The following is a 96,692-nucleotide window of genomic DNA, read 5'->3' on the forward strand; positions in this document are numbered from 1 at the left end:
GAGTTCTCTCAGCCTTTTCAATCAATATATCATCAGGTGCATCCTCTGCAGTGCCAAAGTCGATAACATCCGGATACTTATCAATTAATACTGCAACATCAGCTAAAGTATAGGTTTTCATAGATGATCCTCAGAACTTGCGTAACGCTCCATATTTCCTCACTATCAATTTCACCTCTTCCATAGTTTTTTCCAAAAACTCTTGTAAAAAGGGATAGGTTGCGGAGTGGGAGCGTTCTCAATCTTTTCAATTGGTTGGTCTCCATCAGGTATCTCTTCTCCCGCGCTTTCTTTAATTCTTTTACAAAGGAATTCATAAAAATTACTGGCGTAATATTCACAATCTTCAGATGGAAGCATGACATAAAGTGGGCATTCACCATCCCTAAACTGCGTATAATCAAAATAAAAGGTTTCACCAAAAGCAGCATCACAAACGATAAGCTGTTTTGGTGTTGCGAAACCACGTTTTCTATCATTTAAGTTTTGAAAAACAATATCATCAAAAGGAACACCTATAGGATGCTCATAAAGACTATAGATTTCTTCACCACCAATGTCCCCGCCTTTATAATGTTTTAAAAAAACTTTATAGGAAGATGTGAATTGTAAACCGAGAGCTTTCTCCGCCTTTTCAATCACGAGATCACCAACCGCATTTTCTTCAGAACAAAAATTGACAATATCACCTTCATATTTATCAACTAATTGTATAACATCATCTAAGGTATAGGTTTTCATCAATTATTCTCCATCAATTATTCTATAAATCTCTGTTTTTTCTCTTTTCATCAACCGTAGATCACTACTGCCGGTGCTCCTGTCCCCATCTGTCAAAATTTAGACCTATGATACCCCATTTCATATCAATTATTCCTCCTAAACTACTGTTTTTTTGTTCTCCATGCCCATTGCCGTATTCTTTCCAATATTCCTTTCTCTGCTTCTTAAACTTTTTTCTCTCTATAAGCGATTGATGTGTTTTTGGATTAGCATGAATAACAGAAGTATATTTTTTATGAAATTCATGGCTCATTTCCGCTAGGGGTCCATCGGGGGTTTGCTTTAGGTGATGCAACTCAACAGGCTTGCCATCAAACCCCATAGGTGCTCTTCCTGTTTTTGTCCTTTCAATATTGGTACCCCACACCTTTTTCTTCTTTACTGTCCAACTAACAATTTGGTTAGGATCAAACTGGTCGTCTCTCCGATAAACTGTGTAGGTCTGTCCAAATTTGCTATCGGTAAATTTAGTGGGTTTCTTTTTTAACCAAAGCTTTTTTTCTTTAGCAGCAAGTTTGGTCAGTTCTTTCCTAGCAGCTAGTTTGTCAGGATCTCCTTGAGCTGCAAGTTCTGCAAGATTTTTCTTGGAAGCGAATTGGGCAAAATCTTTCCTAGCAATGAATTTAATCCAAGCCTTTTCGCCAAGCTTTATGGCTCCCTTGGCTGCTCCAGCAACTCCTGTCATTAGGGATGCTGTTTCAGTCAATAATTTTCCAAATTCAAGTCCAGCTTTAAAGGATCCACCAGCACCGGCTCGCTCATATTCCTCCTCCATTTTATTAATGCGATCTACATAGGACTGTCCAAGGGTCTGACCAATTGTCGCCAAAATCTCACCACTGCTGAAAAAATCTTTGAGCGCTTTCAAAGTCTCTTTGGGATGTTTGGCTATTTGCAAAAAACCATCAACCGTATCGTATATTTCAGCCGGGACACCAGCTACCATACCTGCCGCAAAGCTTATATCTTGCCCTGTACTAATCGCAGTCCACTTCGCAGACACTTCTGCTGCACATAAAAAGTCAGGACACTCCTTTAATTCTTTCTCCATCTGAGCTTGTTGCGCACTGCTGAGGTAGTTATTTGCAGCGGCATTACCAGCGGCATCAGCGCCGGCATCAACATTGCCACCGGCAATGGCGGCAGCAACGCCCCCGGCAGCCCTTGCAACATCAATGGTGTGGTCTCTAAAGTCAGCAAACTGCGCATCAATCTTTGCGTTTATACGCGCTTCCTCTTCCGCAGTTGGGGTGCGACCGTTTAGGTCCCCCATTTCCTCTTTCACAATGCCTTGCACCCACAATTGAAACTGGAGCATAGCAGTGGCTTCACCCACAGCACCCCCCACAGCACCGGCTGTGCAAGCACCGCTCGCAACAGCGCCTTTTAAGCAGCCAAGTCCTGCATGGGCAACGATCTGCGTGACCGTATCTATTTTGCCTTCTGCCTTGGCGGTACCGATTTCTTCCGCCAACGATTTGCCAACCGTATCAGACAGGGCGATGCGCAGATTGTTAAAAAAGTTCTTGTCAAGAGAGCCACCCTCAAGAGCCGTTTGAACGCCTGTGCCAATGGCGGCTTTGATCAAGTTCTTTTCCGCCTCACGGGTGATGCGATCAACCAGAGGAGCCGTTTTAGGCAAGGATTGTCCAACACCAGCCATTTCGGTTAGTTGGCTGGTTAAGCCCGCCGTTAACATCGACGAGACAATGCTGAGAACATTCTTTGAAGAGCCAAGCTCATGCAAGGCACCGGCAATATTGCCGCGATTATTGACAAGAGCCACAGCGCTTTTGTTAATCAGCGCTTGGACACCTGCCTGTATCGCTGCATTCATGGCGGTGCTCGAGCCAAGCCCCAAAGCACCGGTAATGGCACTAGCAGCGCCCGAGGCTGCTCCGCCTGTAACCGCCGTGACAGCCAATGCCACGGATAGCCGCACCGGCTTCTGTCAGCCCTTGGGCTTTATAATCCCAGTCTTTAAATTCAGCCTTAACTGCTTGCCAATCAACTTTCCTTACAAATCTTAATCAACCCAAAGTAATAGCCTGAAATAGCCGTGTGTCGTATGGAAAATTAAAAACAAAAACCGAATGAAGAAAACGCACTTGAGACTTGCATATGGCTTCACAGGTTTATTGCTGTAAAAGCTTCAAATGATGATATCTCTAATACTTTTCGCTTGTTCTCTTGTGGTAGCTTCCACATGCAAAAATATATGGACTATAATACCTCTTCTCAAGCTTATCAAACTGAACTCAAAGGTATTTCCTTATTGATTTTGAAAGAGTTCTTAAAACGCATTTTGCAGAGCAACGTAGAAAGCATGTCTAAAAAAAATCATTCCAAGAGCAACAGATTTTTCTAAGTATTGTGAAGAGACTGAAAAAGATCTTCTTTCACGCGCCAAAACTCCTCATGAAATAATGAGGAGAGTTTAAAATAGATTTCTAAAAAATAGCAAAATAGTGAAAAGTGCTGATCATTTTTGGATTGGATATGCATTTAAAGAGTGATTAAAAAGTTTTTTTAATGTACAATATATTTCTAGAAGCTAAAATAGCTCTATAGTATCAAATTTATAAAGTAAATAAATCCATTAATACAAATTAAGGATTTTAGGATACGCGAATTTCAAAATATTTGTTTTTTAAAACATGAGTAGCCAGCATCAGCGCAAAAAATGTTGCGGCAATTATGATTCCCTTTCGTGTACTTTTGAAATAACAGAGCTTTTCTTTAATCTTTATGAAAGGATTGCCAGTGCGATGGGCTTTGTTGAAAGGTGGATTTGGGTATCAAAATGCAAGCAAGAGTTTGGGATTATGGAGCTCTGTGTTTAAAGCTATCATCAACTATAGATAAATCATAGACGAGGTTAACTAAAATATTAAAAGCAACTGGATGCAATAGAAGACATTGCTATTAAAAGAAAAGCAAATGCTAAAAAGACTAAAAGGTAGTTTGTGTTTTTATATCAGAAAATAATTTAAGAAATTGAGATCATAATTTTTTCACAGGAAATAAATATGTTTACAGATAAGAAGAGAAAAGCCTTGTTTGGCGTTATAATTTTTATATTTGTATGTTTTTTAGGAATAAGAAAAAATCTTGACTTTATTCAGGGTATTTTGACATTCGCGTCTATTTCTTTGGTGATCGTAACAACTGTTTTTGCAATTTTATGCAATTCTAATATCCCTTCTGAGTTGCAAAACAACCCACAATATAAATGCGGCAATACAACAGGTTGGAAGAGATTAACATGTGAGTTACATCAGTATATGCACAGTCTCCTAAAGTTAATAATTTTAGCGCTTGTCGTTTTAATTTTCCCAAGTAGTTATAAAGAAACTGTTTCTTTGCCTGTCATTTCTAAGTACGTGGAGCACAAGTTTTCTTTTTTATTGGATACCGTACTTTGGTACTTAGATATTGCTCTTGGATATTCAAATATTATAATTTGGTACTTTTTTTAGTCTGTGTATTCTTCCTTATGTTGCGTACACGCAGTTTAATAAATATATCTATTTACACGCTACAGTGCTCTATTAAAGAGATACAGTAAAATTTACAATTTCATGCTTTAATTTTTCTTTTATATTTCCTTCATTATACATACCATTATCATTTTTACTTGTTTTAATAGCAAATTTATGTTGAAAAGTTTCAGTATTAAAGATTATATCAAAATTATTATGTGTCTTTCCAACAAAACTTATGTTTTTAAATGCTGGATTTAATTTATATTTTTTAAAAAGATTCAAAAAATAATTCTTTAAAATTATTTTTTTCTTTAAATTTGATACCCAAGTCAATTTCCATTTCAGAATAATCATCCGTGGGAAATTCACCCAACAAAAGTTTAGCCATCTTTAGCAAGTTGTCTTCTGATTGCATTGCAAAAAAATCTAATTGTTTTGGTTGTGTATATTTCAGTTTTATTTCTTTAATTAAAAGCAATTTTTTTCGAACTCTTCCTTACCAACAATATCAGGTGAGATATCAATCGTTTTCGGGGGAAAAGATTTTTTGTAGTGTAGCTGCAAGAATTTGTTTAACTCTTTATTTGAAGAAAAAAGAGTTAACTCTATAGGAATCAAAATTCCAAAATATTGCTTATTTTGTTAAATCTGATTTTTAGAACGTGGGTTAGGAATATTCTGAAAGTCGTTTTCAGAATCAATCACTTCAGGATTATAAGGACTATTTTCTCCCGTTAAAACATAAATCCAATAGCAGATCTTCGAGTTAACAGAAAACTTTTCGATTATTAAGGTAGCACATTGATTATCACAGTTAAAATCGTATCTCCCTTCCTCTAAAAATTTATCAGCATCATTGATATTAACTAATTCTGAGGCTGGATCTATTTTATATTTATAAGAAAGGAAGTTAATGGTATTCATAAAGTTAACATAATTACAATGTCTATGTCTTATCAGACGGCAGGTGTTGCCTAAGTTATCTTAGTGACTACGGGAGGGTAGTGTATCCCAAATATACTGCGTCGTTTAGAATCGTTTGGCTGAAAATTAAGGCTATAAAATTTTAATTGCAAAAGCAATACGAGTTTTAGAGAACTCTGCAGTGAAAGCTGCTTAGATTTTTAGAATATGGGCCCCCCTTCTCGGCTTTTAAGTGGAGGAGAAATCAGTGCATTGAACGAAGCATGGCATCACGTAAAATGGCGTTAATCCGCTTTTGATATCCTTTCCCTTGACTTTTAAAGTCACGCGCTAGCACGTCTGAATCCACACGCACTGTTGTGACAGTTTTGGGTGGTTTATAGAATGGATTGCGAACGGCATTTTTCCAGAACACATCATTGAGTGACGGAATATCACTATGATCAATTGCACTGTCCGGCATTGCAGCCAGTTTATCAACTTCAACTCTCTGTTTATCTGTCAAAGGTGATAAGTTACCTACATCAATTTTATAACGAACTTTCTTCTTTATAACGTTTCTTTTCTTTCGAGTTGGCTCGTCGTGCTGAAATAATACGGATTACCTCTATGCCATCTTTATCGTCATGGACAGTATGCGCTACAAATATTAATAAAAAACCATCCATGAGCCATAAAGCTTGCTCACCATACTCTCGTTTTCAATACGGTCTTGTTTAACCATAGTGAATGGGGCTGCAAAAACACTTGCAGCTATTTCAAAACTTTACACGGTGCTTTCTAAGATTACTTTTTGTTTTAGCTTCATTCCATTCAAATCTCATTTTTATACCTTATATTAATACATTTACTTATATTAACACATTTATAAGGGTATTATATACATCAAGAGTTTTAGATGAACACTTAATTATCCATGTTTTTGTACAATTAATATAATAATAATTTAAAAATTAGTGATTAATTAACTAAAAATATTAAAAAAATAATAAATTATTCTAAGGCTTTATGCATATAATATGCAAATCGAATAAAACTTACAAGCATGTTGAATAAAATGATATTAATTGGCTATTTGGGAGCTGCTCCTGAAAGCAAAAATGAATTTTGGTGCCGAAACATTCAATTTTCGTATGGCTATCTCTGAGAGCTATGCAGATAAAAATACCAATAAAAAGTAGACAAAACAAAATGGTATTCCGTGGTGCTTTTTAAGCTACATACATTTGGCAAAATTTGTTCTTCAGTACAGAACTGCCCCTTTTTCCGAATGAATGAGAGGAACGGTTTTTTTAATGGTCAACGCTACAAAGGATGCAATCAGCACTTTCAAGAAACCACTAACCAAAAAACCTAATGAACTTATTAAAACTGTCAGCAAAGGGACCTGTGTCATATAAGCCACCCATGGTATTCCAAAAGAATAGACTATCCCAATGCCACCCACAGTATTTATCACAAATAATATTATAAAATTTAACCGGTGCCAAAATAATTCTACCATAAAGCCAATAAAAAATGCAGCAAATGGAAAACTAATCAGATAACCACTCGTAACTCCTGAAAAAACACTAATTCCACCACGACCACTAGGCAATAGAGGTAACCCAATCGCAATAAGAACAAGGAAAAGAAGTGATGCTAAAGCTCCCCTTTTCGCTCCAAGTATAGAGCCTGCTAACATCGGAGCCATAGACTGAGCTGTAATAGGGACGCCCAGCAAAAAAGGAAGATAAATAGGAGGAAAAAGACTCAAAACAGCGTAAATAGCGGCAAATAAAGCAATATAAACTAAATCTTTTGTATTCACTGAATTATTCCTTCACTAGGGAAAAGCTTTCGTTATTGTTGTACAATTAATAAAAAGTATCAGATTTATAAAAGTACACTTTAAATGCCTTAGATATAGAGAAAAATACTATAATAATTTATTTTAATAACATCACTTATATGAATCATATTAGATTCTACAGTGTTTAATTACATCATAAATTACTATAGTTAAATTCAATAATAGTGATATATGAATATTATATAATAACAATATAACAAAATAATACATTTATTTTAGTTATTATGCTTTGAATGAATGAGAGGAACAGATCTTTTAATCGCGAGTGCAATAAAGGATGCAATCAACGCTTTTAAACAATCGCCTATCAAAAAAACTGATGAAGCCATTAAAACATTCAGTAAAGAAACTTTGGTCATATAAGCTGTCCATGGAACACCAAAAGAATAAACTATCCCAATGCCACCGACAGTATTTATCACAAATAATATTATAAAATTTAACCGCTGCCAAAACAATTCTACCATTAAACCAATAAAAAATGCGGCAAATGGAAAACCTATTAAATAACCACTTGCAATCCCTGAAAAGACACTGATCCCACCGCGACCACCAGGCAACAGAGGTAATCCAATCGCAACAAGAACAAGAAAAAGGAGTGACGCTAAAGCACCCCTTTTTGCCCCAAGTATAGACCCTGCTAGCATCGGTCCCATCGATTGAGCTGTAATAGGTATCCCTAGAAGAAAAGGAAGATAAATAGAAGGGAAAAGGCCCAAAATAGCATAAACAGCGGCAAATAAGGCAATATAAACTAAATCTTTTGTATTCATTTGATTCTTCTTTCACTATAAAAAACTTTGATTATTATGAGATGCTGTATCAATGGTATCAGCATCATAAGAACGCGCTTCCAATGCTTCAGCCACTTCTGAAGCCATTCTTATGGTTCGTATAATTAAAGGTATCGCAAGAGCGACAATGTTAGTGTTAAGTCCCCGTGCTTGCTGTGCTTCATGTACCTCATTAAACTTTTCACTCAAAAGAGGAATAAACCTGATCGCCATAGAGATAACCATACTCACTTTTGATGGATTTATACCAAAACAACGAAAGGGCTGGAGGCCTGCTTCAATTGCATCCACCATATCTGAAACTTTTGTTGTGAATGAAATAAGTGATGATAAAGAAAAGAGGATAACAAGACGTAATATGACCTCAACCCCCGTAAACCAACCGCTAAAAATAGTTTGAAATACAAATAGAAGAACTAAAAGCAATCCCATCGATTTAAATTGCTTTATCGCAGTTTTGAAAGGGACCTTGGCGACTCTATAGAATAAGATGACCAACAACAAAAATAACCCAAGAAGCGCTATGGAAGAAACCATTATTATAAAAGTTCCACACGCCGTAAGAAATAATAACTTAACTCCAGGACTTAACCTATGAATAAACGTATCCCTTGGAATATATAAACCGATCATGACATTCTTCTTATATACTCCTTGATAGCAACAAAAGGTACATCATCAATTGCTATCTCCCCCTTATCAAAAACCAGCACTCTATCAAACTTTTTCAAAAACTCCAAATCATGCGATACAACTATTGCCGTTTGTGGTAATTCTTCTATCACTTGCGTAACGCGATGCTTATTTCGCAAATCAAGTAATGTTGTCGGCTCATCAAAAATAATGTAGTCTGGTTTCATTGCAACTACACCGGAAATAGCAACGAGTTGTTTTTGCCCACCACTTAATAAATGGACAGCGTGATTTCTGAAATCTTGAAGTTCATAGCGTTGTAAAATTTCATCTACACGCTCCTTAATTTCATCTTTATTAAGCTTTAAATTTTTGAGACCAAAGGATAAATCCTCTTCAACTAATGGTAAAACAATCTGATTATCGGGATTCTGAAATACAAATCCAACTTTACGCTTTACTGCTTTTGCATCGCGCTTGGTATCAAGCCCATCAACGCTTACAAAACCGTGAGATGGTAATTGGAGTCCATTAATAAGACGAACAAATGTACTTTTTCCAGAACCATTCGCACCTATAACAGCAATTCGTTTTTCGGTAAGCTGTACAGTAATATTTCTTAAAACACACAAATCACCAAAAACTTGTGTTACCTCATCAAATTTTATAGTCCCCAAGATTTATTCCAATCAATCCCTTTTATTAGCTCTTCTTTCTCTATCGTTTCAGTTTATAACCTAAAAGTAATAATAAGCACCATAGAGGAATAATAATGACTGCCAAACTCATATCAGGCATCTGTACAGGAATATATGTTTCAAGAAAAGGCACGCTTATTCCTATCATATCAAAAAGTCGAGTCATCAATCCATTTTGCCCAAAACCACTGATAAACATAATGCAAAATAATAAAGCAAGAAAGAAGAGACAAAGATAGTTAGCGTAAGGATATAAACCAAACGCATAAGTAAAGTTGCCTTTTCTGTTCTTATGGGCATTGCGAAATTTCAAATGAACAATAACAATAATAGCCCAAGTAATCACTGCTGCTGCAGTTGCAAGAGCCATGATCCGCATGAAACTATTATCAGGAACAAGAGCATTAACAACGACAATCAACACCGTACAGAATGATGAAAAAAGGATAGCAATATAAGGAACACGAGCAGCACTCAGTTTACTAAAAATATGTGGTGCATTTTTTTGTACAGCTAAACTATAAAGCATACGGCCATTAGAATAAATGCCACTATTGTAAACAGAAATAGCAGCCATAATCACCACAAAATTCAAAATATGACCAGCAGCAGGAATTCCTATAGTCTCGAAAATTGTGACAAAAGGGCTACCATTTTTTCCAATCATATTCCAAGGGCTGATTATCATAATAATGCTGATAGAACCAATATAAAAAATTATAATCCTCCACATAACTTGACGAATAGCCGCTGGAATTGTTTTTTGTGGATTAGATGCCTCTCCAGCAGCAATACCAATAAGCTCTGTTCCTCCAAAAGAAAACATTACTACAGAAGTTGCTAAAACAACCCCTACTGCTCCATAAGGAAAAAAACCGCCATGGTCCCAAAGATAATGAATATTCGCTTGATTTTCCCCTAGTCCAGTGACAATGAGAAAAATTCCAAAAATAATCATACCAATAACAGCAGCCACTTTGATCAAAGCGCAAGCAAATTCAAATTCTCCATAAAAACGAACATTAAACAAATTAACAAATGTAACAAATAAAAGAACAATGAAAGATGTCTTCCAATGATCAATCAAAATCCAATGATCAAGGTAAAACCCTATCACTGTAAGTTCAGCCATGCTCACAAGAATATAAAGAAACCAATAATTCCAACCTGTTATGAAACCAGCTAATCTCCCCCAATATTTATAAGCAAAAAAACTAAATGCTCCTGAAGACGGTTCTTCTACTGACATTTCACCAAGCATTCGCATAATGAAATACATAATAAGCCCGCCGACAAGATAAGATAAAATAACTGAAGGGCCAGCTAATTGAATTGCCTCGGTTGATCCATAAAAAAGTCCTGTCCCAATAACGCCACCCAAAGCAATCATTTGAATATGGCGATTTTGAAGGCTACGCTTCAATTCCTCGTGCTTTTTTTCAGACATCATGCCTCACTACTTTTGTTGAACCTAACCTCAACTTTTATTGAAAAATTAGGCACCTCTTTCAAAAAACACAAAACAAACGTAAACTTATTTTCTTATCATAATGCAACTCCTTATTTTTTTGTGCATTATACGTATGTCCCGTTGAAGTTTTAAGAAAAAATATGCTCCACCCTTTATTTAAATTAATGTCCTTCATTTTCGTTACACTAACCATTATAGCATTGGTCATTGATAACACACACTCTGTAATCACATCACATTGGACAACAACCCCCTTTAATAAAATTTTAACAAGCCTTCTGCAAACAGATATCTATCACCTTAATCAATCTCTATGCAAGGTAATGCCTGATTTTCTGTCCTCAATTTGCATTACTCTCACTTATTTACCCGCATGGTCTATCTTTGGTGCTTTAGCAATAGTATTTTGTATCTTAAATTACGAAAAACAAAAGCCTTTTCACAAAATATCATATACATATAACGAAGAGTACATTTGATCTTGAAAAAAACTTCTAGAGCTCTCTGTACTATACACAACAGGTATCGCTTAGAGCACCTCACCCTATTAAAACAACTGAAAATCATTTGATCATCAGAATGGATTAAAACGCTTTATTATAAATATATGCGCTCAGTTATAAATTATACGGGCTCACTTATGATTTCTATAGATAATGATAACATTACTTCATTTGTATCAATTTAATAAAAACTAGCGAATAAACCTAACTCCCATCTATAGAAAATTCTGTACAGAAAAAACTTAACATATTGAAGTTCATATATTTTTATGGATGTTCCTTTATACTCTACAAAAACTTTTCTTAATTTTAGTACTAGAAATCACATATAAAAAAACGTCTTCTAATATCAGCACTCCTTATAAAATTGGAACTTCTTGAAATTAATGAAGAAGCTTATAAAAATTATTCTACAAGTCTAACAAAATGCGTTAAACAAAAACCAATCTGTAAATAATTGCAATTGTAATAAAGAATATTTCGCATCTTACTCCCATTGTGACATCCACCCTATTACATCTAAAAAAATCCAAGAGACTATTAGCAGAAAAATTTTAAGCATCTTCTCTCTATTGAGAAAATGGTAAAATAACAGCTTCAGTCACACTCTGTTCTTTTAAATCTGAAAATCGTTTCGCTAAAACATCAACTTTTTTAGATATCTCATCCAAACTTTTCCATTGATCAGTTACCACTCGAGAAAGTTCCTCAATGAATTTTTCTTGGTAAACTAGCTTCATTTCTAGTTCTATCAGCCGATCTTCATCCGACATGATTTTTACTCCCTCTTAAATAAAAAAACGTGATTAATTTTATTAATCCTCCTCCCTTTTTCTTCCCATAAAAATGAGAAGTAACTTTTCAAATAATTCTACTCATCTTATTTGCACATTATAAAAGGTTTATGATGATCTTTATTTTCCCAATCACTTATACAACAAATTTCTTTCTTAAGAATCAGAAAATGTTTTTATCTTTACTAAGTTATCTTGACACCATTTTTCATCCTAAAGATCTACATTCCCAGCTTCTTAATTTAAGTGCTATCGTAAATTGGAAAGCATTTTATAGCATTAAGGTCAAAGAATACTTTCCTCTGACTTTTACATACTTCTCCTTCAAATTATTATCATATGTATAAATTATTGAAAAAATGCATTCTTGCTTTTATACGTACTTTTAGCTATTACCCTCAAATTAGTTTTGTTTCATTGACTTACAAACCTATGCCGCATTAGCTCAGTTGGTAGAGCACATCATTCGTAATGATGGGGTCGCTGGTTCGAATCCGGCATGCGGCACCATTTTATTTCTTAAACATATTGAAATATATATTTTTTTTAATTAATTATCTGTTTGAAGACCACCTTCTAGGGTTTATGCAATTTTATCTAATCTGTTGTTATTTGCTCCGTATTTTTCTCTGGAGTAAATGCTAAAACCTCTTTCTTTCTCCACCTCACTGCTCACCCTAGCTTATATGGCTCCGGCCCCCTCTGAAGCATCCAATTGCGAATCGTTGTTGTGGATATACTAAAAAGCTGTGCACACTCACGTATTATTACATATCTATTGCCATCATCAAATATCATCTCATTGCCTTTTTATTTTTTATGTTATGTGAATGGGCTGGGATGCTAGGAGGAGAGAGCTTCCTATATTGTCAAGCAGCTTTTTGTCAAAATCTTTTGTGTCTCTTGTGCTATTGCCTCTAAAAAGATTTCAATAGCTTGATTGATTTGTTTAAGAGGCTGCTGGAAACGTAGCCAATACAACACCAGACAAAGATGATACCATTGGACCCGAACGCCCTACCAAATGCTTCATATGAAAAAGAAAATATATGAAACCGAACTAATTGTTCAAATTTATTACAGTACAATATTCTTAAAAAAACTATCAAATATCATTGGTCTATATATTGAATATGCTCCACTAATATATTGTTTCAGTTGGAAACAGACTGTAAGAGAGGAGAAATATCCATTATGTTTTTTATGTAACAGTTTATTTAAAATCCTTCATAAAGGTATTTTTTAATGAAATTAAGCAATTAGGGGAAAAAACAAAGAATAATTAAATTAACTATAGATTTTTTTATTAAATATGTATAACACGTTATGTATATGTTTTATTGATTCTAAGATAATTTTTAGATATATAATGTTAAATTATAATGTTTTTTTGTTTTTATAAAAAAATTCTGTGGTGCAATTTATGACTTTTGAAATTACTTAAAAATCAACACCTAATTATTTCATTAATTATTATGTCTCTTATTTTTTGTTAAAAATGCTTTTTGTCATTGGAATTATTGAAGTTTTTTCAAGTAAAGTTCTTCTAAATCATTCTGGATCAACTGTAAGAATTTATGAGTGAAATCTATCTGATTATAAATGGAATTATTATAAAGTTATTGTCTTTAGATGGAGATAAATTGCTGCAAAATGAATAGTATTTAGCATAATCTTTATTCAAAAAAATGATATAGATCTTAAAATAATCCACTATGGATGTTTTGAATTTATTATGCCCTTTCGCTGTTCTGTTCTTAAAAATGAGTAGATGTAAGTTTTTAATTCATATCCTGCTTTGTGTAGTTTTTTATAGGTAAAAATAATGCGAAAAATATCAAAAGAAGGGCTTGTATTGATTAAGCAATTGGAAGGCTTGCGTTTATCAGCTTATGAAGATTCTGGTGGTGTCTGGACAATTGGTTATGGACATACAAGTGCTGCTGGTGCCCCAAGCGTTCACAAAGATATGCAAATTACGGAAAAAGAAGCTGAAAAAATCCTTTGTCAGGACTTGAGGGAGTATGAAGCTGTTGTTGAAAAAGCCGTTACCGTTCCTTTAAACGATGAACAATTCGCGGCATTAGTATCATTTTGCTATAATGTAGGAATCACAGCATTTCGTAGTTCTACACTTTTAAAAAAGCTTAATAAAGGTGAATATGAAGCGATACCAACCGAATTGCAAAAATGGACAAGAGTGGGAGGAAAACGTATCCAAGGTCTTGTCAATCGCCGAGCAACCGAAGCAGGATTGTGGGCAAAAGGAGCTCATGTTGCCCCCAATTATCATGTAGTAGAACCAGAAGGCGTAACAGGTATTTGCAAAGTAGAAGCTCTTGCACCAATCATAGGTTCTTTTTCAGGGCTTGGAGGTCTTTTTGCAGGAAATGGTCCTGTTCAATGGGTTCTAGCAGGCATTATGGTTTTAGCCGCTTGTACGGCTATGATATACATTGCTAAACGTTTTCAGGAACACCGTCTATGATTTTATGGATAAAAAAATATCTGACAATGACGTCAGCGCTCATAGCAGCTTTTTTTATAGCTTTAGTCAAAGCCTTTTTTCTTGGGAAAAAAGTTGAGAAGCAAAAGCAAACAAAAGAAGATTTCAAGATAGCGACAACACGGCTTGAGGTAGAAAATGAAATTAATAAGAAAAGTGATGCTGATGTGCGCACTAAGCTTTCTAGCTGGTTGCGCGACGAATGAACGAACTTCTTGTATTGGATGGCTGCCAATTTATTTGAATCGACAAGATATCAATGTCATTAGTCCAAATTTGGCGAGAGATATTTTAAAACATAACGAACAAGGTGAACGTTTATGTGGTTGGAGAGATAAACGGAAAATAAAGTGATAAAAGTATAATTCCTCTGAAACATCAATCAATGAAAAGATTTGAAAGAGGTGGATACATTCAGATTAAAAGTAAAAGCACTTAAAGGATTAAAACACTCTGGTGGTCGATTAGATTTAATTAGAGTAACTGAGGTGTCTGAATTGAAACTAAAGGATTCAACAGATTATGTTTGTGTAAAATGATTGAGTCTATTGATGTATTCTAAGGGCATCTTTGTTATCCTATCAAAAGAAGATAAGAAAAGATTTTATGGATTGCACTACTATCGTCGTTCAAAGAACTGATCATACACAAAGGCTCTGTTTTCAACAAAAATAACATCTAGGAGCTGGCATGCTTGAAGAAAAGAAATCTACGGAGCTATATAATGAATAATGGTAAGGCTTTTATGTGATTTGTAAATGACGTTGCTTCAGCTTCCTAATTATAATAATGGTGTTGACGATAAGGCAAATACTTTCGCACTGTATCTGCTTTTTCATGCTAAAGTGGCGGGAAAACATTGTGAATGATCTTGGCTGTTAATTTGTCTATAGGTAAATTCCCTATGTGGGAAATGACATGCAACTCCAGTCGAGAAAACCAGCAACCATTTTTGCTTTTATTTTTTAACTTAGCTTTTTTACTTTCAAAAGTCGCCTAGCAATTTCTTGAAAAATATTGCTTTACTATTTTAAGATAATTTTTTTCTGAAATAAAATCCTTCTTTTAAAATATTACGGTAATATCTTGCAAACTCATGTACTGCTTTTAGAGAAAGTTTGTAATAAGACCGTGCCTTTCACGGCTTTTATTGTGATGTGTATAACGGAAAAATTAAGAGTGCGTATTATCTTTTCGAACATTCAACTACAATCTTATTTCATCACAATATTTATCTTGAGAAGATACTTTTACAAAGATACTGATAATCTATAAATCGCTCTCCCCTAATTCACCTTCTTGCTCATCCTTCCATGCATTGCCTGTCCACCTTTTAAACCACCTTAAATTTTTGATATAAAATTTTTTCTTTAATTTTTATTTTTTATTGAATCATAAAAATGATATGTCTCAATCTCACCTCTATGCATCTTTATACGCTCTGATTCTTGTTTCTAAAGCCCAGATTGCCTACATATCGTACTGTTTTTATATTTAATGTATATTTTTAGATTTATTCCTAACTTGTTAGAAAAGTTTTTATATTTTGATAGAAATATCTTCTATCAGTTCACTTTTTTCAAAAGATTCTGAAAGGATTCTCAAAAAGTCTGTAAAGTTAAAGACTATTTAATACGTATTGTTTCTTTTTTAGAAATCAAAATTGGTGATGCCCCATTCCTTACCAGCAATTGTGTTATTTGCAGAGCAGTCTGTATAAGATGGTGTATAAAGTTAACTAAAGTTTTTTGAATTTCTAGCATATTGTTTAAAGACAAAAAACTCCCTCTTATTATGCAAGCAGCTTAGACATCGGCTGATAATCCTCCCGCTTATAAAAATCCTTTCTTTAATAACCTTCAAAACCACAATTAAAGTGGTGAAAGATAAAACAAGATTTTTAGGCGATCATAACGCACAATAAAATCAGACCAGTCTAAATGTTCAATGCTAACACCTGCTAAACAGTGGAAAATAAGTTTTAGCACGCATTCAAATTGGAAGGGCTTAAGCCCCCCGCGCGCTACGATGGTTTTCTACTCTCATCGTACGATTTACATTCCCTCTAAAACTTAATCGCTGTAAATATAAAAATCTTGAAGCCCGTTCTAAATCCGTGAGAGTTTCTGGATCTTGCTGTATTAAACGTTGAAATTCCTCACAACTGCTCATCTGAAATGCTAAATTTTTCATAAAAGGACGATAGTGGCGTTGTAACATCCCTAAAAAGTTTACGACATAACCTGAGAGATTATTGCTGATTTCAGGAGATAGAATCAATTTCTGTTCAAAGAAAATATCACTCATACCAACAAAAAGGTTTAGTCTACATGCCATGAGGAATGTCCTCAAATAATTTTGATATTTTTTTGATCAAATTTCTTTTGTTACCAATATCAGCAGCAACTGGTGTGGAATTAACAGAATGATAATTTTTTATCTTAAAATGTATCCATCATTTTTTACATTCTTTCATCTATCTTAGCCTTCTTTTCACAGCTTCAAATGATAAAAAGTAACTGCAATGTTAAGTCGTTTTGCATCGAACAAATTTCTCGCAAACTATCCCTATTGGCTAGATGACAATCCATCCTCTATTTAAAGAGAGAAAAACTTTTCTTTTTTATTCAGCGATAAAGTAAATATTATCCAATTACTTACGAGTAGAAATTCGATCAAATGGAAACTGTAATTCTTTCTACTCTGAGTAATCTTGTACCTATTTATATAGGTTTAGGAAAGCGTGCTGTTATGAGTATTCATAAAAATGCTTCAAAAATTGATATCAGCAAAACCTCTGTTTAAAAAAGGAAAAGATGTTCTCTTACTTGCTACTGAAGAAACTGTTCAGATTTGTCTTGATGTTGCTAAAGAGATTCCAAAAACATGAAGTTATCCCAACGCTTACAAGTGTGCCAACAATTCAACTTTGAGATAATAGATCAGTGCTAGAGTTATGCCAATCTCACCAATCTGTTGTTGTCTATGAAGAGCATAGTATCAAAGGAGAAGCTTGGAGATGCAATTGTTAAATCGCTTATGGAACAAAACATTCTATGCCAATTTGTATCATTAGGCCCCCCACCATCCCCATCTGCAATAAAAATGAACTGGATATTTTAACAAGTTATAAAATCAATCGAGAACGCATAAATAGTGTTAGAAATGACATACTATACAAAAAATATTCAACTGCTTCCTAATATGCTCGCCAGTTCAAAAACATCATAAATCATTGAGAAAACAAGAAAGAAAAGCACATTAATTCACGCAGTTTTGCTCTCAGTAAACGAGCTTTTTTAAAGATAGTACGGATATTTTTTTTCATTGCTTAAAAATGTACTCCATAAAAACAATATCACATCCATATAATATATTATCCAATGAACTTAATATAAATAATATATAGATTATAGAAATATTATTTATTAGATACATTTTTTATTATAATTATAGATTAAAATAAATACATATTGACATTTTTAATAATTTTATTTATATGCTATAACTAATATTATTTATATTAAAATAAAACTAAATGGATTTTATAAATTTACGTTTTATGCCAATATGGAAAAGAAGTAATTAACATATTATATTTTAATGTTTTTTATATATAGGAGGGAAAAATGCTCACAGCATTATTTATATCTATTTTTTCTATATCAACAGTTGTTTTACCTTTAATATCAGCGCTTGTTCCTTTTTATCCGTAGAATGAGCTTTTAATAAAGTAAATAAAATATGTATGCAATGTTATTATTGTTTTTTTTCGTGTTTATTATTATTAATACTTAATATTATTGTAGTTACTGAGTATTTTCTGTGATTTTATAGAGGAGCTTATTGATCTTTTCTATTTAACTTTAACTGTCAACATATTTTTAAAATATATAATTATGCTCCTCTATAAAAAGACTTTCTTTTTCTGAAAGAAGTATAACATATTGCTTTCATTGCTTAAAAACATCTATATTTACTAAACTCTTGCGTGTAATATCTTTGATTGTCTGAGTACCAGTCAGTGTCATAGCTACCCGCATTTCATTGGCAAAAAGATCAAGGAGATGCATAACACCTTTCTTACCTGCTGCTGCAAGCGCATAAACAAAAGCACGGCCAATCATAACAGCATCCGCACCTTGTGCTATCATGCGTACAACATCAAGACCAGAACGAACACCTGAGTCCACTAAAATAGTCAAATAATCCTTTACAGCATCCGCAATTGCAGGCAACGCTCGTGTTGTTGATAATACACCATCAAGCTGACGTCCGCCGTGATTAGAAACAACAATACCATCCGCACCAAATTTTACTGCTTCTCGTGCATCTTCTGGATCAAGAATACCTTTCAAAATCATTTTTCCTTTCCAAAAATCGCGAATCCATTGTAAATCATGCCAACCAATTGATGGATCAAAATTTGCACCAAGCCAACCAACGTAATCATCCAATGCAATTTTCTTTTTGAGATAAGCAGAGACATTTCCAAGATCATGAGGGCGCCCCATAACACCAACCTTCCAAGCCCAATATGGATGAGTCAAAGCTTGTAAAAAACGACGTAAACCAGCATAAGGACCAGACATTCCTGAATGCGCATCACGATAACGTGCACCAGGAATTGGCATATCAACTGTAAAAACCAACGTGCGTACACCAGCCAACCAAGCCCGTTCTAGTGCATCACGCATGAAACCGCGATCTTTGAGAACATAAAGTTGAAACCAAAATGCACCTCCAACCGCTTCTTGCACTTCCGCAATAGGACAAACTGAAACAGAGGATAGAGTAAAAGGAATCCCTTTTGCCGCTGCGGCACGCGCTGCTTTTACCTCTCCACGACGTGCATACATGCCCGTTAGCCCAACAGGCGCAAGTACAATCGGTAAATCAAGTGTCTGATCAAAAAGCTTGATTGAAAGATCAACTTCACCAACTTGCCTTAGAATCCTTTGACGCAATGCAAGTGCTTGAAGATCTGTACAATTACGTCGCATCGTTTCTTCAGCATAAGCCCCACCATCAATATAGTGAAAAAGAAAGGGAGGAAGACGACGCTTTGCTGCCTTACGATAATCAAGTGTTGAAGAAATAATCATTGATGGCACCATTGTTCCTAAATGAAAAGAGAAAACATCCTAAAACGCATAAAAGCGAATCCATGTACCTACCTATTCGCTATTCTCCCAAAGCACTCTATTGAATAGATAGAAGCAACAGAGACTGCAACTTTCTAAAAAAACTAATTGATAAAAACAACGTCTTTATTGCTCTTATCCAAATTTAAAATCTCACAGTATGAAGTATCATTAATAACGTATCTACTCATATATTCTTCATGTGCAATTAAAATGTTATACTCTCTTTAAAGCAATCCCTCTTCGAAAGCGATTGCTCCGTAGCTTAATTAGTCATAATTTAAAGTCGCTTCTCCCTCCAAAGATCCTTACATTATCAGTTATTAAGAATATAGAGTGTCATTAAGTATAAATCATAATCTCCTCCAAAAGATGAAAAAATCCTTTATTAATACTGGAAATAAAGCTGTCGCATACATGCAGAAATCTTCTTATATCAATATTCAAAACTGAGATCTGTTACTTATTCATGAAAGTTTATAAAAATATATAGTGCCTAATTCATATAAAGCATAAAAACTTTTAATGTTCATACCAATAGAAACCTTCATATTTAATTGAATAATTTTCTAGCAATATTATATCTTGAGGCTATAAATGAGTTACTAAAATTAGAATAATGTTTATTGAAAATAATTGTTACTAAACTGGAGTGAAAACTTATTTATTAACTCTTAAGGATAATTTTTATGCGGAATAAAATATACTGGTTATTACACTCTAGAAAAATTGAGTCAATTGCAGCATCCAATCTCGCATATTTACTTTGAAAAGTGAGTAGCTACTGTTATGTTGAATTTTATTAACCTATTGATTTATTATAATAATAAATATGAATAACATATTGAATATAGTAAAATTCTTTCATTGTAAATTTTGTCACGATGAAATAATCAAAACTATTCTTTTGCACATCATAAATGGAGTTCGTATAGATAGAACCTCTTGAAAAAAGAAGTAAAAATGCCTCTCATACCCTCTCAAATGCAAGAGATGAGATAACCTTGGAAATTAAAAATAGAATGCATGACGCCAGTTTTGCGAAGCACAAAATTTTCTTTTATCTAAAATACGCTTTCTGCATACATGTTATCAAAATTCGTGGTTCCCAACTCATTTAAAATGCTTGGACAACTTTAAACCCTGTGCTTGATAATGTGATCCAACATCATGTCCATAAAGGGTTGATGGTCGATTAAGCATATGCTCATAGACCAAACGGCCAATAATTTGACCATGCTCTAAGATAAAAGGAACTTCATGGCTCCGCACTTCTAAAACCGCTCTTGCTCCTTTTCCACCCGCCTCCTTATGCCCAAATCCTGGATCAAAAAAGCCTGCATAATGCACCCTAAACTCGCCAACTAAAGGATCAAAAGGTGTCATTTCTGCGGCATAAAGCGGAGGCACATGAACAGACTCTCGTGAAACTAAAATGTAAAATTCATCAGGATCAAGAACCAACTCCCTTTGACCACGATCAAAAAGAGGTTCCCAAAAATCTAAAACGTGGGCAACGGCACGTTTATCAATATCAATAACACTTGTATGATGTTTACCACGATAACCTATAAGCCCGTTTTTGTCTCCCTTTAAATTAATGGAAAGACCAATACCACCAACACTAATATTAGGAAAATCATCCGATATCAGTGTTTCTTGCCTTTGCAAAGTGTGCAACTCTATTTCATTTAAATAACTTTGCCCTTTTCTAAACCGAAGCTGTGATAAATGTGAGCCTGTATGCACCAAAATTGGAAATGTGCGTGGACTAATTTCCAAATAAAGTGGACCATGATAACCAGCACAAATTTTATCAAACTCCTGAGCATTATCCGTAATGACACGTGTAAAAATATCTAATCGTCCTGTAGAACTTTTGGGATTGGCAACAGCAGATAAGAATTCTGGTAAAGCTAAACTTTCTAAAAGAGGAACAATATAAACACACCCCGTTTCCAAAACGGCTCCGTCTCGTAAATCAAACTCATGCAACTTTAACCGTTCAAGCTTATCCAAAACTTTTGTATCAGGTCCCGGCATAAAAGAAGCACGTATACGATAAGCTTTCTCCCCTAAACGAAGATCAAGACTTGCTGGTTGTATTTGAGATCTATCAAATGGATACTGAGCCTTGAGAAAGTTATTCTCAATCAAAGCTTGTATATCACTATCTGCTAAAATACCGCTTATACGCGCCATATATATTGCCTTCCCTTTTTACATTGTTTCTTTTTTGACCTAGATGATAAACTGGTGCAAGCTATTTTAAAGTGATAAAAACTATTTTTATGTTTTTTCCAACCGACTTGTTAACATAAAATAAAATAGGAGGTATTGTAAAAATAATACCTCTCATGCTCTCTTATTCTTGAATGTCTCGCAAATGATGTTATCATAATTTTCTATAGAACCCTTAAGATTCCTGTTAGAATTTATTATGATTATACGCCATCTTAGCGAAAATATTATTAATCAAATCGCCGCCGGTGAAGTTATTGAACGACCAGCAAATGTTGTCAAAGAACTTGTTGAAAACGCTATTGATGCTGGTGCAACACGCATTGAAATTATTACAGCAAATGGTGGAAAAAATTTTATAAAGGTGAGTGATAATGGTTATGGAATTCCTGCAGATCAATTAACTTTAGCAGTTTCTCGCCATTGTACCTCAAAGATTACCGATGACGTACACAATATCTGCTTCCTTGGATTTAGAGGAGAAGCCCTCCCCTCTATTGGTTCTGTTGCTAAACTTAAACTCATTTCACGAACAAAAGATGCTGAGAGCGCTGCTGAAATTTCCGTTACTGCAGGAAAAATTGTAGGACCCAAACCAGCTGCTGCGAATCTTGGAACAATTGTTGAAGTTCGTGATCTTTTCTTTGTCACGCCAGCACGATTAAAATTTATGAAAACTGATCGGGCTGAAACAAATGCTATTAGCGATATGATTAAGCGAATTGCTATCGCATTTCCACATATCCGCTTTTCTCTTTCAGGACTAGACAGAACATCTATGGAATTGTCTGCTACAGAAAATAATATTCAAGGACAATTACAACGTATTACGCAGATTATGGGAAAAGAATTCGCCCCTAATAGCATTGCGCTGAATGCTGAACGCGAAGCGGTGCGCTTAACAGGTTTTGCCTGTTTGCCATCTTTCAACCGAAATAACAGCCTTCATCAATTTGCTTATGTTAATGGACGTCCCGTGCGTGATAAATTTCTATGGGGCGCTATCCGAGGCGCTTATGCTGATGTCATGACACGAGATCGTTATCCTGTCGCTATTCTTTTTATTGACCTCCCACCTGCTGAGGTAGATGTTAATGTTCACCCAGCCAAAACTGATGTACGATTCCGTGATCCAGGATTAATTCGTGGTTTGATTGTTGGAGCTATTCGTGAAGCATTGCAGCAATCTGGTATTCGTCCTACTTCAACCCGTTCTGAAGCAATGCTTGCTGCATTTCAAACACAACAATCATTAGCACAACAACCATTAGGCAGTTTTAAGAACACGCACCAGTTCTCTTCTTACAGTTCACAACCTCATCATTTTACCAGTGCTTCAATGGTCCAAAAACCATTGGATAGTACTCACTCTTTTGATTTAAAAGAAGATGCCGCTCCTATTATGGAGGGCTTAAATACACCAAGTGGGGATGCATACATTCCAAGCACGACATCTTCATCAGAAGAGTTATCTTATCCATTAGGAGCGGCCAGAGCACAAATCCATAAAAACTATATTATCGCCCAAACACAAGATAGTTTGATCATTGTCGATCAGCATGCAGCTCACGAACGATTGGTTTATGAAGCACTCAAAAACGCACTTTATTCCAAACCACTTCCTTCACAGTTATTACTTATTCCTGAAATTGTAGAACTCTCTGAAGAGGATGCAACATGCCTTTTAACGCATAAAGATGCTTTGCAAAAATTTGGATTAGGAATAGAACCATTTGGACCAGGAGCAATTGTTGTGCGTGAAACACCTTCCATGTTAGGAGAGATCAATGTCCAAGCCCTTATTAAAGATCTCGCAGATGAGGCTGCTGAGTATGATACAACAAATAATTTAAAAGCAATGCTTGATTATGTTGCAGCAACGATGGCCTGTCACGGCTCAATACGGTCAGGGCGCCTTTTACGCCCCGAAGAAATGAACACACTATTACGACAAATGGAGGCAATACCTAATACAAGTACATGTAATCATGGACGCCCTACTTATATTGAACTCAAATTAGCAGATATAGAACGGCTTTTTGGCAGAAAATAAGCCCTTCTTCATTTTTACAAGAAAAATATTTTAAAATTAACTCTCGACTTTATAATATATTTTATGGCACTTTTCTTGAATCTCTTGTATCAAGTAAAAAGGAGTTGTAATGTTTCCCAATGGTGAACGCGAAGCAAAAATTTATTATTCTAATAACGGATATGACATTATAGAATATGGTACCTATACCATTTGTGCTGTTAGCGGGCAAAAAATCCCTATAGATGATTTAAAATATTGGAATCATCACCGCCAAGAAGCATATGCTAGTTGTGAAATCTCCTATCAGCGCGAACTTGAGTGCAACCCATATCTCAAGCAATTGTTAAAAACAAAAGAAAAATAACCCCTCAAAAGCTATAAATTTAGCCTTTGCCTTTTAGACAAGAAAATTCAAGGGAACGTTTTCTAAAGCGGGTTATGACCTCTTCAAGGACCATACGACAGAAGTCTTTTTGAACAAAATCGACATTCACATCAAAGATAATAAGATTTTTCAAATCCTTTTGCATGTGAATTGTCTGTATACGGGTATAATCTTTAGCTGTTGTTGCGAGCCATAAATTGTGCATTTTAGCCTTTTGTATAAGGCTTTTTAAATTTTTATCTGTGAAAAAATAGTGGTCTGGATATATGTAAGTTTGCACCACATGACCAGACAATTCTTTAATAGATTTAAAAAATTTATCTGGATTGCCAATACCAGCAAATGCCAAAAATGATTTTCCTGAAACCTCATCAGAGGCACTGGCTTTAAGATGAGCACGATATAAAGGCTTTCCAGTACGCGAAACAAAAAAAGCGACATTATCAGGCGCATCGGAGTGACCAATCAATAAAACACTATCCATAAAAGAAAACTGCGTTTTTAATGGTACGCGCAAAGGTCCTGCTGGAAAGACAGCTCCATTACCAAAACCGCGCATCGCATCAACAACGAGTAACGCATAATCCATATAAAGACGGCGACTTTGAAATCCGTCATCCATTAAAATAAGATTACATCCCTCTTGTTTAAGCCGTTGTGCCGCTGCATAACGATTAGGTGATACAGCTACAAAAGCATGCCGTGCAAGTAAAAGTGCCTCATCTCCAACATCGCGTGCATTGTCATATTTTTCATTTACAAGATGTACCCCTTTAACTGATCCACCATAACCACGAGATATAATACCAGGTACGAAACCAAGTTCTTTAGCCACTTTTGTAAAAGCAATAACAACCGGCGTTTTACCCGCACCACCACATGTAAAATTTCCAATACACAAAACTGGCAGATCAATCACGGGAGGCTGTCTTGTCATAAAACGACTTGAAAAATAACCATACCCCCATGAAACTGGAGCTAACACAAAACGCAAAAAGCTTTTATTTTTCCACCAAAAACGAGGGGCGCTAATATGCATATCTACCCTGACGCTGACGTAAACCTGTTTGTATTACAAGGGGTTGTAAAAATGGATCTAAAATCTTTAATGTGCGCTCAAATGCACCTGCCATACCTGTTGCCACTTCATGAGCCTTATCAACCATTTCTTGCCGCAATGTTTCATTTGTTAAAAGCTTATACACCTGAATAGCAAGCTGTTTTGTATCTTGAACCATATATGCTGCATCACGCGTTAGAAATTGTTTGAACATCTCTTGAAAATTTGAAACATGAGGCCCTGTCAAAATAGCGGAACCAAGCAAAGCCAATTCCAATGGATTGTGTCCACCATTTCCACATAACGATTTACCAACGAAAGAAACTTTCGATAAGCGAAGAAAAAGTCCCATTTCTCCAATGGTATCTCCCCATAAAATATCGGTATTCATGTTTGGAACAGCATCTCTACTCCTACGAATAAAACTTAACCCCTTATTATCGCATTTTCTGATAAGATCTTCTGAACGTTCTGGATGACGAGGCACAATAATTGTTAATAAATCTGGCAAATAATTTTTAACAATTTTATGGACCTCAAAAGCAATCTCCTCTTCCCCTTCATGCGTTGAAACAGCTGCCCAAACTGGGCGATTGCCGATAGCATTACGATAACGTGCAAGCAATTCTTGATTTTCAACCAGAAAAACATCAGCCTTGAGATTACCAGAAAACGTAACAGATTTTACGCCAAGTGTATGGTAATAAGCTACATCTCTTTCATTTTGACCAATCGCCAAATCAATATCCTTAAAAATATGTTTGGCAAGAACACGTCGTTTTTGCCAAGCTTTAAAAGAACGTTCAGACATATGGGCATTAACCAAAATCTGCGGAATACGCATTTTTGCAAGTTCTTTAATACGAAGAGGCCAAATTTCTGATTCACAAATTAAGACGAGATCAGGCTTCCAATGACGAATAAAACGGCGCACTGCAAAATCTAAATCCAAAGGAGCATATTGATGAATCAACCTATTACCAAAATATTTTTTCACAAGAGTAGAAGATGTCACCGTCCCAGTTGTCATTAATACATTGATTTCCAATGATAAAATATAATTTATAAGTGGAACAAGTGCAAGTGTTTCTCCAACACTTGCTGCATGCAACCAAACTAACGAACCTTGGGGGCGTATATGAGAACTTTTACCTAAACGCTCTTTTTTGCGACACCACTCTTCTTTTCCACGAATAGCACGAAAGAACAAATAAAAAGGAATAACAGGACATAAGCAAAAACCAATCATTCGATAGCTTAAAAGAGCCGTATGTGCCTTTAATTCTACCATTTAAAATCACCTCATCCAGCTATTTTAAGATATCTATATACTTATTTTGTTAAAAAATTCATCAACACTATTGGTTGCATCCATATTTTTTAATATCATTCATATCTTAAATAAAAAAAGCTTAATCCATGAGAAAATTCAATACATATACACATTATTTAAATCTCTTTTAATTAAATTTTGTAACTTATATCGATTTTATCACTTCATTCTGCACCCTATAAAAAATCTTACTCAAAAATAACAAAACTACATTTCAGTCGATTATAATTTTTAAAATATAAATGATAAACCTATGACATAGATTGTATCAATTTTTTCAACTCACTGAATAAATACTTCTTATGATTTTAATGAGACTTTGAATTTTGCACGTTGGTATTTTAGAGAAAAAGCTTATTTTTACATATGTTAGGTATTGTCAATTTTTCAAAAAAATAACCCATATAGACATTACAACCTAATATAAATACAACAAATAAAATGTGTTTAAAAGAAAGCTCAATCTCTATTATTTCATTTCAATAAAATGAATATGTCAAACTAATCTTAAAAAACTTTTGAATAGTATAGAGTTCTCATTTTAAATTGTGATATAATCTCTTAAAGGTAATCCAGAAAAATCTAATCTTGTTTAATAGAGAATTTCTTAAAAGTCTTAAAGCAATTTAAATAAGAGTTTTCAAAATTTTAAATCCTCTCTTTTCAGGAGGTCGCAATGATATATTATTCCTTTTAAGATTGTATATAATCAACACAAAATGATTAACTTATAGATTGTAGTTTTAAATGAGTACTCAAGAAATCCTTATGAGGTAAGTTAACTTCATAAATCTATTCAGTTTCTCTAAGTTTCTAATTTTGGTAAAGTTTCTAACGACTTTCATGGTTTCTAAGCTTATAGTAATAACTCGTTGAAAAAATTCCAATAGATAAGTAACGAGTGCTAATAATCTCAACAGAGTAATAATTGCTATCATTAATAATGCTAATCTTTTTATTAATCTTAACGCATTAGTGTCTCATACCCCATTCAAAAGCAGAGTGACTATTCACAATATAATCATAAACTTCGAGTGATAGCTGTCATGATAATATTGCTGTTGTAAATAGGTTGATAGAAACTGTCTTGCATTTTTATTAAGCGTAAAGATGGTGGTGCAATAATGGATTTTATACCTTGCACGGACGCTATTATGAAATGGGCTTGGGTGCTTTGGGAGATGTTTCTTAAAAAAACATATGAATTTTAAACAACAAGCATATTCTTTTTTACGGCATTCTATTTTACCCGAAGAACGTACCTATGAAAAGGACGACTAAACAAAAGCATGAAGCAATCTACAGGTTATAATGACCAAATATTCAAGCTTTATTCTGCATCGCCTAACTCAGCATCAAGAAACTGATGCAAATCTACAATGTAATAACGTTGTAATGCATTATCTACACTGCTTTGTGCTTTTGCCTGCCATGCTTCTTGAGCGGATTGATAATCTGAGAAAATACCAACCACATCTAAATCATCAGGATTCTTAAATTGATTACTGTTAAGATTTTTTAATTCCCCACCAAATACAAGATGTAAATATTGTTTTTTTCCTTTGGTTTCAGTCATATGTGCCTCCATATCATTTAGATTATTTTAGCGCGCTTTTACGTGATTAAACTAACTTTGTTTGACGAACAACATCTATCATATCTTGACAGCAATTATTTTTACCAGCAATTAAAAGTCCATACTGGTAAGGTTCAATTCCATAAGATAGTAAAGGGGCATCAAGCGATAAAAAACACCCTCCACACTCCTGCAAAATAAGATCAGCAGCGGCAATATCCCATTCATGACAATTTGGACGAACTAATACGATATCAATTTCATCTTGAGCAACAAGAACAATACGATAAGCAAGAGAAGGAAGATAATGATAAAGACTGACTTGATTGAGAAAATCATCTGGTAATTTTTGTGCGAGCGATTTATCAAGTGAAATTTTATATTTTCGATGAACCTCAAAGGCTAAACGAGGAAGTTTTATCCCATTTAATGTTGCCCCTCCACCCGTTACAGCTGTATAAACATCTCCTTGAGCCGGACATTGTAGAACGCCCACAATAGGACGCCCATTCTCAATAATGGCAACCGAAATACACCAATAAGGATTGCCAGAAAGAAAACCACGCGTTCCATCAATAGGATCAACAACAAAAGAGCGCTCATAATAATCTTGTTTTTCTCGATTATCTTTTGTTTCTTCTGAAATCCATCCATAATTTGGACGAGCTCCAAGAAGCCTCTCTTTCAAGAAATGATCAATAGCAAAATCTGCTTCACTAACCGGGGAATTACCTTCTTTAATCCAGACATCCAACGTGCATCCAAAATACCGCATTGCTAAATCTCCTGCCTCTCGACAAACGTCACGCAAAAGATTTAAATCAGAAGAATGATGCGTGTTATTTTCCTGCAAGTGTCATCCCTTCAATTAACAATGTTGGAGCAGCTGTACTATAACGCCGATCAATATCATTGGCAGGTGTTAAATGTGCTAACATATGAAGCAAATCAGAACCTAGCGTTACTTCACTTACCGGATAAGCAATTTCACCATTTTCAATCCAAAAACCGGAAGCTCCACGACTATACTGACCAGTAATAAAATCAATGCCATGACCGAATAATTCGGTCACATAAAATCCATTTCGCAAATCTTTTATCATATCGCAAGGCGATACTAAACCCGGTTCAATAGCAAAATTTGTACTGGTCGGCTGCACTAATGATGCCGAACGCATACCGTGTCCATTTGTTTTAAGTCCCAATTCACGTGCTGTAGATGATGAAAGAAGCCAATTTTTTAAAATACCATTTTCAATAATATTGAGTGTTTGCCCCTCTACCCCTTCTCCATCAAAAGGATGAGAAGCATTTCCACGTAATCGCAAAGGTTGATCGGTTACATTAACATTAGGCTTCATCACTTCCTTGCCTAGGAAATTCTGTAAAAGACTCGTTTTTCGAGCCACAGAGGCTCCATTGACCATAGATGCGATATGCCCTGCAATTCCACGAGCCGTACGCGGATTAAAAATAACATCAACGCTCCCAGTCGCCGCACGAACTGCCCCCAAACGTCGAACAGCACCAAGCCCTGCATTCTTTCCCACAGTTTCTGCTGCCTCTAAATCAGAAAAATGTAAGGCTGTTGTATAATCATAATCCCGCTCCATCTGTGTTCCTTCACCTGCAAGAGCACTACAAGAACGTGAAAAACAACTTGAGCGATAGGCTCCACAAAAACCATCGCTGGTCACAAGAATAAACCCACTACGGCCATAAGCTGTTGCAGCGCCACCAGAATTGCTTACACCTTTAACATCAAGAGCTGCTGCCTCCGTTTTTAAAGCATCTTCTGTTAAAAAATGACTGCTGGGTACAAAATCATCAAAAAGATCAAGATCTTTAGGATACTTAACCAAACACTCTTTATCTGCCAAACCTTCAAATAAACTATCGGGAGAAGCTTTAGCCATCGCAACAGCACGTTCCGCAAGTTCTTGCGGATAAGATCCTAAATTAGCAGAAACACTTGCTACTTTTTTTCCAACAAAAACCCTTAGAGTAAAATCATTGCTCTCTGCTGCTTCTGTCGATTCGACTTTCCCAAAACGAACTGATACACTGGTAGAATGAGCATGAACAATAACAGCATCAGCAGCATCTGCCCCAGAACGCTTTGCTGCTTCAACCAGCGAAACAGCTTTCTCAATCTGGTTTTTATCAGTCATTATAGACTCCCTAAAATATTTTATTATTTACATTGATAAGCATTCTGACAAATTTATACAAATCAAAATATAACTCTTGTGTATTGATTCATAAGATTATGCACATTCATGCATTCTTTTTCTTTTAATGCATTAAATCATTTTCCTTTTAGCTTCTTTATGAAAAGACGTAATATGCCGTATATGCCGTAAAATCTCTTTAGTTTCAAGATTTCTCATGGGCCCTTATCATTTTAGGAGCCAAATCTCCACTGACAATCAAATCAACAGAACAATTGGCAATTAACAAAAGTCTTAGCAATAACACTTGAATTTAAGCCAAAGTCCTCAAAAATTCGAAAAGTATAAAATGATCTAAATCACAGGTCTTCCTTCCTCTGGGTAGTAAAAAACTTACCTCATATCTTTCCTATAGCATTCTTTAATTTCCAAGAAAGAATCAAGAAAATGCCTTATATTTGTATACACTTCTTTGCTTCTATAAACTCTCTCATAATGAGACGGCACTCTTGTAAATGAAATAAAACTTAAACAGAGTAAAAAATATTTCCTTCCATTATGGTTTCAACAAAATGAGCAGTCATAAACTTCTTTACCCTAATGGACGTAATATCATAAAGAACTCATTTTTATATTTAAAAGTAATCAAGAAATTATCTTGTAATCTTTCAATAAAATTAACAGTTTGATTTATACTTATAATTTATTGTTTTGTAATTTGTATAAAAAAGCCTAATAGCATAAAATTCTCTTTGTTTCGAACCTATTCATGTTGAGTCAATCACAACTATTTGCGAGCATATCATGAATAAGGGGCATATGAATGAAACCTATTTAAGAAGAAATCAAAATGCCTCTTATGAAGGTTTTAAATGCAAAAAATATTGCAACATTAGAAACAGGAAAATATTATGACGATATGGACCTACATCATAGAGAAGTAATGAACTTCTGAAACTTTCTCATTTTCAATGAAGAGAGCATCTTATAAGCTTTTATATATAAAAAAAATTCAATGAATTTCATAAGATTTTTAGCGCAAAATTAATCCCGTAAGATGCTTTGACACGATTTCAACAGCTAACTAAAACCAAATCATAGCTCATCAATTTGCTATATACTCATAACTAATTTCATTCTAACAAGGCTAAGATTTCTGCACCTTTTTTAAGGTATTAACTTCTTTATAAATGCACCCCCTTACAAGATGCTTTTGTTTTCAGTAAGAGCACGTCTACTCATTTCAATCATTGCATCGCGAAGATATAACTTAATTTTTGATCCAATAATCACTCCAAAGAAAGGAGCAAGTAAGCCATACATAATTACAGTATGACGAATTTTGTTATTGGAAGAACCAGATTTTGTTGAACAAATATATTCATGATTAAAACTCATACGTGTAAAAGGAAGTTTAGCATAATCAGAAAAACAAACATTTTTTATAACTTTATCAAGTGTAAAAGTTACTGTAGGTCCTTTTTTAGGTTTCATTTGGCCTACAGCTCCTACTTTAAAAGCACCAAAAAGTTCTACCCACTCAAGTTCGTGATCCCAAGAAGGCCATTTTGCTACGTCCTCCCATATAGCCCAAATTTGCTCAGCACTTGCTTCTGTGCTAATCTCTTCACTATATATCCATTTAAACATGATAATCTCCCCTTTTTTACAAATTCCTTATCTTTAGTGATAAAGAATAATATAAAAAAGTATCCTTAAAGCTGCACAACGATAAGATACTTAATACTCTCAGATTTACTTAATATGTAATGATTAAATCAACAAGGGATACTACTAAACTAAACACACAAATATTCAGGATAAATGAACAATATTTTCAATACTAAACAAAATATCTTTTTTAAATTTATACAATAACAAAAATAGACGTTACGCATCATATAAGATATAAATGCAGACTGCATAGCTTAAAGCTTTCAACTGCTGATGAAATGTGATGATTAAGGTATAGCAGAAAAAATTAGACAAAAAAGATCATAACTATTATCGAGGAATATATATCCTATTGGAGAAAAAACATCCTTCTATAGTAAAGCTAATAAAAATTCATCAATTCCTTTAACATTAGAATCTTTTATTGATTTTCTGCTTAACCTTTTAAAAACCATATAAAATGAAGAAAACTGTGTAAAAGCATTTTTTCATCCTATCGGATAAACACAAGAACTTTCTCAAGATGTAAGCGATCGTAATTTATAGAGACGTATTGCTGTTTCACCATAAAAACGCTCATCATCTAGATAAAAGACGTCAGGTAAATGAATCATTGTATCTTTCTTTTCTTCAAGTATGAAGAGTGTATCAGCTTTTGCCCACCCTCCTCGCAAAGCTTCTACAAAAGCACGTTCACCTAAACAATGGCTATAGGGAGGATCAGCGCAGATAACATCAAATGGCAGCATTGTTCCAATATTACCAAGTTTGGTTGCATCTCGACGCAAAATCCGCCCTATTGACTGTAATTCAAAGGCTTCGATATTTTTTTGAATTACCCCACGCCCCTCAACCGAGTTTTCAACAAAAACAGCAGCCTTTGCTCCACGTGAAAGTGCTTCGATGCCTAAAGCACCAGTCCCAGCAAAAAGATCAAGAATGCGTTTATTGGTCCAAAATTGTTCTTCACGGCTAGAAAGAATATTAAAAAGGCTTTCACGTGTACGATCACTCGTTGGGCGAATCGACTGATTAACAGGCGAAAACAAAACACGCCCAGCAAATTTACCGCCTATGATCCGCACGTGGACCTCCAAATCGCTTCGAAGTTTTTGCACCGTCCCTATGTGGTTTAGATTTTTTCATAGCACCACCAAACGATTTTACCTTTTTCTTTCTCTCAAAAGAATGCTCATCATGACCACCTTTTATCATTTTCTCTTTATCCTTTAAAAAGCGATCTTTCTTACCAAAGGGATGCGTCTCGTCATAAGATATTTTGCCATGTTTTTGAACAAACCTTTCCCTCTTCTCTTTGTATGACGGATTTTCTTTTAGTTTTTCCTTGCCTCGATGAAATGATTTTCTACCATCCAAATCGCTCTTATGATCATGCGATTTCTCCTCACTATAGGAAGGCTTTCTACGTGCACTTTGCGGACGTGCACCAGGAGCCATCCAAACATTAGCACGGCGAGAACGCGGTAGAAAACGCTCTGCTTTTCCTTCTTCACTTTTCTCCTTCTTTACATTCTCATGAGACTTTGTACTTAATCGTGCGCGACTATGTTCAACAGAACCATCTCTTGGTCGGCGTCGTATCGCCCTTTCACTTGAGAAAACCCAACCATCATTTGCAACAGAAAGATCTTTCTGGCTTTGCTTTTCTGCAACAACTGCAGAATTTGAAAATGGCTTAAGAATAGGAGCATCAAAATCTGCATTGGCTTGCATAATTAAACGCTCACCCAACTGATCTCGTAACATCCGCCCTTTTAACTCTTGCACGGCTCCTTCTTCTAAATCAGAGAGATGAAATGGACCATAAGATACACGTATTAATCGATTAACTGATAATCCCAATGCCCCTAAAACATTCTTTATTTCACGATTTTTTCCTTCTCGCAAAGCGACAGAAAGCCATACATTCGACCCTTGTTCGCGTTCAATTGATGCTTCAATCGAACCATAAAAAATACCATTAATTGCAATACCATTTTTAAGGTTATCCAGCGCACTCTGTTTTACTCTTCCATGAGCACGGACGCGATATTTGCGGACCCACCCCGTTACAGGAAGCTCTAATACACGCGCTAAGCCACCATCATTGGTTAAAAGCAAAAGCCCTTCCGTATTAATGTCAAGCCTTCCAACAGAAAGAACACGCGGCATTCCTTTTGGTAAATTACTAAATACTGTAGGTCTGCCTTCAGGATCACGGTTCGTGGTGACAAGACCTGCTGGCTTATGGTAAAGCCATAAACGCGTTCGTTCTATAGGAGGTAAAGGTTTGCCATCAACTATAATAACATCAGAGCGGCTAACATTAAAAGCAGGCGTTGTCACGACTTTACCATTCACAGAAATACGACCTGCAACAATCATCATTTCTGCATCTCGACGCGAAGCAATACCAGCACGCGCTAACCTTTTAGCAATTCGTTCACTCTCATTATTTTCATTCATTTGCGTTTCAAACCAATCTTTGCAAGTATGTTCAGAAAATTATTCACATGCACCATACCGCTTATCCTGAAAAATGAAGTAGCATAATCATTTATCATTTTCTATCCTTTAACGACAATAATGTATCTGCCAACTTGCAAGTTTGTTTTAAACTATTAAAAAAAATAGAGGTATTCTTTTCATTATAAAAGCGTAATAAATTATTCATTCCATAGCATTCCTTATCGAGATAACCTTTAGATTTTCTATACCTTCAGTAGAAAGAATATTATGACCTTGACGCCCATGGAAATAGCCCTTTTAGAAGCGCAAGAGGCTGCAAAAAAAGATGAAGTTCCCGTAGGTGCTATCATTACACGTGGAAAAGCTATCATTGCACGCGCTGGTAACTTTATAAAATCTGCATATGACCCTACAGGACACGCAGAAATACGCGCAATCCGTATGGCTTGTGAAACATTGCAAAGCGAAAGGCTTCCTGATTGCGATCTTTATGTAACACTTGAACCTTGTGCTATGTGTGCCGCTGCCATTTCATTTGCACGCATACGACGTCTCTATTATGCAACAAATGATCCCAAAGGAGGTGCTATAGAAAATGGCCCACGTTTTTATCAGCAAACAACCTGCCATCACAAACCTGAAATTTATTCTGGTTTCAAGGAAAAAGAAGCAGCTCAATTACTTAAAGACTTTTTTATACAAAAGCGATACTAAAAATAATTCTTCTTCCATAACTTTCACTCTTTAAAAACTATCCTACTTCTCAAAAAAGACTGTTAATTCTTCTGATATATATATATATAGCAAAAGCTATTTCGAAGCATTTTTTCTCTCTTTTAATTCTGCATATTGTTTCTATTAGATGATACATTCATTCAAAAGAATAATTCATTATTTTGTATATAAAATATAAAGTCCAAAATATCGTAGATATGCTCTCATTTCAAATTACATTGAAACAGTAAAAATCACTTTCTTGCACATCATAAGCGGAATTATCGTCTGGATAAAGAACGTTTTAGAAAAGACTAAAAATGTCTCTTATGAAAGCTCTCAAATGCAAAAATTATCGCAACATTGGAGTCTGTAAAATAAAATGATGGTATCCACTTTCTCCTTCCTAAGCATAAAGTATTGGAGCACAATAGATTTTACGTTATACTAGCCACATGAGCAATGTTGTAAAATGAGCTTGAGAAATGTTTCGTGTTAAGGAAACGCATAAGGAATCTCTCGATGCTGTTGTCATATTGCTATTTCATGAGAATACCCCCCTCCTACAGCAGCATTATAACTGCGCGCGAATGAGAGCTTGGTATCATAAGTAATTGGAAAAATACTTTACTTTAAATGTTTTGTCTTTTCCCTATCGACCAATAGGTGCGGTTTTTGCCGGTTGGCGATAACTTAAAGGTGGTTCAGTGAGATAGCGACGGTATTTTGAACTTCCAACTTGTGCTCTCTGACGACGTAAATATTCCTGTCGTTGCTTCGCATTCAACTGTGAAGGATTTTCTGAACCAACGCCATTAACTGACGATCCTTTGTGAGGAAAAGGAGTATTTCCTTGATGCTTCTTCGATGCTGCCATTTCATTGACAGATCTATCTTGTTGTGGTACCGGCAAAAATCTGCGTGAACTAGGGCTTGGTATTACAAGTTTTGGATGAGGTTTCATAACAATCTGGCTGCTGTTATTTGTTGGTGTTAATGAAGTGATATTAGCAACATCTTCAAAAAACTGTATTGAAACTGGTTTATTGGTACCATAGGTAGGAGCGGATAAATTGCATCCCGTTAAAACAAAGCACATCCCTAAAATTCCTATTGGAAATATTTTTATTTCACGTTTTCTCACTGCCTATTCCATTTCCTAGGTGTATGGCTGATTAATATTCCCGTTATTTATGAGAGAACGGTCCATACACAAATTTCCCCCCTGCAGATAAAACAACGGAATTTTTTTCGTACCACAAAAAACTATATTCATCAATATGAGAAATATACTTGCATTTCTTTCCTTTGATCTAAAACTTTAAATCTTGCCAAGAATCTGCAATTCCCGCAAAGCAGCTGCATCACGAGCAGATACATCCGGATAAGCTGGATCACTTCCAACATCTTGTGTATAACGCCATGATCGAGCACATTTTTTTCCTAATGCCTTCTCTGGATATACACCAACACCTTCAACATCATTCAAAGTAAAAGCATCAGAAGGTATCGTGTCCTGCGTAATTGTGAGTGCACTGGTAATACAGATCTCCGCCATATCCACATTTTCTAATGCCTCTCGTAAAACCAGATTGGAAATAAAAACAATAGGCGCAGCTTCCAAAGAGGATCCAATACGCTTATTAGCACGTTCAAGCTCTAAAGCACCTGTCACAACTTTACGGACCTGCCGAATTTTTTTCCAACGCTCAGCCAAAGATTGGTTTTGCCATTCTTCTGGTACAGAGCGAAATTGTTCCAAATGCACCGATTGGCTTCCTGGATAACGCTCTAACCAAGCTTCTTCCATAGTAAAAGGTAACATTGGAGCAAGCCATGTGACCATACGCTCAAAAATCTCACGGACAACCTGCAAGGAGGCCTTGCGTTTTTTTGATGAAGGCGCATCACAATAAAGAGAATCCTTGCGGATATCAAAATAAAATGCCGATAACTCAATGATTGAAAAATCCAATAATGCACGCATAATCTTTTTAAAATCAAATTCATCGTAAGCGCGATTAATCAACTGATCAAGTTCAAAAAGCCTATGCAATATAAATTTTTCAAGATCCGGCAGTGCACCATAAGATACTTCTTCTCCATCATCATGTGCTAAAGTTCCTAGCATCCAACGAATTGCATTGCGTAGTTTACGATATGAATCCACATTTGTTTGAAGTATTTTTTTGCCTAAACGCTGATCTTCCCAATAATCGGTTGTCATAACCCAGAGACGAAAAATATCAGCTCCAGATGTTTTAATGATCTCTTGCGGAACAACCGTATTGCCTAAAGATTTAGACATTTTCTTACCATTCTCATCCAAAGTAAAACCGTGTGTGATCACGGCTTTATAGGGAGAACAAGCACGCGTACCACAGCTTTCCAAAAGAGAAGATTGGAACCATCCGCGATGTTGATCTGAACCTTCAAAATAAACATCAGCAGGCCATTTCAAATCAACCCGATCTTCTAACACAAAGCTATGGCTGGCTCCAGAATCAAACCAAACATCCAAAATATCATAAACCTGTACCCAAGGCTCATGTGCACGCTCACCTAAAAAACGTTCACGTGCTCCTTCAGCAAACCATGCATCTGCCCCTTCTGCTTCAAAAGCCCGTAAAATACGCTCGTTCACACCTTCATCTTTTAGAATAACACCATCCTCATTCGCAAAAATACAAATAGGAACACCCCAAGAACGCTGACGAGAAAGAACCCAATCAGGACGATCTTCTATCATAGAAGCTAGGCGGTTTTGTCCAGAAGACGGCACAAAACGCGTTTTTGAAACAGCTTCCAAAGCCCGACTACGTAAAGTTGAACCATCCCCAAAATCTTTATCCATTGAAATAAACCATTGTGGTGTATTGCGAAAAATAACGGGTTTTTTTGAACGCCAACTATGGGGATAGGAATGCTTTAAACGCCCCCGTGCAAACAATCGATCTGCTTTAATTAAAGCATTAATGACCTCTTTATTGGCATCACCCATTTTTCCATTATCATCAATAACACGTGCAGGTCCTCCTTCACGATCTGGTCCTAAACCTGGAACATCTTTCGTATAGAACCCTGCATCATCAACAGGAAACGGTATAGATGAATCAATCCCCGCTTGCTCCAGTAAGGACTTATAATCATTCCAAATATCAAAGTCCTCACGCCCATGGCTTGGTGCTGTATGGACAAAACCTGTACCAGCACTCTCTGTTACGTGCGAACCATCAAGCAATGGAATTTTATAATTATACCCTCCAGCTAAACCTTTGAGTGGATGAGAAAGAACAAGAGCTTTCAACTCTTCAGAAGAAATAACACGCAAATGCTTCAAAACAAGTTTGGCTTTTTCTCCACAACTCATCGCTAAAGCGTTTGCAAAGAGAAGCTTTTCTCCCACTTGAGGACCAAAATCATTTTCAGCACTTTCAACTTCGTAAATACTATAAGAAATTTGCGAAGAATAACTCACTGCACGATTGCTTGGAATCGTCCACGGTGTTGTTGTCCAAATGACGACATGAGCACCATATAAATCATCAGAATTTGCTTCAAAAACAGGAAACTTAACCCAAAGCACCTCTGATTCATGATCATGATATTCAATCTCAGCCTCTGCCAAAGCCGTACGCTCCACAACAGACCACATCACCGGCTTGGAACCACGATAAATCTGATCTGACATAGCAAATTTTATCAATTCACTGGCAATGCGTGCTTCTGCATGAAAAGCCATTGTAGTATAAGGCGTGTTAAAATCTCCCACGACACCAAGGCGTTTAAATTCTTCACTTTGAATGGTTACCCAATGCTGTGCAAATTCACGGCATTCTTGACGAAACTCGTTAAGAGGTACCTCATCCTTATTTTTTCCTTGTGCTCGATATTTTTCTTCAATTTTCCATTCAATTGGAAGCCCATGGCAATCCCAACCAGGTACATAATTTGCATTAAAACCGCGCATTTGGAATGAACGAACAACCACATCCTTTAGAACTTTGTTTAAAGCATGCCCGATATGAATATGACCATTTGCATAAGGCGGACCATCATGAAGAATATAAAATGGACGATCTTTTGCTTGTTGACGCAATTGCGCATAAAGCCCCATATTTTCCCAACGCGCCATCAATTCAAGCTCTTTTTGCGGAAGCCCTGCACGCATAGGAAAATTTGTCTGTGGGAGATAAAGAGTTTTTGAATAATCTATTGTTTCATTTTTCACAGCCATTGTGAAATATCCCTGTCCACTTTTACGATTTCATTTTTGCATAACTTCCCTGAACCCTGCAACTCTGGTTTTTATCTATAGGGAAAGCCGAGCTTATCATTCGTATTAAGCAGCGATCAGGAAAATATATCATCACAATCTATGGGCTTTATCATGAAATTCACAAGAAAAGAAACCAAAAAGTGATCTTAAAAAAAATAAAGGCTCCACTGACAGTGGAGCCTCTTAGAAATTTACTCTTTAAAAAATTAGAATTTATAAGCTACACCAACACGGAAATCATTGGTTTTGTAGTTAACTTCAAGTTTTTCCTTTGCAAATTTCTTTTTACCAAAATCAGAGTAACGATATTCTGCACGTACAATCACATTATCTAGAAGCGAGAAATCAACGCCACCACCAAGTGTGTAACCAATCATAGTTTTTGTTTCATCAGCTAAGTTCTTAGAAGAAACGACTCTTCCATCCTCATCCTTAACGGATATTGATACAGTGTCTTGGAATTGTCCATAAGCAATACCACCAGCAAGATAAGGCATAAAGCGATCAGCAGCAAAACCAATACGTACCCGTGTAGCACCACCCCAATTTTGTTTGAAAGTATGACTTAAAGTTTCAACTGCATCCTCTTGATCAAGACCAAGTTCAGAAGCCATCTTTTTTATTTGTTCTATACCATATACACTGGAAGCGTTCTTATCCACCGCTTGTGTACTTTGTGCACCGTGTCCAGACATATTCTGTCCACCATGAGAACGAGAAGCATGTGGATTAGTACCATTCGGATGAGCACCAGAGCTATGCCCACCTGCATGAGGTGCACCATGTGCATTAGCATTTCCACTACTATGGGAAGAACTATGATGACCTCCCTGTTGGGCTCCGCTTGTTCCATTAGAAACTTTTGTTTCTGAACCATTGGATGATCCTGATCTCGCGAGTACAAGTGATGAACTCGGTACTGTTCTTTCTACTGCTGATGGTTGTACCGATGTAGGTGCTTTTGCTGCTGGCTGTACTGCTGGTGCGGTTGCAGTAGGTTTTACTGGTGCAGGTTGTACTTGTGCAGGCACTACTAATACAGTATTTACAGGCGCATTAGCTCCATTTGCCCTTACGCCTGATGACTGATCTACTACAGCTGATCGCGATGCTGATGTTCCTACTCCTGTTGTAAGGGATGTCGGTTTAAGTGCAGCTGGCTGTGATCTACCTACTTCACCTAACGATGCCCCTCCTGTATCTGATCTTCCCAATGAGGACGATACCGCTTGCACTGTTTTAGGGGAGACTGGTTGTGTTACCGACGATTCAGATGGCGTTTTTGATGATGGTGTTGGAACTCCTGATGTTCTTTCCGACGTCACTGTTTTTCCTGCTGTTGCACTAACATCGCTAGACTTTCCAGTTGTTGCTGATTGATTTGATTGTGCTTCTCCTGCTCGTGACGATTGAACTGTAGTTACTGGTTGAGCTGGTGCTTGACTGGATTGCGTTCCAACAGATTTTTCTGAAGCGGATCCTTGTGTTCCTTCTGATGTTACTGCTCGAGGGACTGGAGGCGTTTGTGTTTGTACTGATCTGCGGGATCTTACGACTGCATTTTCTACTGTAGTGTTATCAGCCGCACCTATGGTAATGGTCTTTGTGTGTTTTTTTCCAGATATCATTAAATCCGTATCGATGCCAAAAATAAAGTTATCACCGAGATCAATATTAGAACCTGCATAAAAACCACCTACAAAACCTGAAAGTTTAGGAGAAAACTCTTTATCCAGGGGTAAACTCTTTTCTTGACCAACAAGAGCCATATCAGCTTTGCTCGAAAAACCACCAGCTTGGACACCTAAATAAAGACCTGTCCATGAAAAAGTAGGTGCAACAATGGTAGAAGTAGTCGATGATGCTGGCTGATGAGGCATCATAACATCAGCAGCTAGTGCTGTAGACGCTGAAATTAAAGAAAAAATAGACGCTGTTATTAAACGTTTTGTATTCATAAAATCTCTCCAAATATCCAAAATGAAATTCATATAGAGCATCTTTTCTGAAAGATCTGTAGCAAAAATGACACACTCACAAAAAAATAAAGAATTTTTGCAAATAAGGCTTCTTAAACTTTTAATTTTGCATTCAATAAGAATTTGTAAACTAAATCACACTAAAATTATGTGTATTAAAGTTGGATTCATTTTCATTAAAGTTTCGCATAACTGTTAATGATAATATTCTTTATAAATTTCTTTTACCAAAATCTAAATAACAGTATTCTGCATACAATAAACTATTATCTGTTATTGCAAAATCAATACCAGCGCAAACAGTGAAATCAAATATTGCCTTTTTTAAAACCAAGCGCCATCAAAGTTTCATCTATTTACCAGCATGATCTACTTTTAGTACTTTAGCAATAGTATTTTGTATCTAAAATTCAGAAAAACAAAGAAATTATTCAAACACTCGCAAAAAAACTTTTAGATTCTTTGCATAAGCATCTTCATCACGCCACATCACTTTGATTTATAATGATAACTTAGTTTTTTTCATATTGAATGAAAAAACTAATACTGTAGGATTTTATCATTCCAAACCTGTTTATGTTGTATTAATCAAAACCACTTGCTTGCACATCACAAGCGGGGTTGATGTGTGGGTAAAAATTGTACAAGAAAGGAGTAAAAATGGTTCTTATGAATCATCTTAATGCAAGGGCTGTCGCAACATTGGGAGCTGGCAAATATAATGATGGTGCCGGCTTGCTTCTTCACAAACGTAAAGATGGTGGTGCTCAATGGCTTTATCGTTATACCATTCATGGTCGGCGCCGCGAAATGGGCTTGGGTGCGTTGCGAANGGCAAACCAATGGCGTTCTGTTTTGCATGAGGGGCATGACCCCATTAAAGAACGCGATAAACAAAAGCGTGAAGCAATAAGCAATCTCCATTACTTAAAAGACATTGCCGTAGATGCTTTTGAAAGTCGTAAAGCCGAATTAAAAAGAGATAGTAAGGCTAGTGATTGGTTTTCACCTTTGCGGNTTTTGAAAGTCGTAAAGCCGAATTAAAAAGAGATAGTAAGGCTAGTGATTGGTTTTCACCTTTGCGGCTTTACATTCTCCCTAAATTAGGTTGCCTCCCCGTTTCAGAGATTACACAAACAGAGATACGCGATACGCTTTCTCCCATTTGGCATACAAAAGCTGGAACAGCTCAGATAGCATTGATACGTCTTAATCTTTGTCTCAAACATGCGGCTGCTTTGGGTTTGGATGTTGATTTACAAGCAACAGAAAAAGCACGTGCTCTCTTAGGAAAACAACGTTATAAGATCATTAATAGACCAGCAATGGATTGGAAAGATATACCAGCTTTTTATCAGTTACTCTGTAAAACACAAAACATAACACATCTTGCTTTGCGTCTGCTTATCCTTACAGGGGTTCGTACTAATTCCTTGCGTCATATTCGTGAAGATCAAATTGATGGCGATATATGGACAATTCCTGCTGAGAATATGAAAGGAAAGCGTGATACCACAACAGAATTTCGCGTGCCTCTATCAACAGAAGCATTAGAAATTCTAAAACAAGCGCGCTTGCTTTCTCGTAATGATTTCTTTTTTTCTGCTAGAGGTCGTGGTTCCCTCACTGAGAAATGTATGGCTACGTATATGAGAAAAAATAAAATTGAAGCACGTCCGCATGGTTTTCGCTCTAGTTTACGCAATTGGCTCGCTGAAACAACCGATGCCCCTTATGAGGTCGCTGAAACTATTCTAGCTCATATAATAGGAGGGCAAGCAGAACGTGCCTATTGTCGGACTGACTATTTAGAACAGCGCCGCGTTTATATGGATAAATGGGCGGCTTATGTCACGGGTCAAACCTAAAATATGGGGTGCATAACCCCATTATCTGTGGATAACTTTAGCTCTCTTTTCTCTCATTCTTTCTCAATAAGAGTCATAAATTATCACATCAGAAATTATATGATAAAATATTGTTTTCTATAAATAAAATACCTTCAAAAATGAACCAAAATGTGGTTAATAAATGGTTATGATTTGTTTCTATTTTTTGAGAATGAAAGGATTTTAGAATGACAGAAAATGATATTCTTTTAACTGACCGTGAAAGTGCAAAATTGCTTCATATGAGTGTCCCGCCGTCATGCTACCAATGGCTCTCTCCCCAAACCCCTAAAATTTGGTTTTTTATCCCGTTGGTTACAATCGGATCTTTTGAATGTCATCGAGCAAGCAAAACAGCAACGTTATAACGACGTGGTATAAAAAAACTTGTCACGTAAGGACGGACAAGGCTTTCTCAAACTCATCACTCTAAAGATAGCACAATCCGTCCTATGACGCAACGTTATAGGATTACCTAAGTGTATTCCATACGTCATATCGCTTCACATACAGCATTTTGATTGTTGATTATCAACGGCAAAATTTAGTGTTGATATTTAAGAGTGTTTTTATACTTTTTTTACAATACGGACTATTTAAGCGCTTCTTGACACTGCGCCTCGGGATGACAGCACTTGGACGATACACTGGAATTCTATCATCTTTACAATTTCACACCATTTTCCATTTTTAATTTTATAGTGAAATCCCGATTGAATCACACAACCATGAATCATTGCCCATTCATTTAAATCCAATTTACTATTTTCCGAATCTATATTATAAGGAGATGATATACCACACTCTAACGATGCTTTTTCTACCTCAGTAAAGTCTACACTTGGCTTTTGCCATATAACAGAGTATGTTGAAGGAGGCTTTGAGTTACATCCAGTAATACTTAATAGAACTATCCCACTTAATAATTTAAACAGTGTATTCATTTTTTTTCCATAAATAACCTAAACCTAAATAATCTAAAATTGCACGAGGTGCATAAATTTTTGTATTATCATTATGATGTGTTCCATAAGTATCTTGACATTTTTCCCCGCATTACCATAACACTTATGGATACTAGGGTTATGCCCGATAAACGTTCCCCCTTGCTCTATCATTGGAATTGCTGGTGGATAATACATAGGGGAACTTCAAGGGTACCTTATAAACAGGAGGTAGATTGTGACTAATTCCTGTACCAATGGGATTAAATATATGGTTTTGTAAATAAATATGATCTTTTTTACCATCACTCACATAATATAGTGCATTCGCTATCGATAGAGAGTTATTAGCTGGTCCCAAAAGATAGATATCTGTTTTGTCTGCTATACCGTGAATGCCATGCTGTTCAAAGTCACGCATTCCATTGCCCACTGTAAGACTACTCGGCTATGCGCACTAACGATCGCCCCTGTATTGCCATAATGATAGATAAAATCTTGTAACTTCTTGGTTGAATTACTCCATCCCCCAAAATACTCATAAATCGCTACTCCAATCTCTACGAGCCTGTCTTTAGCTTGTGGGTGGTATGTAAAATAAAGGGGACCATTTTTATTAACAGCCAATTGGACAGCATTACCCGTAGCATCATCGGGTGAATTTAAAATGCCATTGTAGAACATATAAACAGCGCCATCAGAGCCAGCTTGTAAATGCTGCTCATCTTCAGCATTTAAAAAGTGATACAGAGTAATGTACTTTCCATCGCTGCCTTTTATATACTATCCATTCTTATCAGTTAAATAGAGTACATTGCCATTTTCATCGTGCGCAACTTCTCCCTCAGGATGCTCTTTGACATTTGTCATTTCGCGCACTTTGTCCTAGTATCCAAGCCCTTCATCCGATAAATCATTGATCATATCTACGCGATTATGAACGATGCCCTCAAGCGGTGTTACGGTTGAGAGAGCCAATGATTTGTCCAGCATCTTGCCCCATCGCCGTCTGTCCAGTTATATCAGTAAGGATGATACTCCCATCACTGATAGCAGATTTGGTTTCCCCTTCTGCTCCATCCTTGGTTTTGCCGTGATTTAAAACATTTTTGGCAATGTTCTTTATCGTGTCATTCCCAGAAATGCTAAACCCATGGCTGCTGGCTTGAGCATGCGCACTGTTGGTGATATCACTGCTACTGATACTTCCTGTGGTCAGGCTGTTTTTTCTGCCGAGGCTGTGCTTTCAATAATACCTCCGGTCAAAGTTGTTTTATCTTTAACAGTGATATCAAAACCGCCATCACCAGCTTTAACCCCTGTTTGCTCCACAACGCGGTGATAATCACTGGAGGATTTATCCTTTTGGAAAGAGGCGCTCATAGAGCCCCCACCTATTTACTAAGGAAATAAACGTGTGTAACATCAAACATATTATCATACAGCCTGCTAAAGATGAGAACTTTTGTTTTTTTACCATTGGCTATGAAAGAAAATCCTTTGAGAACTATTTCAATCAACTTATCAAAAATAATATTAAACTTTTGTATGATATTCGTAAAAATCCAATAAGCAGAAAATACGGATTTTCAAAAAGACAATTAGAGAAAGTTGTAAACAACATTGATATTGAATATATGGCATATGCCTGAACTTGGAATTACCTCTGAAAAACGAAGAAATTTGAAAACACAAAAGATTATGATCGCCTTTTTGAAGATTATCAAAATACAACTCTCAAGGATAATTCTTGTGCAATAAACAAATTATATCAAATTTTTTTAAACAAAAAGCGCGTTGCAATCACCTATTTTGAAGCTAATGTATGCATGTGTCATAGAGGACAACTCGCATTAGCTCTCATTCCATTGCCTGATTGGAAATATGAAATTAAGCACATCTAAAAAAATAAATTTGCATATTTTTAAAAAATGGGAGTGCCCATATGCCTCCCAGCCCCCTACCCATTCCTAATAACTTTTAAGTGATGCATGATTCACGCTACGGGTGAATTCTGCACAAATCAAGGAAAAGAAATATGAACTGACTGATGAAACAATTGAGGTTGGTGGATACATTACACTTTACTGCATCCGTGCTTTGAGAGACTTTGGAGATGTAAAGGCAGGTGATCTTGGCACTTTTATACAAAAAGAAGACAATCTAAGTCATGATGGCAATTGCTGGATAAGTGATGATGCAAAAGTCTATGATTATGCCAAAGTTTTTGGGGATGCACAAGTTTTCGGTGGTACATTTATTAGTGGAAAAGCTAAAATTTATGACAGTCCATTGATTTCCATCAGAGCAAATATACGCTGGCTATTAAACAAGCGCAAAATGGCATCTCCAAGAAAATAAACAGACTTACAAAAGGCTCTTTCGATTGGTTATTGCATCAGTATTTACAAAGCATGCAATGGCATAATCAATTAGAATCTACTAAAAAAGTTAAATATCGAATTCTGAACAATGTTTCTAAAAATATTGCTGATCGTGCACATAAAAGCATAGAAAAACACCACATCCTTGACGCCGTAGACAGAAGGCGAGCTACTCTCGCAGCGGCAAAATATTTTTTGACCTCTTTAAACGATCTCTTTAATTGGGCGGTTGATAATGCCCTTTTAAATAGAAATCCTGCCTTTAATATAAAAGCACCAAAATCTTTAAACAGTGAGGGATTGCTGCCATGGCTAGAAGAGGACATAGACAAATATTATCACCGTTGGTCACATGGTACACATGAACGCGTCTGGATTGATGTTCTTCTTTATACAGGCTTGCGTCGTGGTGATGCCGTTCGTATCAGCTGGAAAGACGTCAAAGATAATATCATTTATCTCAAAACAGAAAAGAGCCAATTTAAAACAGATGTTTTTCTTCCTATTTTACCAGAACTAGAGGAAACCCTTAAAATTGGTCCCATAGGTGATCAAACATTCATTTGTGGTAAAGGTGGAAATAAGCTTGTCAAAGAAAGTTTTGGCAACCTCTTTCGTGAAGCATGTAATGCGGCGGGTATTAAAAAATCAGCGCACCGATTGCGAAAATTAGCAGCAAAACGTGCTGCCAATGCTGGTGCTACGGTTTCACAAATGAAAGCGCTTTTTGGCTGGAGCGAAGATAAAATGGCATCCCTTTGTACCAAAACAGCCGATAGAAAACGACTTGCAACAGAAGCAATCAAAAAGCTACAAAAAAGTTAGAGCAATGGGCGGCAGCTAAAAAAACAAACCAAAGCACCATCAAAATTATTAACGAAATCAAAGCGGCGTTTGAGGTGTATCAAAAACAAGAAGAGAAATAGGTGGTTGTGCCTGTTGCTTTGTTTGCCATAAATTATAGTTTGTTTGCATATCCAACCAAAATTTTGCTTTACTAAAACCAGCTAATTCTAATTTAATAGCAAGCTCGGTACTTATAGAAGCATGTCCGTTAATCACTCTTGATAAAGAAGCTCTTGTCATATGGAGATGATCAGCTAATTTTTGTATTGTTATCCCCATTTCTTCTAAGAAAGCTACTTTCAGAACTTCACTCGGATGTGCGGGGTTATGCGTCATTTTTTTCATTCCTCTCATCAATGGTAATCTTGATAATCAACAAGCTCCACATCTGTTCCTATAAAGCGAAAAGTAACACGCCAATTTCCATTCATCCATATAGAATAGTACCCTGTAAGTTCACCTTTAAGAGGGTGTATTTTAAAGGCAGGCGCTCTCAACATTTCAGGCGTAGTAGCACTTGTTAAAGCCGTTAAGATAACGCGTAATTTTTTAAGTGATCTGGTCAAATAGCTTTTGTGGAACCTGTTGTATAAAATAATTTTAAGCCCTTATATTTAAAACTCACAATTGCCATTACCGCCCCTTGTCGTATATCATTGCTATACGGTTAATAACAAATAAGAGTTAAGCCCATGTTAGAAATATCTGATTCTATATCTGGAAAAAATAGATAGGAATAAGTGATAAAAAGCTTCAAAAAGGTTAGGGATAGACACTCAAAAAACATAATAGAATCAATGAATTATAAAACCCTTTACTCTTGTAGTAAATCACTGATTTTAATTACCTTTTTTACACTCTTTTAGTGGTGCAAAACTATAACGATGTAATCCTATAACTGGTCCATATTTATCAAGAGCTGTACGATGCGCTAGCGTTGCATAACCTACATGCTTCTCTAAACCATACCCTTTATAAACTTGTCCTGTACATTCCATCATCCGATCACGCGTTACTTTCGCAATAATAGATGCGGCTGCAATTGAAACTGAACGCTGATCGCCCTTAATCAATGCCATTGCAGGACAGGACAACTCAGAAGGAATATCACGCCCATCAACAAGGACATAGTGGGCTGGAATGGCTAATCCTATAATACAGCGACGCATTGCTTCTAACGTTGCTTTTCTAATATTAGATTGATCAATTGTACGAGCACAAAGACTGGCGACTGAAACCGCTAATGCACTTTGCAAAATTTCATGATAAAGTCTATTTCGTTGGAAAAAAGAAAGTTTTTTTGAATCATTTAACCCATTAGGAATACGATCTCTATCCAAGATAACGGCTGCTGTTACCACAGGTCCAGCGAGAGGCCCCCGTCCTACTTCATCAACACCTGCTATATGAAAAAAACCCTGTTTTTGCAAATCCAATTCGCACGAAAAATTTGGTTGAAGCGGCAAATTAAACATCTTTGATACATCACAAATACAACAAACATACATCTATTTCTGTAGCCTGATCATTTTTTGCAAGCATTACAGTTTTAAATGGCTCTTCAAACATTCCACGAATTCTTGCACAAAAAATAAAAAAACACATTTCTTTGGTTACCCTCTTTTATTATGTATAATAAAATCATGATAAAATAAAAGCTTTTATATTTATTTATCAAATATTTCCTAAAGTCATGATAGGTTTTACAAACCAATTTGGGTACATTGATTTGATAAAAAGAGCTGCTTGTTGCGCCGTTTGTTTATTTTTAAAAATGCCAAAGCAAGTTGCTCCCGTTCCAGACATACGGGAAAAAAGAGCCCCACATTCATCTAATATAGATAACACTTCAGCTAACTGAGGTGCTATTTTTAATGCAGGAGAAAAAAGATCATTACGCGTTTCTTGTAAAACTTCAACTAATGAATCAACACTCTTTAAAGCGTCTGTATTAATTTTTAAAGAAGGATTATGACGCTTCTCTAACGCTTTAAAAACAGCTTGTGTTGAAATCTCTTGTCCATGATTAACCAATACCATTGCTAATGAACAAGCTTCTTTTAGTCGTATCATCTCTTGACCAATTCCTTTAACCAAAAGCGGCTGCTGATACTCTAATGCACAAAGGCACATGGGAACATCAGCACCAAGAACTAAGCTCTTTTTTGCTAATTCTTCGTAAGAGCAATCAAGATTCCACTGCCGACGCAACATGCTGATAACCCCAGCTGCATCACCTGAGCCACCACCAATGCCTGAAGCAACAGGTAATGTTTTTACAAGCCGAAAAAAAGCAGGTTGAGCACATTCCGGAAAAGTCTTATGCATAAAGTCCCTTGCGCGAATAACCAAATTGTCTAAATGAGAAACAAGCCCTTTTGCAAACGACCCCGTCAAAACAAACTGATTATTTTCACAAGGTGCATAGTGTAGACAATCACCGCTAAGACTAAAATAAACCAAACTCTCTATTAAATGATACCCGTCAGCACGTTGCCCCACAACATGTAGAGCTAAATTCAATTTAATAGGTGTAAATAAATAGGAATATCTTTGGAACGAAGTTTGTACATTTGATATCATATGACGTAATATTCACTTACATAGGGTTCTTTTAAAAATTTCCCCCTTTTACCCATACTTTTAGCACGAGCCCTATAAACAGCTTGGAATATTCTTAATCGTTTTCTAAAAAACAATAAATATAAAGAGTTCTCATACAAAATAAACGACATGTTCTCATTCGTATCATTTCAAGCCTTTTTTCTTCTAGTATCTGTTTTTAGATAAAAATCTCTCTGGCTTGAATGATCCTTTCCATCACAAACCATAACGCTGCCAAAGAGCTCGCTCTTCTGCTGCCATCAATGCACTATCAACGACTGTATAAACCGTATGTGCCGTCACTCCTGAAGGCGTTTTAGGTCCTAAAAAACTTTTTGGAGGCATAATAAGTCGAAGTTTTGCATCATTACCAAAGCGCTCCTTAATAACAGAACGTACATCATTCAATCCATCAACCAGACCAAGCCCAACGCTTTGTTTTCCACTCCAAAACATTCCTGTAAAGAGATTCGAATCATCTGATAATTTTTCAGCACGCCGTTCTTTAACCAAATCGATAAAAGTTTGATGCACTTCAAGTTGGAGAGATTTCAAATGCTCAATATCCGCCTTTTTTTCTGGCTGAAATGGATCTAATGTAACTTTGTTCTTTCCTGCTGTGTATACACGCCGTTCGATACCAATTTTCTTCAAAAGTTCCGGAAAACCAAAGGAAGCTGAAACCACTCCAATGGAACCAACAATTGAAGAAGGATCTGCAAAAATTTCATCCCCTGCACAAGCAATCATATAACCACCAGATGCTGCAATATCTTCAATAAACACAAGAACCTTTTTATTTTTTTCTTCTGCCAAGTCACGAATGCGCTTGAAGATAAAACGCGATTGTACAGGTGAACCACCAGGAGAATTAATAATAAGTGCAACAACCGGTGACTTTTTGTGTGCGAAAGCCTTCTCTAAAAGATTTGCACACCTACTGAGGGAAAGGGTACGAGATATAGATGCTGATGAATCCATAATTGCTCCTTGAAGGCGCACCACAGGAATTTCAAGTTTATCGGAAGAAAAACGGCGTGGAATAAAACTTTTAATAAAATCCATCAAAACAAAATCTCCTTATAAATTAAGAACAATTAAATAGGCAAGGACAACAAAAAGGAACAACGTGATACCATCCAAAAGCGCCAATCAACCCCCACATTACAATCAGAAATATAACTTCACCCAAAAGCTAAGCCTCCCTAATGACAAAGTGTAGACTTTAAATAATAAACTAAAAAACACAAGATACTATTAGAAAAGTTCCCACAAGCTTATATATCCATTATTAATTGCATCAACTCGAGGTGAAAAAGTATGGTCATTACCTTCATGTATAACCAATGCCGGTAAAATAGATAAAGCTGCTCTGCTTCCTCGTTTTGCGTAAAATAAAAGACGAATTGCTGCTGTTTTCGCACGGGCATGCACAGGAATTATACAAATACCACCAAAACGCCCTTCTAAAGCATGCAAGATATCTGTCAACGATTGTGGACGTGCAATGAGCCCTAAGTATCCACCTGGCTTAACAATAGCTGCTGCACTCCGCAACCAGTTATCAAACATTGCTTCAGACATAACATGTGCTTCAGATTTTTGTTTATCAGGTGTCTTACGATCGGTGGGATTATTAAAAGGTGGATTCATAATCGCAAAATCAAAGCTATTATCTATCAAACCTGCTTTTATACGGGCATTCCCTTTGAAGGTAACATCTGCTTCTAGCAAACAAATTCGGCTAGCAAATTGTTTATTTTGTTTTAGCATAAGCGTTTTTTGAGCGTAAGATACCATAAAAGCTGAACGTTCAACTAAGGTAACATGAACTTTCAGACAACGCGAAGCAACAGCCAAACCCGCAGCTCCAGCACCTGCACCTAAATCAACAACCTTGCCCTTTAAATCACTCGGAACCAAACTAGCTAATAACATCGCATCCATTCCAGAACGATGACCATATTTATGGGGTTGAACCAAATAAAATTTTCCGCGGTGAAAACTGTCAATTGTTTCACCACTCTGATTCGCTGCTTTATCCATTTAAAAGCCTAATGCTCACCTTTATAAATTGCATTTTTGCCATTCAGCTACTATTTTAAATTTTTTATTATTTCATAACAATAAGATTACACTCGCTAAAGAACATTTCTTGCCAATAACATTCCAAGCTAACACTTTTAAACGACATCAAAAGCTTGAGTCAAAACCAAACCCCCTTTATGCTAATGAATAAAGTAAATTTTATATATGTCCATTGCAATACTCTAGGAGTAAACACATTGAGTGCAGCTATCAAACCAAAACAAATAAGAAATAATCAAATTTCTCTTCAATCTCTTGTCAATCTTACTCAAAAAGATATGGATTGCGTAAATCAATTTATTCTCTCTATGGCAAAATCAGAGGTTGAGATGATCCCTGAAATTTCTAACCATCTTATTTCATCAGGTGGAAAGCGATTACGCCCAATGATTACGCTCGCTTCTGCTCATATGTTTGGTTATCAAAGTGACGGGCATATAAAACTCGCAACAGCTGTTGAATTTATGCATACAGCAACATTGCTACACGATGATGTGATTGACGAAAGTAATTTACGACGTGGAAAATCTACAGCACGGATGATTTGGGGGAATCAAGCAAGTGTACTTGTTGGTGATTTCCTATTGAGCCAGGCCTTTAAAATGATGGTCGATGTCGGTTCCATAGAAGCGCTCTCTGTCCTAGCCAACGCTGCTGCAATTATTGCTGAAGGAGAAGTTATGCAACTTTCTGCCGCAAAAAATATAAAAACCAGCCCTTCAGAATATCTCAAAATCATCGATGCAAAAACAGCAGCACTTTTTTCAGCAGCCGCTGAAGTAGGACCCATTATTGCTGGCTATGGAAATAAAGAGCGTTCTTCATTACGTGAATATGGAACATCCTTAGGTTTAGCTTTCCAATTAATTGATGATGCACTTGACTATAGCGGTAGTGCTCAAAACTTAGGAAAAAATATAGGGGATGATTTTAGAGAAGGAAAAATCACAATGCCTGTTATTCTCGCATATGAGCGTGGGAATATGGTAGAAAAAGATTTCTGGAAAAAAGCGCTTGAAGATGGCAATAATAATGATGAATCCTTCGCACACGCGCAACACTTAATGGAAAAGTATGATAGTATCACAGATACAATAGAACAAGCACGCATCTATGGAAAATATGCAATTGATGCTCTTGTTCCCATGAATGAAAATCTTGCTTATAATGCTCTCGTTGAGACTGTTGAATTTTGTATTGCGCGCGTAAACTGAATTCTTTGCAAGAATCGCAGTATTTCTCAACAAAGTAATGAGATATGATCTATAAACAACACCATCAATTGATTATCTTGAAAAGGATTAGCTCCATGTGCTCTGCAACGGTATCTCGACTTTTTGCCCTCTTTATCGTGGGTATCATGCTGATGCCATCCCTCACCTACAGTAAAATAAGTGCAGCAACTCATACAAGCTCATTTACAGGTGCTTATTTAGCTGGAAGGGTTGCAAATCATGAAAATAAAACAGAACTTGCTATCAATTATTTTAAACAAGCACTGGTTTATCAACCTGATAACATTGAAACACAAAAAGAGCTCCTTGAAGCTATGCTCTCGGTCGGAAACTTTAAAGAAGCTGTCCAACAAGCCCAAAAACTCAAAGAGAACGATGTTATAACTCCCTTTGTTTCCTTAACTTTGTCAGTAGAAAGTCTCATCAAAAAAGATTATAAGAATGCCAAGGCTCTTCTGAAATTAAAGGAACTTCCTACGTCCAATAATCCAATACCTGAACTCATCGGCGCTTGGATTACATTTGGATCTGGACAAAAATCTCAGGCAATCGATGATCTTAAGAAACTCAAAGGTCCTGTCTGGTATGATCTTTTTATATCTTATCATCTAGCACTTATGAGCGACCTTGCAGAACGGCCAAAGGATGCAAAAAAATATTTCATTAAAGCACTGAGTAACAAACAGGGAACTCTTATCGCTCCTAATACTTATGAGCGTATTATCATAGCCTATGCCTCATTCCAATTGCGCCATAATATGCGCAACCAAGCTCTTCAAACAATCCAGCATGGCGAACAAATGTTGTCAGGTCGAGAAGTCCTTAAAAACTTTCAAGAAAAAATTGAAAAAAATTCTTTCTTAGAGAGAGTTATTAAAACACCTCAACAAGGAGCAGCCGAGGTATTATATAATTTTGGAACAGCCCTCAACTACAAAAACTCAGGGCGAATTGCACGTATTTTTAAGCAATTATCTTTCGCCTTATACCCTCAAAATGACGCAACACTGTTTCAGCTCGCACACATTTCTGCTAAATTGAACGATCCACATCAAGCAATTAAACTTTATCGCGCTTTATCCCCTAAATCTCCTTATTATAAAGATGGACAACTTCATCTTGCATTCCTTCTTGCCAATAACAACAATTACAAAGAAGCAATAAAATTACTCACATTGTTAAATAAAAAATTTCCCAATGATCGTAATATTTTGATAACGCTCGTTGCTTTTTATATGCAGGACAATAAATTTCTTGAGGCCATTAAAACTCTAGACTACGCTATTACAAAGATAAAAAACTTTCAGCAGGACGATTGGAAACTCTTTTATCAGCGTGGTATTGCTTTTGAACGTTTAAAGCAATGGCCAAAAGCAGAACTTGACTTGCGAAAATCACTTGAATTTTTCCCAAATCAACCGCAGGTTCTTAATTATTTAGCCTATTCCCTTGTGGAACGTGGTGAGAAGCTTGAAGAATCGCTCCGTATGCTACAAAAAGCCTCTGCTTTACAAGCTCACAACAGTCATATTCTCGATTCTTTAGGGTGGGCTTACTATAAACTAAAAGAATATAATAAAGCAGTGCAAATATTAGAAAATGCTGTCAGATTACAACCTGAGGACCCAACACTAAATGATCATTTAGGGGATGCCTATTGGAAAGTTGGGCGTAAACGTGAAGCAATCTTTCAATGGAACCACGCAATTGACGGAAAACCAGAAAATTCTGAACAAATTCAAGAAAAGTTGAAATTTGGTTTGCAATAAACGATGCTTAACCATAAACCACATGAATAATAAATAGAGAAACTAAAATTACTTTTGTTTTTTGTTTAGTCCAATATAAAGAGTATAAAGCGTGAAACTGCCTGAACATCTTAACCCAAAACGTTCTTTTCAGGGACTAATATTAACTTTGCAAAATTATTGGGCACACTATGGGTGTGCAATTTTGCAACCTTACGATATGGAAGTCGGAGCTGGGACTTTTCATCCAGCAACAACATTACGCTCTCTAGGACCACGCCCTTGGAAAGTTGCTTATGTCCAACCCTCTCGACGTCCAACAGATGGCCGATATGGTAAGAATCCAAATCGTTTACAACACTATTATCAATTCCAAGTGCTTCTCAAACCCTCTCCGCTCAATCTACAAGAACTTTATATAAAGTCGCTACAAGCTATCGGGCTTGATACAAAACTGCATGATATTCGCTTTGTTGAAGATGATTGGGAAAGTCCCACTCTTGGTGCTTGGGGGCTTGGATGGGAATGTTGGTGCGATGGAATGGAAGTCTCTCAATTTACTTATTTTCAACAAGTGTGCGGCATTGAATGCGCTCCAGTTTCAGGGGAACTCACATACGGTCTTGAGCGTCTAGCGATGTATATCCAAGGGGTTGATAACGTCTATGACCTTAACTTTAATGGTTTGGAGGGAGAAAACAAAATAAGTTATAGAGATATTTTTTTACAGGCAGAACAGGAATACTCATATTATAACTTCGAATTTTCTGATACAAAACTGCTCCATCAGCACTTTATCGATGCAGAACGCGAATGCAGCGCACTTCTTGATGCTGGAAAACCAAATAAAGAAAATGTATTCCATCGCTGTGTTTTTCCTGCCTATGATCAATGTATTAAAGCGAGCCATATCTTTAATCTTTTGCAAGCACGTGGCGTTATTTCTGTAACCGAACGACAAAATTACATTCTTCGCGTTCGTAATCTCGCGCGCCGTTGTGGGGAAGCCTTCTTACTCACAGAAGCTGGACAAATATATACTGGAGAAGCCTAATGTCTGATCTTCTTCTTGAACTTTTCAGTGAAGAAATCCCCGCACGTATGCAACGAAAAGCTGCTGCTGATCTTAAGAAATCTGTTACAGATCAACTTGTGAATGCTGGATTGATCTATGAAGCTGCTCGTGAATATTGGACACCTCGTCGGCTAACATTGGACATACGCGGACTTTCCACACGCTCCAAAGATGTCCATGAAGAACGCAAAGGTCCCAGTATAAAATCACCACAGCATGTAATTGATGGTTTTCTACGTGCAACAGGATTAAATGATGTTTCTGAAGCGCATATTGGACATGATGATAAAAAAGGTCATTTTTATATTGCTAAAATTGTTAAAAAAGGTCGAGCTGCAGAAGAAATTATTGCCGATATTTTACCGGATATTATCCGCAACTTTCCGTGGCCGAAATCTATGCGTTGGGGAAAAGATTCAGCACAAAGTGGTACTTTGAAGTGGATTAGACCTTTACAAAACATTCTTTGCATCTTCGGACCAGAAATTGGTGAAACACATGTTATTCCGTTTACAATTGGTTCTCTTAAAAGCAATAATTTAACTTATGGTCATCGTTTCTTAAGTGATGGAGAGCCATTTCAAGTGCGCCGCTTTGATGACTATGTTACTCAACTTGAAACCCATAAAGTCATTCTGGATGCCGAAAGACGAAAGAATATTATTTTAGCTGATGCCCAAAATCTCTGCTTTGCAAACGGTTTAGAACTGGTTCAAGATAATCCCCTCCTAGAAGAAGTTGCTGGTCTTGTTGAATGGCCTGTTATCCTGATGGGTGATTTTGACAAATCATTCCTTGATATTCCTCCAGAAATTATTCGCTTGACCATTCGAGCCAATCAAAAATGTTTTGTCACCCGCAAACAAGGAGAAAAAGTAAAACTTTCTCATCATTTTATTCTCGTTTCTAATATTCTTGCAAATGATGAAGGCAAAGAAATTTCGAAAGGAAATAGTAAGGTTGTCCGTGCCCGTCTTTCTGATGCACTTCATTTTTGGCAAACAGATCAGCATGATTTGCCTGATCTTCAACAATTGGAATCTTCTATAAAAAAATTTGAGCTTGATATAAAAAAACCTCTCGATCAAAGAATGGCGCGACTTGATCATTTGAATGTAACTTTTCATGCTAAATTAGGTACACAAGGTAAAAGAGTAGAACGCATTGCTACACTCGCACAAGAAATTGCCCCTTTGATACAAACAGATCCTCTTTTAGCAAAACGTGCAGCCATCCTTGCAAAAGCTGATTTGCAAACAGAAATTGTCGGAGAATTTCCTGAACTACAAGGTGTTATGGGGCAAAAATACGCCCTTCTTCAAGGGGAAGATCCTCGCGTAGCTGTAGCAATCGAAGACCATTATAAACCTCAAGGACCAACAGATCGTCTTCCACAAGAACCACTTGCTATAACCGTTATGCTCGCCGACAAAATTGACATGCTCGTTGGCTTTTGGCTCATTAATGAAAAACCAACGGGCTCAAAAGATCCCTATGCGTTAAGACGAGCAGCATTGGGAATTATTAGGCTTGTACTTTCGCGAGATTGGAAAATCAATCTTATGCCGCTGTTCCAGTTAGCAACGAATCTTTTCTTACAACAAAAAAATAAATATGAAATCTCTCAAAGAGAAAATTCACAATTGCAGAATCTGCTTCCAGAAAAAACAGAATATATTTTATCAGATCTGTTATTCTTTTTTCATGACCGTTTGAAAATCTATCTAAAAGAGGAAGGCGCTCGTTACGATGCCCTTGAAGCCGTTTTAAATAAAGATTCTGATGATTTTTTATTGGTTGCACGTCGTGTCGAATCGCTTATCGCTTTCATCAATACCCACGATGGAATGAACTTTGTAGCCTCTGTAAAACGTACTGCCAATATTCTTGAAAATGAATTTCAAAAAAGCACAACAATAGCGAATGAAATTAATCCTGAGCTCTTTGTCGAGAAAGAAGAAAAGCAGCTCTATCATGCAATCTATGAAGTAGAAAGAAAGGTTCTTGCTCCCATCAATGCAACAAATTTATCATTTGCACTCAGTGTGCTAGCGCCACTTGGAAAATTGATTGATATATTTTTTGAAAAAGTATTGGTGAATGATAAAAAAACTGATGTTCGTGCTAACCGTCTTGCTCTTCTCAAACGCACTCACATTGTTACACAATCGGTTGCAGACTTCTCAAAACTTGTCATTTAAAATCAAAATACCCTATTAACTGATAAAAACAATGAAGATAATTTTTTCTTTTTTATGACTTTTATTAATTAATATTGAGAAAATTATGCAACCAAAGAGACTGTTCTTTATCTCTCAAATATCATTAATTAAGATATGTTTTCATTTTGATAAATGATTCTTTCTCAAGAGACTCTTTGATAAGTTCATCTGCCTTGTTAGAATCTATTTCCCTTGCAATAAGGGTACCTGCTGTAGAAATTGCCAAATCAATCGCCGATGAAGAAACCATGCGTATTGCATCCGCTTCTGCTTGGGCAATTTTTTGTTCTGCCAATTTATTGCGGTTTTTTACATATTCTTCTGCTTTTGCACGGGCCTCAGCAATAACGGATTCAACTTCATGCTTTGCTGCTGCAATAATTTCTTGCGCATCTTTTTCTGCTTCTGCATGTTTGCGTTGATATTCAGCCAATATTTCCTGTGCCTCTTCACGAAGACGCAGAGCCTCATCCAGTTCATCTTTGATACGTTTCGCGCGCGCATCAAGATGGTGTATAACCCTCTGTGGAATTTGGAAATAGACTAAAAGAGCCAAAAAAAGAACTAACCCAACAAATGCCCAAAAAGTATCAGTCATCTTTGTCTTCCTCAATAATCCGCAGTTTTAACAACTGAACGAACAGCCTCTTTGCTGATATCAACGTCAATCAATTTTTTCACAATTTCAAGAGCTACTTCTTCAGCGATAGAACCAACATTTTGCATCGCTTTATCCCGAATTTTTGCTATCTGTTTTTCAGCATCTGCGAGTTTTTTCTCTAGACTCTCTTCAATTTCTTTCCGTTCAAGCTCTGCCTTTTCTTTTAATTCTTCACTAGCTACCTGCGCTATAGCCTGCGCGTTCAAACGCGCTTCTGCTAATTTCCGCTCATAAGTTTCAACAACAATGTCTGCTTCTTGCTTCATGCGCATTGCCTGATCTAAATCAGATGCGATTCGATCTCGCCGTGTTTCAATAACACCGCCAATACGTGGTACAATTACACGGGAGATAAAAAGATAAAACAGTCCGAAAGAAATTGCCAACCAGAAAAAATGCGAACCAAAATGCACAAAATCAAAAGGCGGAAACACACGATTTGCATGCTCTGCTACCTTTTTAATATGTTCTATCGACGTTTCAGTGTTCTGTGCATAAGCGCTTGAAACAAACATCTTCTTTCATCCTTTAAATAGCTTATTAAAGCCCTCTATAACCGATGATAACTGACAAACATCTCTCTGGCATCTCTCTAGTTAAGAGCCTAAAAGGGTAAATCTTTCCTCATGCAAGAACAGATATACCCTTTTGATAATGATTAAACCCCAAAAAGAAGTAATAAAGCAATGAGCAATGAAAAAATTCCCAAAGCTTCTGTTACAGCAAAACCAAAGACGAGACGTCCAAACTGACTATCTGCTGCTGATGGATTTCGTAATGCACCAGAAAGATAGCTACCAAAAATATTACCAAGTCCTAAAGCTGTTCCAGCCATACCAAAGCAAGCAAGACCAGCGCCAATATATTTTGCTGCAAGCACCATTTCCATGTTATTCTCCTTTAAAGCGAAATTGCATTATTCGACGGAAAACCGCCAGTTCTATTAATGTCCTGGATGAATTGCATCATTAAGATACATACAAGTTAAAACCGTAAAGACGTAAGCCTGAAGAAATGCGACCAAAAACTCAAGAGCAGTAATTGCTACAGTCATAATAAGCGGTAAAATCGAACCACCCACACCTACGATTCCTACCCCAATCATTGAAACAACAAACCCAGAAAACACTTTAAGCGTAATATGACCAGCAAGCATATTCGCAAAAAGACGAAGAGAAAGACTAATTGGACGGGAGAGAAAAGAAATAACCTCAATCATTGTCACCAGAGGTAAAACCACAACAGGAACTCCACTGGGAACGAACAGTTTCAAAAAACTGACCCCATGCTTATAAAAGCCATAACCAATCACCGTCAAAATTACCACCATTGCTAACGAAAACGTGATCATGATTTGAGACGTAACCGTATAAAAATAAGGAAAGAGACCAATAAAGTTAGCAACCAAAATAAAAGTAAACAGAGAAAAAACTAAAGGAAAAAACTGCATTCCCTGCACACCAGATGATTCCCGCAGAGTCGATGCTACAAATTCATATGCCATTTCCGAAAGAGACTGCATCCGCGTTGGAACCAATCCACGACTCGATGATGAAATAAAGAGAAAAATAGAAGTTACAACAACCGTGAGAACTGTAAACAATGATACATTTGTAAACGATAAATCCATATTTCCTATGGAAATCTTAATCAGCCTTAAAACCTCAAACTGATGAATAGGATCTGGAGCGTGCGCTGTCACTTCAACCTCATTTATCGGACCTCTCATTGGCCCCTTTATTTTGTTTATCTTGGCGCAATACGCCTTTTTTTCCTAATTGATTGGAGGAAACATACCCCACAGACCGAAGAATACTCAATACACCAGCAGCAAATCCAAAGAAGAGAAAAAATACCAATCCCCAAGGCCATGAACCTGCTAACTTATCAAACCCCAACCCCAAAACAATACCAACTATAATACTTGCCAGAAACTCACTAGAAAGCTTAATTGCACCTGCCATCCTTCCTTGTGATTTTTCCCGCTTATTCCTATGCTCCCGCTTCTTTAATGCTTGCTTGCGCACTAAAGCTACGCTTAAGTTCCTACTACGACATTCCAAATCCTCTGAATGAAGACACTCTCCTTGCTTTTCCTCTTCAGCCTCCTTACGGCTCATAACGGGTTTCTCGCCCATCGCCATCATTGGCTCCTTAATTAAAAAGCAACGTAAGAATACATTTCATAAAACCGTGTGCATCATATTGTTCCCGAATTTATTCGTCAAGATACTAAAAGAAATCTATCACAAGTTATCGTATAAATTTTATTGCAGAAATAACGTATTTTTCAATTTACATGCTTTCTTAAAAAGATATTCCAAGCACCTAAACCGATTTCACGACAGCACCCGTGAATGTATAACGAAAAGTTCACGTGAATAATATAAAACTCATAGAACAACCATTTTTACACTTAACAAAAGGTGTAAACCAATACCATCTTATTTTCCGACTCCCAATGTTATATCAGTCCTAGTTTTGAAAGAGAACATAGAAAGCTAAAAACAGTATGAGAGCGTTGGTTTTCTCCTTTTATTCGAATAAACTTGCACTTTTTATTTTATGAAAATGAAATAATCAATGGTTTCTATATGATCCTATTCGCAAAGTATTTTATATACGCCATTACAGGCCTCATCACGAAATGAGCTTGAGGGTATTAAGAGAAGGTCCTTTAAATACAAGATATTAATAAATCCAAAATTTCAAATAGATTAAGCCAATAGAACACAATAAAATTTAAATACGATTACCATACTACTTTATACAATTTTAATCCACTTTTATGAATTTCGCTCTTTACAATTGAATATCCGTAGATTCAGCAAATATTTTTGCTTTTTATTCAGACAAACTATCGTAAGCAAAAGCGCTTATTCATAAGCTTTATTTTTATGAAACGATAATCTAATGCTGCTTTTCAAACAAGCATCATAATTACATTCCCCTACCCTCATATTGCATCTATTCTTGCACTTTAATAACCCATTAAGAGGATTATGTACTCTTTCTTAAATACTCCCTATTAAACTCTTCTCATGACATGCAAATAAATGATCTTTATCAAGATGAGAGAACTCTATTCAATAGCGCTCATGATAAATGATTATCAATAAAATTAAAACTTTAGCAAATAAAACTTTTTCTTTTATGAAAAGAACGATCATTTAAAAAACTTATTTTTAAGATTCTTAAGTATAGATTTCATTCACTTAAAAAATTAAAGAGTTATCATTTCTTCTTGGAACGTGTCGCAAAAGGATTATCAGAGGCTCGTAATGATATGCGAACGGGTATACCAGACATATCAAATGTTTCACGTAACCCATTGACAAGATAACGCAAATACGACTGAGGCATACTTTTGGGGCGCGAGCAGGAAATCATAAATCCAGGAGGACGTGTCTTAACCTGTGTGATGTATTTAACCTTAAGTCGACGTCCAGAAACCGCAGGAGGTGGATGATGTGCCACAACAGTTCCAAGCCATTGGTTCAATTTAGCCGTCGAAATGCGACGATTCCATACACGGTGCATCATCATGACATTTTCCATCAGTTTATCAAACCCTTGACCATATTGTCCTGATAAAGGAACAGCTCTCAAACCACGAACTTGAGGAAGAAATCGCGCACATTTTTCATGCAAATCAATCAATGTGGTCTGACTGTTTTCAATAAGATCCCACTTATTGAAAGCAATAACTGGAACACGCCCTTCACGAATCACAAGATCAGCAATTTGTAAATCCTGCTTTTCAAAAGGTATCGTTGCATCAAAAACAATGACCACCACTTCTGCAAAACGAATAGCACGCAAAGTATCTGCAACAGATAGTTTTTCTAATTTTTCTTGAATTCTCGACTTTCGACGTAAACCTGCAGTATCAAAAAGTTTAATATGACGACCACGCCATTCCCAATCTACAGAAATAGAATCACGCGTGAGTCCTGCTTCTGGTCCTGTTAACAATCGCTCTTGTTTCAACATACTATTGATAAGAGTGGATTTTCCTGTATTGGGACGCCCCGCAATTGCAATCCTAATGGGCTTACTTTCATCGTAAATAAGCTCCTCTTCTTCCAAATCCTTTACATCATCACCAACAGATGCAGGTTGTATCATTCTATCTTCTTCTTTGTTGTTGCCAAAAACATGCTCTGACCCAACAGCATCTATAATTGCATCACGCAGATCACTAAGTCCCAAACCATGTTCAGCCGATATTGGGCATGGCTCTCCCAAACCTAATGACCACGCCTCATACTCTCCTCCTGTTGCCGCTCTTGACTCAGACTTATTGGCAACAAGCACAATTGGCTTTCCTGATTTGCGAACCAATGAAGAAAAATTTAAATCACTTGGTGTTATTCCGCTCTTTGCATCAAATACAAATAAAATAAGATCCGCTTCATCAATTGCAACTTTTGTATGAGAACGCATACGCCCCTCAAGTGTATGATCACCTGCTTCTTCCAGCCCAGCCGTATCAATCACATCAAAACGTAGATCTTGAAGTTTTGCCGCATGAATACGCCGATCACGTGTTACACCAGGCTTATCATCAACCAAAGCCAATTTTTGCCCAACCAAACGATTAAATAGTGTTGACTTCCCAACATTGGGACGACCAACGATAGCAATGGTAAGGCTCATCGATTTATTCCTTATTTGCCTTGCCCTCAGCTTGTATAAGCTCAAGCATCATTCGAGCCCGATCTGTTATTTTTAAACCCAAAGAACCTTCTTCAGAAATTTTCTTAAAATAATAAACCGCCTCATCCATTTTATCCGCCTTATAAGCAGCTAAGCCTAAAGCTTCTCTTGCAGACATACGCATAGGATCGGTATCACTTGCCATATCTTTGATGCGCTTTTCAACATCAGCTAATGTCCCTGTATCAACCAGAATATAAGCCGCCCGAATTTTTGCAACTTTCTGCAAAATCTGCGGTGCTTTCTCATCCGCTGCAACAGAATCAAAGATCTCCACTGACTTAATAATATCACCTTTCTCCATGAGTAAAGAAGCCTCACGTAAACGAGCAAGAAAAGGATACCCCCCAAAATGAGAGGTTTTAACAGTTTCTAATTGCTTTATCGCTTTATCAAAATCACGTGTATCCGCAAGATCAAGACTCTTTACAAATGCATCACCAATATAACCAGCTTTCTTTATTTGTGTATGATGATAAACTTGATAAGCAACTATCATGAATATAAAAAGAACAGCCGCTCCAATAATTGAAAAACCATACCGTCTCCAAAAAGCAAGCGCCTTTTCCTGACGAAATTCTGCATTCACTTCAGCAATAAAACTATCATACGACATATATCATACCTTGAAAAAAGTTACTTCACCTGTGCTTTTACGCATAAATGGATAAAGATGGTAGCCCTAATTAACTAAAAATCTTTAAATTGCTCGTTTATTTATTTTAAATCAACATGTAGCCAATTCAATCAGATTTTTGCAACAGTCTTAATCGAAAATGATGTAAGCACCCTGTTTGTTCACATTACAGCTTTTACATATTATGAAAAATTCACTGCCTTAATATTTATCATGATTGCCTATCATCTCAAGCGAACTTTCTCTCCATTATATAGAGGAATAATCTTTTAAAGTCTTCAACCGCAATCGTTGGTTGTATTGGATTATACAATTATAATAGAAAAACCAATTCTTGAAAAAACTTGAATAAACAGTAAATTTCCATGAATATCTACTAAAACCAAATAGATAAATTTTTATCTGTATCAAAAATACCGAAGCGCCATGATTACAGTGTGGTATAATTCCAAATCTTCAGTTAAAGCTCTTTATATAAAGTATATCCCTTCAACTTATCTTCATACGATTAACAACCTTTTATAATTGATTCTTAAAGTTTCTAAAAATATCCTATTGTAAAGGCCAAACCCACATAAGCATTGGAACAGCAATAATAACGATCAACACCGCCAATGGAGCACCTAAACGTGGATAATCACTAAAACGATATCCTCCTGGCGCCATCACGAGCATATTACTTTGATGTCCAATAGGTGTAAGAAACTCACAGCCCGCACCAATTGCAACAGCCATCAAAAAAGCTTCAGGCTTATAATGAAGGGAATGAGCAAAACTTGACGCAATTGGTGCTACCATCATCACTGTTGCTGCATTATTCAAAAATGGCGTAACCAACATAGCTGTCACCAACATAAGCGCTAAAGCACCGGATGGCGGGAAAAATATTGCCAATTGGCTCAGCCATTGACCAATGAGATCCGTACATCCTGTTTTCTCTAACGCTTCACTCACTGGAATAAGAGCCGCTAATAGCACTAATATTGAGCCATCTAATGCCTGATACAGATCACGCGCGGGCAAAACACGAAAGATCACCATTGCAGCAGCAGCAGAAAAGAAAGAAAAAGCAACTGGAACAATATGAAAAGCTGTAAAAATAATTGCTATAAATAAAACAGCTAAAGAGATGAAACCATGTCGTAAATTTCCAAACACAATATTTCGTTTTGCTAGGGGCAAGCATTTCAATTCTCTTAATAAATTTGGAATAACTGCATCCTGTCCTTGCAAAACAATCACATCTCCAAGATGGAAAATAATATCATCAAGTCTTCCCCGCACCCTTTCATGTTGACGACTTAACGCAAGCAAATTTACATTATAGCGATCAAATAAGGAAAACTCTTTCGCACTAATACCGATAAGAGGTGAATTATGGGTAATGACTGCTTCAATAATATCAATATCACTGTCCTTATCACCTGCAACAATAGTTCGCCCCTTAGAAAACTCTAAACGAGCAGAATTCATCACGCTATCTAACCCTGTATGTGATCCTTCCAGCAAAATAATATCATTTTCAGACAAAACAAAATCTGGTAATGGTGAAATAGATACTTTGTTTCTGATGATTTGAATCACCATAACATCACCACTTGATGGCTTAACCAAATCAACAATATTTTTTCCCACAATCGGTGAATTTATTGGAATATGTACTTCTGCAACATAATTACGAATATCAATGGCATCATCAAATGATACACCTGAACGCACACGCACAGGCAAAAGCCAATAAAAAAGAACCAAATATACAACACCAGCCGTCGCAACAACCGCACCAACTGGTGTAAAATCAAACATAGTAAAAGGTGTTCCTGCTAAACGTTCTTGCATCGCTGAAATAACAACATTGGGAGATGTTCCTATCTGTGTCATAAGCCCCCCCAACAAAGAACCAAAGGCCATGGGCATCAAAAAGACAGAAGGAGAAACCTGAGAACGACGTGCAAACTGAAAAGCTATCGGAAGCATAATCGCCAAAGCACCAATGTTTTTAACAAACATTGATAATACGACAACAGAAAGAACCAAAAACGCTAATTGAAGACGCACCGATTTCACGTCTGGCCATATCCGTTGAATAATAAATTCCATTATACCAGAGCGAGATACAGCCGTACTGACAACAAACACACTCCCCACGATAATAACGATATCATTACTAAAACCGCTAAAAGCTTCCTTCGGACTGACAAGACCAAGGGCACAAGCTATTAATAAAGTACAAATAGCAACAAGATCATAACGAAATCGATCCCAAATAAAAACAACCATCATGAGACCAATGATCGAAAAAGCCATTATTTGATTTTCTGTCATAACACTTACCTCTCCCCATTAAATTATAATGAACAAGAACATATTTTTTATGTTTTAAATATTCCTATAAACAGCAGCAAGATAAAAGCAGACATCGAAATATTTTAGGATAATTTTAAAGTGATAAAAAATTATGATGCGCATAAACTTGCCTCTCCTTATTATGCGTGCTTTTCTATAAAGTGCTGAACCCAAAGAAAATTGATAAAAGTTGATAAAGCTATATTGCAAAAAAGATGAGAATAACTCTAATATAGAGAGTAGATAATTGTTGAAACTGGTACACGCTATATTTAAACCTTTGTCGTTGCTTAAAAGAATTTATCTTCACTCTCAATTCAAAGAGTGATAAAAATGAAAGAAGAAAGAATGGTCAATCTTAATAGTGGGTATCAAAGTAACCTCAGATATTGGCTCACTTGCATTATTGGATTTGTTGCTATCTTGGCAATTATAATTGTTGGTGGATTTTATATTGCAAAACCCTATCTTGACAGTTTTGTAAGAAAAGAAATAGCCCGTCATTCCATAAAAGCCGAAACATCTGAAGTAAGCATTCTAGGTAAAATCAATTTGAAGAATGTGACAATACCTGTTCCAGCTGGTACATCACTTAAAATTGGTGCCATTTCTGCCCGTCCTCCTCTTTCCTTTATTCCCGGAACTTTTACATTTTATAATGTTGATTTAAAGTATAATAATATTCATGTGCAAATTCCCCAAATTTCTCTTCGGAATGTATCCTTAAAAGAAAAAGATAGAACGATAACATCACGTCTTTTACAATCAATGATGCGTATTGAGCTTTCCTCAATTATTGCTCCCAATATACAACTTTCTATAGAAAATAAAAATAACCGAACAGAAACGGTTGAAATCAAGAATTTCCAGCTTTCTGATTTTAGAAATAACCATATCCATTCAGTTAGTATCAAAAATATGGATCTTAAAACGATCGTAGCAAATGGTGCCAAACAGATGCAACTTATGGCTAAAAGTAATACAATAAAAGCCCATGATATCGACATCAACTATGCCTACTCTATCATTTTTGGAAAAAACAATGCTCTCAATCAAGGTAAAACCGTTACTGGCCCCATTTCTTTGAATAATATAAGTGTCGATATTTTTGAAGAAGCAGAAAAAAACAGCTCTTTCTTCCTTGGGCAGTTTAAAACATCTGGTTTAAAGATGAAACCGCTTGAGCAAACTCCTGAAAAATTAATCAAAGCTTATCTTAATGCAAGAAAAGAGAATAATAAAATCGCTGAAAAAGTAGCACAAAATGGTCTTCTTCTAAACATACTGCTCGCCATTACCTCAGCGGATGCCAAAGTTGATAATATCACCGTTGATATACCGCAGTTGAAAGCAACGCTCGAATCATTCCAATTCAAACCAAGTTTGTGGAAACAACCTATCCCTAAAAAGCTTTTTCTTTCTCTCAATAACCTTTCCGTTTTACCTAAAAAAATGAATGAAAAAGACTTAGAGTTCTTCAAAAATCTGAACTTTGAGCGCTTTAATGTTTCAGGAAAAATTGATATTTCTTACGATGAAAAAAAACGTATGCTCTTTCTTGATACAATGTCTTTCAATATGAAAAACGTTGGATCTGGGAACATCTCGGCTAAGGTTATTGATGTTGATGAAAAGCTTTTTTCTGGTCAGAAAAATATAATGATTGCTGCGTCTCAAGACCTTGGCATCAATGAAATTGATATACAATATACGGATGCAGGTTTCATTGATAAGCTTTTTTCTTATCTTGCGCAAAATCTTAATGACAGCCAACATGATCTAAAAAAGGAACTTTATGACGATTTCTATCTAATGATGACGCAGACCCCAAAAATTCTGCTAAAAAATCATGACGAAGCAGAAAAAATTTCAAAATCCTTAGGAGAATTTGCTAAAAATCCACAAACATTGATCGTTAAAATTAAAGCAAAAGATAATAAAGGTCTCGCAATAGTTGATCTCGAATCTGCTCTACAAAATGATCTATCTAAGGCTTTAAGCAAAGTACATCTCACTATTAAAAATGAAGCGTCGCGTTAAACATTTTGTGCTTTAAACATGATGATCTTGTCTATAAATTAAGAACTTTATTCCTCTTTTTTCTTTTGTATGATACAGAAGGTATCATACAAAGTCATTTATACAGAGAGTATAGAATCTAAAATTGACGATGCTTGGAGTTGTTCATGTCTGATTTATCTTCAAATCGCCTGCCTAATCGCGCTTCTCGTGTCACTAATCAAGCGCTTTCTGCTATCGAGCGTTTTCTCCATATTGAAGCTCTTAGTGGTGTTGTTCTTTTATTAGCTGCTGCTTCTGCACTTATTTTTGCCAATTCTAAATATGCTGCTTTCTATGAATCTTTTTGGCATACACCTCTTGGCTTTAATTTGGGTCATTTCACTCTTTCATGGGATTTACATTTCTGGGTTAATGATGCCTTTATGACTATTTTCTTTCTCGTCGCAGGAATGGAAATTCGACGCGAAATTCATGAAGGGGCTCTTGCCGATTTTAAACAAGCAATCTTACCAATTGTTGCTGCAATAGGGGGCGTTTGTGTTCCTGCAATTATTTACTTTATCTTCAATTTTAACGAGGGACATATCCGCGGTTGGGCTGTGCCAACAGCAACAGATATTGCCTTTGCTCTAGGTATTCTTGCTCTTCTAGGGAAAAAAATTCCCTCTAATCTTCATATTATTCTTCTATCATTAGCAATTATTGACGATATTATCGCTGTTCTTATTATTGCTTTTTTCTACTCAACAAACATTGATCCTAGCGGTTTAATGATTGCAGGAGCGGGTATTGCTTTGGTACTATTTTTTCAGTGGATCGGGCTTGCATCAGCATGGCTTTACATTTTACCTGGTGCAATCATTTGGTGGGGTTTAATGGTAACAGGCGTTCACCCATCGCTTGCTGGCGTAATCTTAGGGATGATGACTCCCGTTCTTCCTACCCGTACTCTTGTAGCGCCACTCACCATGCTCAGTAACGCTATGCAAATTCTTCAAGAAAAAAATACAAAAACAGATCTGCATCATATTTCAACAGCATTGAAAAAGATGCGCAAAGGACAACGGGCCATGATCGCCCCAGTAACACGTGTTCAAAAAGCATTGCATCCATGGGTTGCATACGGTATCATGCCAGTTTTTGCCTTCGCAAATGCAGGAGTAAGTTTTGCAAACTTTGATCTTTCTTCTGACAAATCATTCTTGATTGTTTTGGGTGTTGTCATTGGTCTTTTCATCGGTAAGCCTCTTGGTATTATCACTGCCAGTTATATAGCTGTAAAATCAGGGCTATGCCGCCTCCCCCCTCATATGACCTGGACAGGCGTTTTACTCATTGGTTTTTTAGCAGGAATTGGCTTTACAATGTCTATTTTTGTTTCAATGCTCGCTTTTAAAGATATTATTCTGCTTGATGCGGCAAAAATTGGGGTCCTTTGTGGCTCAGGTTTATCTGCCCTTATCGGTCTGGGATATGGATTTATTTATATTAAGCGCAATAAAGGAATTTCTCATAGTTCCTAACAAACTAACTGAAAATACATTTTTATGCAGAACTTTTAAAAAGCGATTTCGCTCATTTGTTGGGTTCGGACGATATTTAATGTAAAAGCTGTTGTCTCGCCTCATCTTTACACTTATGAAGGAGAAAACTAACATCATCATACTATTTACGAGCCTCTAATGTTACAACACCTTTGACTCTTAAGAAGACTTATAAGAGATATTTTTATTCCTTTCTTCAATATTCTTTTACTCATGCACCAGCTCCACTCATGATATGTACAGAAATAATTTTAATTGTTTCAATATAAAAGGCTTCGTGGTTTCAGAAAAGCTGCCTTTCGTCGGAACTATTATTCACTATAAAGAAAAATTAATTATTATAAATCAATATCTTATATTTAATCATACGAAACAGATAAGAATAAGCAAAATTCAATAATCAGTTAAGTAATTCCATGGTTTATTTTTTTCCAATAAACTACCCTCCTCGTTACTGATTTTATTGCGGTATTCTAAATAACTTTAATTTTTATCTTCTTAAAAGCACATTATTTTTGGATAAAAAATATTTGATTTATCATTATAAATCTTGAATGGAGTCTAGATATCGTATGATTTCCTCATTTCAAATCTGTACATGATGAATCAATCAAGACTATTCTCTTACACGTCACAAGACGAGGAGAAGTATGGATTATTTGAAGAAAGAAATAAGAATGCTTCATCATATCCATATAAGCGCTGTTCAACAGGAAAACTAAAAATTAAATGATGACGACCAGCTGACACCTTTGATCTAAGTAAAGGAGATGGTGGTCCCCCATAAACTTTACGTTACGCCATCCACAGGCGCCATAATGTGGGGGCTTGGGGAGAGAGATATTTCTTCAAAACAAGCGCGTAAATTGGCACTATAATAGCGTTTTTTTTACGTGAAAGGCATATACGATTTAAATAACGCAATAAACAAAAATGTGAACCAATGTGTAATATCCATTATTTAAAAGATATTGCTGTCAATACCTTTGAAAATTGTAAAGCAGAATTAAAAGGAAATTGTAAAATGGAAGTTGGTTTTTACTTTTATGGCTTCATCTCACCCAATTAGGTTTTATCTCCATTTCAGAAATTACCCCACCAGGTATACGCAACATCCTTATTCCTATCTGGCATACAAAAACAGGAGTTGCTCGTAGGCCCCTTATCCGTCTCAATATACCATCAAATATGCATCTGCACTGACATTAGATATTGATACAGGTAACAAAAAACAAAAGATTTATTTGGAATAACAACGTCATAACATCACTACTAGATTGACAATGGAGTGGAAAAATATTCCCGTTTTTTATCATCGACACATCGCTTGTCTCACTCCATGAAAGAATTAAACTTGAAGCATGCTTCCACAGGGAGCACTCTAGTTTACGTAATTAACTCGCGGGAAAAAAGAAAATCCTAGTCATTTAGACTATTCTAAAACATATGATTGGTGGAAAAATAGAGCATATATATCGTTGTTCTCCCCTTTTTCCGCTCTTATTTGATATTTATTTTCTTTTTGTTTAAAGAGCACGCTCTATATTTCTTGATATCATAAAATACTCTTCATAGATAATTTAAAAAGCAATATTTCCGAGACTTTCAAATTGTACAACGCCACATAAAATACAAGAAGGGTAAAATAATATGGCTATATTTCTCACAAGAAGAGTTTTGCTTACAAAGACCACCATTTGCAAAATATGTAAACATGATAAGAAACTAGCACGATATACTGAAAAAACGAAAGAATGTATTTCATGTGTGATTGGCAGTATGATACAGAAAATACTTATAATAGAGTAGTTAAGGGAAGAAAGTTAACCTAAAGAACATATGGAGATATCAAAAACTTTGAAAATCTTAATCATAATTCAAAAAAGAGAAATAGACATGAAAAAAATTTAAGTAATAAAATCATAAAAGCAACACACTGTAACATTATCATTAATTTTGATCTATATTTACATGATTTTATGAAAAGTACTTCTGAAGAAGCTATAAACGCATAAGATATAGTAATTTTATAACTTATAGTGCAACATAAATATTATCTATAGAGATATATTTTTTTATTGCCTCGTAATACGGAAAAAATTAAATTTTCAAGATATACGTAAAGTCATAAACAATCATTTGATGACAAACTAAACATCTCTAGAAAATACATCATCAATTCTATTTTGGTAATTCCGTCACTAATCTAATGAGCTCTAATTTCTCTAAGATTTATAATATTAAATCTGTATTGACGGGGCTGTCCCTCATGTAACATGCATCTTTTGAATAAACGCAGTGCATTGTTCCTTAGTTCTATTAAGGCTTATCGTAAAGACTTCTCCATCCCTCTCTATAGGCTCTAAAACGTTTATAGACGGCATATTTTATATCCCTTCTTAAACCGTTTTTTACCCAAACATCTTTCTCTTGTAATGTATAAGTGACCATTTTAAATTCATCATGAACAAGTTTAAAATGAGAGAGTCCTGCTGTATTAAATATTCCATTTAAATTAAAAATATAAATATCCTTAACAAAAATTATTAATATATATTAAAGCTTTACATTATTGAAACTCTGTTGAAACTAAAAAATACTTATCCCTTATCAAGTGCATAAACAGCATGTAATGTTCTAACCGCAAGTTCAGTGTAAGCACTATCAATCAAAATAGAAATTTTAATTTCTGAGGTCGTAATTGCTTGAATGTTAATACCCTTTTCAGCCAAAGCCTTAAATGCTGTAGCGGCAACACCTGCATGGCTACGCATTCCAATACCAATCACAGATACCTTGGCGAGATCGCTTTCAAACTGGAGAACATCAAATCCAATTTCTTTGCGATTCTTTTCAAGAAGTGTAACGGCTTTTTCTACATCTGATGATGGTACAGTAAAAGTCATATCAGTTTTTGAGCCATCTTCAGAAATATTTTGCACAATCATATCAACATTAATGCTTTCTTCAGCCAAGGGACCAAAAATTGCTGCCGAAATCCCTGGACGATCGGCAAGCCGACGAAGGGAAATTTGTGCTTCATCCTTAGCAAAAGCAATACCAGTAACATTTTGTTGTTCCACAATTTCATCCTCATCGCAAATAAGTGTTCCAGAAGAACTCATTGGATCCTCCATGCCTAACGCATCAGGATCCTCAAAACTTGAACGCACAAAGGTACGAACCTTATGAACCATTGCCAATTCAACAGAACGAACCTGTAAAACCTTTGCACCAAGAGAAGCCATTTCTAGCATTTCTTCAAAAGCTACTTTTGGTAAACGACGCGCTTTCGGCTCTATACGTGGATCCGTTGTATAAACACCATCCACATCCGTATAAATATCACAGCGATCAGCTTGTACAGCAGCGGCTATAGCAACAGCACTTGTATCTGATCCCCCACGCCCTAAGGTAGAAATCCGGTTATCCGGAGATAACCCCTGAAAACCAGCAATAACGGCAACCTGACCTTCCTGAAAACACTCGATTAAAAAAGATCCATCAATATTAGTAATACGTGCACGGCCATGCGCATTGTCTGTATGAATAGGAATTTGCCAACCAAGCCATGAACGTGCATTCACCCCCATTTCTTGAAGTGTCAAAGCCAACAAACCTGACGTAACCTGTTCACCAGAAGCAACCACAACATCATATTCACGAGCATCTCTATGCATAGAGGAAGCATCACTTGTCCACTGAACAAGTTCATTCGTTTTACCAGCCATCGCAGATACGACAACGGCAACCTCATTGCCTGCATCAACCTCTCTTTTGACATGCCTTGCAACATTATGAATACATTCAATGTTTGCTACAGACGTTCCACCAAATTTCATGACAATGCGCGCCATTAATAACACTCTTACCTTTACATCTCTTATCTCAAACAGTAATGAGAATTAGATGCTGTATCAACTAACCATTTTCTCGACATAGCGAATATCTATCATTTGTGCAAGTTTCATTATGATTATATTAATTTCTCTTGACTTTGTATAAAATCTACTTGACCTGATCATTAAAAATAAAGGAAGGCAACATGATCGATGAAACACAAACAACTATTGATCAAAGTGAAATTGATCATTTTTCACGTATTGCTACAGAATGGTGGAATCCACAAGGAAAATTTCGACCTCTTCACCAATTTAACCCAACACGCCTTGCTTACATCAGAGAAAAAATCTGTTTAGAGTTTAATCGTGACCCTTCTTCACTTACGCCCTTTCACAATTTGAAAATTCTTGATATTGGCTGTGGAGGAGGCTTGTTATCTGAACCAATGGCACGTCTTGGTGCTATAGTTGTAGGCGTTGATGCTGCACAAACAAATATTGAAGTCGCAAAAACCCATGCTGCTCAAAATGACCTTTCCATTGATTACCGTATCACTACGGCAGAAGTACTTGCCAATGAAGGAGAAAAATTTGATATCATCCTTAATATGGAAGTTGTTGAACATGTCGCTGACGTTAATCTCTTCATAGAAGCTACAGCAAAAATGCTGAAACCACAAGGGGTGATGTTTGTCTCAACACTCAACCGCACATGGAAAGCATGGGGGCTTGCTATTGTAGGCGCTGAATATATTCTACGTTGGCTTCCTAAAGGAACCCATGATTATAAAAAATTCCTAAAACCTCTAGAACTTAAAAATTTCTTATCAAAAAACGCTCTGACTGTCATTGATGAGATAGGTATTACTTATAACCCATTAAACGACAGCTGGAATCGCTCAAAAGACATGGGCGTTAACTATCTCCTTCTTGCAAAACGGTCTTAAGAATATGTAATTTACAAATATCATATGCCTTGTAATAAAGAATTGAGCTTTCCCTCAGCCTCTAAAGCATAAAGATCATCACAACCGCCAACGTGATAATCACCTATGAAAATTTGTGGAAATGTATTACGTCCATTTGCACGCTGTACCATTTCTTGGCGAAGGGATGTGGAAGCATCAATATCTGTATACTTTACGCCTTTTTTATTAAGCAAATCACGTGCTTTTGTACAATAAGGACAGTTAGGGCGTGTATAAATTATTACCTCTTTCATAGTATTATCCTCCAATATTTTTTAATAATATTCATTTTAAATTCCTCTTAAGAAGAGGGAAAAATAGAATCTTCTTTGAGAACACGCGAAAATGTTAGCACATCAACCTGTCGTGCACCTGCATCTTTTAATGCAGCAGCTGCTGCTGTAACTGTTGCACCCGTTGTAAATACATCATCAATCAGCAAAACAGAACATCCTTTGAGATATTTTTTAACTTTATGCGAAACCTTAAAAGCATTTTTTACGTTAAGTTTTCTCTCTCTCGAAGAAAGACTAACCTGCGGACGGGTATGCCGACAACGAACAAGCCAACTCGGTTTTAAAAGCTTTTTTTGTGATGCTGCAATGTAACGTGCAAGCTCAGCAGATTGATTATAACGCCTCTCCCAAAAACGACGAAAATGCAATGGAATGGGAATAATAACATCACAATCATCAATAACCTCGCGTCCAGCAAACATCATCCAATTGGCCATAAATGATGCCAATTCTATATGATCACCATATTTTAAGCGCGTTACTAAAGTTCGTGCAAGCCCTTTATGAACAATGACTGAGCGAACACGTGAAAAAGGATGGGAATTACGGAGTGCTTCACCACTAAGAAAACCATCCCCCATATCACAAACAAAAGGAGTCCCCATAACAGGACAATAAGGTTTTGTGATAAATTGAAGATCTTTCCAACATTCGGAGCAAATCGTACCATAAGTAGAAACATTTTGCTTACATCCAGGACAAATTGGTGGATAAAGCATCGTTTTCAAGCGTTCAACGAACTTACTTAGTATATCTCCGCTATTTAACGCCGCTTCTCGAAAATACAACATTATAAATTTAGGCTTTTACAAGTTTCCCTCAGAACAAAAGTTCCTTTGTATTTCCTCAATTTATAATTTTAATTCCTTTAAAAACTCTTACCTTCTATAAATTTATTTCTTTCATATTATAAACTTGACAGAGCTTGCACAAATAATGAACCTTTTCAAAATATATTCTTTCATAGATCGAAAGTGTTCTACAATATGTCGCATCCTTTAATTTTTGATCATAACCGCATTGAACAATTCCGAAAACGTGCCTTTCAAAAAGCAAAAAAAGGATGTGACTTTTTACTCTCTCACATGGCAGAAGATCTCTATAAACGCCTTAGCACTGTTGATCGCCTCTTTACATTAGCTCTCGATTTACACAGCCATACAGACCTTGCTGCGCAAGCTTTAATGAAATCTGGAAAAGTTTGTTCCATAGAACGCATTGAGACCGATCCGCTTTATCAAAGCCATGATAAAAAATTTCATTTACGTCATCGAGAATTTCTTGATTTACCTCAAAGTTACTGTGACCTTATTGTTTCACTTCTTTCATTACAATTGACCAATGATACCCCTGGTGTTCTAAGCCAGATAAAAAATACCCTTAAACCAGATGGCTTATTTCTTGCTGTTATGGCAGGAGCTGGTACATTAAGAGAATTGCGCGAAAGCCTGCTGCAAGCTGAAAGTGAAATTTATGATGGAGCAAGCCCTAGAATCTACCCTTTTGCCGACATTCGTGATGCAGGCGCTCTTTTACAGCGTATTGGCTTTGCCCTGCCTGTAGCAGACGTTGAAGATATCACAATACGTTATAATACAATGTTTGACCTTATGCACGATCTTAAAGCTATGGGAATGCAAAATGCACTCATCAATCGTTCACGACGCCCTGTATCCAAACGTTTTTTTCTCCGCGCAGCTGAAATCTATGCACAACGATTTAGTGATCCTGATGGACGTATTCGTGCACATTTTTCTTTCATCTGGCTCTCTGGTTGGGCTCCTCATCCCAATCAACAAAAACCGCTACAACCTGGTTCAGCGCAAATATCTCTTACAGATGTTTTACAGCCCCAAAAAATATAATCTAAAATTATTTTTTAAAAATACTTTTATCTGTTGTCCGTAATATTTGACTGGTGACCGTTCCAGCTATCATTGAATCGCTCACGTTTAGAGCAGTCCGTCCCATATCAATTAGCGGTTCAATAGAGATAAGTACAGCAACCAAAGTAACAGGAAGCCCCATAATTGGTAACACAATCAATGCAGCGAAAATAGCACCTCCCCCCACACCAGCAACACCAATAGAACTCAACGTTACAACACCAATAAGCGTAGCAATCCAAGTAGGATCAAGAGGATTAATACCCATAGAGGGTGCAATCATGGTCGCAAGCATCGCTGGATAAAGACCAGCACAACCATTTTGTCCAATTGTTGCCCCAAAAGAAGCTGCAAAACTCGCAATGGATTGTGGTACACCTATCCACTGTGTTTGCGCTTCAATATTCAAAGGAATACTTGCAGCACTTGAACGACTGCTAAAAGCAAATGTTAAAACTGGTAAAACCTTTTTGAAAAAACGAAAGGGATTAATCCCAGAAATACCAAGCAATACACCATGAATTCCAAAAATTAAAATAATACCGACATAAGAGGCAATGATAAAAACCAGTAAATTTAAAATATCTGTAATACGCGATATTGCTCCTACTTTCGTCATAAGTGCAAAAATACCATAAGGCGTCAAAGCAATCACAATACGGACTAACCGCATAATCCAAGCTTGTGCCACTTGAATAAATAAAAGCGCTTTTTCTCCTTTTTCTGGCTCATCTTTCTTTAAAAGAAGAACCGATGCACCTAAAAATGACGCAAAAATCACAACACTAATAATTGACGTACGTTTAGCTCCACTCAACTCAGCAAATGGATTTTTAGGAATCATAGACAAAATCATCTTTGGTATATTCATATCTCCAAGTTTAGAAATATGACCTTCAAGAAGAGCAGAAACATTTTGCCCTTCATGCACCAAACCATCGGTTGTTAATCCAAAAAAATTAACCACAAGCACACCAACCAATGCTGAAAGAGCCGTTGTAAAAAGCAATATTGAAATTGTTATTATACTCATCTTTCCAACAGCATAAACAGAATGTAAATGAGCAACTGCTGAAACGATAGAGATAAAAACCAATGGCATAACAATCATTTGCAACAATAAAATATAGCCCTCACCGACAATGTTAAACCATTCAACGGATTTCAATAAAGTGCTTTCACCCTCTCCATAAATAAACTGCAAAACACTTCCAAAAATCAAGCCAAGGATAAGCCATAGCATAACACGTAGTGAAAGACTCCATTGCATTTTCTTACTTTGAAAAACCAACAATAAAAAAATAACAAATAGAAATAAATTGACGAAAAAATTAAATGTCATTGTCTATGCTCACTATTATTATGGTTGACATAAATAATCTGCATAATTCAAAATCAATGCATGATATTTAAAATTAACCTATAAAGCTTACAAGGCTTTTACAAAATCATTATTTTTTTAATTTATAGATTAAAAGAGAATTTTTTATCTACTAATAACTGTTTAAAGAAAATAAATAAAATTATTTTCTTATTATTTAAATTTTCACTCTCATAAAATAGTTAAAAAAGAGAAATATAAGCAGCATTCATTGCATCTTAATACTGAATAATTCCAGCATATCTTATCATATAAATCTCCTTACCTCTCTCTTTTTCTATTTGAACTGAAGCGAGCTTTCCAAGCAAGGATGAATTAACAATCGAACATTCATGATTTTTCTAGAAAATACACCAACAAGCTACTTCTGCTCATTTTATGGACTGCACTCTCAATAGCTTTGATCAGCACTTCAAATATAATTATTTTATTGAAAATACTTTTTATACATTCTTTCTTTGCTCTCAATGAAAGCTTTTTTATTTTTCAAAACTCTTTTTATAATCATAAAAAGGCTTTGAAATACAACATGTTGATTTATAATCATAATTTACTGTTTTGCATATTAAATGAGAGTCCCGAATAACGTAAGATTCTCTCATTTCAAACCTGTTTATCTTGAATCAATCAAAATCATTTGCTTGCACGTCACAAGCAGGGCTGGCGTATGAGTAAAAATGTATAAGAAAGGAGTAGAAAGACCTCTTATGAAACATCTTAATACAAGAGTTGCCGTAACATTGGAGGGCGGAGCTTGAGCAGAAAATATAAATAATATGATTGCTTTTTATAATAGCGCAGTAAAACGTTTTAACGATACCTATTCATATGCTGATCGAACAACACGTGCATGTGCTATAGATAATTTTGTCACTTTAGATATAAAAAAGATAAGTTGGAGTTATAATGTTACGCAAGAATTAATAAGAGGAAAGGTTTTTGAATTTGAAGAGGCATGCCTCACTCAGAGTTCATATCATCCTTTTACGCAACAGTGGTTTTATTATAATCGGAATCTCAACGATGGAATTTACCAAATGCCTCGTATAGTCCTGATAGGACAAAAAGTTGAAAATAGGATGATACAAATTACAGGCATAGGAGCACGAAGCGTTTTTTCTGTATTGATAGCTAAGAATTTGCCTAATCTAGATGCAATAGATACAGGTCAATGCTTTCCACGGTATCTTTATAAAAACGTTGAATCTCTGTAACTGTTCATGATGAAAAACAATCCCATTTGTTTGCAAATTCAATAAAGGAAAGAAAAACATCTGGTTTACAGAGGCGTGATGCCATTACGGATGAAGGACGAGCACATTTTAAAGCTGCTTATCCTAGTGGAGCATAACAAAGACGATTACAAATTTCTAGATAATGAAAACAATGGAAAAGACTGAGGATATATGATTACAATGAGAGGCTTTAAGCCTACAAATATTATAAATTTTATGAATAGTACAGTTTAAAGCATTAAAAGCAGTCTTACAGTAGATTTACAATGTATGGGGATAATTAATTGCCTATAATAAGTTGCGCTCATACTGATAAAGATTATTCTGCTATAGAAATGTTGTGCTTTTTTGAATTTTTGTGCGTATTCAAACACTCATTCGTTACAAGCTCAATCTCTTTATCTCGTGCCTCTTTATCAAGAATAATAGTATTTTAATATAATACCCCTTTGCATACAAATAGTTATTTCTTATCTATGAATAGCTTATAATTTCATATAACTCTATGAAGATAATATTTTTTATTTATCAATATTTAATGATGTAATTAACACATTCATTATATATAATAATCTTTATTTCTATCTATTTACATAATATATTTCTTTTTTTTATAAAAATAAAATTGAGTTATACATACATAGATCTATCGGTATTTTTTCTACTGTCTTTTTAGCGCACTGAAAGATTGATATCATAATTTTTGTATAATAAAATGCTCTTTCATATAAGCATTGTATATTGAATTATAATAATTGACTATTAACCGCAAATTATATTTTTTTATCCCTTTTAAAAGTGAAAAATATTATTTTCAGACCTATTCATAAGTAGATGAGCCAAGTGAATAAAAAATGTTTGATAATAAGCTTTATCTCTTATGAACTATCTTTAGTACAAAGGGACAACATTACGATTACGGAAATATCGTGATATTATTGGGTATAAAAATCACACTGCCCAAGAGATTTTTGTATTGTATCCTTTCCGTTATGAGAAATGTTAAAAGCAAGGTAGGATATGCTCTCTAGAGAAATGAGTGAATGAACCACCACGGTGATATGCATTTTTAAAAAAGTAGGAAGTATCTTTGCTTCAAATTTAATAGGCACATTCTAAAAATAAAGGTTCTACCGACTCATTCCAAATAGAATAGTAATGGGACAAAAATTTTTCAGCATCTGTTTGTCCCATTGCAACAACCTCTTCTAGAGGATTAAGAAAATTTGTTTCATCAAAACCATTCGTATCATACTGTTTGCGATTTTTTAAGCCTTTGCGAGCAATAGCGAGAGCTTGACGTGCTAACTCTAAAAGAATAGTTTGACGAAAAGGAGTTCTTAACCCTTCTTTAGGAACGCGTTGGCGCAACTCTAAAACTTCTTCAAAACACCAATCTTTTGTCAAAGCCTCTGCCTCATTAAGTGCTTCCCTATCATAAAGAAGCCCAACCCAAAAAGCCGACAACGCACAAATGCGCTTCCAAGAACCACAATCAGCTCCCCTCATTTCTAAAAATCTTTTTAAGCGGACTTCAGGAAATAACGTTGATAAGTGATTAATCCAATCTCCCATGTTTGGAATTGAATTTGCAACTTGTCCTTTTAATGCTCCATTCATAAACTGACGAAACGTTATGTGTGTACAATCATAATAACGACCATCCCGCACAACAAAATACATTGGAACATCAAGGGCCCATTCAACATAATCAGCAAAACCAAAACGCTCAGAAAATACAAAGGGCAGAACGCCTGTCCTCTGATTATCCGTATTACGCCAAATTTCAGAACGCCACGATAAAAAGCCATTTGGGCGCCCTTCTGTAAAGGGCGAACTTGCAAATAATGCCGTTGCAATGGACTGTAACTTCATGGATACTTGCATTTTTCGCCGCATATCACTTTCAGATGAAAAATCAAGATTAACCTGAACTGTTGATGTGCGATACATCATATTAAGACCATTATACCCCACTTTAGGCATATAATCAGTCATAATCTGATAACGTGATTTAGGCATTCGCGGCGTTTCAGCTAAAGTCCACTTTGGACTAGCTCCAAGACCTAAAAAACCTATACCTAATGGTTCTGCAATTTTTTTGAGAAGAGTTAAATGCTCCATCAACTCGTAATATGTATGGCTTACTGATTTTAATGGTGCACCAGATAATTCAAATTGTCCCCCAGGTTCCAAAGAAATGGCTCCCTGATCAACTGATCCTACGAGCCCAATAATATTCTCTTCATCTAAAATAGGTTTCCATCCTAAGGCGCTTTGCATCCTCTCTAAAAGCGCTCGGATTCCCCTCTCTCCTTCATAAGGAACAGGGTGAAAACCATCTCTATAAAACGGAAATTTTTCATGTTCTGTACCAATGCGCCAATCATCTTCTGCTTTATACCCCCCTTGGAAATAGCTAACCAAAGAATCTAAGTTATAAATTTCACTTTCATCAGTTATATCAAGCGCCATAACTTACCGTATCCTATAATTGGTATCATCATCTTAAATAAATTGTTTAGAATGATTTTACAGATTTCTCAATCCATTGCCCAATCCCCCACGGTAGCATTAAGAAGAGCCAAAGCAGCAACAGCGGCAGTATCAGCGCGTAAAATACGCGGACCTAGTGATATTGGAAACACAAAAGGATGTTTTTTTAAAAAGCTCCGCTCTTCTTCACTAAAGCCACCTTCCGGTCCAATAAGAATACCAGGTGTTGTAACGTCACGCTTTTTAAAAGAAGGTAATGGATTATGCAATTTATGCTCTTCATCACAAAAGAATAAAGGCTGTGTCTCATCCCACTGTGCTAAAAGTTCTGCTAATGATAGAGCCGATACGCATTTAGGAAGAGATAAAATTCCACACTGTTCAGAAGCTTCAATAACATTGGCTTCCATACGCGCCATATTGATACGCGTAGCCTGCGTATGATGCGTTATAACAGGCTGCAAAATCGATACCCCCATTTCAACAGCTTTCTGCACCATATAATCCAACCGCGCATTTTTGAGTGGAGCAAAGCAATAAATAAGATTGGAATGCGTCGTTTGTAATCTTTCTTGATGGATAAGCTGAACCACAACAAATTTTTTCTTAACAGTGATAAGTTTAGCAAGCCACTCACCATCCTGTCCATTAAAAAGTAAAATTTCTGCTCCTTCTTTCATACGCAAAACATGCATAAGATAAGAAGCTTGTGCCCCCTCTATCTTTATTTCTTCATTCAAAGCCAATGTCTGTCGGATAAATAATCTTTTAAGTTTATAATTTATGCGCATAAAAATTTTGCCAATGCTCACTATCGTCATCGAGAAAATGAAGAAAAATATATAGCAAAAAGAAAAAATTATATCTATAGAACTATAATATATTAAAGAATTATAGAGTTTTTTTAGCTTTATGAGATAATAATAGGAACTTATAGATCCTTAAGTGATTCTGCTTTCATAAAAGTTTAAATAATGCACCATTCATCTTTGCATTCAGTCATTGATGCATCCGTGGAGGAAAAATATGTCTGCTAAAAAAGCTACAATTATTACGATTACAACCCTCTTAACCTTTATTCTGATTACAGTGGGAATTGGTTCTGTTGGAGCCGACGGGAAGCATACAATTACCAAAGATGGCTATGGTATTTCTTCTGCGATTCAATAAGCACTGGCCAACATCCTCCTTAAAATTTTAATGTTTTTTAGCAATTTTTATAAGATTAGCACCAATATTATGAATCTCTTGTATTTGAAAGATTCCATAAGAAGTTTTTTTATTCCTCTCTTCAGTCATTTATCTATACCAACCTCACTTATTATGACGGTGAGAATGGTTTTTACTGCTTCACGACGAACGGATTTAAAATGAGAGAATCTTCCGATAATGGGAGCTCTGATTTAAATTTAAAAGACAATTTTAAGTTGCAAAAAGACGAATTACCATTATAGGATAGAATATTATACAGATGAAAAACGATACTCAATCTGCGTTAATATCTTTTGTAACCCAAAAATCACCATGATTTTGTCCTTTAGAGCTTAGAGAAAATATAAAAGGCCATGCAAGGCTATTAGCAAGACATTGGACATCTTTACATAAAGTTTCTGATCTATAGTTTTTGCGTAGTTGTGCCTGTAATATCAGTTCATTTTCCTTCCCTTGCGCAATAGCAGTTGCAATGGTTCCTTGAATGGATAAGCTCAAGTCTGCTGTACGCATTAATGACTCTGTTACCTTCATCATACCTTCTGAAAAGCTTGTCTGAATATCCCAGTGATCAAATGTTGTTGAAAAAGTATCATTATTCATTAAAAGAAATTGTTGTTTATTTGAAAGTCTTGTTTGTAATTCATTCAGATCATACCCTAATAGCCGACCAGAAGACATCTTCAGTGTTAACTCACCCTGCATTTTCGTAAAAATTTCTGGCCAAGAATCAGCAAGTGTTCGTACCGTTGCAGTAAAATTCGTTTTGCTTTGTATAAATGGAATAAATCCCAAGATTTCTAAAGTCTCCTGCATATCAATAGAAGCACCTGAAATATTTCCTCCAATACGCACTTTCTGTCCAGCTGAGGTAACTTCAATATTACTTTGCACAGATCCACCAAAAATATTCGCATGTCCAAGATCAAAAATACCATGACCATCTCTTATTTGTATTGCAGCAGCTAAATTTGTGAGTGAAATATTTCCTATTTTAGCTTGTGGCGCAGAAAGTCGTATATCCACGCCAATACAATCAAAAGTTCTCATGTCAAAGCAGGCATTTTTCTTTTTACCTGAAAAAAACATTGAACCCAAGAGGCTAAGGTCTAGATTATCAAAGGCTAAAGAGCCCATGACATTTGGTACATAATCTTGAAAATCGAGTTTTAAAACTCCTCGCGCATTGGCTTTCCCCATCGTAAATGTAACATTGTTCATTTGGATATGCATTGGCTGCGCTAAAAAATGAGATTCCCATACAATGGGTATTTTTAATTTATGTCCCCAAAACTGATTTCCACCAACCCAAGACAATGTCTGATTCCATCTAGGAGAACGCATTGACACTTTTCCGTCAAAAATATAATATTCAGATAATCGAGCCTTTCCTGTAAAAGTTATTCCCCCACGTACAGAATTGAGACTTGCCCTAATATGACTTTTGCCTCCAGCAAGAAGCAGTAATGCTTGAGAAGCATCAAGTGATAATTTTGTAAACTCTCCGCGCCAACGCGCATCTGCACGTAACCGTACTTCCTGAGTTGATTCCGGCCAATCTAAAGTTGCATTTAATCCTGTTATTTTGTCTGCTACTCCTGAAAAACTATCGTGATACACAAGAACACCATTTTTAATGACAATCCGTCCAAAAGGTTGTTTTAAAAGGTGCTCTATCTCTGGATGCTCAGGATTATGTTTTAATATTTCACGCGTATTACGTATTGCCACCCCTAATGCACCTTGTGAGCGAGAAAACCGATCAAAAAAATCTGCTATTGTTTTAACAGGCTTTTCCATAACAAATTGAGGATGCATAATCCGCGTCTCTGAAAAAGAAATATGTCCCCAAAGAAGATCGACGACAGAAAGATCAACTTCTATTGATTCAGCTTCCATTAATGGCGCAACATCATCCATTTTTGATGTTAAAGTAACGCCAGAAAGAAATGCTTTAGGATAAGGAAAAAGATGTAACCGCGGTGGATCACGCAATTGCACATTGTAACCCGTCCATGCACTTAAATCCTGCGCTAAACGAATACGAATCGCATCTCTAGAAATAAGATAAGGTAAAACGAGAATCCCCACTCCAAATAAAAAGATAATTGTAATAAAAACTCCGCTCAAAAATTTTATTATTCTGATGCGCACATTATCCCTCTATACTTATCCCCCTATAACAGATTAAAAACAAACTTAAATGATCATAAAAAGTTTTTATAACCCTATAATTCACTATATCCACTTTGTATCTTCATTATTTTTGTTCTTTATCCAAAATTTATTTAAACAGCAATGTTGCTGCTTCTTTATAAAGCAATTATTTAAAAGTCTTCAAAACTATAAATCCACAACATTATAAAACCATTCTTACTGTTCTCATATGAATATTGCTATAAAACTCTATCGTATTATTAGAAAATGCTTTACAAAAAAAAAAACAAACAGCCTTACCGAAAGGATCTCTGAATGAATAATATTATCGACGGAAAAAAACTTGCTGAAGAGATTATTGTGAAAGTTAAGGCCGAAACAGCAAAGCTCCGCCATCACTATAATATACAACCTAGTATCGCTGTTATTATCGTTGGAGATGATCCTGCAAGTCAAGTATATGTCACCTCAAAAAATAAAAAAGCCGAAGAATGTGGGTTTCTTTCAATCAAACATGCCGTTTCCAAAGAAACGCAAGAAAAAGAACTCCTTCAACTTATTGCAACATTAAATTCTGATCCCAAAATTCATGGTATTTTGGTACAGCTGCCTCTCCCTGCTCATATGAATACAAATCGCATAACACAAGCCGTTGCTTTCCAAAAAGATGTTGATGGTTTTCATTATATTAATGTAGGAAAACTCGCGGCAAATGCACTTGAAGATGCAATTATTCCCTGCACTCCAGCTGGTGCCATGATGATGATTGAACAACACTGTGGACGAGATTTATCTGGACTTGATGCTGTCGTTGTTGGACGCTCTAATATTGTTGGAAAACCTATGGCTGCCCTTTTAACAGCAGCCAATGCCACTGTGACAATTGCCCATAGTCGTACCCGTGACCTTGATGATGTGTGTCGAAGCGCTGATATTCTAGTAGCAGCTGTAGGCCGCCCACAAATGATTAAAAAAGACTGGATAAAAGATGGTGCAATTGTTATTGATGTAGGTATTAACCGCGTTGCTGCACCAGAAAAAGGTATAGGGAAAACACGTCTTGTTGGTGATGTCGATTTTGAAAACGTAAAAGAAAAAGCTGCTGCGATCACCCCTGTTCCAGGAGGCGTTGGACCAATGACAATTGCCATGCTTATGGTTAATACACTCAAAGCCGCTGCGCAATCACACAATCTTCCTATACCAAAATTCTAAGAATTGTAACAATTCATTTTGCATGGTTTCATTGCATATGATTTACCATTTTTACATTCGTCATGTCATAAAAACAGATGCCCCTTGATCTGCACGATTAACGGATTGACGAAACACATGAAAAAGTTCGCGTCCAACACCATGTTCATTTTTTGAAAGATCAGGAGGCGTGGTTGTTCGCGCGTTAAATTTTGCTAAATCCTCCAAAAGAGTTAATTTACCCCCATGAACATCAAGGAAAACAATATCACCATCCTGCAAACGTGCAATGGGGCCATTATCCAAAGCTTCTGGCGTCACATGGATAGCAGCAGGAATTTTTCCTGACGCTCCTGACATACGCCCATCCGTTATCAATGCTACCTTTTGACCACGATCTTGTAAAACGCCTAAAATGGTCGTTAATTTATGAAGCTCTGGCATACCATTGGCTTTTGGCCCTTGATAGCGAATAACAGCGATAAAATCTTTATCATGCAACGCTCCAGATTTAAAAGATTTTTGTAGTTCTTCTTGATCATTAAAAACAAAGACTGGTGCTTTAATCTGCCAATACTCTGGTTTAACAGAGGAAACTTTTATAATAGCTGTTCCCAAATCTCCTGATAAAACGCGAATACCCCCTTCAGGCTGAAATGGCTTTCTCCACCCCGCTAACACCTTATAATCACCACTTTCCTTGAGAGCCGCTTCACGTACCACATGACCATCAGCAGAAAGCTTTGCTTCAATTGCATAAGCATTGAGATCTTTACCAAAAACCGTAGAAACATCTTCATGTACCAAACCTGCCTCGATAAGCTCGCGAATAATAAATCCCATTCCCCCCGCAGCATAAAAATGATTGATATCTGCTAAACCGTTAGGATAAATGCGCGCTAAAAGAGGCACAACGGATGAAATTTCTGCAATATCATGCCATGTCAATTTAATACCGCAAACAGCAGCCATAGCAATCAAATGAATCGTATGATTGGTAGAACCTCCTGTTGCATTTAATCCTACAATAGCATTCACAAAAGAACGCTCATCAATGATCATTCCAAGTGGACTATAATGATCACCAAGATCTGTCATTTCAAGTACACGTTTCGTGGCTTCTTTTGTTAAAGCATCACGCAACGGTGTATTGGCATTAATAAAAGAAGCTCCCGGCATATGAAGCCCCATCATCTCCAGTATCACCTGATTAGAGTTAGCTGTTCCATAAAATGTACATGTTCCTGGTCCATGATAAGAACGTGCTTCTGATGCTAGAAGTGTTTGACGATCTATTTTATTTTCTGCGTAAAGTTGACGTATCTTCGCTTTTTCATCATTACCTTGACCACTTGTCATAGGACCAGCAGCTATAAAAATTCCTGGTAAATGACCAAATGTTAGGGCACCAATCAATAAACTTGGCACAATTTTATCACACACCCCAAGATACAATGCTGCATCAAAGACATCGTGTGATAAGCTTATAGCTGTTGCCATTGCAATTACTTCACGCGAAAAAAGGGAAAGCTCCATCCCCGCATTTCCCTGCGTAACACCATCGCACATCGCGGGAACACCACCTGCAACCTGTGCAACACCACCAACCGTACGGGCCGACTCTTTAATTAAGTGAGGAAATTTTTCAAAAGGTTGATGTGCTGAAAGTATATCATTATATGCCGTGATAATGCCAATATTCCCAACGATATTTCCCTTCAAACGCTCTTTATCTATTGCACCACAAGCAGCAAAGCCATGAGCCTGATTGGCGCATCCTAAAAAACTCCGTTTGGGGCGATGAACTTGTGCTTTCGCAATACGATCTAAGTAAATTTCTCGTGTTGATCGAGAACGTTCATAAATCCTTCGTGTAACGGTAGCAATTGTCTTGGAAAGTGCCATATTTCTCTCCCCCTTTCATTGTTTCTTCCCCTCATTCATTGAGAGAGATTACGTTTTATTCACCTTGTGTCGCATATTTTGATTCACTTATTTCATTTTCTGCAGGCGACCAATAAACCTGAACGAGATGAGGGGAATTACGCAAAATTGCCCGAATAGGCATTTCTGTTTCAGCCCCATCTTGACAAGCTTCCTCAAAACAATCGCGTTTCTGAAAACCCTCGAAATGGAGAATAATGCAACGAGATTGCATAATAACTGGCAAAGTTAGTGAGAGTCTTGGCTCAACAGCACTCTTAGCATGAAGGGGTAAAACAAGTGCTTGTGTTCGTAAATCAAGCGCTTGCTTTAAACGATCAGCATCAGGAAAAAAAGAAGCCGTATGTCCATCCTCCCCCATTCCTAAAACAACAACATCAAAGGGTTTAGGCAAAGTATTAACACGACTCGCCGCTGAAAAAGCAGCAAGTTCAGCAGTAATTGCTTTATGATAAAGCCCTACAAAACGTGCTTTTGCGGCAAAATTTTGTAACAAATGACACCGTACCATATGTTCATTTGAACGTTCATCGTGTGTAGGGACAAAACGTTCATCGACCAAAGTGATAATGATCTTTTGCCAATCAATATCTGCTTTTGACAAATAATGAAAAAACAATTCTGGTGTTTTACCACCAGACACCGCTAAAACTGCTCTCTTGCGCTCAAGAACAGATACACTAAGCTCTGCGGCTACTCGATCTGCTAATGCCAAAGCTAAAGTCTGAGGGGTTTCAAAGTCTAAACGATCAATATTCATTCTATACATACTTATTGCTCTAAACTAAATTGTTCCATATACGTCCATCACGTTCCATGAGGCTCATCGAAGCAGACGGACCCCACGAACCAGCGTTATAACTGTGAACAGGCTGTTTTATTGCTTCCCATCCCTCAATGATTGGATCAATCCAACGCCAAGCAGCCTCAACTTCATCACGACGCATAAACAGTGTTTGATCTCCACGAATAACATCCATTAATAAACGTTCATAAGCATCAGGATTACGTTCAGAAAATGCGGAAGCAAAACTCATGTCTAATGGAATGTGACGAAACCGCATACCGCCATAACTTGGATCCTTAATCATCAACCATTGTTTTACACCTTCATCAGGTTGGAGACGAATTACAAGCCGATTAGAAAAAATTTCATCTAAATCCACATTAAAAATATTATGAGGAATAGGTTTAAAAACCACAACAATTTCAGACATTCGCGTGAACATGCGCTTACCTGTTCGTAAATAAAAAGGCGTATTAGCCCAACGCCAGTTATCAATCTTAACCTTAAGTGCTACAAATGTTTCACTCTTACTCACTCTTCCTAGATCATCAAAATAAGACTCTACCGATATACCATTTGATAGACCAGAAAGATACTGCCCACGTACAGTATGCTGCCCTACATTATGGACATCAAGCGGTGTTAAAGAATGTAAAACTTTAAGTTTTTCATCGCGCACAGCATTAGCACTGTTGGTAAATGGTATTTCCATCGCAACCAAACAAAGTAACTGTAGCATATGGTTTTGAACCATATCGCGTAGAGCACCAGTGCTTTCATAGTATTCTGTACGCCCCTCTAACCCTAAAGATTCAGCAACGGTTATTTGAACATGATCAATATAATTGGAGTTCCATAGCGGTTCATAAAGTGTATTAACAAACCGCAATGCCATTAAATTTTGAACAGTTTCCTTCCCAAGATAATGATCAATGCGAAAGATCTGCTCTTCATTAAAGGCGCTTGCAAATACATCATTAAGTGAAATAGCTGTTTTTACATCGCAACCAATTGGTTTTTCAATGATAATCCGTGTTTGTGCTGTCACCAAATTATTTTTTCCCAACTTCATCGCAATATCAGCAAAAAGTGACGAACCAACAGCCAAATAAAAAGCTCGAATATCTGCTGAATCTTGTGACAGAAGGAGGGCTAAATCCTTCCACCCTCGATTTGAGGTAACATCAACAGAAACATAGCTTAAACGTGCAAGAAAACGATTGAGTTCTGTTGAATTGAGATCTTTTGGATGGATATGTTTTTCTAAAGAAATGCGAACAAAATTTTGATATTCTTCACAACTTAAGAAAGTGCGCGAAACCCCAATAATACGTGTTGGCTCACTGAATTGCCCAGCACACTGACAATGATACAAAGCCGGCAAAAGCTTGCGCAACGCCAGATCACCATTGCCACCAAAAACAATACAATCAAAGGAAGAAACTGGAATAATTTTACGCACCATGAACTTGTTTATTTTTCTATTCGATTATGAAATCCCATATCACTTATAAAAGCTTTCATCATTAAAGCAGACAGATACTAAATAAGCCATTAATTTTCTTCATTTCAAGCAATGTTTACATTAAAGGCGATCCAATAAAGAAAACCAACGCATTGCTAAAAATATAAGCGGATAACGCAAAACGCGTCCCCCCAGAAAAGATGAAATCTTTAAGTCTTGGAAATAGGAAAAACGTTCATATTTTCCAGTTAACCATTCTGCGTATAATTTTCCCACGAAAGGAGCCAGCATAACGCCATGCCCTGAATAACCACCACAATAAGTCATCCTTGAGAAAAGTTGGCGAACATAGGGCATGCGTTCAACTGTGATGGCAACCGTTGCTCCCCACCGATGGCTTAAATTGATAGAATGTAATTGAGGATAAATTTCAACAATTTGCCGTTTTATACGTTCATCTAAATTTAGAGGATGCTTATTATCATAACTTTCTACACCACCAAATAAGAGACGATTATCAATGCTTTTGCGAAAATAGCGAACCATAAAACGGGAATCATCAACCGATTCCCCCCCTATAAGAATTGAACTATGCTTTGGTAATGGGTCCGTTGCTCCAATATAAGAGCGAATAGAAACAATATTTTTCTCAATAAAACGCTCCAGACCAAGTTTATACCCATTTGTTGCAAGTAAAACATGCTCTGCTGTTACACTGCCTTTTTCTGTTATTACTTTCCAATGTGCTCCCTTGCGCCTTATGGTCGTTACTTGTGACTTCTCATAAAGCTTAGCACCAGCATCTTGTGCTCTTTTTGCCAACCCAATAATCAATTTTAAGGGATTTATATGACCGGTATCCGCATCATAAATACCACCACAATAAAAAGTTGATCCAAGTCGCTCAAATGTTTCAGCCTTATCCATAAAAGTAAGCGCGTGATAGCCATAACGCTGCATCGCCTCAATATGCCGTTGATAAGAGAGAAGCTCACGCCTTTTATGAGTTACAGAAAGCTGTCCTCCTATCAAATCACACGGACAATTAGGCATTGCGCATAAAGCTAAAATATCTCTTTTAGCTTCTTCTGCCAAATCAAACAGAGCCTTACTCCGCTCAAAACCATACTTTTTTTCTAATGTTTCTACCCATTGCCGTTGCCCTGTTCCCAGCTGTCCACCATTGCGCCCTGAAGCACCATCACCAAAACGTGATGCTTCAAATAAAACAACATCTACTCCAGCCTTGGCTAAATGATAAGCAGCCGAAAGACCCGTAAATCCGCCTCCAATAATGACCACATCACACTGTCTGTTTTCACAAAAAGAAGGATACGATGGACGTTCTCTTAAAGCATCTTCATACCAAGAAATTCCTGGAGAAATTGAATTATAATCAATCATCGTCATAAAATTTAAACATTCAGCAGGAGATATTCACGCTCCCACGGACTGATTACTTCCATAAAAGTTTCAAACTCTTGGCGTTTGATTGCAGCATAAGTACTGACAAACACATCCCCTAAAATAGCACGTATCACTGTATCTTGTTCAAACAAATTGACTGCCTCAATGAGTCCACGCGGCAACTCAATATTATCAGCGTTTACATTATTTGTCGCTGGCTCATCCGGCTCAATTTTTTGTTGCAAACCAATAAGACCACACGCTAAAGAAGCTGCAAGAGCTAAATAAGGATTCGCATCTGATGAAGGAAGTCTATTCTCAACACGTCGCGCTTGAGGAGCAGAACGGGGAACTCGAAAAGCTGTAGTACGATTATCATATCCCCATCGCAAATTAACAGGAGCCGAATTATCAGGGACAAGACGTCGATAAGAATTCACATAAGGTGCAAGCATCACAAGTACCCCTGGCATATGTTTTTGCAATCCACCAATAAAATGGCGAAAACAGATACTTTCTTCACCATTTTCCTGTGTAAAAATATTCATACCGGTTTTCTTATCAACAACCGATTGGTGAATATGCATAGCAGAACCCGGCTGCCCTTGAATGGGTTTTGCCATAAAAGTTGCATACATATTATGTTTTAGTGCTGCTTCACGAATTGTTCGTTTAAACATAAAAACTTGATCCGCTAATTCAATAGGATCACCATGACGTAAATTGATTTCAAACTGTCCTGCTCCTTCTTCATGAATGAGGGTATCAATTTCCAATCCTTGTGCCTCTGAAAATTGATAAATATCATCAATCAAATCATCGAATTCATTAACACCAGCAATGGAATACCCCTGTCCACCACCAATTGAACGCCCAGAACGACCAACCGGTGGAACTAACGGATAATCAGGATCGGGATTTTTTTGTACCAAATAAAACTCAATTTCTGGTGCCACAACAGGGCTTAAACCCATTTTTGTGTAAAAATGAACCACTGTTCGTAAAACATTGCGTGGTGTGTAATCCACAACCTGACCATTTTGATACACAAGATCACAAATCACCTGTGCCGTAGGAGCATCTTCCCATGGAACAATGCTTAACGTAGAAAGATCAGGCTCAAGGCGTAAATCACCATCTTCTTTAGGATATTCAAAACCATGACCATCTTCCGGATAATCCCCTGAAATTGTTGCCATAAAAACTGCTGAAGGCAATGCCAATGATGTTTCCGATGTAAATTTTTTAGAAAGCATCATCTTGCCCCGTGGTACCCCTGCTTGATCAGGCGTAATACATTCAATATCCTCTACCTTACGAAAAGCAAGCCATTGTGAAACTTGTTCCCAATTGCGCACACCACGTAAACTTTTGAGAAAACGAGAGACAGGTTTAAAATTCTTACTTTTCGTTTGTTTACCATTTTTTACAGCCATAACATACCAACTTTAAAAACAATCAAGTCCTATTCTTATTGTATCAGCCCATGCATAAACGACACGAAAAAAATTTATCAACTGATATTTTTGAAGAATACTATAAGATCTATCAAGGTAAAAGAACTTTACGCTCAAAAAGCTATCCTATCACCATAGTGAAAAAATTGATATTGCACCCGATACATCGGTGCGAACCTTCTCCTTATATAAAATAGCGAGAAATACCATATTGTACGTAACCTAATTCCGATTCAAATAATCATATATAAGCAAACATTGACGAGAATAATAAAGGCGAGATATTTAATTTCCTTTTGGTTGTAGCAATGCTTCATATTAAAAGAAAAGAAACTTTTCTTTTAATATGAAGCAAGTTTTGTAACTCTATTGTTATCCACATAGAAGTAAACACCCTAGGATGGTGAGTAGCCTTTACAGCTAGTGCTTACAAACACTCACCCCGCCGTAATATGCGTAAATGTATTTTCAGGATAAGACATACGCTCAGCATTTCCAATATGAAACTTAACCATCGCCTGCATAATAGAGCTATCAACCTTGTTCTGAGCGGATGGTACAAACTCTGCACTTATATCAATTTCCACCGCTTGACATTGCTCTTCGCACACAATATTTAGAGCTGAGAATCCAGTAGAGCATACCAAATCCAATAGATAGGAATTTTTGCTAATTGCGCCATGCGGGATCCAACATCTGATAGTCTCCAGCCCACTAGGAGATGTGTTATTTATATCTAAAAAGCCAAAAAATCAGGATATGAGAACACAATAATATCAATTTCCTTTGAACTAAAGTCCTTCATCGTCGATCTTCCACCATCGTAAATTTTTTTTGTATCAGTTGCTTTCACATACTTTGACTTCTGACCTAGTGATACTGTGCAGATTGAGTACACATCCCCAGAGCCCAGATTGTAATTAAGTTCGTACCATTCTGCTCTTTTATAGAGCTAATATTTGAAAATAAATAACCATAATCTTTAGATATAACACGCCTAGGTTCAATAATTACCGTAAGCTTATGTAAACCACAACCCAATTGTGATAATGCCTCATAAATTTTACGAGGGTATTCGTCATTGATCGTCATGGCATCGCAGAACGCTGTGGAAGTCGGATATCCCCGCCTAAACTGATAAAACTTTTTTGATCCTTCAATGCGTAAATATCCTTTCCAGCCTTAGTTAAGGTGGATACTATTAACTCAGTCGAATTCAAATTAGAGCCCACATGAAAAGGCGCCCCATTAAGCCTAATCCTATTGGATTCTAGCAAAGATAATGCGGCACGTAACTCCGCCGCAGTCATACCAAAACGCGATCTATCCCCGTTTGCCAGTACATGGCACAATCTCAATGAGATTTTAGGTAGTATATCAAAATGGCGTGCAAGAGTGATGATGTCATGTAATTCGATAATATTATCACACTGGATATTTATATGTTTTCTAATAGGATAACTCTATCTCTTCTCGAAGTTTTACAGGGATATTAAAAAATGTATCTCTACCTTTAAAACCATCTTTTTGCGCTAATGATATCTCATAACCAGACGCAAATTCCAAGTCCCAGCAACATAACAATGATGCCCCGCACGTCCATTAAAATACCCTGCTTTTTCTCGCCCTAGGCATCCATAGCCCGACCACGTAAAACAGGATACCAATTGCAATATCAGACCATAAGGCTGCAAGAGAAAGTTCTTTTATATTTTTATCTTTACATTGCCTCTTAAACAAGCTCATCTGTTCATATAATGAGTTATATGTATAATACATATAACTTCTACAAAAGGAGGATTCATTATGTTCCGTGAAAATCTTTGGTAATACACTCGGATAATTGGATCACCAGTCGCCCGTCAATAATATAGTGCGCGTTAAGAAATTGGGGGAGATAAGCTATGCAACTCGTGGATCATCCTTTTGTGAAATTCGATCAACTCAAGCTGATTTACAACTTCACATATCCGTTATTTCGCACTATTTCAAATGAATTTTACGATTACCTAGACTTTAATAAACTAGCGCACAGTAAGCAGATTCCACAAGCGCATACTATTTCTCTTTATTTGCATATTCCCTTTTGTGAAACCATCTGTTCCTTCTGTCCCTTTCAGAAAGGGGCCTACAAGCACGTTAAGCAAATCGAATCTTATATGTCAGCGCTTACCACAGAGATCAGAAACAAAGGAAATTTCATTCGCTCGCTTAGAGGGCCCATCCGCAGCATCTATATAGGGGGCGGCACACCGTCGCTTTTGTCTGCAGATAATATCCGCCACATCGGAAAAGTATTGCATGCCGAATTTGAGCTCTCTTCCTTAACTGAGCTTACACTGGAAAGCGAACCGAAGAGCGTCACACGTGATAAACTTTATGCTGCCCGTGAGATCGGCGTTAACCGGATCAGCTTCGGTTTACAGAGTCACATTATACAAAAAAACGCAATAAAGTCAATATGTTGTTTGCAATTATTTTATATGAATCCACTCAAG

The 96,692-nt window shown here is 36.4% G+C and carries 74 protein-coding genes, 1 tRNA gene and 11 pseudogenes; 25 read left to right on the forward strand and 61 right to left on the reverse strand.

Features of this window, described 5'->3' with window-relative positions; genetic code table 11:
- From ACFIMC_RS07990 to ACFIMC_RS08000, 3 genes and pseudogenes are all read right to left on the reverse strand, one after another.
- A pseudogene (locus tag ACFIMC_RS07990) lies at positions 1-121 on the reverse strand (SMI1/KNR4 family protein); the annotation flags it as partial.
- A gap of 50 nt (positions 122-171) precedes the next feature.
- Positions 172-741: an SMI1/KNR4 family protein gene (locus ACFIMC_RS07995; protein ID WP_375681059.1), complete on the reverse strand. Its 570-nt coding sequence runs from the start codon at positions 739-741 to the stop codon at positions 172-174.
- A gap of 64 nt (positions 742-805) precedes the next feature.
- Positions 806-2,801 (reverse strand): annotated as a pseudogene (locus ACFIMC_RS08000) (DUF637 domain-containing protein); the annotation flags it as partial.
- Between the two features lie 1,011 nt (positions 2,802-3,812).
- Here ACFIMC_RS08000 and ACFIMC_RS08005 point away from each other — a divergent pair.
- Positions 3,813-4,351, forward strand: a pseudogene (locus tag ACFIMC_RS08005) (hypothetical protein).
- Here ACFIMC_RS08005 and ACFIMC_RS08010 read toward each other — a convergent pair.
- The 9 genes from ACFIMC_RS08010 to ACFIMC_RS08050 form a co-directional block, all read right to left on the reverse strand.
- Positions 4,335-4,622: a hypothetical protein gene (locus tag ACFIMC_RS08010; RefSeq protein WP_375681060.1), complete on the reverse strand. Its 288-nt coding sequence runs from the start codon at positions 4,620-4,622 to the stop codon at positions 4,335-4,337. The pseudogene ACFIMC_RS08005 and the gene ACFIMC_RS08010 overlap by 17 nt on opposite strands.
- A gap of 288 nt (positions 4,623-4,910) precedes the next feature.
- The gene (locus ACFIMC_RS08015) at positions 4,911-5,192 is read right to left on the reverse strand and encodes a hypothetical protein (protein ID WP_375629703.1); all 282 of its coding nucleotides are present in this window, start codon (positions 5,190-5,192) and stop codon (positions 4,911-4,913) included.
- 244 nt (positions 5,193-5,436) lie between these two features.
- Positions 5,437-5,745, reverse strand: a complete 309-nt coding sequence (locus tag ACFIMC_RS08020) for a BrnA antitoxin family protein (RefSeq protein WP_375613812.1) — start codon at positions 5,743-5,745, stop codon at positions 5,437-5,439.
- 690 nt (positions 5,746-6,435) lie between these two features.
- Positions 6,436-7,002 carry a biotin transporter BioY gene (locus ACFIMC_RS08025; protein WP_375629706.1) on the reverse strand — a complete coding sequence of 189 codons (567 nt, stop codon included), beginning with the start codon at positions 7,000-7,002 and terminating at the stop codon, positions 6,436-6,438.
- Positions 7,003-7,259: 257 nt separating this feature from the next.
- Complete coding sequence (locus tag ACFIMC_RS08030) at positions 7,260-7,817, reverse strand: biotin transporter BioY (RefSeq protein WP_375662645.1); 558 nt, start codon at positions 7,815-7,817, stop codon at positions 7,260-7,262.
- A 15-nt stretch (positions 7,818-7,832) separates the two neighbouring features.
- Positions 7,833-8,471, reverse strand: a complete 639-nt coding sequence (locus tag ACFIMC_RS08035; RefSeq protein ID WP_375633214.1) for an energy-coupling factor transporter transmembrane component T family protein — start codon at positions 8,469-8,471, stop codon at positions 7,833-7,835.
- Positions 8,468-9,148 (reverse strand): energy-coupling factor ABC transporter ATP-binding protein, encoded by a 681-nt coding sequence (locus tag ACFIMC_RS08040; protein ID WP_375618715.1) that lies wholly within the window; start codon positions 9,146-9,148, stop codon positions 8,468-8,470. Before ACFIMC_RS08040 ends, ACFIMC_RS08035 begins: the two co-directional genes overlap by 4 nt.
- Before the next feature lie 40 nt (positions 9,149-9,188).
- Entirely contained in the window at positions 9,189-10,616 is a 1,428-nt protein-coding gene (locus tag ACFIMC_RS08045; RefSeq protein WP_375672080.1) for an amino acid permease, read from the reverse strand.
- Between the two features lie 1,096 nt (positions 10,617-11,712).
- Entirely contained in the window at positions 11,713-11,916 is a 204-nt protein-coding gene (locus tag ACFIMC_RS08050) for a SlyX family protein (RefSeq protein WP_375634991.1), read from the reverse strand.
- A 455-nt stretch (positions 11,917-12,371) separates the two neighbouring features.
- Between ACFIMC_RS08050 and ACFIMC_RS08055 the strand changes: the two genes are divergently transcribed.
- Positions 12,372-12,447 (forward strand) — tRNA-Thr (locus tag ACFIMC_RS08055).
- An 87-nt stretch (positions 12,448-12,534) separates the two neighbouring features.
- Here the strand turns inward: ACFIMC_RS08055 and ACFIMC_RS08060 are convergent.
- Positions 12,535-12,735, reverse strand: a pseudogene (locus ACFIMC_RS08060) (helix-turn-helix transcriptional regulator).
- Between the two features lie 1,027 nt (positions 12,736-13,762).
- Here ACFIMC_RS08060 and ACFIMC_RS08065 point away from each other — a divergent pair.
- The gene (locus ACFIMC_RS08065; protein ID WP_375612387.1) at positions 13,763-14,425 is read left to right on the forward strand and encodes a lysozyme; all 663 of its coding nucleotides are present in this window, start codon (positions 13,763-13,765) and stop codon (positions 14,423-14,425) included.
- Complete coding sequence (locus ACFIMC_RS08070; RefSeq protein WP_375672073.1) at positions 14,422-14,649, forward strand: hypothetical protein; 228 nt, start codon at positions 14,422-14,424, stop codon at positions 14,647-14,649. Before ACFIMC_RS08065 ends, ACFIMC_RS08070 begins: the two co-directional genes overlap by 4 nt.
- A 637-nt stretch (positions 14,650-15,286) precedes the next feature.
- Here ACFIMC_RS08070 and ACFIMC_RS08075 read toward each other — a convergent pair.
- Positions 15,287-15,720 (reverse strand): annotated as a pseudogene (locus tag ACFIMC_RS08075) (integrase); the annotation flags it as partial.
- Positions 15,721-16,450: 730 nt separating this feature from the next.
- Entirely contained in the window at positions 16,451-16,780 is a 330-nt protein-coding gene (locus ACFIMC_RS08080; protein WP_375672074.1) for a hypothetical protein, read from the reverse strand.
- Positions 16,781-17,210: 430 nt separating this feature from the next.
- Here ACFIMC_RS08080 and ACFIMC_RS08085 point away from each other — a divergent pair, with 430 nt between their 5' ends.
- Complete coding sequence (locus ACFIMC_RS08085) at positions 17,211-17,333, forward strand: hypothetical protein (protein WP_375681061.1); 123 nt, start codon at positions 17,211-17,213, stop codon at positions 17,331-17,333.
- Between the two features lie 1,063 nt (positions 17,334-18,396).
- Here ACFIMC_RS08085 and lldD read toward each other — a convergent pair.
- Both lldD and ACFIMC_RS08095 read right to left on the reverse strand, forming a co-directional pair.
- Positions 18,397-19,548: an FMN-dependent L-lactate dehydrogenase LldD gene (lldD, locus tag ACFIMC_RS08090; RefSeq protein WP_375613512.1), complete on the reverse strand. Its 1,152-nt coding sequence runs from the start codon at positions 19,546-19,548 to the stop codon at positions 18,397-18,399.
- A 1,152-nt stretch (positions 19,549-20,700) separates the two neighbouring features.
- Positions 20,701-21,789, reverse strand: a complete 1,089-nt coding sequence (locus tag ACFIMC_RS08095; protein WP_375613513.1) for a 2'-deoxycytidine 5'-triphosphate deaminase — start codon at positions 21,787-21,789, stop codon at positions 20,701-20,703.
- Between the two features lie 238 nt (positions 21,790-22,027).
- On the opposite strand from ACFIMC_RS08095, the gene mutL reads away from it, so the two are divergent.
- Together mutL and ACFIMC_RS08105 are read left to right on the forward strand one after the other, a co-directional pair.
- On the forward strand, positions 22,028-23,881 hold the full coding sequence (gene mutL, locus ACFIMC_RS08100; protein WP_375681062.1) for a DNA mismatch repair endonuclease MutL: 1,854 nt from the start codon (positions 22,028-22,030) through the stop codon (positions 23,879-23,881).
- A 109-nt stretch (positions 23,882-23,990) separates the two neighbouring features.
- Positions 23,991-24,227, forward strand: a complete 237-nt coding sequence (locus ACFIMC_RS08105; protein ID WP_375612380.1) for a DUF2093 domain-containing protein — start codon at positions 23,991-23,993, stop codon at positions 24,225-24,227.
- A gap of 19 nt (positions 24,228-24,246) precedes the next feature.
- Here ACFIMC_RS08105 and lpxK read toward each other — a convergent pair whose 3' ends face one another.
- The 8 genes from lpxK to ACFIMC_RS08145 all read right to left on the reverse strand — a co-directional run bounded on the left by lpxK (position 24,247) and on the right by ACFIMC_RS08145 (position 34,528).
- On the reverse strand, positions 24,247-25,287 hold the full coding sequence (gene lpxK / locus ACFIMC_RS08110) for a tetraacyldisaccharide 4'-kinase (RefSeq protein WP_375668557.1): 1,041 nt from the start codon (positions 25,285-25,287) through the stop codon (positions 24,247-24,249).
- Positions 25,277-26,599 carry a lipid IV(A) 3-deoxy-D-manno-octulosonic acid transferase gene (gene waaA / locus ACFIMC_RS08115; RefSeq protein WP_375638580.1) on the reverse strand — a complete coding sequence of 441 codons (1,323 nt, stop codon included), beginning with the start codon at positions 26,597-26,599 and terminating at the stop codon, positions 25,277-25,279. The genes lpxK and waaA overlap by 11 nt, the downstream gene beginning before the upstream one ends.
- Before the next feature lie 1,372 nt (positions 26,600-27,971).
- Positions 27,972-28,217, reverse strand: coding sequence for a DUF4170 domain-containing protein (locus ACFIMC_RS08120; RefSeq protein WP_375618600.1), 246 nt, complete (start codon positions 28,215-28,217; stop codon positions 27,972-27,974).
- Positions 28,218-28,263: 46 nt separating this feature from the next.
- On the reverse strand, positions 28,264-29,070 hold the full coding sequence (locus ACFIMC_RS08125) for a 3'(2'),5'-bisphosphate nucleotidase CysQ (protein ID WP_375618599.1): 807 nt from the start codon (positions 29,068-29,070) through the stop codon (positions 28,264-28,266).
- Positions 29,057-30,388: a TldD/PmbA family protein gene (locus tag ACFIMC_RS08130; RefSeq protein WP_375612375.1), complete on the reverse strand. Its 1,332-nt coding sequence runs from the start codon at positions 30,386-30,388 to the stop codon at positions 29,057-29,059. The genes ACFIMC_RS08125 and ACFIMC_RS08130 overlap by 14 nt, the downstream gene beginning before the upstream one ends.
- 1,200 nt (positions 30,389-31,588) lie before the next feature.
- Positions 31,589-32,038 (reverse strand): hypothetical protein, encoded by a 450-nt coding sequence (locus ACFIMC_RS08135; protein WP_375632855.1) that lies wholly within the window; start codon positions 32,036-32,038, stop codon positions 31,589-31,591.
- A gap of 542 nt (positions 32,039-32,580) precedes the next feature.
- Positions 32,581-33,147: a 16S rRNA (guanine(966)-N(2))-methyltransferase RsmD gene (rsmD, locus tag ACFIMC_RS08140; protein WP_375618629.1), complete on the reverse strand. Its 567-nt coding sequence runs from the start codon at positions 33,145-33,147 to the stop codon at positions 32,581-32,583.
- Positions 33,128-34,528: a pseudouridine synthase gene (locus ACFIMC_RS08145; protein ID WP_375632853.1), complete on the reverse strand. Its 1,401-nt coding sequence runs from the start codon at positions 34,526-34,528 to the stop codon at positions 33,128-33,130. The genes rsmD and ACFIMC_RS08145 overlap by 20 nt, the downstream gene beginning before the upstream one ends.
- Before the next feature lie 270 nt (positions 34,529-34,798).
- Between ACFIMC_RS08145 and ACFIMC_RS08150 the strand changes: the two genes are divergently transcribed.
- A complete protein-coding gene (locus tag ACFIMC_RS08150) occupies positions 34,799-35,245 on the forward strand; it encodes a nucleoside deaminase (RefSeq protein ID WP_375672077.1) in 447 nt (148 codons plus the stop codon).
- A gap of 652 nt (positions 35,246-35,897) precedes the next feature.
- On the opposite strand, the gene ACFIMC_RS08155 is transcribed toward ACFIMC_RS08150, so the two are convergent.
- The 3 genes from ACFIMC_RS08155 to ACFIMC_RS08165 form a co-directional block, all read right to left on the reverse strand.
- Positions 35,898-36,389 carry a hypothetical protein gene (locus tag ACFIMC_RS08155; protein WP_375612104.1) on the reverse strand — a complete coding sequence of 164 codons (492 nt, stop codon included), beginning with the start codon at positions 36,387-36,389 and terminating at the stop codon, positions 35,898-35,900.
- A gap of 177 nt (positions 36,390-36,566) precedes the next feature.
- Positions 36,567-39,482 carry an isoleucine--tRNA ligase gene (gene ileS / locus ACFIMC_RS08160; protein WP_375672078.1) on the reverse strand — a complete coding sequence of 972 codons (2,916 nt, stop codon included), beginning with the start codon at positions 39,480-39,482 and terminating at the stop codon, positions 36,567-36,569.
- 248 nt (positions 39,483-39,730) lie between these two features.
- On the reverse strand, positions 39,731-41,482 hold the full coding sequence (locus tag ACFIMC_RS08165) for an outer membrane beta-barrel protein (RefSeq protein WP_375672079.1): 1,752 nt from the start codon (positions 41,480-41,482) through the stop codon (positions 39,731-39,733).
- Positions 41,483-42,163: 681 nt separating this feature from the next.
- Here ACFIMC_RS08165 and ACFIMC_RS08170 point away from each other — a divergent pair.
- Both ACFIMC_RS08170 and ACFIMC_RS08175 read left to right on the forward strand, forming a co-directional pair.
- Positions 42,164-43,371, forward strand: a pseudogene (locus ACFIMC_RS08170) (tyrosine-type recombinase/integrase).
- Positions 43,372-43,580: 209 nt separating this feature from the next.
- Positions 43,581-43,773: pseudogene (locus ACFIMC_RS08175) on the forward strand (helix-turn-helix transcriptional regulator).
- A 150-nt stretch (positions 43,774-43,923) separates the two neighbouring features.
- Here the strand turns inward: ACFIMC_RS08175 and ACFIMC_RS08180 are convergent.
- The 4 genes and pseudogenes from ACFIMC_RS08180 to ACFIMC_RS08195 form a co-directional block, all read right to left on the reverse strand.
- Positions 43,924-44,336, reverse strand: a pseudogene (locus ACFIMC_RS08180) (hypothetical protein).
- Positions 44,337-44,475: 139 nt separating this feature from the next.
- Positions 44,476-44,757 carry a hypothetical protein gene (locus tag ACFIMC_RS08185; protein ID WP_375671949.1) on the reverse strand — a complete coding sequence of 94 codons (282 nt, stop codon included), beginning with the start codon at positions 44,755-44,757 and terminating at the stop codon, positions 44,476-44,478.
- On the reverse strand, positions 44,721-45,020 hold the full coding sequence (locus tag ACFIMC_RS08190; RefSeq protein ID WP_375668513.1) for a hypothetical protein: 300 nt from the start codon (positions 45,018-45,020) through the stop codon (positions 44,721-44,723). Before ACFIMC_RS08190 ends, ACFIMC_RS08185 begins: the two co-directional genes overlap by 37 nt.
- A 531-nt stretch (positions 45,021-45,551) precedes the next feature.
- Positions 45,552-45,719: a hypothetical protein gene (locus tag ACFIMC_RS08195; RefSeq protein WP_375668512.1), complete on the reverse strand. Its 168-nt coding sequence runs from the start codon at positions 45,717-45,719 to the stop codon at positions 45,552-45,554.
- Between the two features lie 32 nt (positions 45,720-45,751).
- Between ACFIMC_RS08195 and ACFIMC_RS08200 the strand changes: the two genes are divergently transcribed.
- From ACFIMC_RS08200 to ACFIMC_RS08210, 3 genes and pseudogenes are all read left to right on the forward strand, one after another.
- Positions 45,752-45,988, forward strand: coding sequence for a DUF488 family protein (locus ACFIMC_RS08200; protein WP_375668511.1), 237 nt, complete (start codon positions 45,752-45,754; stop codon positions 45,986-45,988).
- Between the two features lie 355 nt (positions 45,989-46,343).
- Positions 46,344-46,697: a hypothetical protein gene (locus tag ACFIMC_RS08205; protein WP_375668510.1), complete on the forward strand. Its 354-nt coding sequence runs from the start codon at positions 46,344-46,346 to the stop codon at positions 46,695-46,697.
- Positions 46,649-47,545, forward strand: a pseudogene (locus ACFIMC_RS08210) (tyrosine-type recombinase/integrase); the annotation flags it as partial. The gene ACFIMC_RS08205 and the pseudogene ACFIMC_RS08210, both read left to right, overlap by 49 nt.
- A 57-nt stretch (positions 47,546-47,602) precedes the next feature.
- Here the strand turns inward: ACFIMC_RS08210 and ACFIMC_RS08215 are convergent.
- From ACFIMC_RS08215 to ACFIMC_RS08240, 6 genes and pseudogenes are all read right to left on the reverse strand, one after another.
- Positions 47,603-47,902, reverse strand: a complete 300-nt coding sequence (locus ACFIMC_RS08215) for a HigA family addiction module antitoxin (RefSeq protein ID WP_375629753.1) — start codon at positions 47,900-47,902, stop codon at positions 47,603-47,605.
- Between the two features lie 17 nt (positions 47,903-47,919).
- Positions 47,920-48,200, reverse strand: a pseudogene (locus tag ACFIMC_RS08220) (type II toxin-antitoxin system RelE/ParE family toxin).
- A 205-nt stretch (positions 48,201-48,405) separates the two neighbouring features.
- Positions 48,406-49,041: a ribonuclease HII gene (locus ACFIMC_RS08225; RefSeq protein WP_375629754.1), complete on the reverse strand. Its 636-nt coding sequence runs from the start codon at positions 49,039-49,041 to the stop codon at positions 48,406-48,408.
- 199 nt (positions 49,042-49,240) lie between these two features.
- On the reverse strand, positions 49,241-50,149 hold the full coding sequence (locus ACFIMC_RS08230) for a 4-(cytidine 5'-diphospho)-2-C-methyl-D-erythritol kinase (RefSeq protein ID WP_375638045.1): 909 nt from the start codon (positions 50,147-50,149) through the stop codon (positions 49,241-49,243).
- Between the two features lie 237 nt (positions 50,150-50,386).
- Positions 50,387-51,235 carry a S49 family peptidase gene (locus ACFIMC_RS08235; RefSeq protein ID WP_375612095.1) on the reverse strand — a complete coding sequence of 283 codons (849 nt, stop codon included), beginning with the start codon at positions 51,233-51,235 and terminating at the stop codon, positions 50,387-50,389.
- A gap of 192 nt (positions 51,236-51,427) precedes the next feature.
- Positions 51,428-52,216, reverse strand: coding sequence for a tRNA1(Val) (adenine(37)-N6)-methyltransferase (locus tag ACFIMC_RS08240; RefSeq protein ID WP_375612094.1), 789 nt, complete (start codon positions 52,214-52,216; stop codon positions 51,428-51,430).
- 179 nt (positions 52,217-52,395) lie between these two features.
- On the opposite strand from ACFIMC_RS08240, the gene ACFIMC_RS08245 reads away from it, so the two are divergent.
- The 4 genes from ACFIMC_RS08245 to glyS all read left to right on the forward strand — a co-directional run bounded on the left by ACFIMC_RS08245 (position 52,396) and on the right by glyS (position 58,517).
- Positions 52,396-53,472 carry a polyprenyl synthetase family protein gene (locus ACFIMC_RS08245; RefSeq protein WP_375671948.1) on the forward strand — a complete coding sequence of 359 codons (1,077 nt, stop codon included), beginning with the start codon at positions 52,396-52,398 and terminating at the stop codon, positions 53,470-53,472.
- Positions 53,473-53,567: 95 nt separating this feature from the next.
- Complete coding sequence (locus ACFIMC_RS08250; protein ID WP_375612092.1) at positions 53,568-55,262, forward strand: tetratricopeptide repeat protein; 1,695 nt, start codon at positions 53,568-53,570, stop codon at positions 55,260-55,262.
- Between the two features lie 91 nt (positions 55,263-55,353).
- Positions 55,354-56,295 (forward strand): glycine--tRNA ligase subunit alpha, encoded by a 942-nt coding sequence (locus tag ACFIMC_RS08255; protein ID WP_375671947.1) that lies wholly within the window; start codon positions 55,354-55,356, stop codon positions 56,293-56,295.
- Positions 56,295-58,517 (forward strand): glycine--tRNA ligase subunit beta, encoded by a 2,223-nt coding sequence (glyS, locus tag ACFIMC_RS08260; protein ID WP_375681065.1) that lies wholly within the window; start codon positions 56,295-56,297, stop codon positions 58,515-58,517. The genes ACFIMC_RS08255 and glyS overlap by 1 nt, the downstream gene beginning before the upstream one ends.
- 124 nt (positions 58,518-58,641) lie before the next feature.
- Here the strand turns inward: glyS and ACFIMC_RS08265 are convergent, their stop codons facing one another.
- The 8 genes from ACFIMC_RS08265 to ACFIMC_RS08300 all read right to left on the reverse strand — a co-directional run bounded on the left by ACFIMC_RS08265 (position 58,642) and on the right by ACFIMC_RS08300 (position 66,880).
- Positions 58,642-59,136 carry a F0F1 ATP synthase subunit B gene (locus ACFIMC_RS08265; RefSeq protein ID WP_375638039.1) on the reverse strand — a complete coding sequence of 165 codons (495 nt, stop codon included), beginning with the start codon at positions 59,134-59,136 and terminating at the stop codon, positions 58,642-58,644.
- Between the two features lie 11 nt (positions 59,137-59,147).
- Positions 59,148-59,714, reverse strand: a complete 567-nt coding sequence (locus ACFIMC_RS08270; RefSeq protein WP_273790398.1) for a F0F1 ATP synthase subunit B — start codon at positions 59,712-59,714, stop codon at positions 59,148-59,150.
- A gap of 143 nt (positions 59,715-59,857) precedes the next feature.
- Entirely contained in the window at positions 59,858-60,088 is a 231-nt protein-coding gene (locus ACFIMC_RS08275; protein WP_005773968.1) for a F0F1 ATP synthase subunit C, read from the reverse strand.
- A gap of 54 nt (positions 60,089-60,142) precedes the next feature.
- Positions 60,143-60,901 (reverse strand): F0F1 ATP synthase subunit A, encoded by a 759-nt coding sequence (locus ACFIMC_RS08280; RefSeq protein WP_375612111.1) that lies wholly within the window; start codon positions 60,899-60,901, stop codon positions 60,143-60,145.
- 7 nt (positions 60,902-60,908) lie between these two features.
- On the reverse strand, positions 60,909-61,343 hold the full coding sequence (locus tag ACFIMC_RS08285) for an AtpZ/AtpI family protein (protein ID WP_375681066.1): 435 nt from the start codon (positions 61,341-61,343) through the stop codon (positions 60,909-60,911).
- Between the two features lie 1,090 nt (positions 61,344-62,433).
- Positions 62,434-63,858 (reverse strand): ribosome biogenesis GTPase Der, encoded by a 1,425-nt coding sequence (gene der, locus ACFIMC_RS08290; RefSeq protein ID WP_375668506.1) that lies wholly within the window; start codon positions 63,856-63,858, stop codon positions 62,434-62,436.
- Between the two features lie 4 nt (positions 63,859-63,862).
- Positions 63,863-64,534: a tetratricopeptide repeat protein gene (locus ACFIMC_RS08295; protein WP_375612087.1), complete on the reverse strand. Its 672-nt coding sequence runs from the start codon at positions 64,532-64,534 to the stop codon at positions 63,863-63,865.
- Positions 64,535-65,107: 573 nt separating this feature from the next.
- A complete protein-coding gene (locus tag ACFIMC_RS08300; protein ID WP_375613534.1) occupies positions 65,108-66,880 on the reverse strand; it encodes an SLC13 family permease in 1,773 nt (590 codons plus the stop codon).
- Between the two features lie 354 nt (positions 66,881-67,234).
- On the opposite strand from ACFIMC_RS08300, the gene ACFIMC_RS08305 reads away from it, so the two are divergent.
- Positions 67,235-68,941 (forward strand): hypothetical protein, encoded by a 1,707-nt coding sequence (locus ACFIMC_RS08305; RefSeq protein ID WP_375668505.1) that lies wholly within the window; start codon positions 67,235-67,237, stop codon positions 68,939-68,941.
- Positions 68,942-69,087: 146 nt separating this feature from the next.
- A complete protein-coding gene (nhaA, locus tag ACFIMC_RS08310) occupies positions 69,088-70,446 on the forward strand; it encodes a Na+/H+ antiporter NhaA (protein WP_375671945.1) in 1,359 nt (452 codons plus the stop codon).
- 2,621 nt (positions 70,447-73,067) lie between these two features.
- Here nhaA and ACFIMC_RS08315 read toward each other — a convergent pair.
- The gene (locus tag ACFIMC_RS08315; protein ID WP_375612083.1) at positions 73,068-74,324 is read right to left on the reverse strand and encodes an aspartate kinase; all 1,257 of its coding nucleotides are present in this window, start codon (positions 74,322-74,324) and stop codon (positions 73,068-73,070) included.
- 188 nt (positions 74,325-74,512) lie between these two features.
- Here ACFIMC_RS08315 and ubiG point away from each other — a divergent pair, with 188 nt between their 5' ends.
- Entirely contained in the window at positions 74,513-75,256 is a 744-nt protein-coding gene (gene ubiG / locus ACFIMC_RS08320; RefSeq protein WP_375668504.1) for a bifunctional 2-polyprenyl-6-hydroxyphenol methylase/3-demethylubiquinol 3-O-methyltransferase UbiG, read from the forward strand.
- 20 nt (positions 75,257-75,276) lie between these two features.
- Here the strand turns inward: ubiG and grxC are convergent, their stop codons facing one another.
- Both grxC and ACFIMC_RS08330 read right to left on the reverse strand, forming a co-directional pair.
- Positions 75,277-75,531 (reverse strand): glutaredoxin 3, encoded by a 255-nt coding sequence (gene grxC / locus ACFIMC_RS08325; protein WP_375612081.1) that lies wholly within the window; start codon positions 75,529-75,531, stop codon positions 75,277-75,279.
- Between the two features lie 47 nt (positions 75,532-75,578).
- Positions 75,579-76,364: a ComF family protein gene (locus ACFIMC_RS08330; RefSeq protein WP_375613539.1), complete on the reverse strand. Its 786-nt coding sequence runs from the start codon at positions 76,362-76,364 to the stop codon at positions 75,579-75,581.
- A 195-nt stretch (positions 76,365-76,559) separates the two neighbouring features.
- On the opposite strand from ACFIMC_RS08330, the gene ACFIMC_RS08335 reads away from it, so the two are divergent.
- A complete protein-coding gene (locus ACFIMC_RS08335) occupies positions 76,560-77,438 on the forward strand; it encodes a methyltransferase (RefSeq protein WP_375613540.1) in 879 nt (292 codons plus the stop codon).
- Between the two features lie 7 nt (positions 77,439-77,445).
- Here ACFIMC_RS08335 and ACFIMC_RS08340 read toward each other — a convergent pair whose 3' ends face one another.
- On the reverse strand, positions 77,446-78,801 hold the full coding sequence (locus tag ACFIMC_RS08340) for an L-cystine transporter (protein WP_375613541.1): 1,356 nt from the start codon (positions 78,799-78,801) through the stop codon (positions 77,446-77,448).
- A 797-nt stretch (positions 78,802-79,598) separates the two neighbouring features.
- On the opposite strand from ACFIMC_RS08340, the pseudogene ACFIMC_RS08345 reads away from it, so the two are divergent.
- Positions 79,599-80,182 (forward strand): annotated as a pseudogene (locus ACFIMC_RS08345) (type ISP restriction/modification enzyme); the annotation flags it as partial.
- Positions 80,183-81,176: 994 nt separating this feature from the next.
- On the opposite strand, the gene ACFIMC_RS08350 reads toward ACFIMC_RS08345, so the two are convergent.
- Both ACFIMC_RS08350 and ACFIMC_RS08355 read right to left on the reverse strand, forming a co-directional pair.
- Entirely contained in the window at positions 81,177-82,550 is a 1,374-nt protein-coding gene (locus ACFIMC_RS08350) for a glutamate--cysteine ligase (protein WP_375612076.1), read from the reverse strand.
- 68 nt (positions 82,551-82,618) lie between these two features.
- Positions 82,619-83,362 carry a 16S rRNA (uracil(1498)-N(3))-methyltransferase gene (locus ACFIMC_RS08355; protein WP_375612075.1) on the reverse strand — a complete coding sequence of 248 codons (744 nt, stop codon included), beginning with the start codon at positions 83,360-83,362 and terminating at the stop codon, positions 82,619-82,621.
- A gap of 235 nt (positions 83,363-83,597) precedes the next feature.
- On the opposite strand from ACFIMC_RS08355, the gene ACFIMC_RS08360 reads away from it, so the two are divergent.
- Positions 83,598-83,741 (forward strand): hypothetical protein, encoded by a 144-nt coding sequence (locus ACFIMC_RS08360; RefSeq protein WP_375671944.1) that lies wholly within the window; start codon positions 83,598-83,600, stop codon positions 83,739-83,741.
- A 315-nt stretch (positions 83,742-84,056) separates the two neighbouring features.
- Here ACFIMC_RS08360 and ACFIMC_RS08365 read toward each other — a convergent pair whose 3' ends face one another.
- On the reverse strand, positions 84,057-85,937 hold the full coding sequence (locus ACFIMC_RS08365) for an AsmA family protein (protein WP_375681067.1): 1,881 nt from the start codon (positions 85,935-85,937) through the stop codon (positions 84,057-84,059).
- 318 nt (positions 85,938-86,255) lie between these two features.
- Between ACFIMC_RS08365 and folD the strand changes: the two genes are divergently transcribed.
- Positions 86,256-87,155, forward strand: coding sequence for a bifunctional methylenetetrahydrofolate dehydrogenase/methenyltetrahydrofolate cyclohydrolase FolD (gene folD / locus ACFIMC_RS08370; RefSeq protein ID WP_375681068.1), 900 nt, complete (start codon positions 86,256-86,258; stop codon positions 87,153-87,155).
- A gap of 60 nt (positions 87,156-87,215) precedes the next feature.
- Here the strand turns inward: folD and edd are convergent, their stop codons facing one another.
- The 8 genes from edd to ACFIMC_RS08410 all read right to left on the reverse strand — a co-directional run bounded on the left by edd (position 87,216) and on the right by ACFIMC_RS08410 (position 95,888).
- Complete coding sequence (gene edd, locus ACFIMC_RS08375) at positions 87,216-89,039, reverse strand: phosphogluconate dehydratase (protein WP_375681069.1); 1,824 nt, start codon at positions 89,037-89,039, stop codon at positions 87,216-87,218.
- A gap of 55 nt (positions 89,040-89,094) precedes the next feature.
- The gene (gene pgl / locus ACFIMC_RS08380) at positions 89,095-89,847 is read right to left on the reverse strand and encodes a 6-phosphogluconolactonase (RefSeq protein ID WP_375616357.1); all 753 of its coding nucleotides are present in this window, start codon (positions 89,845-89,847) and stop codon (positions 89,095-89,097) included.
- Between the two features lie 10 nt (positions 89,848-89,857).
- On the reverse strand, positions 89,858-91,330 hold the full coding sequence (gene zwf, locus ACFIMC_RS08385; protein ID WP_375616358.1) for a glucose-6-phosphate dehydrogenase: 1,473 nt from the start codon (positions 91,328-91,330) through the stop codon (positions 89,858-89,860).
- A gap of 120 nt (positions 91,331-91,450) precedes the next feature.
- Entirely contained in the window at positions 91,451-92,734 is a 1,284-nt protein-coding gene (locus ACFIMC_RS08390; protein WP_375681071.1) for an NAD(P)/FAD-dependent oxidoreductase, read from the reverse strand.
- A gap of 11 nt (positions 92,735-92,745) precedes the next feature.
- Positions 92,746-94,173 carry a glutamine synthetase family protein gene (locus ACFIMC_RS08395; protein WP_375671941.1) on the reverse strand — a complete coding sequence of 476 codons (1,428 nt, stop codon included), beginning with the start codon at positions 94,171-94,173 and terminating at the stop codon, positions 92,746-92,748.
- A gap of 458 nt (positions 94,174-94,631) precedes the next feature.
- On the reverse strand, positions 94,632-94,928 hold the full coding sequence (locus ACFIMC_RS08400; protein WP_375629834.1) for a class I SAM-dependent methyltransferase: 297 nt from the start codon (positions 94,926-94,928) through the stop codon (positions 94,632-94,634).
- Positions 94,929-95,282: 354 nt separating this feature from the next.
- Entirely contained in the window at positions 95,283-95,648 is a 366-nt protein-coding gene (locus tag ACFIMC_RS08405) for a hypothetical protein (protein ID WP_375681072.1), read from the reverse strand.
- Positions 95,649-95,726: 78 nt separating this feature from the next.
- Positions 95,727-95,888 carry a hypothetical protein gene (locus ACFIMC_RS08410; protein ID WP_375629811.1) on the reverse strand — a complete coding sequence of 54 codons (162 nt, stop codon included), beginning with the start codon at positions 95,886-95,888 and terminating at the stop codon, positions 95,727-95,729.
- A 210-nt stretch (positions 95,889-96,098) separates the two neighbouring features.
- On the opposite strand from ACFIMC_RS08410, the gene ACFIMC_RS08415 reads away from it, so the two are divergent.
- Positions 96,099-96,692: radical SAM protein (locus ACFIMC_RS08415; protein ID WP_375681070.1), on the forward strand; the 594-nt coding region annotated here is incomplete at its 3' end.

Source organism: Bartonella sp. AP21QHHD (assembly GCF_042196205.1).
In the GTDB taxonomy this organism is placed as follows: Bacteria; Pseudomonadota; Alphaproteobacteria; order Rhizobiales; family Rhizobiaceae; genus Bartonella.

Excerpts from the sequence above, each read along its gene's own strand:
- ACFIMC_RS08095 (WP_375613513.1), bottom strand. The coding sequence starts at position 21,789 with ATGGCGCGTATAAGCGGTATTTTAGCAGATAGTGATATACAAGCTTTG.
- ACFIMC_RS08240 (WP_375612094.1), bottom strand. The coding sequence starts at position 52,216 with ATGGATAAAGCAGCGAATCAGAGTGGTGAAACAATTGACAGTTTTCAC.
- ACFIMC_RS08070 (WP_375672073.1), top strand. The coding sequence starts at position 14,422 with ATGATTTTATGGATAAAAAAATATCTGACAATGACGTCAGCGCTCATA.
- ACFIMC_RS08135 (WP_375632855.1), bottom strand. The coding sequence starts at position 32,038 with ATGTTTAAATGGATATATAGTGAAGAGATTAGCACAGAAGCAAGTGCT.
- lldD (WP_375613512.1), bottom strand. The coding sequence starts at position 19,548 with ATGATTATTTCTTCAACACTTGATTATCGTAAGGCAGCAAAGCGTCGT.
- ACFIMC_RS08295 (WP_375612087.1), bottom strand. The coding sequence starts at position 64,534 with ATGTCGTATGATAGTTTTATTGCTGAAGTGAATGCAGAATTTCGTCAG.
- ACFIMC_RS08050 (WP_375634991.1), bottom strand. The coding sequence starts at position 11,916 with ATGTCGGATGAAGATCGGCTGATAGAACTAGAAATGAAGCTAGTTTAC.
- ACFIMC_RS08010 (WP_375681060.1), bottom strand. The coding sequence starts at position 4,622 with ATGATTATTCTGAAATGGAAATTGACTTGGGTATCAAATTTAAAGAAA.
- glyS (WP_375681065.1), top strand. The coding sequence starts at position 56,295 with ATGTCTGATCTTCTTCTTGAACTTTTCAGTGAAGAAATCCCCGCACGT.
- ileS (WP_375672078.1), bottom strand. The coding sequence starts at position 39,482 with ATGGCTGTGAAAAATGAAACAATAGATTATTCAAAAACTCTTTATCTC.
- ACFIMC_RS08165 (WP_375672079.1), bottom strand. The coding sequence starts at position 41,482 with ATGAATACAAAACGTTTAATAACAGCGTCTATTTTTTCTTTAATTTCA.
- ACFIMC_RS08030 (WP_375662645.1), bottom strand. The coding sequence starts at position 7,817 with ATGAATACAAAAGATTTAGTTTATATTGCCTTATTTGCCGCTGTTTAT.
- ACFIMC_RS08015 (WP_375629703.1), bottom strand. The coding sequence starts at position 5,192 with ATGAATACCATTAACTTCCTTTCTTATAAATATAAAATAGATCCAGCC.
- ACFIMC_RS08360 (WP_375671944.1), top strand. The coding sequence starts at position 83,598 with ATGTCTGCTAAAAAAGCTACAATTATTACGATTACAACCCTCTTAACC.
- ubiG (WP_375668504.1), top strand. The coding sequence starts at position 74,513 with ATGATCGATGAAACACAAACAACTATTGATCAAAGTGAAATTGATCAT.
- ACFIMC_RS08185 (WP_375671949.1), bottom strand. The coding sequence starts at position 44,757 with ATGCGTGACTTTGAACAGCATGGCATTCACGGTATAGCAGACAAAACA.
- ACFIMC_RS08250 (WP_375612092.1), top strand. The coding sequence starts at position 53,568 with ATGTGCTCTGCAACGGTATCTCGACTTTTTGCCCTCTTTATCGTGGGT.
- ACFIMC_RS08190 (WP_375668513.1), bottom strand. The coding sequence starts at position 45,020 with ATGTTCTACAATGGCATTTTAAATTCACCCGATGATGCTACGGGTAAT.
- der (WP_375668506.1), bottom strand. The coding sequence starts at position 63,858 with ATGAGCCTTACCATTGCTATCGTTGGTCGTCCCAATGTTGGGAAGTCA.
- ACFIMC_RS08080 (WP_375672074.1), bottom strand. The coding sequence starts at position 16,780 with ATGGCATGTAGACTAAACCTTTTTGTTGGTATGAGTGATATTTTCTTT.
- ACFIMC_RS08330 (WP_375613539.1), bottom strand. The coding sequence starts at position 76,364 with ATGTTGTATTTTCGAGAAGCGGCGTTAAATAGCGGAGATATACTAAGT.
- ACFIMC_RS08265 (WP_375638039.1), bottom strand. The coding sequence starts at position 59,136 with ATGACTGATACTTTTTGGGCATTTGTTGGGTTAGTTCTTTTTTTGGCT.
- ACFIMC_RS08235 (WP_375612095.1), bottom strand. The coding sequence starts at position 51,235 with ATGGATTTTATTAAAAGTTTTATTCCACGCCGTTTTTCTTCCGATAAA.
- ACFIMC_RS08395 (WP_375671941.1), bottom strand. The coding sequence starts at position 94,173 with ATGGCTGTAAAAAATGGTAAACAAACGAAAAGTAAGAATTTTAAACCT.
- ACFIMC_RS08355 (WP_375612075.1), bottom strand. The coding sequence starts at position 83,362 with ATGCGCATAAATTATAAACTTAAAAGATTATTTATCCGACAGACATTG.
- ACFIMC_RS07995 (WP_375681059.1), bottom strand. The coding sequence starts at position 741 with ATGAAAACCTATACCTTAGATGATGTTATACAATTAGTTGATAAATAT.
- lpxK (WP_375668557.1), bottom strand. The coding sequence starts at position 25,287 with ATGCATATTAGCGCCCCTCGTTTTTGGTGGAAAAATAAAAGCTTTTTG.
- zwf (WP_375616358.1), bottom strand. The coding sequence starts at position 91,330 with ATGGTGCGTAAAATTATTCCAGTTTCTTCCTTTGATTGTATTGTTTTT.
- edd (WP_375681069.1), bottom strand. The coding sequence starts at position 89,039 with ATGGCACTTTCCAAGACAATTGCTACCGTTACACGAAGGATTTATGAA.
- ACFIMC_RS08045 (WP_375672080.1), bottom strand. The coding sequence starts at position 10,616 with ATGTCTGAAAAAAAGCACGAGGAATTGAAGCGTAGCCTTCAAAATCGC.
- ACFIMC_RS08275 (WP_005773968.1), bottom strand. The coding sequence starts at position 60,088 with ATGGAAATGGTGCTTGCAGCAAAATATATTGGCGCTGGTCTTGCTTGC.
- ACFIMC_RS08315 (WP_375612083.1), bottom strand. The coding sequence starts at position 74,324 with ATGGCGCGCATTGTCATGAAATTTGGTGGAACGTCTGTAGCAAACATT.
- ACFIMC_RS08350 (WP_375612076.1), bottom strand. The coding sequence starts at position 82,550 with ATGGCGCTTGATATAACTGATGAAAGTGAAATTTATAACTTAGATTCT.
- pgl (WP_375616357.1), bottom strand. The coding sequence starts at position 89,847 with ATGTATAGAATGAATATTGATCGTTTAGACTTTGAAACCCCTCAGACT.
- ACFIMC_RS08085 (WP_375681061.1), top strand. The coding sequence starts at position 17,211 with ATGCTTCAAAAATTGATATCAGCAAAACCTCTGTTTAAAAAAGGAAAA.
- ACFIMC_RS08120 (WP_375618600.1), bottom strand. The coding sequence starts at position 28,217 with ATGACTGAAACCAAAGGAAAAAAACAATATTTACATCTTGTATTTGGT.
- waaA (WP_375638580.1), bottom strand. The coding sequence starts at position 26,599 with ATGGTAGAATTAAAGGCACATACGGCTCTTTTAAGCTATCGAATGATT.
- ACFIMC_RS08195 (WP_375668512.1), bottom strand. The coding sequence starts at position 45,719 with ATGAGCGCCTCTTTCCAAAAGGATAAATCCTCCAGTGATTATCACCGC.
- ACFIMC_RS08270 (WP_273790398.1), bottom strand. The coding sequence starts at position 59,714 with ATGTTTGTTTCAAGCGCTTATGCACAGAACACTGAAACGTCGATAGAA.
- folD (WP_375681068.1), top strand. The coding sequence starts at position 86,256 with ATGAATAATATTATCGACGGAAAAAAACTTGCTGAAGAGATTATTGTG.
- ACFIMC_RS08300 (WP_375613534.1), bottom strand. The coding sequence starts at position 66,880 with ATGACAGAAAATCAAATAATGGCTTTTTCGATCATTGGTCTCATGATG.
- nhaA (WP_375671945.1), top strand. The coding sequence starts at position 69,088 with ATGTCTGATTTATCTTCAAATCGCCTGCCTAATCGCGCTTCTCGTGTC.
- ACFIMC_RS08335 (WP_375613540.1), top strand. The coding sequence starts at position 76,560 with ATGTCGCATCCTTTAATTTTTGATCATAACCGCATTGAACAATTCCGA.
- ACFIMC_RS08065 (WP_375612387.1), top strand. The coding sequence starts at position 13,763 with ATGCGAAAAATATCAAAAGAAGGGCTTGTATTGATTAAGCAATTGGAA.
- ACFIMC_RS08035 (WP_375633214.1), bottom strand. The coding sequence starts at position 8,471 with ATGATCGGTTTATATATTCCAAGGGATACGTTTATTCATAGGTTAAGT.
- ACFIMC_RS08245 (WP_375671948.1), top strand. The coding sequence starts at position 52,396 with ATGCTAATGAATAAAGTAAATTTTATATATGTCCATTGCAATACTCTA.
- ACFIMC_RS08225 (WP_375629754.1), bottom strand. The coding sequence starts at position 49,041 with ATGTTTAATTTGCCGCTTCAACCAAATTTTTCGTGCGAATTGGATTTG.
- ACFIMC_RS08390 (WP_375681071.1), bottom strand. The coding sequence starts at position 92,734 with ATGATTGATTATAATTCAATTTCTCCAGGAATTTCTTGGTATGAAGAT.
- ACFIMC_RS08145 (WP_375632853.1), bottom strand. The coding sequence starts at position 34,528 with ATGAATGAAAATAATGAGAGTGAACGAATTGCTAAAAGGTTAGCGCGT.
- mutL (WP_375681062.1), top strand. The coding sequence starts at position 22,028 with ATGATTATACGCCATCTTAGCGAAAATATTATTAATCAAATCGCCGCC.
- ACFIMC_RS08305 (WP_375668505.1), top strand. The coding sequence starts at position 67,235 with ATGAAAGAAGAAAGAATGGTCAATCTTAATAGTGGGTATCAAAGTAAC.
- ACFIMC_RS08150 (WP_375672077.1), top strand. The coding sequence starts at position 34,799 with ATGACCTTGACGCCCATGGAAATAGCCCTTTTAGAAGCGCAAGAGGCT.
- ACFIMC_RS08215 (WP_375629753.1), bottom strand. The coding sequence starts at position 47,902 with ATGACGCATAACCCCGCACATCCGAGTGAAGTTCTGAAAGTAGCTTTC.
- ACFIMC_RS08285 (WP_375681066.1), bottom strand. The coding sequence starts at position 61,343 with ATGGCGATGGGCGAGAAACCCGTTATGAGCCGTAAGGAGGCTGAAGAG.
- ACFIMC_RS08230 (WP_375638045.1), bottom strand. The coding sequence starts at position 50,149 with ATGATATCAAATGTACAAACTTCGTTCCAAAGATATTCCTATTTATTT.
- ACFIMC_RS08105 (WP_375612380.1), top strand. The coding sequence starts at position 23,991 with ATGTTTCCCAATGGTGAACGCGAAGCAAAAATTTATTATTCTAATAAC.
- ACFIMC_RS08340 (WP_375613541.1), bottom strand. The coding sequence starts at position 78,801 with ATGACATTTAATTTTTTCGTCAATTTATTTCTATTTGTTATTTTTTTA.
- grxC (WP_375612081.1), bottom strand. The coding sequence starts at position 75,531 with ATGAAAGAGGTAATAATTTATACACGCCCTAACTGTCCTTATTGTACA.
- ACFIMC_RS08130 (WP_375612375.1), bottom strand. The coding sequence starts at position 30,388 with ATGACTGATAAAAACCAGATTGAGAAAGCTGTTTCGCTGGTTGAAGCA.